Annotated in this window: 111 protein-coding genes (2 of these 111 only partly in view); 40 read left to right on the top strand and 71 right to left on the bottom strand. The window is 73.6% G+C overall.

The features are described from left to right. A protein-coding gene (locus RMN56_RS11835) for a transglycosylase domain-containing protein (protein WP_313723850.1) crosses the window boundary here: on the top strand, positions 1 to 1,468 show its 3' portion. 1,355 nt of this gene lie to the left of the window's left edge; 1,468 of the gene's 2,823 nt are visible here — the last part of the coding sequence; its start codon lies beyond the left edge, outside the window; it ends in the stop codon at positions 1,466 to 1,468. A gap of 122 nt (positions 1,469 to 1,590) precedes the next feature. Then, entirely contained in the window at positions 1,591 to 3,150 is a 1,560-nt protein-coding gene (locus tag RMN56_RS11840) for a glycosyltransferase family 87 protein (RefSeq protein WP_313723851.1), read from the top strand. A 13-nt stretch (positions 3,151 to 3,163) separates the two neighbouring features. On the opposite strand, the gene RMN56_RS11845 is transcribed toward RMN56_RS11840, so the two are convergent. After that, positions 3,164 to 5,350, bottom strand: a complete 2,187-nt coding sequence (locus RMN56_RS11845) for a hypothetical protein (RefSeq protein WP_313723852.1) — start codon at positions 5,348 to 5,350, stop codon at positions 3,164 to 3,166. Next, a complete protein-coding gene (locus tag RMN56_RS11850) occupies positions 5,347 to 6,129 on the bottom strand; it encodes a deoxyribonuclease IV (protein WP_313723853.1) in 783 nt (260 codons plus the stop codon). Before RMN56_RS11850 ends, RMN56_RS11845 begins: the two co-directional genes overlap by 4 nt. 646 nt (positions 6,130 to 6,775) lie before the next feature. On the opposite strand from RMN56_RS11850, the gene rpsF reads away from it, so the two are divergent. The 4 genes from rpsF to rplI all read left to right on the top strand — a co-directional run bounded on the left by rpsF (position 6,776) and on the right by rplI (position 8,420). Beyond that, positions 6,776 to 7,066 carry a 30S ribosomal protein S6 gene (gene rpsF / locus RMN56_RS11855; RefSeq protein WP_046563719.1) on the top strand — a complete coding sequence of 97 codons (291 nt, stop codon included), beginning with the start codon at positions 6,776 to 6,778 and terminating at the stop codon, positions 7,064 to 7,066. An 81-nt stretch (positions 7,067 to 7,147) separates the two neighbouring features. After that, positions 7,148 to 7,678, top strand: a complete 531-nt coding sequence (locus RMN56_RS11860; RefSeq protein WP_313723854.1) for a single-stranded DNA-binding protein — start codon at positions 7,148 to 7,150, stop codon at positions 7,676 to 7,678. A 41-nt stretch (positions 7,679 to 7,719) separates the two neighbouring features. Then, positions 7,720 to 7,959, top strand: a complete 240-nt coding sequence (gene rpsR / locus RMN56_RS11865; RefSeq protein WP_007073789.1) for a 30S ribosomal protein S18 — start codon at positions 7,720 to 7,722, stop codon at positions 7,957 to 7,959. A gap of 14 nt (positions 7,960 to 7,973) precedes the next feature. Next, complete coding sequence (gene rplI, locus RMN56_RS11870) at positions 7,974 to 8,420, top strand: 50S ribosomal protein L9 (protein ID WP_151460617.1); 447 nt, start codon at positions 7,974 to 7,976, stop codon at positions 8,418 to 8,420. 75 nt (positions 8,421 to 8,495) lie between these two features. Here the strand turns inward: rplI and RMN56_RS11875 are convergent, their stop codons facing one another. Next, positions 8,496 to 10,043: a hypothetical protein gene (locus RMN56_RS11875; RefSeq protein ID WP_313723855.1), complete on the bottom strand. Its 1,548-nt coding sequence runs from the start codon at positions 10,041 to 10,043 to the stop codon at positions 8,496 to 8,498. 394 nt (positions 10,044 to 10,437) lie between these two features. Between RMN56_RS11875 and dnaB the strand changes: the two genes are divergently transcribed. Next, positions 10,438 to 11,841, top strand: coding sequence for a replicative DNA helicase (dnaB, locus tag RMN56_RS11880; RefSeq protein WP_313723856.1), 1,404 nt, complete (start codon positions 10,438 to 10,440; stop codon positions 11,839 to 11,841). 18 nt (positions 11,842 to 11,859) lie between these two features. Here dnaB and RMN56_RS11885 read toward each other — a convergent pair whose 3' ends face one another. The 5 genes from RMN56_RS11885 to RMN56_RS11905 all read right to left on the bottom strand — a co-directional run bounded on the left by RMN56_RS11885 (position 11,860) and on the right by RMN56_RS11905 (position 17,598). Further along, the gene (locus tag RMN56_RS11885; RefSeq protein ID WP_313723857.1) at positions 11,860 to 12,543 is read right to left on the bottom strand and encodes a maleylpyruvate isomerase N-terminal domain-containing protein; all 684 of its coding nucleotides are present in this window, start codon (positions 12,541 to 12,543) and stop codon (positions 11,860 to 11,862) included. An 81-nt stretch (positions 12,544 to 12,624) separates the two neighbouring features. Continuing rightward, entirely contained in the window at positions 12,625 to 13,011 is a 387-nt protein-coding gene (locus tag RMN56_RS11890; RefSeq protein ID WP_313723858.1) for a TFIIB-type zinc ribbon-containing protein, read from the bottom strand. Between the two features lie 23 nt (positions 13,012 to 13,034). Then, complete coding sequence (locus RMN56_RS11895) at positions 13,035 to 13,667, bottom strand: phosphoribosyltransferase (protein ID WP_313723859.1); 633 nt, start codon at positions 13,665 to 13,667, stop codon at positions 13,035 to 13,037. Beyond that, positions 13,664 to 15,019 carry a glycosyltransferase 87 family protein gene (locus RMN56_RS11900; protein ID WP_313723860.1) on the bottom strand — a complete coding sequence of 452 codons (1,356 nt, stop codon included), beginning with the start codon at positions 15,017 to 15,019 and terminating at the stop codon, positions 13,664 to 13,666. The genes RMN56_RS11895 and RMN56_RS11900 overlap by 4 nt, the downstream gene beginning before the upstream one ends. 62 nt (positions 15,020 to 15,081) lie before the next feature. Then, positions 15,082 to 17,598 carry a putative bifunctional diguanylate cyclase/phosphodiesterase gene (locus tag RMN56_RS11905; protein ID WP_313723861.1) on the bottom strand — a complete coding sequence of 839 codons (2,517 nt, stop codon included), beginning with the start codon at positions 17,596 to 17,598 and terminating at the stop codon, positions 15,082 to 15,084. 514 nt (positions 17,599 to 18,112) lie between these two features. On the opposite strand from RMN56_RS11905, the gene RMN56_RS11910 reads away from it, so the two are divergent. The 5 genes from RMN56_RS11910 to RMN56_RS11930 are packed head-to-tail and all read left to right on the top strand — an operon-like array spanning position 18,113 to position 20,969. Further along, positions 18,113 to 18,283: an AfsR/SARP family transcriptional regulator gene (locus RMN56_RS11910; RefSeq protein WP_313723862.1), complete on the top strand. Its 171-nt coding sequence runs from the start codon at positions 18,113 to 18,115 to the stop codon at positions 18,281 to 18,283. After that, on the top strand, positions 18,280 to 18,771 hold the full coding sequence (gene moaC, locus RMN56_RS11915; RefSeq protein ID WP_262285040.1) for a cyclic pyranopterin monophosphate synthase MoaC: 492 nt from the start codon (positions 18,280 to 18,282) through the stop codon (positions 18,769 to 18,771). The genes RMN56_RS11910 and moaC overlap by 4 nt, the downstream gene beginning before the upstream one ends. Beyond that, positions 18,768 to 19,238, top strand: coding sequence for a MogA/MoaB family molybdenum cofactor biosynthesis protein (locus RMN56_RS11920; protein ID WP_313723863.1), 471 nt, complete (start codon positions 18,768 to 18,770; stop codon positions 19,236 to 19,238). Before moaC ends, RMN56_RS11920 begins: the two co-directional genes overlap by 4 nt. Positions 19,239 to 19,275: 37 nt before the next feature. Continuing rightward, positions 19,276 to 20,535 carry a molybdopterin molybdotransferase MoeA gene (locus tag RMN56_RS11925; protein ID WP_313723864.1) on the top strand — a complete coding sequence of 420 codons (1,260 nt, stop codon included), beginning with the start codon at positions 19,276 to 19,278 and terminating at the stop codon, positions 20,533 to 20,535. Then, positions 20,529 to 20,969 (top strand): molybdenum cofactor biosynthesis protein MoaE, encoded by a 441-nt coding sequence (locus tag RMN56_RS11930; protein ID WP_313723865.1) that lies wholly within the window; start codon positions 20,529 to 20,531, stop codon positions 20,967 to 20,969. Before RMN56_RS11925 ends, RMN56_RS11930 begins: the two co-directional genes overlap by 7 nt. A gap of 3 nt (positions 20,970 to 20,972) precedes the next feature. On the opposite strand, the gene RMN56_RS11935 is transcribed toward RMN56_RS11930, so the two are convergent. Further along, complete coding sequence (locus tag RMN56_RS11935) at positions 20,973 to 22,409, bottom strand: glycosyltransferase 87 family protein (RefSeq protein ID WP_313723866.1); 1,437 nt, start codon at positions 22,407 to 22,409, stop codon at positions 20,973 to 20,975. A 204-nt stretch (positions 22,410 to 22,613) separates the two neighbouring features. Beyond that, on the bottom strand, positions 22,614 to 23,159 hold the full coding sequence (locus RMN56_RS11940; protein WP_313723867.1) for a DoxX family protein: 546 nt from the start codon (positions 23,157 to 23,159) through the stop codon (positions 22,614 to 22,616). 135 nt (positions 23,160 to 23,294) lie between these two features. On the opposite strand from RMN56_RS11940, the gene RMN56_RS11945 reads away from it, so the two are divergent. Beyond that, entirely contained in the window at positions 23,295 to 23,840 is a 546-nt protein-coding gene (locus RMN56_RS11945; protein WP_313723868.1) for a GNAT family N-acetyltransferase, read from the top strand. 7 nt (positions 23,841 to 23,847) lie between these two features. On the opposite strand, the gene RMN56_RS11950 is transcribed toward RMN56_RS11945, so the two are convergent. Together RMN56_RS11950 and RMN56_RS32850 are read right to left on the bottom strand one after the other, a co-directional pair. Beyond that, positions 23,848 to 25,083: an ATP-binding protein gene (locus tag RMN56_RS11950; protein WP_262285047.1), complete on the bottom strand. Its 1,236-nt coding sequence runs from the start codon at positions 25,081 to 25,083 to the stop codon at positions 23,848 to 23,850. 137 nt (positions 25,084 to 25,220) lie between these two features. Then, entirely contained in the window at positions 25,221 to 26,006 is a 786-nt protein-coding gene (locus RMN56_RS32850; RefSeq protein WP_313723869.1) for an LppU/SCO3897 family protein, read from the bottom strand. Between the two features lie 86 nt (positions 26,007 to 26,092). Here RMN56_RS32850 and RMN56_RS11960 point away from each other — a divergent pair, with 86 nt between their 5' ends. Continuing rightward, positions 26,093 to 27,100, top strand: a complete 1,008-nt coding sequence (locus RMN56_RS11960; protein ID WP_313723870.1) for an EamA family transporter — start codon at positions 26,093 to 26,095, stop codon at positions 27,098 to 27,100. Positions 27,101 to 27,111: 11 nt separating this feature from the next. Beyond that, positions 27,112 to 27,861, top strand: a complete 750-nt coding sequence (locus RMN56_RS11965) for a prepilin peptidase (RefSeq protein WP_313723871.1) — start codon at positions 27,112 to 27,114, stop codon at positions 27,859 to 27,861. Positions 27,862 to 27,932: 71 nt separating this feature from the next. On the opposite strand, the gene RMN56_RS11970 is transcribed toward RMN56_RS11965, so the two are convergent. The 5 genes from RMN56_RS11970 to RMN56_RS11990 all read right to left on the bottom strand — a co-directional run bounded on the left by RMN56_RS11970 (position 27,933) and on the right by RMN56_RS11990 (position 34,795). Next, complete coding sequence (locus tag RMN56_RS11970) at positions 27,933 to 31,118, bottom strand: UvrD-helicase domain-containing protein (RefSeq protein WP_313723872.1); 3,186 nt, start codon at positions 31,116 to 31,118, stop codon at positions 27,933 to 27,935. Between the two features lie 94 nt (positions 31,119 to 31,212). After that, positions 31,213 to 32,598 (bottom strand): metallophosphoesterase, encoded by a 1,386-nt coding sequence (locus RMN56_RS11975; protein WP_313724720.1) that lies wholly within the window; start codon positions 32,596 to 32,598, stop codon positions 31,213 to 31,215. Between the two features lie 20 nt (positions 32,599 to 32,618). Beyond that, positions 32,619 to 32,864: a MoaD/ThiS family protein gene (locus tag RMN56_RS11980; RefSeq protein WP_313723873.1), complete on the bottom strand. Its 246-nt coding sequence runs from the start codon at positions 32,862 to 32,864 to the stop codon at positions 32,619 to 32,621. 3 nt (positions 32,865 to 32,867) lie between these two features. Beyond that, entirely contained in the window at positions 32,868 to 33,884 is a 1,017-nt protein-coding gene (moaA, locus tag RMN56_RS11985) for a GTP 3',8-cyclase MoaA (RefSeq protein WP_313723874.1), read from the bottom strand. Further along, positions 33,881 to 34,795, bottom strand: a complete 915-nt coding sequence (locus RMN56_RS11990) for a fructosamine kinase family protein (protein WP_313723875.1) — start codon at positions 34,793 to 34,795, stop codon at positions 33,881 to 33,883. The genes moaA and RMN56_RS11990 overlap by 4 nt, the downstream gene beginning before the upstream one ends. Before the next feature lie 162 nt (positions 34,796 to 34,957). Between RMN56_RS11990 and RMN56_RS11995 the strand changes: the two genes are divergently transcribed. After that, entirely contained in the window at positions 34,958 to 35,968 is a 1,011-nt protein-coding gene (locus tag RMN56_RS11995) for a DUF4192 domain-containing protein (RefSeq protein ID WP_313723876.1), read from the top strand. A 5-nt stretch (positions 35,969 to 35,973) separates the two neighbouring features. On the opposite strand, the gene fdhD is transcribed toward RMN56_RS11995, so the two are convergent. Further along, positions 35,974 to 36,828: a formate dehydrogenase accessory sulfurtransferase FdhD gene (gene fdhD, locus RMN56_RS12000; RefSeq protein ID WP_313723877.1), complete on the bottom strand. Its 855-nt coding sequence runs from the start codon at positions 36,826 to 36,828 to the stop codon at positions 35,974 to 35,976. A gap of 66 nt (positions 36,829 to 36,894) precedes the next feature. Between fdhD and mobA the strand changes: the two genes are divergently transcribed. The 3 genes from mobA to RMN56_RS12015 all read left to right on the top strand — a co-directional run bounded on the left by mobA (position 36,895) and on the right by RMN56_RS12015 (position 38,937). Further along, positions 36,895 to 37,494 (top strand): molybdenum cofactor guanylyltransferase, encoded by a 600-nt coding sequence (gene mobA, locus RMN56_RS12005; protein WP_313723878.1) that lies wholly within the window; start codon positions 36,895 to 36,897, stop codon positions 37,492 to 37,494. After that, a complete protein-coding gene (locus RMN56_RS12010; RefSeq protein WP_313723879.1) occupies positions 37,491 to 37,748 on the top strand; it encodes a DUF6457 domain-containing protein in 258 nt (85 codons plus the stop codon). Before mobA ends, RMN56_RS12010 begins: the two co-directional genes overlap by 4 nt. An 88-nt stretch (positions 37,749 to 37,836) precedes the next feature. After that, a complete protein-coding gene (locus RMN56_RS12015) occupies positions 37,837 to 38,937 on the top strand; it encodes a T3SS (YopN, CesT) and YbjN peptide-binding chaperone 1 (protein WP_313723880.1) in 1,101 nt (366 codons plus the stop codon). Between the two features lie 24 nt (positions 38,938 to 38,961). Here the strand turns inward: RMN56_RS12015 and RMN56_RS12020 are convergent, their stop codons facing one another. Together RMN56_RS12020 and RMN56_RS12025 are read right to left on the bottom strand one after the other, a co-directional pair. Next, positions 38,962 to 39,918, bottom strand: coding sequence for a zinc-binding dehydrogenase (locus tag RMN56_RS12020; RefSeq protein WP_313723881.1), 957 nt, complete (start codon positions 39,916 to 39,918; stop codon positions 38,962 to 38,964). 64 nt (positions 39,919 to 39,982) lie between these two features. Continuing rightward, positions 39,983 to 40,441 carry an Lrp/AsnC family transcriptional regulator gene (locus RMN56_RS12025; RefSeq protein WP_262285061.1) on the bottom strand — a complete coding sequence of 153 codons (459 nt, stop codon included), beginning with the start codon at positions 40,439 to 40,441 and terminating at the stop codon, positions 39,983 to 39,985. A 59-nt stretch (positions 40,442 to 40,500) separates the two neighbouring features. On the opposite strand from RMN56_RS12025, the gene ddaH reads away from it, so the two are divergent. Next, positions 40,501 to 41,334 carry a dimethylargininase gene (gene ddaH, locus RMN56_RS12030; protein WP_376787295.1) on the top strand — a complete coding sequence of 278 codons (834 nt, stop codon included), beginning with the start codon at positions 40,501 to 40,503 and terminating at the stop codon, positions 41,332 to 41,334. 61 nt (positions 41,335 to 41,395) lie between these two features. Here the strand turns inward: ddaH and RMN56_RS12035 are convergent, their stop codons facing one another. Together RMN56_RS12035 and RMN56_RS12040 are read right to left on the bottom strand one after the other, a co-directional pair. After that, complete coding sequence (locus RMN56_RS12035; RefSeq protein ID WP_313723882.1) at positions 41,396 to 42,625, bottom strand: ABC transporter substrate-binding protein; 1,230 nt, start codon at positions 42,623 to 42,625, stop codon at positions 41,396 to 41,398. 49 nt (positions 42,626 to 42,674) lie between these two features. Further along, the gene (locus RMN56_RS12040; protein ID WP_313723883.1) at positions 42,675 to 43,502 is read right to left on the bottom strand and encodes an alpha/beta hydrolase family protein; all 828 of its coding nucleotides are present in this window, start codon (positions 43,500 to 43,502) and stop codon (positions 42,675 to 42,677) included. An 86-nt stretch (positions 43,503 to 43,588) separates the two neighbouring features. Between RMN56_RS12040 and RMN56_RS12045 the strand changes: the two genes are divergently transcribed. Beyond that, on the top strand, positions 43,589 to 44,182 hold the full coding sequence (locus tag RMN56_RS12045; protein WP_262285064.1) for a bacterial proteasome activator family protein: 594 nt from the start codon (positions 43,589 to 43,591) through the stop codon (positions 44,180 to 44,182). A gap of 12 nt (positions 44,183 to 44,194) precedes the next feature. Here RMN56_RS12045 and RMN56_RS12050 read toward each other — a convergent pair whose 3' ends face one another. The 3 genes from RMN56_RS12050 to RMN56_RS12060 all read right to left on the bottom strand — a co-directional run bounded on the left by RMN56_RS12050 (position 44,195) and on the right by RMN56_RS12060 (position 46,795). Then, positions 44,195 to 45,007, bottom strand: a complete 813-nt coding sequence (locus RMN56_RS12050) for an HAD family hydrolase (protein WP_313723884.1) — start codon at positions 45,005 to 45,007, stop codon at positions 44,195 to 44,197. Beyond that, the gene (locus RMN56_RS12055; RefSeq protein WP_313723885.1) at positions 45,007 to 45,828 is read right to left on the bottom strand and encodes an HAD family hydrolase; all 822 of its coding nucleotides are present in this window, start codon (positions 45,826 to 45,828) and stop codon (positions 45,007 to 45,009) included. Before RMN56_RS12055 ends, RMN56_RS12050 begins: the two co-directional genes overlap by 1 nt. Positions 45,829 to 46,051: 223 nt before the next feature. Next, a complete protein-coding gene (locus RMN56_RS12060) occupies positions 46,052 to 46,795 on the bottom strand; it encodes a hypothetical protein (protein WP_313723886.1) in 744 nt (247 codons plus the stop codon). Positions 46,796 to 46,914: 119 nt separating this feature from the next. Here RMN56_RS12060 and RMN56_RS12065 point away from each other — a divergent pair, with 119 nt between their 5' ends. The 3 genes from RMN56_RS12065 (at position 46,915) to RMN56_RS12075 (ending at position 48,591) form a co-directional block, all read left to right on the top strand. Further along, complete coding sequence (locus RMN56_RS12065) at positions 46,915 to 47,343, top strand: OsmC family protein (RefSeq protein WP_313723887.1); 429 nt, start codon at positions 46,915 to 46,917, stop codon at positions 47,341 to 47,343. A gap of 86 nt (positions 47,344 to 47,429) precedes the next feature. Further along, positions 47,430 to 47,774, top strand: a complete 345-nt coding sequence (locus tag RMN56_RS12070) for a metallopeptidase family protein (RefSeq protein WP_313724722.1) — start codon at positions 47,430 to 47,432, stop codon at positions 47,772 to 47,774. 94 nt (positions 47,775 to 47,868) lie between these two features. Further along, a complete protein-coding gene (locus tag RMN56_RS12075) occupies positions 47,869 to 48,591 on the top strand; it encodes an AIM24 family protein (RefSeq protein WP_313723888.1) in 723 nt (240 codons plus the stop codon). Positions 48,592 to 48,634: 43 nt separating this feature from the next. Here RMN56_RS12075 and pheA read toward each other — a convergent pair whose 3' ends face one another. The 5 genes from pheA to RMN56_RS12100 all read right to left on the bottom strand — a co-directional run bounded on the left by pheA (position 48,635) and on the right by RMN56_RS12100 (position 52,093). Then, entirely contained in the window at positions 48,635 to 49,591 is a 957-nt protein-coding gene (gene pheA, locus RMN56_RS12080; protein WP_313723889.1) for a prephenate dehydratase, read from the bottom strand. Positions 49,592 to 49,601: 10 nt separating this feature from the next. Further along, positions 49,602 to 50,156, bottom strand: coding sequence for a hypothetical protein (locus RMN56_RS12085; RefSeq protein ID WP_313723890.1), 555 nt, complete (start codon positions 50,154 to 50,156; stop codon positions 49,602 to 49,604). A 48-nt stretch (positions 50,157 to 50,204) separates the two neighbouring features. Then, entirely contained in the window at positions 50,205 to 50,594 is a 390-nt protein-coding gene (locus tag RMN56_RS12090) for an ACT domain-containing protein (RefSeq protein WP_313723891.1), read from the bottom strand. Between the two features lie 75 nt (positions 50,595 to 50,669). Next, positions 50,670 to 51,125 (bottom strand): PAS domain-containing protein, encoded by a 456-nt coding sequence (locus RMN56_RS12095; RefSeq protein WP_313723892.1) that lies wholly within the window; start codon positions 51,123 to 51,125, stop codon positions 50,670 to 50,672. A gap of 230 nt (positions 51,126 to 51,355) precedes the next feature. Beyond that, positions 51,356 to 52,093 (bottom strand): hypothetical protein, encoded by a 738-nt coding sequence (locus RMN56_RS12100; RefSeq protein ID WP_313723893.1) that lies wholly within the window; start codon positions 52,091 to 52,093, stop codon positions 51,356 to 51,358. 163 nt (positions 52,094 to 52,256) lie between these two features. Between RMN56_RS12100 and RMN56_RS12105 the strand changes: the two genes are divergently transcribed. Continuing rightward, complete coding sequence (locus tag RMN56_RS12105) at positions 52,257 to 53,477, top strand: arginine deiminase (RefSeq protein WP_313723894.1); 1,221 nt, start codon at positions 52,257 to 52,259, stop codon at positions 53,475 to 53,477. On the opposite strand, the gene RMN56_RS12110 is transcribed toward RMN56_RS12105, so the two are convergent. The 12 genes from RMN56_RS12110 to RMN56_RS12165 all read right to left on the bottom strand — a co-directional run bounded on the left by RMN56_RS12110 (position 53,464) and on the right by RMN56_RS12165 (position 65,327). Further along, on the bottom strand, positions 53,464 to 54,348 hold the full coding sequence (locus RMN56_RS12110) for a DUF5926 family protein (protein ID WP_313723895.1): 885 nt from the start codon (positions 54,346 to 54,348) through the stop codon (positions 53,464 to 53,466). The genes RMN56_RS12105 and RMN56_RS12110 overlap by 14 nt on opposite strands. Positions 54,349 to 54,409: 61 nt before the next feature. Further along, the gene (locus RMN56_RS12115) at positions 54,410 to 54,826 is read right to left on the bottom strand and encodes an ATP-binding protein (RefSeq protein WP_313724723.1); all 417 of its coding nucleotides are present in this window, start codon (positions 54,824 to 54,826) and stop codon (positions 54,410 to 54,412) included. A 68-nt stretch (positions 54,827 to 54,894) separates the two neighbouring features. Continuing rightward, complete coding sequence (locus tag RMN56_RS12120) at positions 54,895 to 56,349, bottom strand: sensor histidine kinase (protein WP_313723896.1); 1,455 nt, start codon at positions 56,347 to 56,349, stop codon at positions 54,895 to 54,897. Between the two features lie 76 nt (positions 56,350 to 56,425). Next, the gene (locus RMN56_RS12125; RefSeq protein ID WP_313723897.1) at positions 56,426 to 57,217 is read right to left on the bottom strand and encodes a glycerophosphodiester phosphodiesterase; all 792 of its coding nucleotides are present in this window, start codon (positions 57,215 to 57,217) and stop codon (positions 56,426 to 56,428) included. A gap of 12 nt (positions 57,218 to 57,229) precedes the next feature. Further along, positions 57,230 to 57,565 carry a rhodanese-like domain-containing protein gene (locus tag RMN56_RS12130; protein WP_313723898.1) on the bottom strand — a complete coding sequence of 112 codons (336 nt, stop codon included), beginning with the start codon at positions 57,563 to 57,565 and terminating at the stop codon, positions 57,230 to 57,232. A gap of 28 nt (positions 57,566 to 57,593) precedes the next feature. Further along, positions 57,594 to 58,511 (bottom strand): LCP family protein, encoded by a 918-nt coding sequence (locus tag RMN56_RS12135; protein WP_313723899.1) that lies wholly within the window; start codon positions 58,509 to 58,511, stop codon positions 57,594 to 57,596. A 207-nt stretch (positions 58,512 to 58,718) separates the two neighbouring features. Then, complete coding sequence (locus tag RMN56_RS12140) at positions 58,719 to 59,930, bottom strand: LCP family protein (protein WP_313723900.1); 1,212 nt, start codon at positions 59,928 to 59,930, stop codon at positions 58,719 to 58,721. 208 nt (positions 59,931 to 60,138) lie between these two features. Further along, a complete protein-coding gene (locus RMN56_RS12145; RefSeq protein WP_313723901.1) occupies positions 60,139 to 61,383 on the bottom strand; it encodes an LCP family protein in 1,245 nt (414 codons plus the stop codon). Between the two features lie 74 nt (positions 61,384 to 61,457). After that, on the bottom strand, positions 61,458 to 62,438 hold the full coding sequence (locus RMN56_RS12150) for a UDP-glucuronic acid decarboxylase family protein (RefSeq protein WP_313723902.1): 981 nt from the start codon (positions 62,436 to 62,438) through the stop codon (positions 61,458 to 61,460). A gap of 72 nt (positions 62,439 to 62,510) precedes the next feature. Beyond that, a complete protein-coding gene (locus RMN56_RS12155; RefSeq protein WP_313723903.1) occupies positions 62,511 to 64,184 on the bottom strand; it encodes a monocarboxylic acid transporter in 1,674 nt (557 codons plus the stop codon). Next, positions 64,162 to 64,530, bottom strand: a complete 369-nt coding sequence (locus RMN56_RS12160) for a DUF485 domain-containing protein (protein ID WP_313723904.1) — start codon at positions 64,528 to 64,530, stop codon at positions 64,162 to 64,164. The genes RMN56_RS12155 and RMN56_RS12160 overlap by 23 nt, the downstream gene beginning before the upstream one ends. A gap of 158 nt (positions 64,531 to 64,688) precedes the next feature. Next, on the bottom strand, positions 64,689 to 65,327 hold the full coding sequence (locus RMN56_RS12165; protein ID WP_376787319.1) for a flavin reductase family protein: 639 nt from the start codon (positions 65,325 to 65,327) through the stop codon (positions 64,689 to 64,691). Positions 65,328 to 65,714: 387 nt separating this feature from the next. Between RMN56_RS12165 and RMN56_RS12170 the strand changes: the two genes are divergently transcribed. The 3 genes from RMN56_RS12170 to RMN56_RS12180 are packed head-to-tail and all read left to right on the top strand — an operon-like array spanning position 65,715 to position 66,968. Next, positions 65,715 to 66,500: a helix-turn-helix domain-containing protein gene (locus RMN56_RS12170; RefSeq protein ID WP_313723905.1), complete on the top strand. Its 786-nt coding sequence runs from the start codon at positions 65,715 to 65,717 to the stop codon at positions 66,498 to 66,500. Further along, a complete protein-coding gene (locus tag RMN56_RS12175) occupies positions 66,497 to 66,691 on the top strand; it encodes a DUF397 domain-containing protein (RefSeq protein WP_313723906.1) in 195 nt (64 codons plus the stop codon). Before RMN56_RS12170 ends, RMN56_RS12175 begins: the two co-directional genes overlap by 4 nt. A gap of 19 nt (positions 66,692 to 66,710) precedes the next feature. Next, positions 66,711 to 66,968 (top strand): hypothetical protein, encoded by a 258-nt coding sequence (locus RMN56_RS12180; protein WP_313723907.1) that lies wholly within the window; start codon positions 66,711 to 66,713, stop codon positions 66,966 to 66,968. Positions 66,969 to 67,015: 47 nt separating this feature from the next. On the opposite strand, the gene RMN56_RS12185 is transcribed toward RMN56_RS12180, so the two are convergent. The 5 genes from RMN56_RS12185 to RMN56_RS12205 form a co-directional block, all read right to left on the bottom strand. Then, a complete protein-coding gene (locus RMN56_RS12185; RefSeq protein WP_313723908.1) occupies positions 67,016 to 67,504 on the bottom strand; it encodes an SRPBCC family protein in 489 nt (162 codons plus the stop codon). Continuing rightward, positions 67,504 to 69,201, bottom strand: a complete 1,698-nt coding sequence (locus RMN56_RS12190) for an ABC transporter permease (RefSeq protein ID WP_313723909.1) — start codon at positions 69,199 to 69,201, stop codon at positions 67,504 to 67,506. The genes RMN56_RS12185 and RMN56_RS12190 overlap by 1 nt, the downstream gene beginning before the upstream one ends. Then, a complete protein-coding gene (locus RMN56_RS12195; RefSeq protein WP_313723910.1) occupies positions 69,186 to 69,950 on the bottom strand; it encodes an ABC transporter ATP-binding protein in 765 nt (254 codons plus the stop codon). Before RMN56_RS12195 ends, RMN56_RS12190 begins: the two co-directional genes overlap by 16 nt. Positions 69,951 to 70,035: 85 nt before the next feature. Beyond that, the gene (locus RMN56_RS12200; RefSeq protein ID WP_313723911.1) at positions 70,036 to 71,676 is read right to left on the bottom strand and encodes a sodium/solute symporter; all 1,641 of its coding nucleotides are present in this window, start codon (positions 71,674 to 71,676) and stop codon (positions 70,036 to 70,038) included. Further along, positions 71,676 to 72,122, bottom strand: a complete 447-nt coding sequence (locus tag RMN56_RS12205) for a hypothetical protein (protein ID WP_313723912.1) — start codon at positions 72,120 to 72,122, stop codon at positions 71,676 to 71,678. Before RMN56_RS12205 ends, RMN56_RS12200 begins: the two co-directional genes overlap by 1 nt. A 170-nt stretch (positions 72,123 to 72,292) precedes the next feature. Between RMN56_RS12205 and RMN56_RS12210 the strand changes: the two genes are divergently transcribed. Further along, positions 72,293 to 72,841, top strand: coding sequence for a Uma2 family endonuclease (locus RMN56_RS12210; RefSeq protein ID WP_313723913.1), 549 nt, complete (start codon positions 72,293 to 72,295; stop codon positions 72,839 to 72,841). A 38-nt stretch (positions 72,842 to 72,879) separates the two neighbouring features. Here RMN56_RS12210 and RMN56_RS12215 read toward each other — a convergent pair whose 3' ends face one another. The 6 genes from RMN56_RS12215 to RMN56_RS12240 form a co-directional block, all read right to left on the bottom strand. Continuing rightward, positions 72,880 to 73,542, bottom strand: a complete 663-nt coding sequence (locus tag RMN56_RS12215; RefSeq protein WP_313723914.1) for a DUF5701 family protein — start codon at positions 73,540 to 73,542, stop codon at positions 72,880 to 72,882. Between the two features lie 83 nt (positions 73,543 to 73,625). Continuing rightward, entirely contained in the window at positions 73,626 to 74,390 is a 765-nt protein-coding gene (locus RMN56_RS12220; protein ID WP_262285095.1) for a LytR/AlgR family response regulator transcription factor, read from the bottom strand. Further along, a complete protein-coding gene (locus RMN56_RS12225; protein ID WP_313723915.1) occupies positions 74,387 to 75,610 on the bottom strand; it encodes a sensor histidine kinase in 1,224 nt (407 codons plus the stop codon). The genes RMN56_RS12220 and RMN56_RS12225 overlap by 4 nt, the downstream gene beginning before the upstream one ends. 58 nt (positions 75,611 to 75,668) lie before the next feature. After that, on the bottom strand, positions 75,669 to 76,874 hold the full coding sequence (locus RMN56_RS12230; RefSeq protein WP_313723916.1) for an ROK family transcriptional regulator: 1,206 nt from the start codon (positions 76,872 to 76,874) through the stop codon (positions 75,669 to 75,671). Between the two features lie 36 nt (positions 76,875 to 76,910). Next, positions 76,911 to 78,419 carry a sugar transferase gene (locus RMN56_RS12235; protein WP_313723917.1) on the bottom strand — a complete coding sequence of 503 codons (1,509 nt, stop codon included), beginning with the start codon at positions 78,417 to 78,419 and terminating at the stop codon, positions 76,911 to 76,913. A gap of 324 nt (positions 78,420 to 78,743) precedes the next feature. Next, on the bottom strand, positions 78,744 to 79,604 hold the full coding sequence (locus RMN56_RS12240) for an Fpg/Nei family DNA glycosylase (protein ID WP_313723918.1): 861 nt from the start codon (positions 79,602 to 79,604) through the stop codon (positions 78,744 to 78,746). Positions 79,605 to 79,740: 136 nt separating this feature from the next. Between RMN56_RS12240 and RMN56_RS12245 the strand changes: the two genes are divergently transcribed. Then, positions 79,741 to 81,006 carry a glycosyltransferase gene (locus RMN56_RS12245; RefSeq protein ID WP_313723919.1) on the top strand — a complete coding sequence of 422 codons (1,266 nt, stop codon included), beginning with the start codon at positions 79,741 to 79,743 and terminating at the stop codon, positions 81,004 to 81,006. Positions 81,007 to 81,032: 26 nt separating this feature from the next. Here RMN56_RS12245 and RMN56_RS12250 read toward each other — a convergent pair whose 3' ends face one another. The 5 genes from RMN56_RS12250 to RMN56_RS12270 all read right to left on the bottom strand — a co-directional run bounded on the left by RMN56_RS12250 (position 81,033) and on the right by RMN56_RS12270 (position 84,846). After that, positions 81,033 to 81,758 carry a CDP-alcohol phosphatidyltransferase family protein gene (locus RMN56_RS12250; RefSeq protein WP_313723920.1) on the bottom strand — a complete coding sequence of 242 codons (726 nt, stop codon included), beginning with the start codon at positions 81,756 to 81,758 and terminating at the stop codon, positions 81,033 to 81,035. Continuing rightward, positions 81,733 to 82,800, bottom strand: a complete 1,068-nt coding sequence (locus RMN56_RS12255) for an iron-containing alcohol dehydrogenase family protein (RefSeq protein WP_313723921.1) — start codon at positions 82,798 to 82,800, stop codon at positions 81,733 to 81,735. The genes RMN56_RS12250 and RMN56_RS12255 overlap by 26 nt, the downstream gene beginning before the upstream one ends. Continuing rightward, positions 82,788 to 83,519 (bottom strand): phosphocholine cytidylyltransferase family protein, encoded by a 732-nt coding sequence (locus RMN56_RS12260; RefSeq protein ID WP_313723922.1) that lies wholly within the window; start codon positions 83,517 to 83,519, stop codon positions 82,788 to 82,790. Before RMN56_RS12260 ends, RMN56_RS12255 begins: the two co-directional genes overlap by 13 nt. Before the next feature lie 71 nt (positions 83,520 to 83,590). Continuing rightward, positions 83,591 to 84,400 (bottom strand): hypothetical protein, encoded by an 810-nt coding sequence (locus RMN56_RS12265; RefSeq protein WP_313723923.1) that lies wholly within the window; start codon positions 84,398 to 84,400, stop codon positions 83,591 to 83,593. Then, positions 84,397 to 84,846 (bottom strand): NUDIX domain-containing protein, encoded by a 450-nt coding sequence (locus tag RMN56_RS12270; protein WP_313723924.1) that lies wholly within the window; start codon positions 84,844 to 84,846, stop codon positions 84,397 to 84,399. Before RMN56_RS12270 ends, RMN56_RS12265 begins: the two co-directional genes overlap by 4 nt. A 114-nt stretch (positions 84,847 to 84,960) precedes the next feature. Between RMN56_RS12270 and RMN56_RS12275 the strand changes: the two genes are divergently transcribed. Beyond that, the gene (locus tag RMN56_RS12275; protein ID WP_148429006.1) at positions 84,961 to 85,353 is read left to right on the top strand and encodes a CBS domain-containing protein; all 393 of its coding nucleotides are present in this window, start codon (positions 84,961 to 84,963) and stop codon (positions 85,351 to 85,353) included. A gap of 68 nt (positions 85,354 to 85,421) precedes the next feature. On the opposite strand, the gene RMN56_RS12280 is transcribed toward RMN56_RS12275, so the two are convergent. From RMN56_RS12280 to RMN56_RS12320, 9 genes are all read right to left on the bottom strand, one after another. Continuing rightward, the gene (locus tag RMN56_RS12280; RefSeq protein WP_446685815.1) at positions 85,422 to 88,496 is read right to left on the bottom strand and encodes a malectin domain-containing carbohydrate-binding protein; all 3,075 of its coding nucleotides are present in this window, start codon (positions 88,494 to 88,496) and stop codon (positions 85,422 to 85,424) included. A gap of 187 nt (positions 88,497 to 88,683) precedes the next feature. Then, complete coding sequence (locus RMN56_RS12285) at positions 88,684 to 89,733, bottom strand: glycoside hydrolase family 26 protein (protein ID WP_313723926.1); 1,050 nt, start codon at positions 89,731 to 89,733, stop codon at positions 88,684 to 88,686. A 145-nt stretch (positions 89,734 to 89,878) separates the two neighbouring features. Then, positions 89,879 to 90,811 carry a sulfotransferase family protein gene (locus tag RMN56_RS12290; RefSeq protein WP_313723927.1) on the bottom strand — a complete coding sequence of 311 codons (933 nt, stop codon included), beginning with the start codon at positions 90,809 to 90,811 and terminating at the stop codon, positions 89,879 to 89,881. Positions 90,812 to 90,839: 28 nt separating this feature from the next. Then, positions 90,840 to 92,450 (bottom strand): oligosaccharide flippase family protein, encoded by a 1,611-nt coding sequence (locus RMN56_RS12295; RefSeq protein WP_313723928.1) that lies wholly within the window; start codon positions 92,448 to 92,450, stop codon positions 90,840 to 90,842. Beyond that, positions 92,420 to 93,283: a sulfotransferase domain-containing protein gene (locus RMN56_RS12300; RefSeq protein ID WP_313723929.1), complete on the bottom strand. Its 864-nt coding sequence runs from the start codon at positions 93,281 to 93,283 to the stop codon at positions 92,420 to 92,422. The genes RMN56_RS12295 and RMN56_RS12300 overlap by 31 nt, the downstream gene beginning before the upstream one ends. A 17-nt stretch (positions 93,284 to 93,300) precedes the next feature. Continuing rightward, positions 93,301 to 94,506 carry a hypothetical protein gene (locus tag RMN56_RS12305; protein ID WP_313723930.1) on the bottom strand — a complete coding sequence of 402 codons (1,206 nt, stop codon included), beginning with the start codon at positions 94,504 to 94,506 and terminating at the stop codon, positions 93,301 to 93,303. Further along, on the bottom strand, positions 94,506 to 95,993 hold the full coding sequence (locus RMN56_RS12310; RefSeq protein WP_313723931.1) for an O-antigen ligase family protein: 1,488 nt from the start codon (positions 95,991 to 95,993) through the stop codon (positions 94,506 to 94,508). The genes RMN56_RS12305 and RMN56_RS12310 overlap by 1 nt, the downstream gene beginning before the upstream one ends. Further along, positions 95,990 to 96,991, bottom strand: coding sequence for a DUF3048 domain-containing protein (locus RMN56_RS12315; protein WP_313723932.1), 1,002 nt, complete (start codon positions 96,989 to 96,991; stop codon positions 95,990 to 95,992). Before RMN56_RS12315 ends, RMN56_RS12310 begins: the two co-directional genes overlap by 4 nt. Next, positions 96,988 to 98,727: a Wzz/FepE/Etk N-terminal domain-containing protein gene (locus RMN56_RS12320; protein WP_313723933.1), complete on the bottom strand. Its 1,740-nt coding sequence runs from the start codon at positions 98,725 to 98,727 to the stop codon at positions 96,988 to 96,990. Before RMN56_RS12320 ends, RMN56_RS12315 begins: the two co-directional genes overlap by 4 nt. A gap of 548 nt (positions 98,728 to 99,275) precedes the next feature. Between RMN56_RS12320 and RMN56_RS12325 the strand changes: the two genes are divergently transcribed. The 4 genes from RMN56_RS12325 to RMN56_RS12340 all read left to right on the top strand — a co-directional run bounded on the left by RMN56_RS12325 (position 99,276) and on the right by RMN56_RS12340 (position 102,384). Next, positions 99,276 to 99,752 (top strand): glycosyltransferase family protein, encoded by a 477-nt coding sequence (locus tag RMN56_RS12325; protein ID WP_091265599.1) that lies wholly within the window; start codon positions 99,276 to 99,278, stop codon positions 99,750 to 99,752. Positions 99,753 to 99,914: 162 nt separating this feature from the next. Beyond that, complete coding sequence (locus RMN56_RS12330; protein ID WP_313724725.1) at positions 99,915 to 100,448, top strand: glycosyltransferase; 534 nt, start codon at positions 99,915 to 99,917, stop codon at positions 100,446 to 100,448. After that, positions 100,445 to 101,473, top strand: coding sequence for a sulfotransferase family protein (locus RMN56_RS12335; protein ID WP_313723934.1), 1,029 nt, complete (start codon positions 100,445 to 100,447; stop codon positions 101,471 to 101,473). Before RMN56_RS12330 ends, RMN56_RS12335 begins: the two co-directional genes overlap by 4 nt. Then, a complete protein-coding gene (locus tag RMN56_RS12340) occupies positions 101,470 to 102,384 on the top strand; it encodes a glycosyltransferase family 2 protein (RefSeq protein WP_107078870.1) in 915 nt (304 codons plus the stop codon). Before RMN56_RS12335 ends, RMN56_RS12340 begins: the two co-directional genes overlap by 4 nt. A gap of 60 nt (positions 102,385 to 102,444) precedes the next feature. On the opposite strand, the gene RMN56_RS12345 is transcribed toward RMN56_RS12340, so the two are convergent. After that, positions 102,445 to 104,091: a hypothetical protein gene (locus tag RMN56_RS12345; protein WP_313723935.1), complete on the bottom strand. Its 1,647-nt coding sequence runs from the start codon at positions 104,089 to 104,091 to the stop codon at positions 102,445 to 102,447. Positions 104,092 to 104,195: 104 nt separating this feature from the next. Beyond that, entirely contained in the window at positions 104,196 to 105,074 is an 879-nt protein-coding gene (locus RMN56_RS12350) for a 3'(2'),5'-bisphosphate nucleotidase CysQ (protein ID WP_313723936.1), read from the bottom strand. A 199-nt stretch (positions 105,075 to 105,273) separates the two neighbouring features. Here RMN56_RS12350 and RMN56_RS12355 point away from each other — a divergent pair, with 199 nt between their 5' ends. Both RMN56_RS12355 and corA read left to right on the top strand, forming a co-directional pair. Next, positions 105,274 to 106,368 carry an aminotransferase-like domain-containing protein gene (locus tag RMN56_RS12355; protein WP_313723937.1) on the top strand — a complete coding sequence of 365 codons (1,095 nt, stop codon included), beginning with the start codon at positions 105,274 to 105,276 and terminating at the stop codon, positions 106,366 to 106,368. A gap of 369 nt (positions 106,369 to 106,737) precedes the next feature. Continuing rightward, positions 106,738 to 107,886, top strand: coding sequence for a magnesium/cobalt transporter CorA (gene corA, locus RMN56_RS12360; RefSeq protein ID WP_313723938.1), 1,149 nt, complete (start codon positions 106,738 to 106,740; stop codon positions 107,884 to 107,886). A gap of 67 nt (positions 107,887 to 107,953) precedes the next feature. Here the strand turns inward: corA and RMN56_RS12365 are convergent, their stop codons facing one another. Then, positions 107,954 to 108,757 (bottom strand): hypothetical protein, encoded by an 804-nt coding sequence (locus RMN56_RS12365; protein WP_313723939.1) that lies wholly within the window; start codon positions 108,755 to 108,757, stop codon positions 107,954 to 107,956. 84 nt (positions 108,758 to 108,841) lie between these two features. Between RMN56_RS12365 and RMN56_RS12370 the strand changes: the two genes are divergently transcribed. Together RMN56_RS12370 and RMN56_RS12375 are read left to right on the top strand one after the other, a co-directional pair. Next, positions 108,842 to 109,372, top strand: a complete 531-nt coding sequence (locus RMN56_RS12370) for a peptidylprolyl isomerase (RefSeq protein WP_313723940.1) — start codon at positions 108,842 to 108,844, stop codon at positions 109,370 to 109,372. Positions 109,373 to 109,397: 25 nt separating this feature from the next. Beyond that, positions 109,398 to 110,342 (top strand): rhomboid family intramembrane serine protease, encoded by a 945-nt coding sequence (locus RMN56_RS12375; protein ID WP_313723941.1) that lies wholly within the window; start codon positions 109,398 to 109,400, stop codon positions 110,340 to 110,342. A 6-nt stretch (positions 110,343 to 110,348) separates the two neighbouring features. Here the strand turns inward: RMN56_RS12375 and RMN56_RS12380 are convergent, their stop codons facing one another. Next, on the bottom strand, positions 110,349 to 110,783 hold the full coding sequence (locus RMN56_RS12380; protein ID WP_313723942.1) for a PH domain-containing protein: 435 nt from the start codon (positions 110,781 to 110,783) through the stop codon (positions 110,349 to 110,351). 99 nt (positions 110,784 to 110,882) lie between these two features. Here RMN56_RS12380 and RMN56_RS12385 point away from each other — a divergent pair, with 99 nt between their 5' ends. Further along, positions 110,883 to 111,527: the 5' portion of a thiolase family protein gene (locus tag RMN56_RS12385; protein WP_313723943.1), read on the top strand. 528 nt of this gene lie beyond the right edge of the window; 645 of the gene's 1,173 nt are visible here — the first part of the coding sequence; its start codon is at positions 110,883 to 110,885; its stop codon lies beyond the right edge, outside the window.

Here is a 111,527-nt window from a genome sequence, read left to right on the forward strand (position 1 = left end):
CATCGACACCCCGTACGGCAACATCGTCAACTACGTCTCCCAGGAACTGCGGGAGATGAACCTCTGCACCGACAACGAGGCCGAGGTCACCGAGAAGAAGCCGCTCTGCGCGAAGGCGCTGAGCCGGGGCGGTTACAAGATCACCACAACCATCGACAAGAAGATGCAGGAGGCGGCGCTCGACGCCGCCCAGCGGGCCAAGAAGGGCTCGGAGCTGTACAAGCAGCCGACGAACCTGATGGCGGCCGTGGTGTCGATCGACCCGAAGACCGGGGCGGTGCGCGCCTACTACGGCGGGGACAACGGCACCGGCACCGACTATGCCGGTAAGAACGTGGACAACGGGGTGCTCTCCGGAGGCCACTCGCCGGGATCGAGCTTCAAGATCTACACCCTGGCGGCGGCACTCAAGGCGGACATCTCGATCAAGTCGCGGTGGAAGGGCTCGGCGTTCACCCCGAAGGACACGAAGTTCAAGGTCAGCAACGCCGGCGCCGACAAGGTGTCCTGCGGCGACTCCTGCACCCTCGAGATCTCAACCCTCAAGTCGCTGAACGTGCCGTTCTACTACATCACCGAGCAGATCGGTCCCGACAAGGTGCTCGACATGGCCAAGCAGGCCGGCGTCACCACGATGTGGCGCACCGACACCAACCCCGCCAAGGCGTACGACCTCACCAAGGCGGACCCGAAGGACCTGGCGCCATCGCCCTTCTTCAACGTCATCGGCTACGGCCAGTACCCGATCACGGTTCTCGACCACGCCAACGGCGTGGCCACCTTCGCCAACCAGGGCGTCTACAACAAGGCGCACTTCGTGAAGCTGGTGCAGAAGCAGAACCCGGACACCGGCAAGTGGGACACGGTCGGCGGGGAGAAGCTCAAGCCGCAGCGGCGCATTGACAAGGACATCGTCGCCGACGTCACCTCCGTGCTGGAGCAGTACCCGGGCCAGGTGAACCGCCGGCTCGACGACGGCCGCAAGGCCGCCGAGAAGACGGGCACCTGGGAACTCGGCGACCCGAAGGACCCGTTGGCCAACGGCGACGCCTGGATGATCGGCTACACGCCGCAGCTCGCCACCGCCGTCTGGGTCGGCAACAAGGGCGCGCGCAAGGCGATCGAGGACGACGACGGCAACAAGATCAGCGGTGCCAAGATGCCCGGCGCGATCTTCCAGCGCTTCATGAACGACGCGCTCAAGGGCGAGGAGAAGGCGGACTTCCCGCCGGCCGCCCACGTCGGCAAGGACGACGCCGGCAACGGCACGGCGCCGCCACCGGAGGTGCCGGTGCCGGGCCAGCCGGGTGGGCCGGGCTGTGACCCGCTGGGCCTGTTCTGCCCGGGCGGCAACAACGGTGGCAACACCGGGCCGGGTGTCCCGCCGGGGCCGGGCGACACCGGCGGCCGCGGCGGCCGCGGCGGTGGTCTGCTACCGAGCACACCACCCACCCGCCAGACGTATTGACGCCCACGGCCTCATGACGGCGGCCGGACCACCTGGTCCGGCCGCCGTCGGCGTTTCGCGTGGCGGAATTTGTGCGCGCGAGGCGGGACGGCGGGGCCCGGCGTACGGCAGGATGCCTCTCCATGAGCACCCAGTCGACGGCAGGCATCGACGAGAACGGCTCCGATCCGCACCTCCGGTCCGGCGCGTCCGAGGCCGCGCCGCGACCCGGCGCCGTCGTGGACCATCCGTCCCGCTCGGACGGCCTCGTCCGCGGCGCCAGCGAGCTGATCGGTGGCCCGCTGGGTGACCACGCCGTCGCCCTGGACCGGCCCCCCGGCCGGGAGGGCCGGTTCTGGACCGCGGCCCGGATCGTGCTGGCCCTGGTGTGCCTGACGCTGGCCCTGCACTGGGTGCAGAAGTCCCCCTGCCAGGACGGGGCATGGCAGAACAACGTCCAGTACACCCGGATGTGCTACACCGACGTGCTGGCCCTCTACTACGCCGAAGGGCTCAACGAGGGCAAGGTCCCCTACGCCGACCACCCGGTGGAGTACCCGGTGCTCACCGGCTACTTCATGGGCGCGATCGGGCTGCCGGTGCACGCCCTCGGCGTGGACCGGCCCGGCATCAACCAGGGGCAGTGGTTCTACAACCTCAACGCGCTGGTGCTCAGCGCGCTCGCCGTCGCCACCGTGGCGGTCATCCTCAGCCTGCGCCGCCGACGACCATGGGACGCGGCGCTCTTCGCGCTCTCACCGGCCCTCGTGCTCACCGCCACCGTCAACTGGGATCTGCTCGCCGTCGGGCTCGCCGCGTTCGGGCTGCTGGCCTGGGCGCGCCGCCACCCCGCCACCGCCGGCGTGCTCCTCGGCCTGGCCGGGGCGGCGAAGATGTGGCCGCTCTTCCTGTTCGGCCCGATCCTCGTGCTCGCCCTGCGCGCCGGCCGCCTGCGGGCCGCGCTCACCGCCACCGCCACCGGCGCGGTGGCCCTGATCGCGGTCAACCTGCCGGTGGCGATCCCCTACCGGGAGAACTGGGAACGCTTCTTCGATTTGAACACCACCCGGCCGATCGACTGGGGCACGCTCTGGTACATCGGCCGCTACCTGGACGGCAGGATCAGCCCCTCCGCGCCCGGCGACCTCGGGCCCTTCGAGTGGCTGAACGCGCACATCTCCACCCTCAACTGGCTGTCGTACCTGCTCTTCGGGCTGGCCTGCCTCGGCGTCGCCGCGCTGGCGCTGCTCGCACCGCGTCGCCCGCGGCTCGCCCAGCTGGCCTTCCTGGTGGTCGCCGCCTTCCTGATCTTCAGCAAGGTCTGGTCCCAGCAGTTCGTGCTCTGGCTCCTGCCGCTCGCGGTGCTCGCCCGCCCCCGCTGGGGCGCCTTCCTGGCCTGGCAGTTCGCGGAGGTCTGCTACTTCGCCGCCTTCTACGGCGAGCTGCTCGGGGCGGCCACCACCCGGCCGGTCTTCCCCGAGGGCGTCTTCGTGCTGGCCGCCAGCCTGCGCCTCATCACCGTCGCGGTGCTCTGCGGGTTCGTGATCCGGGACATCCTGCGTCCCGAGCGGGACGCGGTGCGGGACACCTACGCGGACGACCCGGACGGCGGGGTGCTCGACGGCACACAGGACGCGCCCTGGTACCAGCGCTGGCGGCACGGCGCCGCCGCCGATCACCCCGCCGGGGCGGTCACCGCCTGACCGGTGGCACCGGTCAGAGGCGGTAGACGACCGCGTCGCCGACCTCTTCCCGGGTCACGCCCAGCCCGTCGACCGGCCGGTCGAGCATCCCCTCCCACGGGGTGCCGCCGAGCCGGTCGCGGAGCACCACCACGTTCTTCACGCCCAGCTTCCGCAGGTAGTCGACGCTGCCGAAGTCGGGGAAGCTGACCGTGGCGTCGCGGACCTGGGCCTGGGAGTTCGGAGTGAAGCCGCTGCCGCCGTTGACCATCCGCTGGAACCGGTCGGTCGACCACAGCATCACCGGCTGGTCCAGGTTCTGGCTGCTGGGCAGCACCAGCATGGGCCCGTCCACCGTCCGCATCACCGCCGGCTGCTGCGGCACCACCGGATGCGGCGTCACGTTCAACCCCTCCACCACGACCAGCAACAGCGGCACGAGGGTGGCCAGTCGCAGCCACGGGCCCGGCCACGGCGGGACCCGCTCGGCGGCGAGCTCGCGTACGCGGGCGCAGAACGCGGTGACCGCGCCGGCCGCGAGCAGGCCGAGCAGAAGCGTCGTCCAGAGCATCATCCGGCCCGGGGTACGCAATCCGTTCCAGCCCGGCAGGTGCTCGAAGAGCGGCACGTAGGTGAACCGGCCGTCGAAGAACCGGGTGCCCATGGCCAGGGCCACCGTCACGAGCACCCCGGCCAGCAGGAAGAGCCGGTGGCGGACCCGCCAGACCGAGAAGAAGAGCCCGCCGGCGGCCAGCGCGTAGAGCGCGAAGCCGGGCAGCAACGTCATCTCCGGATGCCAGGGCAGCACGGCCCGGGCGCCCTCGTGCAGCTCACCCCAGACCCGCGACTCCGCCGGGGCGGTGAAGAACCCACTGACCGGCGGCGAGTAGAGCTGGATCTCGCCCAACGTCCGGGCTGCGTTCGGGTGCTGCTCGGCGACCGTGAAGTACGGCACGGCCAGCAGTGCGCCCACCGCGGCGAAGACCAGCCCGCCGAGCAGGTCGGCCAGGAACAGCCGCCAGCCGAACGGACGCGTCACGCGGCGCCGCCGCGCGAACCAGACGACCGCCGAGACCAGCACGATGCCGGCCAGCAGGTACGCGAACGGGAGCCCGATGCCGAAGCCGAGGCTGAGCTGCCAGGCGGCCACCAGCCACCCCGCGAACGCCCAACCGGCGTGCCGGCACCGCGGCCGGTAGCCGTGCCGCAGCGACCAGCCGTGACCGCGGGCGAGCATGGCCAGCGCCAGCGGGATGCCGCCGTTGGAGATGACGTGCAGGTGCCCGGCCTGAGCCAGCAGCCACGGGGCGTACGCGTAGCTCGCCCCGGCCACCGCGCCGCCGATCCGGCCCGCGCCGAGCTGCCGCGCCAGCGCGTACGCCCCGAACGTGGCGAGCGCGTGCGCCAGCACGAACATGATGTTGTAACGCAGCAGGGCGTCCTCGGGGCCGACCCCGATCATGCCGGCCGGGGCGTACCCGAGCAGGGTGTCGGAGAAGGCGAAGCTCCACGACTCGGGGAAGAACGTGTTCGAGTTCCACAGCTGCGCCGGGTCGGTCAGCAGGATGTGGCCGGACCAGGCCAGCTGCCAGGACTGGAGGCTCGGGTCCCAGTAGTCCTGCGGCAGCGTGTAGCGCGGGTAGCGCAGCGTGGGCCAGGTCATCAGCACGGCCAGCGCCAGCGAGGCGACGGCGGCCAGGGTCCATTCGTGCACCAGGGAGCGGCCGACCGCGCGGACCGCCCGGCGGGGCCGGCTGAGCACGGGATCGGGCGCGGGACCGAACGCCGTCCAGGGATCGGCCGGCTTGTCCCCGTCCGTGCCGCCGGCCCCGGTCTCGTCGTCCTTCCCCGCGCCGGACGACTCGGCCCTGCCGTCCTTCCCAGCCGCGCCTGGCGCGGCCTCGCCGTCGGTCCCGGCCCGGCTTTCGGGTCCGCTCTTGCCGGTCCCCGTGTTGGTCCCGGCCGTGTCGGTCCCGCTCTTGTCGGTCCCGCCCTCGTTGTCGGTCCCGGCCTTCGCCGTCCCGGCCTTGTCGCTGTTTCCGGCCTTGTCGCGGTTCCTGGCCTTGCGGCCGGTCCTGGCCTTGCCGTTGGGTCGGGCCGCGCCGTCCGTTCCGGCCACCTCGGTGGCCTCCGGCTTCGCGCCGGAGGCGCTGTCGCCCGTGGCCGGCGCCGGGTCGCTGTCGGCCCGGCCGCCGGTCGCGTCGGACTGCTCGGTGGTCATGCCGTCGCGCCCAGCTGCCCGCGCAGGAACGCGATGTCGGCCGCCTGACCCTCGACGCCGCCCGGTGTCTCCACGATCACCGGCGCGCCCGCCGCCCGGATCACCGCGACCACCAGCTCCGGGTCGATGGTGCCGCCGGTGAGGTTGTCGTGCCGGTCCTGACCGGAGTTGAACGTGCCCTTGGAGTTGTTCGCGTGGATCAGGTCGATCCGGCCGGTGATCGCCTTCACCCGGTCGACCAGCCCCAGCAGCTCCTCGCCCCCGGCGTGCGCGTGGCAGGTGTCGAGGCAGAAACCCACCTCGTAGTCGCCGAGCGCGTCCCAGAGCCGGGCCAGCGCGTCCAGGTGCCGGGCGCAGGCGTTGTCGCCGCCGGCGGTGTTCTCGATGAGGATCGGGAGCGGAAAGCCGCCCGAGTCCGCCGCGTACGCGAAGGTCTTCCGCCAGTTGTCGAAGCCGACGGCCAGGTCGTCACCGGCGTTGACGTGGCCGCCGTGCACGATCAGACCCTTGGCGCAGACCGCCGCCGCGGCGGCGGCGTGGCCGAGCAGCAGCTTGCGGCTGGGGATGCGGATCCGGTTGTTCAGCGTGGCCACGTTGATGACGTACGGCGCGTGCACGTAGAGGTCGACGTCGGCGGCCCGCAGGCGCTCGGCGTCCTCCCGCGGCTTCGGGGCCTTCCAGCCCTGGGGGTCGGCGAGGAAGAACTGCACCGCTTCGGCCTCCCGGGCGGCCGCCTCGGCCAGCGGGTCGGTCGGATCGACGTGGGCTCCGATTCGCATGCAGGGCAGCCTACGTCGCGCCTCCGACGCGCGGGGCTCCCGCGCGCGGGGGTTCCGTGGTACGGATCGCGTCACCAGCCGGCCCGGTGGTCGTTGTCCGAGGTGGGATCGATGGTCGACGCTCCGGCCGGACGCGGGTCCACAGCGCGTACGGCGAAGCGGAGGCCCCCGGTAACGGGACGCCCCGCCGTGCGGCCCGGCACGACGGGGCGGGATCCCCGCTCGTCAGACCCGAAGACTGGCCACCGAACCAGTCCGGCGAATTCCTCCATTTCCCCCAAGAGGTGACGAGAGCCGTTGTATGGTCAGACCAGGTAACAACACGATAAAGCTCCGCGGGGCGTCCTCGATCCAACCTCATCGGTGTGGTCGTTCCTCCCCAGGTCCCACCCAAGGAATGCGGACGGGACGCCCCGCGGCCCCGTGGACAGGGGTCCACCTTCCGGCGCGCGACGCCGAAGGTGGGCCCCTGTCACCGCGCCCGGACCCGGTGGACGACCGGGCCGGGCATGATCGTCGGGACCGGGTATCCTGGTCCGGTTGTCCGCGTCCGGCCGGGTTCCCCCGGCACCGGTCACGGCAGCGACGCACGACCTCCTGCCACGGAAGGACCGTGGCCGCTTAGCCCACAGGAGGTGAGCACGTCTTGCGTCATTACGAAGTCATGGTGATCCTCGACCCCAGCCTCGAGGAGCGCACCGTCGCCCCGTCGCTCGACACGTACCTGAACGTGATCCGGACCGCGGGTGGCTCGGTGGAGAAGACCGACGTGTGGGGCCGCCGGCGCCTCGCGTACGAGATCAACAAGAAGGCCGAAGGCATCTACGCCGTCATCGACCTCCAGGCATCGCCGGAGGCCGTGGCTGAGCTGGACCGTCAGCTCCGACTCAACGAGTCGGTGCTGCGCACCAAGGTCATCCGGCCGGAGATGCGCTAAGCATTCAATCCCGGTTCGCCCGGATCAGCCTCATCGGCTCTGTCGTACGGCTCTGAGAGCCTGTACGGCGGGATCTGATGAGTGCGCGAGGAGATGGTCATGGCAGGAGACACCACCATCACGGTCATCGGCAACCTGACCGATGACCCCGAGTTGCGGTTCACCCCGTCGGGTGCGGCGGTCGCCAAGTTCCGGGTCGCTTCGACGCCCCGGTTCATGGACAAGACCACCAACGAATGGAAGGACGGCGAGCCGCTCTTCCTTTCGTGCACGGTCTGGCGGCAGGCCGCCGAGAACGTCGCCGAGTCGCTGCAGCGCGGCGCCCGGGTGATCGTGTCCGGCCGGCTGCGTCAGCGGTCGTACGAGACGCGCGAGGGTGAGAAGCGCACCGTCATCGAGCTGGAGGTCGACGAGATCGGCCCGTCACTGCGCTACGCCACGGCGAAGGTGCAGAAGATGTCCCGTTCGGGCGGCGGTGGCGGCGGCTTCGGTGGTGGTGGTGGCCAGGGTGGCGGCGGAGGCAACTTCGACGACCCCTGGGCTTCGGCTGCACCGGCTCCCTCGCGCGGTGGTTCGGGCGGCGGAAACTTCGACGAGGAGCCCCCGTTCTAATGGCGCCGAGCGCCCGCGATCGCAAACCAGGAGCAAGAGCAATGGCCAAGGCTGCGGCACTTCGCAAGCCGAAGAAGAAGGTGAACCCGCTCGACAAGGACGGGATCACCTACATCGACTACAAGGACACCGCGCTGCTGCGCAAGTTCATCTCCGACCGCGGCAAGATCCGCGCTCGGCGGGTGACCGGCGTTACCTCGCAGCAGCAGCGGCAGATCGCCCGTGCGGTCAAGAACGCCCGCGAGATGGCGCTCCTGCCGTACACGGCCACGGCCCGCTGAGAGGAGGCACCGACATGAAGATCATCCTGACTCAGGAGGTGTCCGGCCTCGGTGCCCCGGGCGACATCGTCGAGGTGAAGGACGGCTACGGCCGTAACTACCTGCTGCCGCAGGGCTTCGCGATCGCCTGGACCAAGGGCGCGGAGAAGCAGGTCACGGTCATCCAGCGGGCCCGCGCGGCCCGCGAGATCCGCGACCTCGACCACGCCAACGAGGTCAAGGCCCAGATCGAGGGTCTGAAGGTCAACCTGAAGGCCCGCGCCGGCGACGGCGGGCGGCTCTTCGGCTCGGTCACCCCGGCCGAGATCGTCGACGCCGTCAAGGCGGCCGGCGGCCCGACCCTGGACCGTCGTCGGCTGGTGCTGCCCAGCCACATCAAGTCGCTCGGCGCCTACCCGGTCAGCATCCGGCTGCACCCCGAGGTGAGCGCCAAGTTCGACCTGAACGTGGTCAAGGGCTGACACCACACAGCACGACGGAAGGGCCCGCACCGACATTCGGTGCGGGCCCTCTCGCATGTCAGAGGGGCTACGACGTCACCCGATCGGCTGGCCCGTCACCGCGCTGATCACCACGGTCGAGAGCCCGCCGCCCACCACGGCCGCCGCCAGCGCCACCGTCGCCGAACGCCAGGTCGTGCCGACCCGCCGCAGCACCACCGCCACCACGAGACTGCTCAGCAGCGCCAGCCCGAACCGCGGCGCCCCCGCCACCAACGAGGCGATGGCGTGCGCCCGCGGCGAGTCACAACCGCCCCCGGTGATGTCCGTGACGCATCCCGCCGGCGGCTGCCCGTCGAGGAACAGCAACCCCACGATGAGCAGCAACGCCGGCACCAGGTAGCACGAAGCCGTGTAGACCAGCGATCGCATCGGCCCACCCGGATCCGGGTCGAGCAGGTCGTCCTCCAGCGGGCGGCCCCACGACCCGCCGCCCACCGGCTCCACCCGCCGCCGCAGCGTCGACGCCCCGGCCCGCCCCGCGACCACCGGCTCCACCGGGCGACGGCGGGGCACCGGGCGCGGCGCGGGCGCGGCGACCATCGGCGACCGCGGGGCCGACGGCGGCGTCTCCGTCCAGCGGGGATCGTCACCCGCCAACCGCGTCCCGGACCAGAACGCCTCGGCCCGCTCCGGCGACGCCCAACCCTCCCGCACCGGCACCGGCGGCGCCGTCCGGTCCCACTGGTCGACCTCCGCGTACCGTTCCCCGGCACCGGTCTCCCGGACCCGGTCCCACCGGCCGGTGTCGGCCTGCCGGTCCCACTGACCGGTGTCCGTGAACCGGTCCCACTGACCGGTGTGCTCCGTCCGATCCCAGCGGCTCTCCGCCTGATCCCAGCGGCCGGCCGTGGCGGGACGGCCCCACGCGTGCACGCCCGACGCGTCCCACGGGTCGACCGCGGGCTGCTCCGCCGGGTCCGGCTCGGCCGCCCGCCCCCGCTCCCACGGGTCCACCGCCGGCCGCGACCACGAATCCGTCGTCGCGCGCCGACTCCGCCGGGTCGGCCGCTCGGCGTCCCACCGGTCACCCTCGTCGCCCGACGCGGGCGCCTCCTCCAGCCCCGACCAGGTCACCTGCGGCCGCCGGGTCGCCGCGCGGCGCGGCCGGCTGCGCGGGGCCACCCCGGAGACCGGCTCGCCCTCGATCCCGTCGGCGCGCCGGCTCCCGACGTACCCCTGGTCCTGCGGGGTGTCCAGGGTCCACTCGGCGGTGTGCTCCGACACCGGGCCGGCGCCGATGGCCCGCAGGTCACGGCGGTCGTCCTCGCGGCGCCAGCCGGTGTCCGCCCGCCAACCCCCACCCGAGTACGGCGGGTCGACGTCCTCGTCGTCGTCGCGAGCGGCGTGCCGACCCCCGCCGTCGGCCCGACGGATGCCGGACTCCAGCGCCCACCGGGGAAGATAGGCGTCCACCGGCTCGTCCTGGCCGCGCTCGACGGCGCGCCGGCGACTCGGCGTGCGGTAGCTCTCGGAGGCGGCGGACGAACCGGCCGGGAGCGGACCGGCGGGAGCGTCCCAGGAGGCGCTCGGCCGGCGCTCGCGCGGGCTGCCCTCCCCGCTTCCCCAGTCCCGGTTTCTCACGGCGGGAGCGTGACCCTTCTCGACCGAAAGTGCAATCCGCAGTCCAGGTGTAGCCGTTCGCAGAGATAGTACGGGACGAACGGCGCACAAGCTCGACCCGAAATCTTCCGTCCACAGGGTGGGGATCGTAAAACCGCAGGTCACAGCCGAGCGCGCCCAAATTCCCCATCACTTATCCACACCCTGTGCACACCCTGCGCACATGCCTGCCCACCGGCGTCCACAGGTTGTCCCGAGGCTCGTCCACCGGTGCTGTTGAGTGGCTGACCGCGGGTTCCGTATCGTGGTCCCCCGACCGTCCGGGCGATGGCCCCCGATCGACCGGAGGGTCGTCGGAACTTGTCACACCCCAGCGGTAAAGCTGGATCCGATCCGACGCAGCAAGGGGGGCCCCGTGTCGGTCACCGACGGAACGCGCTCGGAGCGGGCCGGGGGGCCGCCGCCCACCCCGGCACAGCGGGACGGCCAGTTCGAGAAGACCCCGCCGCAGGACGTGGCCGCCGAGCAGTGCGTCCTCGGCGGCATGCTGCTCTCCAAGGACGCCATCGCGGACGTCGTCGAGATCCTCAAGTCGAACGACTTCTACCGCCCGGTGCACGCCACCATCTTCGACGCGATCCTCGACATCTACGGCCGCGGCGAGCCGGCCGACCCGATCACCGTGGCCGCCGCGCTCGCCGACTCCGGCGACCTGGCCCGGATCGGCGGGGCGCCCTACCTGCACACGCTGATCGCCAGCGTCCCCACGGCCGCCAACGCGGCCTACTACGCCCGGATCGTCGGCGAGCGGGCGGTGCTCCGCCGGCTCGTCGAGGCCGGCACCCGGATCGTTCAGCTCGGCTACGGCACCGGCCAGGGCGGCAGCCGCGACGTCGACGACATCGTCGACCTCGCCCAGCAGGCCGTCTACGAGATCACCGAGAAGCGGGTCAGCGAGGACTTCGCCGTCCTGGCCGACATGCTCCAGCCGACGCTCGACGAGATCGAGGCGGTGGGCGCGCAGGGCGGGATGATGACCGGCGTCCCGACCGGCTTCAGCGACCTCGACCGACTGCTCAACGGCCTCCACCCGGGGCAGCTCATCATCGTGGCCGGCCGGCCCGGCTTGGGTAAATCAACCGCGTCTATGGATTTTGCCCGGAATGCCGCTATCCGCTACAACCAGGCGTCGGCGATCTTCTCGCTGGAAATGAGCAAGGTCGAGATCGTCATGCGACTCCTGTCGGCCGAGGCGCGCGTGCCGCTGCACGTGCTGCGCAGCGGCCAGCTCTCCGACGACGACTGGACCAAGCTCGCCCGCTGCATGGGCGAGATCAGCGAGGCGCCGCTCTTCGTCGACGACACGCCGAGCATGAACCTCATGGAGATCCGGGCCAAGGCGCGGCGGCTCAAGCAGAAGCACGACCTCAAGCTGATCGTGGTCGACTACCTCCAGCTGATGACCTCGCCGAAGCGCACCGAGAGCCGGCAGCAGGAGGTCGCGGACCTGTCGCGTGGCCTGAAGCTGCTGGCCAAGGAGGTCGAGTGCCCGGTGATCGCGGTCAGCCAGCTGAACCGTGGCCCGGAGCAGCGCACCGACAAGCGCCCCCAGCTGTCCGACCTGCGCGAATCGGGCTCGATCGAGCAGGACGCCGACGTTGTGCTGCTGCTGCACCGCGACGACTACTACGACAAGGAGTCGCCGCGCGCCGGCGAGGCGGACTTCATTGTCGCCAAGCACAGAAATGGCCCGACCGACACGGTGACCGTGGCGGCGCAGCTGCACCTGTCCCGCTTCGTCGACATGGCGATCGTCTGATCCGGGCCGGACGAGCGGTCAGCCGAGCAACGGGAACCAGCCGGCGGCCTCGCCCAGCTCCAGCCGGTCGCGGTCGGTGAGCGGCACCCGGCCGGTGGCCTTGAGCAGGTAGTCCCGGTCGTCCCAGCCGGTCGGCCGGACGGCGTCGTCGCTGAGCAGGCCGTCCACCGTGGCCACCGCCACCCGGGTGGGTGCCTCGGCCGGGAGCGGGGCGTCGGGCAGGTCCACCACCAGGTCGAGGTGGTGGATGACCGCCTCGGTGGTCAGGGTGGCGAGGAAATCGGGTACGCGCAGCACGTGCCCCTGCGTGGTGACGTGCCCGTCGGGGTCGGCGGCGGCGGCCGCGCGGACGGCGGCGGGCGCGGTGTCGGACCAGATGCGTACCACGCCGCTGGGCCGGTCGAAGGCGGCGGCGGAACGCCGGGCCCACCAGGCGTGCTTCACGCTCGCCTCGTCGTCGCCGCCCGGGGTGAACGCGCGCCAGTAGCTGACGTCATCGACGTCAGCGGGCCCGGGTGCCGGGCTGGCGAGGGTGACCAGCGCCCGCTGCGCGTCGCAGAGCACGTGGAAGAGCAGGTCGGCGACGAGCCAGCCCCGGCAGCGGGTGGGGCGTTGCAGGCCGGCGTCGTCGAGTCGGGTGACGACGGCGGTGATGCCGTCGTACGCCTGCGCCAGCGCCTCGTGCGGCCGGATCGCGGTCATGCCGTGCAGCCTGCCACGGCGTGGCGGAGTCGGCACGACGACAACGCCGGGCCGGCGGGTGCCGGCCCGGCGAGGCGACGGTCAGTCGAACAGTTCGCCGAGGAAGCCGCCGTGCTTCTTCTTCCGGCGGTAGTGGCCGTGGTAGCCGTAGTGCTGCTGACCGTGGCCGTAGGCGGGCTGCGGGTAGCCGTGGCCGGGCGGGGGCGGAGGCGGCGGGACGGCGCCGTAGCCGGGCTGGTGGGGTGCGGCGGCGGGCGGTGGCGGCGGGGGCGGGGCGTAGCCGCCTCCGGAGGGCGCGGCCTGCCGCGCGCCGTGCTGCTGGTTCCAGTTCGCCTCGGCCTCGAACAGCTTCTCGAGCTCGCCGCGGTCGAGGAAGATGCCGCGGCATTCGCCGCACTGGTCGATGATCACTCCGCTGCGCTCGTACTGGCGCATCTCTCCATGGCATTTGGGACAGGTGAGCTGCATGACACCGAAGGTACCCGGTGGAATCACGCGGTGGCGGTGAGCGCCTGCGTCACCTCGTGGTCGGCGACCTCGTGGAAGTCGTCGTAGTAGGCCCCGACGGCGGCGAAGTCGGGTGGGACCTGCGGGCAGACCACCTGGTCGGCCTCGGCGGCGAGCATCTCGTACGCCTGGTCGGAGCCGACCGGGACGGCCACCACCACGCGGGCGGCGCCCAGGTGCCGGGCGACCTGCACGGCGGCGCGGGCGGTGGCGCCGGTGGCCAGCCCGTCGTCGACGATGACGGCGGTCCGGCCGGCCAGGTCGAGCTGCGGGCGGTCGCCCCGGTAGAGCTGCTCGCGGCGGTCCAGTTCGGCCTGCTCGCGCCGGCGTACCTCGGCGCGCTCGTCGGCGTCGATCCGGTCGGCGATCATCTCGTTGAGCACCTGGACGCCGCCGGGGCCGAGCGCGCCGTACGCGACCTCGGGGGCCCAGGGCATGCCGAGCTTGCGGATCACGAGCACGTCCAGCGGCGCGCCGAGCCGTTCGGCGATCACCTGGGCGACGGGTACGCCGCCGCGGACCAGCCCGAGGACGATGACGTCGGGTCGCCCGGCGAGCTCGCCGAGCTGGTCGGCGAGCATTTGTCCCGCCTCGGCCCGGTCGCGGTAGGTGGTCATGCCTCAGGTCTACGCCCTCCGGCCGGGCCGCGCCGGCCAGTTGCCGGGAAAGGCGATCGGGGGGCGGTCTCGGGGCGGTGCCCGGCGAGCGCGAGGGCGGGGGCGGTGACGAGCAGGGCGATCGGGTAGAGCAGGTAGCCGAAGCGGGTCGAGGGCATGAGCAGGATCGCGGCGAGCAGCCCGTACCCGCAGATCAGGGCGGTGGCGGCGGCGGTGTGCGGCGGGCGGCGCAGCAGCCGCACGGCGATCGCCACGGCGACGGCGGCCAGCAGCGCGGCGGCGACCAGCCGGCCGGCGGGCAGCGCGCTCGCGATGAGGTGGCCGGGGAACGGGGACTGCGCGGGGCTGGTCACGAGCCCGTGCCCGAGGGGGAAGCGCAGCACGTTCTCCACCAGGGCGTCGCGGTCGACCAGTAGCACGGGGAGCAGCGCGAGGACCGGCAGGCCGAGGGCTCCCAGGGCGGTGCGCTGGCCCGCGCGGCGGGTGGCGGCCCAGCAGACCAGCACGACCGCGACCGGCCAGGCGAAGAGCTTCAACACGCCGGCCGCGCCGACCGCGAGACCCGCGCGGCCGGGCCGGCCGGCGGCGGCGAGGGCGAGGGCGAGCAGGCAGAGCGCGAGTACGGGCAGGTCGTCGCCGCCGGTGGCCAGGGTGAGCGCGCAGATCGGCAGGACGGTGGCGGCCTGCGCGGCGCGCAGCACGGCGGCGCCGCGCCGGGGTGCCGCGGGGCCGGCGGTGGTCCGCAGGGTGTGCACGGCGGCCGCCAGCACCAGCGCGGTGACCAGGGCGAACCAGACCCGCGCGTCGGTCCACCAGGCGTCGGCGGCGGCCCGGGGCAGCCCGAACAGCGCCATGCCGGGCTGGTAGGGGGTGTAGCCGAGCAGTTGCTCGCCGGGGGGCAGGGCGGCGATCGCGTCGTGCCCGAGGTAGGGGGTGCCGTGTTCGGCGAGCCGCGCGCCGGCGTGCTCGACGACGACCACCTCCTCCTGCGCCCGGTCGGTCCGGCCGCCGGCGCGCTGGATGCTCTGGGCGGCCACCGGGAGCAGGGCGGTGGTGGCCCAGGCGAAGCCGGTGACCGCCCAGCGGACGGGCAGCCCGGCGAGGCGGGTGCCGGGTTGCCGGCGCCAGGCCAGGAGCTGGGCGGTCGCGGCGAGCGCCGCCAGGGCGTACCCGAGGGTGGCGAGGGTGCCCCAGGCGCGGTGCGGCAGCAGCGTGGAGGTGACGGCGGTGACCGCGGCGAACGCGGCGGAGACGGCGTAGAGGCCCACGTCGAGGGCGAGGCCGCCGGCGGCGGTGTCGATCGCCTGCCAGCGGCGCAAGGCGGGGGCGGTCCGGTCGGCGTCGGCGGTCACGCCGGCCAGTCTGGCAGACGGGTGCGGCATCCCGGCCTGCGGATCTTGGCGGGTCGCGGTGGTCAGGGGGTGGCGGTGCGGTTGCGTCCGCCGCCGGTGCGGCGGCCGGGCAGGCGGATCACCGAGCCGGCGTCGTGCAGCGGCGGCGCGAGGGCGCCCGGGCGGCCGCCGGCACCGCGCTGGAGGGCGGCGAGGAGCGCGCCGGACGGCAGCGGCCGGGCGAACAGGTGGCCCTGCCCGGCGGCGCAGCCCAGCTCCCAGAGCGCCCGCCGCTGCGGCTCGCTCTCCACGCCCTCGGCCACCACGGTCAGGCCGAGGCTGCGGCCCAGGTCCAGGGTGGAGCGGATCACCGCGGCGGCCTCGGCGGCGCTCTCCATCGCGGTGACGAAGCTCCGGTCGATCTTCAGCTCGTGCACGGGGATCCGGGAGAGCAGCGAGAGCGAGGAGTAGCCGGTGCCGAAGTCGTCCAGCGCCAGCCGTACGCCGGAGTCGCGGAGCCGGCTGAGCACCCGGTCGACGACGTCGAGCTGACTGAGCGTCAGGGTCTCGGTCAGCTCCAGCACCAGCCGGTCCGGCGGCAGGTCGTGCGCCCGGAGCCGGGCCAGCACCGCGCCGGGGAAGCGGGCGTCGAGGAGGCTGCGCGGTGACACGTTCACCGAGACCGGCAGGTCGAAGCCGGCGTCCCGCCAGGAGCCGGCGGCGATCAGCGCCTGGTCGAGGATCGCCTCGGCGAACGCGGGCAGCAGCCCGGAGCGCTCGACCGCCTCCAGGAAGCGCAGCGGGTCGATCATGCCGTGCGTGGGGTGGTGCCAGCGGGCCAGCGCCTCCGCGCCGATCACCTCGCCGCTGCCCAGGTCGACGATCGGCTGGAAGTTGACGATGAACTCGTGGTCGGCGACCGCCCGGGGCAGCTCGCCGCCGAGGGTGAGCCGGCCCAGGTCGGCGGTGTCGCGGGTCGGTGCGTACGTGGCGACCCGCTGGCCGGCCCGCTTGGCCTGGTACATCGCCACGTCGGCGCGGCGCAGCAGCTCGGGCATGCCGCCGTTGGCCGGGGCTACCGCGATGCCGCCGCTGGCCTCCACGCTGATCCGCATGCCGTCCAGGTCGAGCGGCTCGTGCAGCGCGGCCAGCAGGGCCTCGGCCCGGTGCGCGGCGACCGCCGGGGCGGGCAGGCCCCGCAGCAGCACGGCGAACTCGTCGCCGCCGAGGCGGGCCACCAGGTCGTCGGAGCGGGCCGCGCCGCGCAGCCGGTCGGCGACCTGGATCAGCACCCGGTCGCCGGCGCCGTGCCCGAGGGTGTCGTTGACCTCCTTGAAGTGGTTGAGGTCGATCAGCACCAGGGCGGTGACGCCGTCGGCGTGCCGGTTGGTGAGCTGCTCGGTGCCCTCGTCGAGCAGGTGCCGCCGGTTGGAGAGCCCGGTGAGCGCGTCGTGGGTGGCGGCGTACGCGTGCTCGTCGGCGATCCGGGCCAGCTCGGCGTACGCCTGGGCGTTGCGGACGGCCGTGCAGAGCGCCGAGGCGAAGGTGCGCAGGGTGTACTGCTCCCGTTCGGACAGCTTGACCGGCCCCGTGAACCGCAGCCGCAGCACCCCGATGTCGGCGGTCTGGTCGTGCCCTTCCAGGCGGGTGGTGAGCACCGAACCCTCGATCGCGCTGGGCGTGCCGGCCGGTCCCCGGAGGGTGATGGCCCCGCCGGCCCCCCGGACCAGCCGCCCCTCCTCGCGCAGCTCGATGTCGACCTCGTCGGCGGAGAAGAGCTCGGTGGCCTGGGTGACCGCGGTGGTGAGCACCTGGTCGAGGTCGACCACGTTCAGCGCGTCGGTGGTGCGGGCCAGGCGCTGCCAGGCCTCCCGTTCGGCCCGGCTGCGCACCCGGCTGGAGTTGGCCAGGTGCAGGCTCAGGACGAGGGGCGGGACGACCACCAGGAAGGTCGGGTTGATCCGGAGGATGAGCAGGGTGGACAGGACCACCGAGAAGCGGGCGAGCACGCTCGCCAACCGGAGGTCGAGTTGCTGCCGGAAGCGGTTGAGGATGGGTGTCCCGGTGGCGAACGCGAGGACCGGGAACATGAGCAGCTCGTCGAGCACCACAACGGTCAGGTAGGCCAGCACCAGGGCGGGCAGCGAGCGGCCGATCGACCCGGACCACGGCCAGGTCCAGCCGGCGGCGACCAGGACCAGTCCGCCAGCGGCGGCCAGCGTCATCTCCTTGGCGATGCCGAAGGCCAGTTTGATGGGGGTCAGCCGGGTGATCGCTCGGGCGATCGCGACGCCGAGACCGGTGGCGACGATCACCCACGGTACGGGGGCGATCGCCAGACCGACGACCGTCGCGGCGTCCGTCCAGGAGATGCCGTGGGTGGTGGCGCGGATGCGGATGCGGACATTGACGGTCGCCGCGACGGCGACCAGAAACGTGAGTGCGACGGCCCGGGTGAGGTTGTTCTCGGTCACCAGGCCGTGGCTGTCAATCAGTCGGATGCTGACCAGCGTCGAGACCCCGGCGGTAAACACGACGAGACCGACTAGCAGCCGTAGCCGCCGATCGGTCCCATTGTCGCGTGCAAGGGTGCGAGTCACGTCCTGGCCTCCACCGCGCCCATCTCGTAGCGGTGCGTGCACCAGTACTGTACGGGGCGCTCAGGCGCCCGGAAAGATCCCTCAGAGCCAGTCGTTGCCGCGCATGTGCTCAGCCCTTCACTCGATCCTGCGGAGCCGTTGTCGTCGACCCCCCACCGACGCACGACAGCTTATGACGTTTAGGCCGAGTTAGTAACATTAGATGTCCATATGCGCAGAATGCGCTAATGTCGCCGCATCTTGTCACTCAGTGTCTTTGCCTGAAGACTGAACGCGTATTCGGGCGACCTTCCAATGGGATTATCGAGTCCCCCCATGCGCGATGTCTCTAGTCGTTCGGGCACTGCGTTACATCACACCCCGCAGGTCCACGGACCGGAAAAATGTCGTCGCTCTCTGATATCTTTTGAAGTCGTGCGGCGGATCGCGCACAATCTTCCGCTAAGGCGTGTTCCGCATATATTGGCGGGAAATGCAGTGGTTATTCAATTCGGCACTGCGGAGGAAAGGTTTGGTGGACGTCCGGCTCCTGGGGGCTCCGGAGGCCTGGTGGGGGCCGACCCAGGTCTCGCTGGGCACACCGAAGCAGCAGCTCGTCCTGGCGATGCTCGCCCTGCACGCCGGGCGGGTCGTCACGATCGACTCGCTCGTCGACGAGCTGTGGACGGATAGGCTCGCGCCGTGACCGAACCCGCGCAGCTCACCCACGTCGACCCGGCCGGCGCGGCCCGGATGGTCGACGTCTCCGCCAAGGCGATCTCCGGCCGGCTCGCGGTCGCCGCCGGCCGGCTCCGCACCACCGCCGAGGTGGTGGATCTGCTGCGCCGCGACGGGCTGCCCAAGGGTGACGCCCTGGCCGTCGGCCGGCTCGCCGGGATCATGGGAGCCAAGCGCACACCCGACCTGATCCCACTCTGCCACCCCATCGCCCTGCACGGTGTCACCGTCGACCTGCGCCTCACCGACGACACGGTCGAGATCACCGCCACGGCGAGGACCGCCGACCGGACGGGCGTCGAGATGGAGGCGCTCACCGCGGTGGCCGTCGCCGGGCTCGCCCTGGTCGACATGGTCAAGGCGGTGGACCCGGCGGCCTCGGTCGACGCGGTCCGGGTGCTGCGCAAGGAGGGCGGCAAGACCGGCGAGTGGGTCCGCCCGGAGGACCGGCCGTGATCCGGGCCCGGGTGATCGTCGCCTCCAACCGGGCGGCCGCCGGGGTCTACGCGGACACCAGCGGCCCGCTGCTCGTCGCCGGCCTGCGCGAGCTGGGCTGCGAGGCCGACGAGCCGGTCGTGGTGCCCGACGGCGAGCCGGTCGGCGCGGCGCTGCGGGCGGCCCGCGACGAGGGCGTCGACGTGGTGCTGACCAGCGGCGGCACCGGTGTCACACCGACCGACCGCACCCCCGAGGTGACCCGCCCGCTGCTCGACTACGAGATTCCCGGCATCGCCGAGGCGATCCGGGCGCACAGCCGGGGCGCCGTGCCGACGGCCGCGCTGTCCCGCGGGCTGGCCGGGGTGGCCGGCCGGATGCTGATCGTCAACCTGCCCGGGTCGCGGGGCGGGGCGAAGGACGGGTTGGCGGTGCTCGGGCCGATCCTGCGGCACACCGTCGACCAGCTCCGCGGCGGCGACCACTGACCACACACCCCCGCCGCGCCGGCGCTAGGCTCGGCCGATGAGCACGGAAACCGCAGCCGCCGCGGCCGGGGTCGCCGCGCCGCCACCTGCCGGGTGGGAGGAGGCCCGCTCCCGGGTGTACGCGGTGGGTCTCGCCGCCGCGCTCCCCACGGTCGGCCGGCCGCTCGCCGACGCCGACGGGCACACCCTGGCCGAGCCGCTGACGACGCGTACCGACCTGCCCGCGTTCCCGACCTCCAGCGTGGACGGCTGGGCGGTGCGCGGGGACGGCCCGTGGCAGGTGGTCGGCCGGGTGCTCGCGGGGCAGACCCCGCCCCCGCTGGAGGCCGCCGGCAGCACGGTGGAGATCGCCACCGGCGCCATGGTCCCCGAGGGCACGACGGCGATCCTCCGGATCGAGGAGTCGACCCGCACGGCCGACGGCCGGGTGGCAGGAACGCCCCGTCCGGCACCGGAGTGGCGGCAGCCGGGCGAGGAGGCGTACGCCGGGGAGGAGCTGCTGCCCGCCGGCACGCCCGTCGACCCGGCGGTGATCGGCCTGGCCGCCTCCTGCGGGCACGACACCCTGCTGGTCCGCCGCCGGCCGCGCGCCGCGCTGCTGGTCTTCGGTGACGAGCTGCTGACCGCGGGCCCACCGGGGGCCGGCCGGGTCCGCGACGCGCTCGGCCCGGCGGTGCCCGCCTGGCTGCGCCGGTACGGCTGCCAGGTGCGCCCGGCCGACGTGGTCGGTCCGGTGGCGGACACCCTCCCCGCCCACGTGGCCGCGCTGCGCGCCGCGCTCGCCGACGCCGATCTGGTCTGCACGACGGGTGGCACCATGCACGGCCCGGTCGACCACCTGCACCCGACGCTGGAGACGCTCGGCGCCGACTACGTGGTGAACACCGTGGCGGTCCGGCCGGGCTTCCCGATGCTGCTGGCCCGGCTGGTGGACGGCGACGGCCGGGTGCGCTTCGTGGCCGGCCTGCCGGGCAACCCGCAGTCCGCGATCGTCGCGCTGGTGTCGCTGGTCGCGCCGCTGCTCGCCGGCCTGCAGGGCCGGCCGATGCCGGTGCTGCCGCAGGTCACCCTGGCCGAGCCGGTACCGGGCCGGGGCGACCACACCCACCTCGCCCTGGTGCGGTGGGACCGGGTGGCCGGCACCGCGCACCCGGTCCGCCACGTCGGCTCGGCGATGCTGCGCGGCCTGGCCGGCGCGGACGGCTTCGCGATGATCCGGCCGGGCACCAGCGGCGCGGCGGGCGACCGGGTGCCGCTCGTACCGCTGCCGCTGACCCCCGGGGAGCGGGCATGGTGAGCGCGAGGAGTGTGGACGGCGTGGTGCTCGGCGCGGTGACCGACCGGCCGCTGGACCTGGCCGCGCACGAGGCCGCGGTCGCCGACCGTCGGGCCGGCGCGGTGGTCTCGTTCCAGGGCGTGGTCCGCGACCACGACCACGGCCGGACGGTCATGCTGCTGGAGTACGAGGGCCATCCGACCGCCGAGGCCGTGCTGCGCGAGGTGGCGGCCGAGATCGCCGCCGACCCCGACGTGTACGCGGTGGCCGTGTCGCACCGGATCGGCCCGCTGGAGATCGGCGATGTGGCCCTGGTGGCGGCGGTCAGCACCGCGCACCGGGCGGCGGCCTTCGCGGCCTGCGCGCGACTGGTCGACGAGGTGAAGGCGCGGCTGCCGATCTGGAAGCGGCAGGTGTTCTCCGACGGCACCGAGGAGTGGGTGAACTGCCCCTGAGGCTCAGCGCCGGCCGGCGGGCTGCGCCACCCTGGCGAGCCGGTCGTGGTAGAAGGCCGGCTCCGCGCCGGGGCGCCAGGGCAGGGCCGCGACCAGCACGATCAGGGCGACGGCCAGCGAGTTCTCCATGAGCGCGCCGAACAGGCCGTCCTGGTAGTGGGACACCTCGGGCAGCTGATGCTCGTACGGCCAGATGGGCGAGATCAGGAAGAGCAGGTAGAGCCCGAGCGCGCCGACCCCGTGCCGGAGCCCGGTCAGGGTCGGGTACCAGATCGGCGGTCGCAGCGCCGGCACCCCGGTGGCCGGCGGCGCGCCGGCGGCCCGGGGCAGCACGCCGCGGCTGGCTTCGCGGCGGCGTACGGCGGCGTCGGCCAGCACGATGATCGCCGGGATGACCCAGACCAGGTGGTGCGACCAGGAGATCGGGCTGACCACGTTGGCGGTGAGCCCGACCAGCGTGAACGCGGTCAGCTCGTCGCCGTCGGCGCGGGCACTGGCCGCCCGGGACAGCCCGAGCGCCAGCATCAGCACCGCGAAGGCCAGCCAGAGCAGGCCGGGCGTCTCGATCGAGTCGTATAGCCGGGCCAGCAGGCCGGCGAGGGACTGGTTGGCGGTCATGTCCGCCGCGCCGACCCGCTCGGTCTGCCAGAGCACGTCGGTGAAGTACGTCCGGGTCTCCGCGCCGACCAGCCAGAACGTCGCGAGGGTCACGCCGATGGTGGTGCCGACGGCGGTCAGCGCGGCCCGCCACTGCCGGGTGATCACGAGATAGGCCAGGAACAGCGCCGGAGTGAGCTTGACCGCGGTGGCCAGCCCGATGCCGACCCCGGCCCAGGTGCCGCTGTAGACGAACCGGGCCAGCGCCGAGTCGGCGGTCTCGTGGTGGGTGCCGCGCCGGGCCCGCCAGCGCAGGCCGACCAGGTCCGCCATGATCAGCGCGAAGAGCAGCAGGTTGACCTGGCCGTAGCCGAGGGTCTCCCGGGACGGCTCGATGGCCACGGCCAGCGGGGTGGCGATGCCGACGGTGAACCAGAGCGACCAGCCCAGCCGGTCGACGATGGGGCGCAGCAGCGCGGCCAGCACGACGGCGAGGGCCGCGATGCTGGCCAGGGCGTTGAGCCCGCCCGCGGCGTCGATCGGCAGCCAGGACATCGGCAGCATGGCCAGGGCGGCGAACGGCGGGTAGGTGAAGCCCAGGGTGGTGGACGGGGCGATGAAGTCGTACAGCTCGTTGCCGTTCGCCCACCACACCACGGCACCGTGGTAGATCTTCATGTCGAAGAAGTTGTACGGCCGCCCGAAGGCGCCGATCGCGAGCCAGGCGGCGTAGGCGACGGCGGCCACGATGCCGGTCCGCACGACGGTCCGGCGGTCGACTCCGCGCGTGACGCGTTGGACGGGAGCGAGGCGGTCCGTCCGTCTACCGACTGTCGTCGGCATGGCGTGGCCACCCCCGTACCAAGGTCGTCCTGCCCGTCCAGGTCCAGCACGGAGCCTAGAACGGCGCCTCACGTCAGTGCCTCCCGCGTTATGCGACCGTGTCCGATCCCACACGTGTTTTTGACATTTCCACCGCGTTAACGGGTCTCGGACGGTTCAGGTGATTAGCGGCCTTGCGGGGGGTGGCGGCCGTATTGATGCAGGTCAGCCGGGAATCCGGCGGGCGGTGGCCGCCGAGCGTACGGCGATCTTCGCCTCCCGGCGGGCGGTACGGACCGCGCGCTTCACCGAGCGGCGCGAGTGGTCGATCCGGTGGCCGGTGCGCCAGCGGAGCCCCGGCTTGCCCTCGGTGTCGGCGGCGGCGAGGAGAAGGCCGCCGAAGAGCCCGAGGTTCTTCAGGAAGTGGATCTGGTTGTTGTTCCGTGCCGCCGGGTCGTCGGTGTTCCAGAAGGGATGGCCGGCGGCGGTGGTCGGCACCAGGGTGGCGGCGAGGACGAGCGCGGCCGGCCGGGTGAACCTGCCGGTCGCCAGCATCAGCCCGGCGACCAGTTGGGTGGCCGAGTTGGCCCGCACCAGGGTCGCGGTGTCGGTGGGGATGCGGGGGTTGATGTTCTGGAGCAGCGGCGTGACCTTGTCGGTGATCGGCTGGGCGGCCGGGACCAGCCGTCCCGGGTTCCGCAGGTTGCGGGCGCCGCTGACCACGAAGATGCCGCTCAACATGACGCGGGCGAGGGAGCGCACGGGCTTCATGGCTCAGTCATACCCCGTTGCGGCCCCCGCCACCCCCGCAACACTCGAAAGGGATCGGCCGACGTGGACGTCCGGTGCGTACCGATTTCAGCGACCGTCGCAGATGGACCGGCTCCGGGCGGTAAGGTCGCGCGGGTGACGACCCTGCGACTCCGACCCGAGGACCCGGCGGACGAGGAGCCGGTCGCCCGGGTGCTGGCCGCCGCGTTCGCCCGCCCCGACGTGGCCACCCCGCCCGAGGTGGAGCTGGTCGAGGACCTGCGGCGCAGCGACGCCTGGATACCGGAGCTGGCCATGGTCGCCGAGTACGGCGGCGAGGTGGTGGGCTACGCCCTGCTCACCCGGGTGCAGGTGCGCACCGACGGTGGCGCCTGGCCGGCGCTGGCGCTCGGCCCGGTGGCGGTCGCCCCGCACCGGCAGCGGATCGGGCACGGCGCGGCGGCGGTGCAGGCCGCTCTCGACGCCGCGACCGAGCTGGGCGAGCGGCTGGTGGTGGTGCTGGGCGACCCGGGGTACTACCGTCGGTTCGGGTTCGGCCGCGCGGACCGGCTGGGGCTGACCAGCCCGTGGTCGGGGCTGGGTGAGCCGTGGCAGGCGCTCGTGCTGCCGCCGTCCACCAGCGACGAGCCGCCACCGCCGACCGGCGAGGTGGTCTTCCCGCCGCCCTGGTCGAAGGTCTGAGCCGCGGTCAGGCCGGCTGGGTGCGCAGGTAGCGGCCGAAGTGCGGGACGGTGAAGGCGACCGTGCCCCGCTCGCCCGAGTAGATCAGGCCCTTCTTGATCAGCGCGTCCCGGGCCGGCGAGAGGCTGGCCGGCTTGCGACCGAGCGCCCGCGCGATCTCCGCGGTGGGCACCGCCGCGTCCATGTCGTCGCGGCCACCCTCTTCGCCGTCCACCAGCGCGAGCGTGGCCATGGCGCGCATGTACTCGCGCTCGGCCGGGGTGGCCCGCTCGAACCGCGAGCCGAAGAAGCCCACCGCCAGCTCCGCCTCCGCCTCGGGCGCGGCGACCCGGACGTCCGCGGCGGTGATCGGCGAGCGGGGCGCGTGGTCCCAGGTGGCCTTCCCGTACGCCTGGACGAAGTACGGGTAGCCGCCGGACTTCTCGTAGAGCAGGTCGAGGGCCTTCTGCTCGTACTCGACCTCCTCCCGCTCGGCCGGGGCGCACAGCGCCTGGTCGGCGGCGATCCGGTCCAGCCGGTCGATCCGCTGGTAGCGGAAGAGCCGTTCGGAGTACGACTTCGCGGCGCTCAGCACGGCCGGCAAATGCGGCAGCCCGGCGCCCACCACGATCAGCGGCGCGCCGAGCTGGGACAGCTCGTGGCATGCGGCGCAGAGCGCGGAGACGTCCTCCGCACCGAGGTCCTGCATCTCGTCGATGAAGATCGCGATGCCGGTGCCCACGTCGGTGGCCACCGCGGCGGCGTCGGTGAGCAGCTCGACCAGGTCGATCTCGATGTCGCCGGAGTCGGCCCGGCCGCTGCTGGCCGGCACGTCGATGCCGGGCTGCCAGCGGTCGCGCAGCTTCGGGGCGGCCCCGCCGCGCCCGGCCGGGGCGGCGCGCTGGGCGAACGCCTTCAGCACACCGAGGAAGGCGTCGATCCGGTCGGGAGCGCGGTGGCGGGGGGCCAGCTCGCGCACCGCCATGTGCAGCGCGGCGGCGACCGGCCGGCGCAGCGACTGGTCCGGCCGGGCCTCGATCTTGCCGGTGCCCCAGAGGTGGTTGATGGCCTGCGAGCGCAGCGTGTTCAGCAGGACTGTCTTGCCCACGCCGCGCAGCCCGGTCAGCATGAGGCTGCGTTCCGGCCGGCCGCGGGCGATCCGCTCCAGCACCACGTCGAAGACGTCCAGCTCCCGCCCCCGCCCGGCGAGTTCGGGCGGGCGCTGGCCGGCGCCGGGGGCGTACGGGTTGCGGACCGGATCCACGAATCGCACAGTATCGGGCCGTCTAGCGGTGGGGCTAGACATCCGTAGATGCCGCTACCGCGTGTCGAGACTGTCGAGACGAAACTAGGGCTGTCTAGCGTGGATGCTAGACAGCCCTAGTTTTGACTACCGTGGTCCTACCGCCGCTTCAGGCAGAGCACGAAGTCGAGGGTGTCGAGCCGGCTGTCGAAGAAGTACCAGTCGGTGTAGCCCTCGACCTTGGCGCACTTCGACTCCGCGTCCTTCTTGCCGCTGGTCGACCCGTCGATGCGGCGCAGCACCTGGTAGGTCTTCGGGGCGCAGTCGGTGATCACCAGCTTCGGCTCGGCGGAGCCGCCCTCGTTGGCGACGCACTGGCCCGCCTTCACGAAGCGCGGATCCGTCGAGGAGGCCGGGGCCGGCGGGGTGGTGGGTGCCCCGGCCGGATCGCTCGCGGCCCCGGTCGGGGCGGCCGCCGGGGCGGACGGGGACACCTTCCCGCCCTCGCCCGCGTCGTCCCGGCCGAGCAACCAGTAGGCCCCCGCCCCGCCGAGCAGCAGCACCGCCAGCACGACCAGGACCACCAGCAGTGGCCCCCTGCCGCGCTTGGGCGGCGTCGGCTCGGCGTACGGCGGCTGGCCGCCGTAGCCCGGATCGGCCGGGTAGCCCTGGTAGCCCGGATCGGCCGGGTAGCCCTGGTAGGGCGGCGCGGCCGGCGGCGGGCCGGCATTCCAGGCGGGGCCCGGCTCGTAGCGCGGGGTCGACTGGTCGTAGCGCTGCGCCGGCGGCTCGTAGTGCCGGGTCGGCGGCTCCTCCCAGCCGCCCGGCTGCCCGCCGTAGCCGGGGTCGTAGCGCGGATCGGCCGGCGGAGCGTACCCGTCGTCGGGGCGCCGTCCACCCCACGGCTCGGGGGAGCCGCCGCCCGGTGGTCCGAAGTTCGACATGAACGCCCTCCTGCGTACGCCAGTGCTGAGAGGCCGGCCACCAACAGGAGACGCCGACGCCGTGGTCACCGTAGCGTGGTCCACCGATGAGCTCACGCCCCACGAGTGCGACGCCCGCCGTCGACCACGCCGCCGCCCCGGCCCGTCCCGCCCTGATCTGGACCGCGCTGGTCCTGGTCTACGTGCTCTGGGGCTCGACCTACCTGGGCATCCGGGTCGCGGTCGAGTCCCTGCCGCCGCTCACCTCCGCCGCCATGCGGTTCGCCGCGGCCGCGGCGGTGCTCGCCATGGTGCTGCGGCTGCGCCGCGGTCCGGGGGCGCTCCGCGTCGACCGGCGGCAGCTCGGCACCGCCGCGCTGGTCGGCGTGCTGCTGCTGGCCGGCGGCAACGGCCTCGTGGTGCTCGCCGAGTCCGGCCCGGAGGGGACCGCGGTGCCCTCCGGCATCGCCGCGCTGCTGGTGGCCACCGTCCCGCTCCTCGTGGTGCTGCTGCGGACCGTCGGCGGGGACCGCCCCCGGCCGTGGACCTTCGCCGGCGTCGCCCTCGGCTTCGTCGGTCTCGTGCTGCTCGTCCTGCCGAGCGGCGGGTCGGGGAGCGTGCCGCTGGTCGGCGCGCTGACCGTCGTGGCCGGCGCGGTCAGCTGGTCGGTCGGCTCCTACCTCTCCGGGCGGATGCGGATGCCGGACGACCCGTTCGTGGCCACCGTCTACGAGATGCTCGCCGGCGCGGCGGCGCTCGCCGTGATCGCCGCCGTCCGGGGCGAGCTGCAGGGATTCTCCCCTGCCGAGGTGACCGGCCGCTCGTGGGCCGCGCTGGCGTACCTCATGGTGGCCGGCTCGCTGGTCGCCTTCACCGCGTACGTCTGGCTGCTGGCCCACGCCCCGATCTCCCTGGTCTCCACCTACGCGTACGTGAACCCGGCGGTCGCGGTGGCGCTCGGCGCGCTGTTCGTCGCCGAGCCGGTGACCGCGCAGGTGCTGCTCGGCGGCGCGGTGATCGTGGTCGGCGTCGCCGTGGTGGTGAGCACCGAGCGTCCGCGCCGTTCGGCGGCACCACGCGTCGACGGGGCGGCCCCGGAGCCGGCCCGCCGGTAACGTTCCGGCCCGTGTCGGCCGGGCTGGTGGCGGGTGTCGCGCTCCTCGGCGCGCTGGCCGGCCGGGCCGCCGACCCGCTCGCCCGACTCTCCGTCCGCTCTCGGCTGCCCGCCGGGCTGCCGGTTCCGGCCTTCCTTCCCCGTGGCGTCGCGTGCTCGGGTGCCTCGTCCGCCACGTCCTCACGGTCGGTCGCCCGGCGTCGTGGCGTGCCGTCCGGCGCCGGCCCGGGCCGCCGCGGCAATCGGCTCGGGGTGACGCTGGCCGGGGTTGTGGTCTTCGGCGGGCTCGCCGCCGCGCGGGCCGGCGACCCGGCGTTGCCCGCGTTCCTGGCCGTGGCGGCGATCGGGCTGGTGCTCGCCCTCGTGGACCTGGCCTGCCTGCGGCTGCCCGACCCGCTGGTGGCCGCCACGGCGGGCGCGGGCGCGCTGGGCCTGGTTCCGGCCGCGCTGGTCGGCGGCACGCCGGGACGCCTGCTGACCGCCCTCGCCGGTGCGGCCGTCTCCTTCGCCGGGTACGTGCTGCTCGCGCTGCTGCCCGGTGCCCGCCTCGGCTTCGGGGACGTCAAGCTCGCCGCCGCGCTCGGCCTGCCGCTCGGCTGGCTCGGCTGGCCGGCCCTGGGCCTCGGCCTGCTCCTCCCGCACCTGCTGAACGGGGTCATCGTCCTCGCCCTGCTCGCCGCCCGCCGGGTCCGCCGGGACACGCCGCTCCCGTTCGGCCCGGCGATCCTGGCCGGCGCCTGGCTGGCGGTCCTGCTCGCCTGACTCCCGCTCCCGCCGCCGGTGGGCGCGTTGACCGGGGCCCCCTGCTGGGCGTCAGGAAGGGACCCCTCCTTTCAGATCAGGCGGAGTTGGCGGTCGCGAGGGCGGCGGGGTTCGGTGTCGCCGAAGCGCTCGAACAGCCCCGGGTCGATCACGTCGAGGAACGGGGTGGGGCGGCACTCGCGCTCCGACCCGTGCCGCGTACGCCGGGCCGCGTGGCTCACGTAGAGCCGGTCCTGCGCCCGGGTCAGCCCGACGAAGAAGAGCCGCCGTTCCTCGGCCACCGCGTCGTCGTCCGGCTCCTGCCCGGGCCAGCGCAGCGGCAGCAGCCCGTCCTCGGCGCCGACCAGGAAGACCACCGGGAACTCCAACCCCTTCGCCGCGTGCAGGGTGAGCAGGGTGACCGCCTCGGCGCGCGGGTCGAGGGCGTCCACCTCCGCCCCGGTGGCGAGTTGGGCGAGGAACAGCTCCAGGTCGTCGCCGCAGCGCCGGGCCAGCGGGGTGAGCAGGTCGACCGCGGTGCGGACGTCCTCGGGGCGTACCGCGCCGGAGCCGTCGAGGGTCGGCACGGCGAAGCGCTCCGCCAGGATCTGGCCGGCCAGCCGTACCCGGGCGGTGAGGGAACCGTCGAGCCCGGCGTGCCGCAGCTCGCGGGCGATGGCGGTCACGCCCGGCCGGTCGCGCAGGCGGTCGTGCGAGCGCTTCTGCACGGGAATGTTCGCCCGGGCCAGCGCGTCCACGATCGGCGCGGCCTGCGAGTCGGTGCGGTAGAGCACCGCGATGTCGGAGAACGACAGCGAGGTTGCCCGACCGTCGATCCGGCCCGAGTCCAGCGAGCGGTGGGAGAGGCCGCCGACCAGGTCGTCGATGGTGCGTACCAGGAAGTCGGCCTCGTCCGCGACGGAGGTCGCGGCGTAGCGACCGACCAGCGGGGCCTCCGGGTCGAGCCGGGCCGGGTCGAGGCGGCGGCCGCGGACCAGCGACGACGGCGCGATGGCCTGCACGGCGGCGGCCAGGATCGGCGCCGACGAGCGGTAGTTGCGGTTCAGCCGGACCAGCCGGGCGTCGGTGAAGTCCTGGGAGAAGCGCAGGAAGTAACCGACGTCCGTGCCCCGGAACGAGTAGATCGCCTGGTCGGGGTCGCCGATCGCGCAGAGGTTGCCGTCGGCGGGGCTGAGCAGCCGGAGCAGGTCGTACTGGACGGCGTCGACGTCCTGGTACTCGTCAACGAAGATCCACTTCCAGCGCTCGCGGTACTCCCGGACCAGCTTCCTGTCGCCCCTCAGCAGCGCCACCGGCAGGGTGAGCAGCTCGTCCAGGTCGACCAGGTCCCGCTTGCGCAGCAGCGCGGCGTACCGCTCGTCGTCCTCGCCGGCCTCCGCGCGGGCGGCGGCCCGGTCGGCGTCGTCGGCGATCCGGAAGTCCGCCGGCAGTCCCGCGGCCGGCGCGTTCTCCCGCAGGATGGTGAGGCCCAGCGAGTGGAAGGTGCCGACCGTGACGTCCTCGGCCACCGGGCCGAGCAGCCCGTCCAGCCGGTGCCGCAGCTCCTCGGCCGCCCGCCGGGTGAAGGTGATCGCCAGGCACTGCTCCGGGAAGACGTTCAGCTCCGCGCACAGGTAGGCGATCCGGTGGGTGAGCGTCCGCGTCTTGCCGGTGCCCGGGCCGGCCACGATGAGCAGCGGACCGCCCGGCGCCGAGGCGGCCACCCGCTGCATCGCGTCGAGCCGGTCCAGCAGCCCGGTGCCGACCTCCTCCATCCCGGCGAGCATCGGCTCGAACGGCTCGTGCGGGGAGGGTGCCGGCGCGATCGGTGGCGGGGGCGGCGGGGCGGGCTTGCGCTTCGGCTCCGCCTTGGCCGCCGCCGGGCGCCGGGCCCTGGGCTTCGCCGCCGGCTCCGCGGGCTTCCGCTGCGCGGGCACGTCGAAGAGCGTGTCCTGGCCGGCGCCCCCGGTCGACGACCCCAGCTCGGCCGGGTCGAAGAGCGTGATCACTCCGTACTCGCCGTCGTAGCCGGGGACCCGGCGCACCTCGCCGCGGCGCAGCCGGCCGATGCCCTCGGCGAGCAGCTCGCCGCCGATTCGGCCGATCTCGTCCAGCGGGGTACGGGTGAGGATGTCCAGCTCCGGGCCCAGCGCGGCGATCAGCTCGTGGAGCTTCCCCTCGACCTTCTTGGAGCGGGCGCCGACCTTGTTGAGCTCGCCGAGGATCTCGGCCAGCGGCACCAGGTGGGTCACCTCCCGGGCGTGCGCCGGCCGGTGTCCCTCGGGCCGGTCGGCCAACTCCGCCACCCGGCTCAGCACGCCCACCGTCAGCGGCTTCCCGCACTCCGGGCAGCGCCCGCCGGCCTCCCGGGTGCGCTCCGGGGACCAGTTCACGCCGCAGAGCCGGTGCCCGTCGGCGTGGTACTTGCCCTCCTCCGGGAAGAACTCGATGGTGCCGGCCAGCCCGTCGCCGGTGCGCAGGGCCTCGCGGATGGCGAAATAGTCCCGCCCCGAGTCGAGGACGGTGGCCTCGCGGGCCAGCGCGGGCGGCGAGTGGGCGTCCGAGTTCGACACCAGCTGGTAGCGGTCCAGGCTGCCGACCCGCCAGTTCATCTCCGGGTCGGAGGAGAGGCCGGTCTCCACGGCGAAGATGTGCTCGGCCAGGTCGGCGTAGCAGTCGGCGATGGCGTCGAAGCCGGACTTCGAGCCGAGCGCGGAGAACCAGGGCGTCCAGATGTGCGCCGGCACCAGGTAGCCGTCCGGGCTGGCCTCCAGCGTGATCTCCAGCAGGTCGCGGGAGTCCAGCCCGAGGATCGGCCGGCCGTCCGAGCCCAGGTTGCCGATCCGCCCCAGCGCCGCGTTGAACCGGGCCACCGCGTCCAGGTCCGGCAGGTAGATGAGGTGGTGCACCTTCCGCGTCCGGTCGTCCCGCTTGTAGATCGTGGAGATCTCCACGCTGAGCATGAACCGGACCGGGTCCGCCTCCGCCGCGCTGGCCAGCCGGGGCGGCAACCGCCGGGCGATGTCCCGCTCCGCCTCCGGGCTCAGCCGGTAGAGGCCGGGCTCGGCCGGATGCAGGGTCTCGCGCAGGTGGTCGTACCAGGCGGGGTGGGTGAAGTCGCCGGTGCCGAGGACGCCGATGCCCTTGCGTCGGGCCCACCAGCCGAGGTTCGGCAGGGTCAGGTCACGGCTGCACGCGCGCGAGTACTTCGAGTGGATGTGCAGGTCCGCGACGAACGACGGGGGGCCACCGGAGGGTGCGGCGTTGAACGGAGGCACGCCGCATCCTGTCACGCCCGGTCCTCCGGCCGCCCGCCGCCACGCGTACGCGTGACCTGAGCAATGCGGTGCTGGACCGGGCGGCCCGGACGCGCTATGGGGCGCGCAGCTCGACGAGGGTCACCTGCGGCGGCGCGCCCACCCGGACCGGCGGACCCCAGAAGCCGGCGCCGTTGGTGACGTAGACCTTGGTGCCGTCCACCTCGCCCAGGCCGGAGACGACCGGCTGCTGGAGCTTCACCAGCAGGTTGAACGGCACCATCTGGCCGCCGTGGGTGTGCCCGGACAGTTGGAGGTCCACGCCGAACTTCGCCGCCTCGTGCGCGGCCACCGGCTGGTGGGCCAGCAGCACGACGGGGCGGGACGGGTCTCGGTCGCCGAGTGCGGCGGCGTAGTCGGCGGGGGCTGCCAGCCCGGTGCCGGCGGCCGTGACGTCGTTGACGCCGGCCAGGTCCAGCACGCCGCCCCGCGCCCGGATCTCCTGGCGCTCGTTCTGGAGCACCCGCAGGCCGAGCCGGTCCACCTCGCGCACCCACTCCTCCACACCGGAGTAGTACTCGTGGTTGCCGGTGACGAAGAAGCTGCCGTAGCGCGAGCGCAGGTCGCGCAGTGGTTCCGCGGCCGGGCCCAGCTCGGCCACCGAGCCGTCGACCAGGTCACCGACGACGGCAACCAGGTCGGCGTCGAGCCGGTTGATCATCGCGACGATCCGCTCGGTGTGCGCCCGGCCGCGCAGCGGCCCGAGGTGGATGTCCGAGACGGTGGCGATGCGCAGCCCGTCCATGGCGCGGGGCAGCTTGGCCAGCGGGATCCGCACCCGGTCCAGCCGGGGCGGTCCCATGGCGGTGCGTACGCCGTACCCGGTGACGCTCGCGGCGGTGAGCCCGGCGAAGATGGCGGCGCCCCGGGCCAGCAGCAACCGGCGGGACGGGTCGTGGTCCGGCGCGGCGGTCGGGGTGTCGGTGCCGGGCGGCGGATCGCCCGGACCGCCGGCCGAGGGGGCGGGTTCGCCGGCCGGCGCCTCCGACGGCCCGGCCGGCCCCACGGCCGGCGGGTCCGCGAGCGCGACGGGCGACGCCGACGCGCCGCCGGCCGGCACCCGGTCCTGCCCAGCGGCGAGGTTCCCCCGACCGGCGGTGGATCCGGCCGGGACCAGCGCCGGCTCGGAACCGGTGGCGGTGGCGGGCTCGCGGCGGCGCAGCACGAGCTTCACGACCGCCGTGGGCACCTCCAGCACCAGCAGCAGCACCAGCAGGTAGAACATCAGGGCCAGCCAGAGGTAGCCGGGCCAGGCCAGCCACTGGGCGCCGCTGCGGGTGCCCGCCATGGTGGCCGGCACCAGCAGCGCCAGCAGCAGCGCGACCAGCCCGCCGGCCTTCCGCAGGCGGCCCGGGCGGGTGGTGTCCCGCACCAGCCGCTTCCACAGGTAGAGGTGGATCAGGGCGGTGACGAGCACGGCGAAGCCCACGAACGACGCCATCGCCAACACGGGAGCCTCCCTCAGCCGCCCGCGAAGGGCGGCAGCACGTCGACCGTCGCCCCGGCCGGCAGCGGTGCTTGACGATCATGGCAGGCCATGCCGTCGACCAGGAAACTCGCCGCCTTCAGCACCACGGCCAGCCGCTCGCCGTGCCGCTCGGTCAGCTCGTCGAGGAGCGCGTCGAGCGACCGGCCGGCGGCCACGGTCTCCTCGGCGCGTCCGGCCGCGGCCCGCGCGCCGGCGAAGTAGCGGACGGTGAGTTGCACCGGTCAGCCTCCGATCGCCGACATGGGGCGGGCGGGTTGCAGGAAGGTGGGGTCGTCGATGCCGTGCCCGGCCCGCTTGCCCCACATCGCGGCACGCCAGCGGCGGGCCAGCTCCTCGTCGTCCGCCCCGGCGCGCAGTGCGCCGCGCAGGTCGGACTCCTCGGTGGCGAACAGACAGTTGCGGACCTGACCGTCGGCGGTGAGCCGGGTCCGGTCGCAGTCGCCGCAGAACGGCCGGGTCACGCTCGCGATCACGCCGACCCGGGCCGGACCACCGTCCACCAGCCAGGTCTCGGCCGGGGCGGCCCCCCGCTCGCCGGGATCGGCGGTCAACGCGAACTCGGCGCGCAGGGCGGCGAGGATCTCGTCGGCGACGACCATGGTCGACCGGTCCCAGCCGTGCTGGGCGTCCAGCGGCATCTGCTCGATGAACCGCAGCTCGTAGCCGTGGGCCAGGGCGAAGCGGAGCAGCGCGGGCGCCTCGTCGTCGTTGACCCCGCGCATCAGCACGGTGTTGATCTTCACCGGGGTCAGCCCGGCCGCCGCCGCGCCGGCCAGCCCGGCCAGCACGTCGGCGTGCCGGTCCCGACGCGTCAGGTCGGCGAACCGCGCGCGGTCCAGGGTGTCCAGCGAGACGTTGACCCGGTCCAGCCCGGCGGCGCGCAGGGTGGGCGCGAGGCGGTCCAGGCCGATGCCGTTGGTGGTCAGCGAGATGCGCGGGCGGGGCTCCAGCGCGGCCACCGCCGACACGATGCGGGGCAGGCCGGGCCGGATCAGCGGCTCGCCGCCGGTGAAGCGGACCTCGGTGACGCCGAGCCGCTGCACGGCCACCCGGATCAGCCGGACGATCTCGTCGTCGTCGAGCAGCTGCGGCCCGGCCAGCCACGGCAGCCCTTCGGCGGGCATGCAGTAGGTGCAGCGCAGGTTGCACTTGTCGGTCAGCGAGACCCGGAGGTCCCGGGCGATCCGGCCGTAGCGGTCGACGAGGACCCCGTCGGTCGTCGTCGGGGCGGCGGTCACCCGTCGACCGTAGCGCGTCCGGCGCCGCGCAGTGCGGCGCGGGCGACGGAGTCCACCGCCGACCGGTACGCGGCCCCGAACAGCGCGGTGTGCACCAGCAGCAGGTGGAGCTGGTGCAGCGGCACCCGCTCCCGCCAGCCGTCGGCCAGCGGCCACGCCTCCCGGTAGGCGGCCGTGATCCGGTCGAGGTGCGGCGGGCCGCCGAAGAGGGCGAGCTGGGCCAGGTCGGTCTCCCGGTGGCCGCCGTGCGCGGCGGGGTCCACCAGCCAGACCCGGTCGTCGATGCCCCACAGGAGGTTGCCGGGCCACAGGTCGCCGTGGATCCGGGCCGCCGGCTCGTCGCCGCCGAACTCGGCGATCCGGTCGATCAGCTCCTCGACCGGGCGGGTCTCCGCCGTGGTGAGCGCGCCGTTGTCGACCGACATCCGCAGGTAGGGCAGCAGCCGTCGCTGCGCGAACCACGCCGACCAGGGACCCGGGTCGGGCGTGTTGTCCTGCGGCAGCGCGCCGATGAACCCGGGCCACTCGGCGCCGAAGGCGGGGGCGCCGGCCCGGTGCAGCCCGGCCAGCTCCCGGCCGAACAGCTCGGCCGCCTCCGGCGTCGGCTCGCCGGGCTCGACCCAGTCGAGCGCCAGCAACTCGGGCAGCGCCACCACCACCTCCGGTACGGCGACCGTGCCGGCCTCGCGCAGCCAGCGCAGCCCGGCCGCCTCGGCGGTGAAGAAGCCCTCGGGCGCGGCCCGTTCCGCGTGCTCGGGCCAGGTCTTGGCGAAGACCGAGTGCCCGTCGTCCAGGGTGAGCCGGGACGCGGCGCAGATGTCCCCGCCGGAGACCGGGGTCTCCCGGATCCGCTGGTGGGTCAGGAAGGTCGGCAGGTGCTCCGGGTGTGCCCGCAGGTACGCCAGGTCCATGAGCGCAACGTAGCCGGTCCGCGCGGCCGGCGCGGGCCGTGCACGGCTCAGCGGCGTGCCGTTCCTCGCCCACCTGGCCCGATACTCTCCGTGTCTGTGGACAACCCGCGTGTCGTCCACAGGGCCTGTCGGGCCGGCACCCGTGCGCCGCACGCTCCCGGCATGAACTCCACGGAGCGTCCCCGCCTCGCCGTCCGCTCGCCCGCCGACCTCGTGGCCGCCGTGCCGTACCTGCTCGGCTTCCATCCCGCCGACAGCGTCGTGGTGGTGGCGGTGCGCGGCCGGCGGGTCGTCTTCGCGGCGCGGGGCGACCTGCCCGAGCCGGGCAGCGACCCGCGTCCGGCCGCGCGGCACCTGGCCGAGGTGGTGGCCCGCCAGGGCGCCGACGCCGCCACCGTGCTCGGCTACGGCCCGGCCGCCCGGGTCACCGGCGCGGTCGACGCGGTCGGCGAGGCTCTGGACCAGGCCGGGCTCGTCGTCCTCGACGCGCTCCGAGTGACCGAGGGGCGCTGGTGGTCCTACCTCTGCGCCGAGCCGGCCTGCTGCCCGCCCGAGGGCACCCCCTACGACCCGGCGGCCAGCCAGATCAGCGCGGCGGCCGTCTTCGCCGGTCAGGTCGCCCTGCCCGACCGTGCCGCGCTGGCCGCGCAGGTGGCCCCGATCGCCGGGCCGGTCCGGGTGGCCATGCGCCGTGCCACCGCCCGGGCCCACGACCGCCTGGCCGGGCTCGCCGGAGACCCTCCCGTCAGGTCCGCGGGGGTGGCGGCGGTGCGCGGCGCGTTCCGGCGGCACCGGCGCGGCGAGCGCCTGGGCGACGACGAGGTGGCCTGGTTGACCGTCCTCCTCACCCACCTCCCGGTCCGCGACCACGCCTGGTCCCGCACCGACGGCCGGAACGCCGACATCGGTCTCTGGACCGACGTGCTGCGCCGGGCCGAGCCGGAGCTGATCGCCGCCCCGGGTTGCCTCCTGGCCTTCGCCGCCTGGCGGGCCGGGCACGGCGCCCTGGCGGCGGTCGCCCTGGAACGGGTGCTCGCCGCACATCCCGGCTACCCGCTCGCCGTGCTCCTCGACGACGCGCTCCGCCGCGGGCTGTCCCCGTCCGAGCTGGACGGCTGGCCGGCGACCGCGGGCACGGTGCTGCGCCGCCGGCGGCGCCGTCCTCACCGGTGACCGGCTCAGCCGGGCACGCGCTGCGCCCCGGTGTAGACGTTCATGGTCCCGCCGCGCAGGAAGCCGACCAGCGTCATCCCGGCCTCCTCGGCCAGGTCGGCGGCGAGCGTGCTGGGCGCGGAGACCGCGGCGAGCAGCGGGACGCCGGCCATCCACGCCTTCTGGGTCAGCTCGAAGCTCGCCCGGCCGGACACCAGCAGCAGATGCCCGGCCAGCGGCAGCCGGCGTTCCCGCACGGCCCAGCCGACCACCTTGTCCACCGCGTTGTGCCGGCCGACGTCCTCGCGCAGCACCACCAGCTCACCGTCGGCGGTGAAGAGGCCGGCCGCGTGCAGGCCGCCGGTGCGGTCGAAGGCGCGCTGGGCGGCGCGCAACCGATCGGGCAGCCCGGCGAGCAGTTCGGCGGTCACCGCCAGCGGATCGTCGCGGACGGCGAACTGCGAGCGGGTCCGGACGGAGTCGATGCTCGCCTTGCCGCAGACCCCGCACGAGCTGGTGGTGTAGAAGTTCCGGGCCGGGTCGGTGACGGGCTCCGGCACTCCGGGGGCCAGCACCACGTCGACCACGTTGTAGGTGTTGGGGGTCTCCGCCCCGGCGCAGAGCTGCGCGGTGCGCACGTCGTCGGTCGACCGGATCAGCCCCTCGGTGAGCAGGAAGCCGATCGCCAGGTCCAGGTCGTCGCCGGGGGTGCGCATGGTCACCGCGAGCGGCTTGCGCCGGCCGGGGCCCGGCGGGCCCACCCGGATCTCCAGCGGCTCCTCCACGGCCAGCGTGTCCGGTCGGCGGATCCGCGCCCGCCCGTCGGCCGCCGCGTCGAGGTCGATCCGGAGCACGCCCCGCCGGTCAGTCGCCCGTCCCATGCCGCCCATCCTGCCCCGCGCCCCGGCCCACCCGCACGGCGACGCCGCCGCGGTTACCGTGGGCCGGTGACGGCGTACGCGGCGGTGGTGCTCTCGGGCGGCGCGGCCCGCCGGATGGGCGGGGTGGACAAGCCGGCCCGGCCGGTCGGCGGCCGGCCCATGCTGCACCGGGTGCTGGCGGCGGTGGCCGACGCGGGCGAGCGGATCGTGGTCGGCCCGGCCGGCCCGGTGCCCGAGGGGGTCCGGGTGACCCGCGAGGAGCCGCCCGGCGGCGGCCCGGTGGCCGGGACCGCGGCGGGGTTGGCCCTGCTCGACCCCGGCACCAGCACCGTCGCCCTGCTCGCGGCCGACCTGCCGCTGCTCACGCCTGCGGCGGTGGCCGAGCTGCGGAGCGCCCTCGACGGCTCGGCCGCCGGGGTGGCCTGCTACGTCGACGACGGGGGCCGCCGGCAGCAGCTCTGCGCGGTGTGGCGGGTGAGCGCGCTCCGCGCCGCGCTGGACCGGCTCGCCGCCCAACGGGGCGGCACGGTCGACGGGGCGCCGGTGCGCGGGCTGCTGGCCGGCACGACGGTGCGGGAGGTGTCCTGGTCCGGGTCCGGGCCGCCGCCGTGGTTCGACTGCGACACTGACGAGGACGTACGCCGGGCCGAGGAGTGGACGAGATGAGCGTGATGGACGACTGGGTCACGGCGGCCTGCGCCGAGCTGGGGCTGGACCCGGCCGAGGTGCCGGTGCCGACCGTGCTCGACCTGGCCAAGGATGTGGCGCACCAGGTGCTGCGGCCGGGAGCGCCGGTGACCGCGTACCTGCTGGGGATGGCCGTGGGGCGCGGCGCGGACCCGGCCGCGGCGGCCGCCCGGCTCGGCGCGCTGGCCGGCACGTGGCCCGTGGAGCTGGACGGGACCGCCCCCGCCGACTAGGGCCTCCCGGCCCGCTGTCCGATGCCGGTCGGGGTGATTGGGCCCCCATCGTCCGTGGGTAGGGTGGCGAGGACGGACGGAGGCGATCATGACGGCAGACCACCCCTCGGCGCCGGCTGGTGAGCCCGCCGGCGCGACGCCGGAGCAGCACGAGTCGATCCTGCTGGACGAGCCGACCACGGCCGACCTGCGGGCCAAGGTGACCGAGGCCTGGCGGGAGTTCGCTCGCGCGCTGGCCGACCGGCTGCGCGGGCTGCCCGCCGGCGCGCACCTGGAGGTCACCCTCGACCCGACCGCCTCCGGCACCGGTGACGCCGTCTACTCGGTGAGCGTGGACGCGGGCGAGGAGGGCCGCCTGTCGGCGCGGGCCGTCGGCAACGCGACCCTGCCGCAGGGCTACCGGCTGGACCGGGCCGCGGTGGCCGACATGATCGCGCTCGGCTGGTCCCCGCCCGGCGTGGTGGCGGGCTCCGGTGAGCAGTTCGGCCTGGACTGCCTCGCCGACGAGGCCACCCGGTTGTCGGCCGTGCTGTCCCGGACCCTTCGCGACGTCTACGGCGCCCCGCACCCCGCCTTCCTGGTCTACCTGGTCCACGACGCCGATGGGGAGCCGCTGCCGGAGGAACCGCTCGGCACCGCGCGCAGCGAGTTCGGCCCGGACCGCGACGTGGAGGCCGACCTCGACGAGGCGCTGGCGGCCGCGGCCGCCGCCCAGGCGGGTGAGAACGACGTGCTGGCCCTGGAGGAGCGGGTCCGCACGGTCGTCTCCACGATGCTGAAGTCCAAGGCCGACCAGGTGCAGGTCGACTCGGACGGCGACATCAACATCCGTGCCGGCTCGGCGATGGTCTTCGTGCGGGTCCGCGACAATCCGCCCCTGGTCGACGTCTTCTCGCCGGTGCTCACCGAGGTCGAGCCGACCGAGCGTCTCTACGTGAAGCTCTCCGAGCTGACCAACCGGATGCCGATCGGCCGGCTCTACTGCGCCGACGACACGGTGTGGGCCTCGATCCCGGTGTTCGGCCGCAACTTCCAGGCCACCCACCTGATGCTCGCCGTGCAGGTGATGACCGGGCTGGCCGACGAGCTGGACGACCGGTTGCACGGGGAGTTCGGCGGCAAGCGCTTCTTCGGCGAGGGGGACAAGCCGGCCCGCAGCCAGGAGCACCGCACCGGCATGTACCTCTGACGGCGGCGGCACGGCGCGGCGGCGTCAGCGGACGTCGAGGAGGGTCTTGCCGACCGTGGCCCGGGACTGGATGGCGGCGTGCGCGTCGGCGGCCCGCTCCAGCGGGAACCGCTGCCCGATCAGTGGCCGGAGCCGGCCGGCGGCCCCCTCGGCGAGCGCCTGTTCGGTGAGGGCGCGCAGCTCCTCGGGGGTGCCGCGGGGGCGGAGCAGGGTCACCCCTCGGGCGGCGGCCTCGGCCTCGGGCACGTCCGCCCAGGCGCCGCCGGCGAGCCCGAAGCTGACCATCCGACCGCCCCGGTCGAGCAGGTCGAAGGCCGACCGGGCGAGCGGCCCGCCCACCCCGTCGAAGACCACGTCCACCCCGCCGACGGCCGCCCGGACCCGGTCGGTCCAGCCCGGCTCCCGGTAGTCGACCACCGGGTCGAGGCCGCGCTCGCGCAGCAGGGCGACCTTGCGGGGGCCGCCGGCCGCGGCGACGACCCGGGTGCCGGCCGCCGTGGCGAGCTGGGTGAGCAGGCCGCCCACGCCGCCGGCCGCCGCCTCGACCAGCACCCGCTCGCCGGGCCGCAGCGCGGCCGCCCGGGCCAGCATGAGCGCGGTCCGGCCGTCCGCGAGCAGCGCCACGGCCGCGTCCAGCGGCAGCCCGTCCGGTACGGGGATCGGCGCGCCCTGGTCCACCGCCACGCGCTCGGCGTACGCGCCGGTGCCGCCGGTGGTGCTGACCACCCGCCGGCCGAGCAGGGCCGGGTCCGCGCCGGGGCCGACCGCGGTGATCGTCCCGCCGACGCCGTTGCCGGGGATCACCGGCAGGGCCGCGGTGACCGGGCCGAACCCGGTCGCCCGGAACATCGTCTCGACGAAGGTGATGTTCGCGTGCGCCACCTCGACGAGCACCTGCCCCGGGCCGGGCTCCGGATCCGGCGCCGGTCCGGGGACCAGCACCTCCGGACCGCCGAACTCCCGTAGCCACACCGCCCGCACGTCGCCTCCCGCTGTCGTTTCCGGAACGTCCCGGTCCAGTTGACGACCTGAAGTGCGGTTCAGGTCAAGGGGAGGAGGGGCCGACGCCGGGGGACTCGACCAGCCGGGAGAGGACGATGGTGCTGCGGGACGAGGTGACGAAGGACTCGGCCCGCAGCCGCTCCAGCGCTTCCTCCAGGTGCGCGATGTCGGCGGCCCGCAGGTGCACGAGGGCGTCCGCCTCACCGGAGACCGTGTACGCGCCGACCACCTCGGGATGCCGCCGGGCGGCGGCGCCGATCTGGGCGGGGGTGGTCCGGCCGGCGCAGAACAGCTCGACGAACGCCTCGGTGGTCCAGCCGACGGCGGCCGGGTCGACGACCGCGGTGAAGCCCCGGATGACCCCCGCCGATCGGAGTCGGTCGACCCGGCGCTTGACGGCGGGGGCGGAGAGTGACACCCGCGTGCCGATGTCCGCGTACGAGGCGCGGGCATCCGCCACGAGCAACGCAATGATTCGCTGGTCGACCGCGTCTATCTGCAACGTTCCGCCTCTGGGAAGCAATGGTTGTGGCTGTTACCAAAGTTGTACCGTACCTACTCTTGGTGACCGTGAACCAGCAGCGAGTCCCGCGAAAGCGGACATATCTCATGTGCTCGCCCGAGCACTTCGCGGTCGAGTACGCGATCAACCCGTGGATGGATGTGACCGCCCCGGTCGACGCCGAGCTGGCGGTCAAGCAGTGGGACCGCCTGCGCGAGACCCTGGTCGGCCTCGGCCACGAGGTGCACCTGCTCACCCCCGGGCGCGGGCTGCCGGACATGGTCTTCGCCGCCAACGGCGCGTTCGTGGTGGACGGCACGGTCTACGGCGCCCAGTTCAAGCACGAGCAGCGGGCCGCCGAGGCCGCCGCGCACCGGGCGTTCTACGAGGAGAACGGCTGGCGGTTCATCGCGCCGAGCGAGACCAACGAGGGTGAGGGTGACTTCGCCTACGTGCCGGAGGCGCACGGCGGGCTGATCCTCGCCGGCCACGGGTTCCGCACCGAGCTGGCCGCGCACGCAGAGGCGCAGGAGGCGCTCAACCGGCCGGTGGTCTCGCTGCGCCTGGTGGACCCGCGCTTCTACCACCTGGATGTGGCGCTCGCCTCGATCGACGACGAGAACATCGTCTACTACCCGGGCGCCTTCTCGGCGGCCAGCCAGAAGGTGCTCACCCAGCTCTTCCCCGACGCGGTGGTCGCGGACGACGAGGACGCCCTGGCCTTCGGCCTCAACCTGGTCAGCGACGGGCTCAACGTCGTGCTGAACAGCGAGGCGACCCGGCTGGCCGGCAAGCTCAAGGCGGCCGGCTACCACCCGGTCCCGGTCGAGCTGGCCGAGCTGAAGAAGGGCGGCGGCAGCGTGAAGTGCTGCATCGCCGAGCTGCGCCACTGACCGCACGGGAACGGGCGGTCTCCCCGAGGGGAGGCCGCCCGTTTCACGTACGCGGGGTGGATCAGCCGAGCGTCGCCAGCTCGTTGATCACGACGTTGGCGAGTATCCGGCCGTCGAGCTGGACCTGGCGCAGGTACCACTTCTGCTGCGGGGTGCGCGACTGGTTGAACTGCCAGGCGCCGCGCGGGCTGTCGATCTGGCCGATCTTGCCGAGCGCCAGGTTGACCTGCTGCGGGGTCGGGTTGTCACCGACCAGCCGGATCGCCTTGTTCAGCACCTGCGCGGCGTCGTACGAGGCCATCGCGTAGGTGGTGGGTGAGACGTTGTAGGTCTTGCGGTACGCCGAGGCGAACACCCGGTTGGCGGTGTTGTTCAGGTCGGCCGAGTAGTTCAGCGCGGTCTCGATGCCGTACTTCTCGATCAGCCCCCGCTCCTCGCCCTTCTCGCCGTCGTCGAGCTGGCCGAGCACGGTGCCCTCGGTGAGGAAGCCGGGCGCGTAGATGGGGCCCTTGTAGCCCTCGGCGTAGAGCTGCTTGACGAACTGCACGGCCTGCGCCCCGGAGTAGTGGCAGAAGACCACGTCGGGCGCGGGGCGCCGGTCCAGGGCCTTGCGGATCGAGCCCGCGTAGGCGCCCTTGCCGGGGTTGGGGTAGTCGGGGGTGAAGATCGGGTCGTCGGTCAGCCGGCGGCCACCCTGCTCGTAGCCGCGCCGGAGGCCGTCGATGACGTCCCGGCTGCTCTGGCCCTGGGTGCCGAAGATGGCGATCTGGCTGGACGCGTCCAGCTTGTCCCGCAGGTACTGCCCGAGCGCCTCGCCCGGCTCGTTCAGCACGTAGGAGGTGCGCCAGATGTAGACGACGCTCTGCAGGCTGATGGGGGAGGCGTTGGAGCCGATCAGCGGCATCCGCGCCTGCTCCACGGCGTCCCGGATGCCGAGCATCACCGCGGAGCTGACCACGCCGGTGAGCGCCAGCACGCCCTCCTTGACCAGCCGGTCGACGGCGGCCTGGCCGGTCTTGGCGGTGTCGCCCTCCTCGGCCGGCACCAGCGTCACGGGGTGGCCGCCGAGTTGCCCCTCGTTGAGGGTGAGGAACGTCTGGAACCCGTTGGTGATCTCGTCCCCGATGACCTTGTTCGGCCCACTGCCCGGGACGATCAGACCGATCTTGATCGGGCTGCCGGGCTTCGCCTCGTCGGCGGTGTCGGTTCCGGAGCCACAGCCCGCCGCCAGCCCGGTGGTACCCAGTGCGGCCAGCAGTTGTAGCGCCCGCCTGCGGTTCATCTGTGACACCGATTTCCTTCCCGATGGAGCGGCCAGGGTGCAACGCCCCCTCGGCGTTCTACCTGCTCGGCGACGCTGCGTCAATGCCCGGAAGATCATCGTGAAGCGACCGCAACGCGTCGACCACCTGCGGCCAGGCCGCCGAGTCCGGTGCGATCAGCCCGAAATGCTCGCAATTGGGCAGCTCAATCAGCGTGGCCGGGCTGCCGGCGGCCCGGGCGGCCGCCACCCAGGACCGGCTGATGGCGATCGGGACCTGCCGGTCGAGGAGGCCGTGCATGACTACTGTCCGTGGTCGTACCGGCACCAATGCCGATGGATCCGCAGCGGCGTACCGGTCCGGGAAATCGGCCGGGCCGCCGCCGAGCAGCGCGGCCACCGCGCCGGAGTCCAGATCCAGCCGGTACGCCTCGGCCAGGTCCGCGACCGGCGCCAGCGCCAGCACACCGCCGACCGTGGCCGGGGCGTGCGCGGCGACGCACAGCGCCAGGTGCCCGCCGGCCGAGTGGCCCACGACGATCGGCGGGGCGGATGCCACCAGGCCGGGCAGCGCGGCCGCGGCCAACCCGGGCAGCGCCGCCACCCCGGCCAGCACGTCGGTGAGCGTGTGCGGCCAGCCCCCGCCCGGCTGGCCGGTACGCCGGTACTCGACCTGGGCGACCGGGTGGCCGAGCGCGGCCAGCGCCGCCGCCATCGGGCCGGTGTGGGTGCGGTCGTACTCGGCCCGCCAGAAACCGCCGTGCACCACGACCACCAGCCGGCGGGGCGGCCCGTCGCCGGCCGGCCGGCGCAGGTCGGCGCACTGGTCCGGGTGGTCGCCGTAGGCGACGGTGGCGTCCGGCGGCGGGGCCGGCCGGGTCAGCACGGCGCGCGGGTCTGCGGGCATGACGGCGACGGTAGCGCGCCCCCGGCCGGGTGGTACCCGGCCCGGCAGCCGGTCCGGGCGCGTGCCCGTGGTGGCGGTGGGTAAAGATGGGTCCCATGACCGAAGCGCGCTTCGCCGGACAGGACGACGAACAGGGCAACGATGGCATCCCCGGCACCGTGGTGGTGGTCGGGCCGGACGGCCGGCCGGTCGGCACGGTGCAGACCGAGGAGGGCCAGGGTGAGGATCCGACCCGCCTGGTCGAGCAGCCCGCCAAGGTGATGCGGATCGGCAGCATGATCAAGCAGCTGCTGGAGGAGGTCAAGGCGGCGCCCCTGGACGACGCCAGCCGGAACCGGATGCGGGAGATCCACGAGCGCTCGATCGTCGAGCTGAAGGAGGGCCTCGCCCCCGAGCTGCGCGAGGAGCTGGAACGGATCTCGCTGCCCTTCACCGAGGACCAGGCGCCCAGCGAGGGCGAGCTGCGGATCGCCCACGCCCAGCTGGTCGGCTGGCTGGAGGGGCTGTTCCACGGCATCCAGGCCGCGCTGGTCGCCCAGCAGATGGCCGCCCGCGTCCAGCTGGAGCAGATGCGCTCCGGCCGGCAGGCGCTGCCCAGCGGCCCGGGCGGCGGAATGGTGCCGGGCATGCCGGGCATGCCGCAGGGCAACGAGGGCCACACCCCCGGCCAGTACCTCTGACCGGCCGGCCGCTCAGGCCACCCCGAAGACCTGTTCGAGGTACGCGGCCACACCGTCCTCCGTGTTCGCACCGGTGACCTCGTCGGCGATCGCCAGAACGGCCGGGTGGGCGTTGGCGACCGCCACCGCCCGCCCGGCCCAGGTCAGCATCGGCACGTCGTTCGGCATGTCGCCGAAGGCCAGCACGTCCCGCTCGTCGATGCCGAGGCGCGCCGCGTACCAGGCCAGGCCGGCCGCCTTGGTCACCCCGGCGGCGGAGATCTCCACCAGCCCGCTGTACGACGAGTGGGTCGCCTCGGCCAGCCCCTGCAGGGCGCCGGCCACCACCCGGACGAACACGTCCGGATCCTGCTCACCGGCCCGGGCCAGCAGCTTCACCGCCGGGGCGGCGTGCAGCTCCTCGGGTGACTCGACGGCCCGGATCGCGTCGGCGTCGGCGTCCCAGCGCAGCGGGTAGTGCGCCTCGTGCCGCATCTGCCGGCTGTCCACGATCTCCACCGCGAAGCTCACGTCGGGCACCTCGGCCCGGAGCCGCCGGGCCACCTCGGCCAGCAGCTCGGGGGCGAGCGGATCGGCGCGGAGCACCTCGTCGGTGACCGGGTCGTACACCACCGCGCCGTTCGCGCAGATCGCCGGCAGCGGCTCGGCGAGCTGGTCGTACACGAGCTGGAGCCAGCGGATGGGGCGGCCGGTGACCAGCACGACCGGCGTGCCCGCCGCGGAGATCCGGGCCAGCACCTCCGCGGTGCGCGGGCTGAGCGTCCGGTCGTCCCGGAGCAGCGTGCCGTCGATGTCCGTCGCGACGAGCCGAGGTGCCTCTCCCATCACCGGGAGAGTAGTCGGTCCAGGTAGACCGCGACGCCGTCGTCGTCGTTGCGCAGGGTGATCTCGTCGGCCGCGGCCCGGACCTCCGGGTGCGCGTTGGCCACCGCCACGCGGCCCCAGCCGGCCCACGCGAACATCGGCAGGTCGTTCGGCTGGTCGCCGAAGACCAGCACCTCGGCCGGGTCGACGCCGAGCCGCTCGGCGACCACGCTGAGCCCGGTGGACTTGTCCACCCCGGGCGGACAGATCTCGACGAAGCCGAGCCCGGCCTGGGTGAGCGTGGCCAGCTGGGCCGGGACGATCCGGCGGGCCGCCGCCAGCAGCTCGTCCACGTGGTGGTCGGCGGTCCGCGCGAACGCCTTGAGCACGTCGCCCGAGAGGCATTCCGCGCGGCTGCGCGCCTCGAACCGGTCCTGGTAGGGCCAGCTCGGGTGGTAGTCGCCCCACAGCGGCGCGTCGGGCTCGTCCGACGCCTCCACCATGACGGTGAGCGGACCGACGGCGGCCTCCAGGTCGGCCAGGATCCGGGCCAGCACGCTGCCCGACAGCCGCTCGTCGCGCAGCACCAGCGGCCCTGCCGGGTCGCTCTGGTCGACCACCCGGCCCCCGCCGGCCATCACGAGGAAGTCGGCGGCACGGATGTCGTTGCGGGTCAGCTCGGTCAGGCGCGGTCCCCGACCGGTGGCGCCGACCACCGGGATCCCCGCGGCCCGCACCCGGTCGAGCACCTCGTGGGTGTACGCCGAGACGGTCTCGTCGCTGCGGACGAGCGTGCCGTCGAGGTCGGTGGCGATCAGCTTGGGCAGGCCCGGGCGGGTCATGGTTCCTCCTTCGCCCGCCGCCGTCGCGTCGGCCGTCCAGGTCCTCGGTGCCGCGGCCACCGGACGGCGGGCAGCAACCGTATCTCGCGGAACGGGTCGCAACCATGGCTTTTCGGCGAATCGGACACCAACCCGCGGCGGCCGTCCGGTGTCCCCCACGGCTCGCCCCGCCAGGGCTCCCGCCGGGCGGTTCGGGTCGGGGAACGGCCTGGTCGCCGCCCCGTCAGCCGGGCGGTTCGGGCCGCGCGAAGGGCGTGGTGGGCTGCACGCTCAGGTCGGCCGGGGCCGGCGGCAGCTCGTCCTCGGTCGCCCGGCGCCGGCCGCGGCCGGACCAGCCGTCCGGCTCCCCGTCGGCCGGCTCACCCCGGCGCTCGTCCACCCGGCCGGCCGGCGCGGCGGCGGCCCGGCCGGACAGGTGCAGCGCGGCGGCCAGCAGCACGGTGGCGAGGAAGGCGGTGACCAGGCCGCGCCCGTGCTCCACCTGCAACCGCTGCTCGATGGGGAAGAAGAAGGCGCGCCGGGCCAGCTCCTCAAGCGAGGCGGCGGTCGCGACCAGCACGGCGAGCAGGGCCGCCGCGAGGCCGAGACCGGCGAGCCGGGCGTGCTGCCGGACCGCCGGCGCGCCGCGCAGCGCCAGCGCCACGGCGACCGCCAGGCCGAGCAGTCCCACCAGGTACGCGACACCGAAGCCGCCCACCTGCGCCGCACCGCTCGGCAGCCGGACCGTGGTGCTCCCGTCCGGGCCCTCGTCGGGCACGGTCATCACCAGCCACTCGCCGATCAGCGACGCGACCGCGGCCACCGCGCCGAGACCGGCGAGCACCGGCGGGAGGCGGTGGTCCCGGCCCAGGCCGGCGAGCGAGCGCCCGACGCGGCCGGGCGAAGCCGGTTCGGCGTCGCCCCACTCCACGACGGTCGTGTCGTCGGACCGGTTGTCCTGCCTGGGGATGGGGGGATCCTGGGACATCGGCCACCTTCCCGTACGCGGGCCTGCCCCGAATCATGACACGGCCGGCGCGTGATGACGGGGACCACAAGGGGCACAGGCCGGTGCGGGGGCGGCCGGTTTCCGTTAGCGTCGGTGCCATGCCTATCCGTACCGCTTCCGCTCGCTGGCAGGGCAACCTCACCGAGGGGTCCGGCACCGTCCACACCGGCAAGGGCGGCCTGACCGGCAACTACTCCTTCAAGTCCCGCTTCGAGGAGGGCGAGGGCACCAACCCCGAGGAGCTGATCGGCGCCGCGCACGCCAGCTGCTTCTCGATGGCCCTCTCCAAGCAGCTCGCCGACGCGGGCGCCACCGACACCTCGGTGGAGACCACCGCCAAGGTGCACTTCGACAAGACCGACGCGGGCATGACCGTGACCCGGATCGACCTGGAGACCGTCGGCCAGGTCCCGGGCCTGGACGAGGCCGAGTTCACCAAGCTGGCCGAGGCGGCCAAGGAGAACTGCCCGATCTCCCGGCTGCTCTCCCCGGGCGCGCAGATCACGCTGAACGCCCGCCTGGGCTGACCGCGCCCGGCACGGCAGGGGTGCCCCGGCGGGCGCCCTTGCCGTGCCGTGCGCCGATCGTGAAGGGGTGGCCGGGCCGCGTGGCGGTGCAGATGAGCCGGGAGCGGTTCGAGGAGCTCGTCGGCGAGGCGCTCGACGAGGTGCCCGAGGAGCTGCTCGGGCTGATGAGCAACGTGGTCATCCTGGTCGAGGACAACCCGCCGCCGGGCGAGGACCTGCTCGGGCTCTACGAGGGGCACGCGCTCACCGAGCGGGGCTGGGACTACGCCGGCGTGCTGCCGGACCGCATCCTCATCTTCCGCAACCCCATCCTGGGGATCTGCGACACCGAGGACGACGTCGTGGAGGAGGTCGCCGTGACGGTGGTGCACGAGATCGCCCACCACTTCGGCATCGACGACGAGCGCCTGCACGCCCTCGGCTGGGGCTGACCGGGCCCGCGGCGCGCCCCGCTCGGCCGATCCCCGCTGTTGCGCGGGTCCCCTAACCTCCGGTGCAGGCACATCCCGATGCAGGAGGAAACCCATGCGCAGCGCGCTGTTCTCCGCGGAGAACCTTGAGAAGGAGTCCCAGCAGCCGGGCATGCGGCTGCAGAACTCCAAGATGCTGAAGATCGAGCTGAACGGCGAGGCCATGGCCCGCGTCGGGTCCATGGTCGCGTACCAGGGTCAGGTGCAGTTCCAGGCGCTCGGCTCCGGCGGCATCGGCAAGTTCATCAAGCAGCGGCTCACCGGTGAGGGCGTGCCGCTGATGAAGCTCTCCGGGCGCGGCGACGTCTTCCTCGCCGAGCTGGCCAAGGACGTGCACATCATCGACCTGGAGCCCGGCGACGCGCTGTCGATCAACGGTTCCAGCGTGCTGGCCTTCGACTCGACGCTCCAGTACGACATCAAGATGGTCGGCGGCGCCGGGATGGCGTCCTCGTCCGGCCTGTTCAACTGCGTCTTCACCGGCCACGGCCGGATCGCGATCACCACGAAGGGCACCCCGGTCGTGCTCAACGTCGACGCCCCGACCTACGTCGACCCGCAGGCCGCGGTCTGCTGGTCGGCCAACCTCCAGACCGGCTACCACCGGGCCGAGCAGCTCGGCCTGGGCACGCTGCTCGGCCGGAGCACCGGCGAGGCGTTCACGATGAGCTTCGCCGGTCAGGGCTTCGTCGTGGTCCAGCCCTCCGAGGAGCCTCCGGTGCAGGGCAGCGGCGCCCAGCAGCAGCAGGGCGGCCTGCTCGGCGGCCTGCTGCAGTGACCGCCCGGTGCGCGGGGCGCCCCCTCCGGGCGCCCCGGCACCGTCAGTTCAGCTCGCCCGCGCGCAGCCGGGACAGCCAGGCCGCCGCGTCCGCGTAGTCGCTGTCGGAGAGGCCGGCCGGCGCGGGGACCGGCCGGTCGCCCGCCGCCGGGTTCCAGCGGTGCCGGGGGTACGACCCCAGGAAGCGCACGTCCGCACAGACCCGCCGCAGCCCCTGCAACGCCTCGCCGAGGCGCACGTCGGCCACGTGGCCGGTGCAATCGAGGAAGAACACGTACCGGCCGAGCGCCTCGCCGGTGGGGCGGGACTCGATCCGGGTGAGGTTCACCCCGCGGGTGGCCAGCTCCGTGAGCACCGACAGCAGCGCGCCGACCCGGTCGTGCGCGATGTAGACCGCCAGCGAGGTCACGTCGTCGCCGGTCGGGGGCGGGGGCGGGCCGGGGCGGGAGACCAGCGCGAACCGGGTCACCGCGTCCGGGTGGTCGGCGATCTTGTCGGCGAGCAGGGCCAGCCGGTGCCGGGTGGCGCCGATCGGGGCGCAGATGGCGGCGTCGTACTCGCCGTTCGCCGCACCCGCCGCGGCGGCGCCGTTGGAGAGCACGTCGACCACCGTGGCGTCGGGCAGGTGGTCGCGCAGCCAGCCCCGGCACTGGGTGGACGCCTGCGGGTGGGCCGCCACGGTGCGCACGTCGGCCAGCGCGATCCCGGAGCGGGCGGCGAGGACGAACTCCACCGGCAGGATCACCTCGCGGGTGATCACCAGGGGTTCCCCCTCGGCCAGCTCGTCCAGGGTCACCCCGACCGCGCCGCCGATCGAGTTCTCCATGGGCACCAGCGCCGCGTCGGCCTCGCCCGCCCGTACGGCGTCGAGCGCCTCGCCCACGCTGCGCGCCGGCGTCCGGCCACCGCGCTCGGCGGCGGGGACGGTGCGCAGCGCCTGCTCGGCGAAGGTGCCCTCGGGACCCAGGTAGACGAAGCGGGTCGGCGGTGTTCCCGGCATGTCGCCCAGACTACGCACCCGGGGTGCCGTCGCAGGCCAGGGTCCGGATGCCGGGCGGGCCGGCGGCGCGTACCTCCACGCCGCACACGTCCGTGCCGGCGGTGACGAGTTCCAGCGTGCTGGGCCGGCCCCTCGTGACCACCTGGAGTTCCTCGTGTCCGCTCACCGCCAGCACGGTGTACTGCCAGCCCTCCGCGCAGAGCGGTCCCGTCCGCACCGTGACCCGGACGTCGCGGGGCAGCACCCGGGCCGAACCGCGCAGCAGGGCGACCACCCGGTCGCCGGACGGGCCGGACCGGCAGGGCGTGGCGGTCGGGTCCGGGGTCGGCGCCGTGCGGGCCGGCCCGGTCGGGGTCACGGGCGCGGTCGGCGTCGCGCTCGCGGTGGGGGTGGCGGAGGCCGTCGGAGCGGTGGTCGCGGAGGCGGCCGGATCAGTCAGCTCGGGCGGCGCGCCGCAGCCGGCGAGGGCGAGCAGGGCGGCCAGCACCACCGGGAGTCGCCGGCGGGCGGGGTGGGGCGGGGTGCAGGGCACGGTGCGATCCTCGGCATCGACGGATGTCGTCATGGCCGGACGGCCGAGCCCATCGTAGGAGGATCACCCGGGCGGGTGAAGTCACGTCTGGACCCGGTGGCCGGCCCGCTCCAGCGCGCCCGTCGCCTCGACCAGCCGCACGGCGGGCACCAGCAGGTGGTCGGTGTCGTACGTGGAGAAGGCCACCACGTTGACCCGGGCCCGGGCGAGCGGGTCGACCAGCGCGGCGAGGGTGCCGGTGACCGCCGCGTCGAGCGGGCCGACCAGCCGCAGGCAGCGCCATTCGGTCTCCACGTCCGCCCCGGCGGGGGCCCGCTCGGCGGGGCAGATCACCGAGACGCCGTCGGCGGTCCAGCTCACCGTCACCACGTCGCGGTCGCCCAGCTCGCCCCAGAGGTGTGGGGTCAGCACGGCGCCGGCCGGCAGGCGGCACACCGCGTACGCGCCCGGCAACAGAGCGACATCGAGCATGAGGGCACCCTACGGCCTCGGTGTGGCTGTGCCCCAGCACCGCCCGGTGCGGCGCTCGCCACACGTCCTCGCAGGTCAGACCGCCGAGAAGAAGGTGAGCGAGCCGGCCACCTGGCCGTCGGTGAGCACCGGTGTGGAGATGGCGTCGACCGTCGTGCCGGCGTCGGAGCCGGGCCCCTGGACCCGGAGCAGCCCCCGGGCCAGCCGGCCGGAGTGCAGCGCCAGCAGTGGCGGGATCTTGTCGGTCTCCTGCTCGGTCAGCTCGCTCGGGCTGGCGGTGAAGTCGACCAGGCGCAGGCCGCCCTCCAGCAGCGGCCGGCCGATCACGTCCTCCGGGGCGCCGAGGCAGAGCAGGTCGCAGCCGGACGAGGAGATCGCCACCACGGTGGTGTCGGCGTCGATCAGCAGGCACGGCTCGGCGGCGTGGGAGACCATGCCGGACCACCGCCCGACGTTGTCGGACTCCTGCTCGGTCGGTGTCCCCGCCGGGGGCACGAACACTTCCGAGAGCGAGAGTTCGACGTGGGCCACCGCGCCTCCTATGTACACCGACGGTCTGTCCACGCTAGCCGGTCGTCACGACGACCGCCCGCCCCGTGCGGCGTCTCCGGTGGCCGGAGCCGCGCGGGGGTCCGGGGGCTCGGCGGGGACCGGGGGACAGGTGTCGGTGCGACGGTGCCCGGTGTCGGGCGGCCGGCGACGGCGCGGGCCGACGGGACCACCGGGGCGGACCCGTGGACCGCGTGGCGTCGCCGCAGACGTTACCGGCGGGCGGCCCGCTTGTCAGCGGCCGTTCGGCCCTCGTCGTACCACCGGTAGTCGGCCGCTGGACGGTACGTGCCGTTGAGCCACGTCGACGGGGCCTGGGCGACCCGGGAGAGCTTCTCGGCGGTGGCCGGGCTGATCCGGTTGCCACCGGCCACGAGCAGGCGGTCCAGCTCCCGGTGGGTGGCCATGAGGCAGTCCTTGGGCAGGCCGTAGACGCTGATGACCCCGGAGCCGACGAAGGTCAGCACCGGGGTCACCGGGATCGGCAGGCCGACGGCGTCGGAGAGGGCCTTGCTGGCCCGCTTGGCGTCGCGGCGCGCCTCGGCCACATAGGGCGGACGCTTGCCGTTGATCTGCACGACGTCGCCGGCGACGAGCACCCGGGCCCGGCCGTGGTCGGCGACGGTGACCGCGAAGAGCCCGCTGGGCCCGATGGCGAGGAACCCGGCCCGCTCGTCCCGGGTGCGGTCGAGCAGGATGTCCGCGGCGTCGGTGCGGGGCCACTCGATGACGTGCCAGGCGGGGCCGAGGTGGTCGAGTTGACCGAGGGCCCGGGCCCCGGCCGCCTCCAACCGGCGGGCTCCCCGCTCGGCCCGCCGGCGGCGGGCCCACTCCAGCGGAGTCGGTCGGGCCGGTTCGAGCACCGAGGTGGTCTCGACCCGGGGGTGCGGCACCGAGACGGGCGGCAGTGCCCGGCTCGGTACGGCTCGGCGAGCGGGAAAGACAGTCATCGCGACCTCCGGCAAAAGGTCTCTCGAAGTTATGTCTCCACTACCCTACGTTGCGCACCCCGGTGCTCGGCAAGTTGGAGCGCCGGAATGAGTGCGGATGAATGCCATATTCATTCACACTTCTTTTCTCGGATGGTGCGGAAGCCTGTCCTAGGCTGCGAAGGTGACCCACTACGTGGACAGCGAGGTCGGTCGCCTCGGCACGGTGCTGCTGCACCGCCCGGGGCCGGAACTCGCCCGCCTCACCCCACGCAACAACGACTCCTTGCTCTTCGACGCTATCCCATGGGTGGGCCGGGCGCAGGAGGAGCACGACGCCTTCGCGGCCGCCCTGCGGTCCCGCGGGGTCGAGGTGCTCTACCTGGCCACCCTGCTGGCCGAGACCCTCGCCGTGCCGGACGCGCGGGCCGAGCTGACCGAGCTGGTGCTCCGCTCACCCCGGCTGGGCGACACCCTGCGCCGCCGGGTGGCCGACCACCTGGCGTACCTCGATCCGGCCGCGCTGGCCGACGTGTTCATCGCCGGGCTCGCCCACGAGGAGCTGCGGATCGGCCCGGACCGTCCCGGCGGTCTGGTCTGGACGCTGATGGACCGGCACGACTTCATCGTCGACCCGCTGCCCAACCTGCTCTTCACCCGCGACTCGTCGCTCTGGATCGGGGACCGGGTCGGGGTGACCAGCCTGGCCATGCCGGCCCGCCGGCGGGAGACCACGCTGACCAACGCGATCTACCGCTACCACCCGCGGTTCGTCGGCACCGAGTTCGTCTACCACCCGGAGCTGGAGCACCTGGAGGGCGGCGACGTGCTGCTGCTCGCGCCGGGGGTGCTCGCCGTGGGCGTGGGCGAGCGGACCACGCCGGCCGGGGCGGAGCGGCTGGGCCGGCAGGTCTTCGCCGCCGGGCTGGCGCACACCATCCTGGTGGTGCCGATCGCCCAGGAGCGGGCCACCATGCACCTCGACACGGTCTGCACGATGGTCGACGTCGACGCCGTGCTGATGTACCCGAACATCGCCAGCGAGCTCTCCGCGTACACGGTCATCGCCGGCGCGGACGGCGAGGACCCGCGGGTCGACGGCCCGGCGCCGTTCCTGCGGGCCGCCGCCGACGCCATGGACCTCGACCAGCTCCGGGTGATCGACACCGGGCTGGACCCGGTCACCGCGGAACGGGAGCAGTGGGACGACGGCAACAACACCCTCGCGCTCGCCCCCCGGCTCTGCGTGGGCTACGAGCGGAACGTGGAGACCAACGCCCAGCTCGAACGGGCCGGCATCGAGGTGATCGCCATCGCCGGGTCCGAGCTGGGCTCCGGGCGGGGCGGCCCCCGCTGCATGTCCTGCCCGCTGGTCCGCGAGCCACTGAGCCTCAGCGCAGGGTGAGCTGGCGGCCGAGCAGGCCCTGGCGGGCCCGGCGTCCGGCCGCGTCCAGCGGCTCCCGCTCCTCCAGCGCCTCGGCGTACCGCTTGGCGAACCCGGTCACCGGCTCCTCCCAGTCGGTGGCCGGGACGTCCTCGGGCAGGTCCCAGACCGGCACGAGGCGGCCGTGTGCCCGGAACATGCCGGCGAAGCGGGTGTCGTCGCCGAGGGTCAGCGTGCCGGCCACGCTCAGCCGGGACAGGGCGTCCAGCGCCACGTCCTCGTCGTCCGGCAGCACCCAGCGCACGTGCGCCTTCTCCGGCACCTGGCACCAGTACGCGGCCCGCGCCGCGGCCAGCTTCACGGTCGGGTAGATCGCCGCGTTGGCCCGCTCCAGGGACGCCTGCACGTTCGGGTCGTCGGCGGCGCCCGGGTCGAGCCAGAACTCGAAGCCGTCGTGCATGCTGATCTCCAGCGGCCCGTCCACCAGGATGTCCTGGAGGCGGGGGCCCGGCCCGGGCAGCGGCGGCACGCTCACCTGACCGCCCGGCTCGGTCCGCAGCGCGCAGAGCAGCGCGTCGGCCAGGTCCCGTGAGACGTCGCCGGACTGCTGGTGGCGCTGGAGGCCGATGAAGACCCGCCCGTCCGGCTTGGTCATCGCCGGGGCGGCCATCGGCAGCACGGTGGCCAGGGTGACCGGCCGGTCGCCGTACTCCTCGACCAGCTCGGGGGTCAGCCGCAGCGGAGCCGAGGCGGCCGGGACCAGCTCGCGCAGGGCGATCCACTCCGGCTCGTCGACCAGGCCCTCGAACGGTCGGGGCACGAAGACGTCGCGCACCTTCTCCCGCTTCGGGGTGGCTTCGGCGGCCCGCTGGCTCTTTCGACGCTTGCTCACGGCGAGACAGCCTAGATGCCGGAGCGGACGGCCGTGGGCCGGACCCGCCTGCCCGGTCGCCTCAACCGGCCACGACCAGGTCCGGCCGGGTCGAGCCGGTCGGGTCGAACTCGGCCCACACGCTCTGCCCGAGGCCGTCCCGCTCGACGCCCCAGCGGCTGGCCAGCCCGGAGACGATGTGCAGGCCGCGCCCGTCGACGGCGTCCGGGGTCGCGATCCGCATGAGCGGGCCTGAGGCGGAGCCGCCGTCGGTCACCCGGAGCTGGACGGTCTGCCCGCCGGCCGCCGACCGCAGCCGCCAGGCCACCCGGACCACGCCCCCGGGCAGCGGGTCGGCGTGCCGCACGGCGTTGCCGACCAGCTCGGCGAGGACGGCCACCAGGTCGGCCAGCAGGGTCGGGGGTACGACGTCGGCCAGCTCGTCGGCGAGCCGGTGCCGGGCCAGGCGCGCGCCGGTGGCGTGGTGGGGCACCACCACGCACCATGATCGTTCGGCCGAACCCGTCCCCACCGTCGTTCCTTCCCCACCCCTGCGCGGGCCGGGGTTCACCCCCGCGGCAGCCGCACCTCTGCGACGGTACCCCCACCGGCTCTCGGTCGTAGGGATACCCATCCATTCTGCTGTTCAACGATCTGCCGGACGAGATAGAGCCCCAGTCCGGCCCCCGGGTAGCGGCGCCGGTCGCCGGACTCCCCCTGCCAGAACCGGTCGAACGCCCGCTCCACGTGCTCCGGCCGGATGCCGATGCCCCGGTCGGCGACCCGGAAGGAGACGGTGCGTTCGTTCGCCTCGGCGCAGACCTCGATGGGGGTGTCCGGCAGCGAGTACTTGCCGGCGTTGGTGCTCAGCTCGGTGAGCACGGTGGTCAGGCTGTGCCGGTCGCCGAGGGCCTTGGGCAGGTCGGCCGGCAGGTCGAGGACCACCCGGTGCCGGACGTCCGCCGGCAGGTCGGGCACCGCCGCGCGCAGCGCGTCGGCCAGGTCGAACGGGGCGGCCGGCTCGCCGCCGGGGCGGTTCTCGGTGGCGGCGGTGAGCAGCCGGTCGACCAGCCGGGCCAGCTCGTTGGCGCGCTGCCCGATGATCCGGGCGGCCTGCCGCCGGTCGTCGTCGCTGAGCGACTCCCAGTGGTCGGTGAGGGTGTCCGCGTACCCCTTGATCACGGTGACCGGAGTGCGCAGCTCGTGGCTGGTCACCGCGACGAAGAGGTCCCGGTCGTTGTCGCGCCGCTGCTGGTCGGTGATGTCGCGGAAGGTGACCACCCGCAGCGTGCCCGGCCCGGGCAGCTCGCCGGACGTGATCCGCAGCCAGCGGCCGTCCGGCAGCCGGTGGTCGAGGACCTGCCCGGACGGGGGGAGGGGGAACGGCAGCGGCTGGTTGAGCGCGTCACCGGCCGGCCGTCCGGTCACCTGGGCGGCGGCCGGGTTCCAGAGCCGTACGTGGTGCTCGCGGTCCACCACCGCCAGGCCGTCGGCGAGCGCCGCCACCACCGGGCCGTCGCCGTGCACGGGCAGGCCGGTCTGGTCGCCGTACATGTGGGCGATGCAGGCGGCCACGTAGCCGACCACGGCGCGCTGGGCGGCGTCCAGCGACCCGCCGTCCGGGTAGAGGGCGTGCAGGCTGCCCACGGTCAGCCCGCCGATCTCGGCGCGCGCCAGGATCATCCGGCGCAGCCCGCGCGCGGCGACCTCGTCGGCGAGCGCGCCGGGGATCGCGTCGACCCGGACCTCGCGCACCGGCGGGCCGGAGAGCAGGCAGACGGTGGCCGGGTCGGTGGCCGGCAGCGGGCGGCCGGTGACGAACTCGGCGCTGCCGGTCGCCGCGATCACCCGGCCGCCGGTGGGGGCGAACTCCACGAACACCAGGCCGGCCGCGCCGATGGCGGGCTCCACCTCGCCGAGCAGCCGGGTGAGCACGGCCAGGCCGGACTCCCCCGAATTGATCATCTTGATCACGCTGGTGTGGCCGGCGATGAGGGCGGTGAAGTCAATTCGCTCCGGCATGTCCCGAGTGTGCCCCGCCGCCCGGTGCGGGGACACCCCCGGCCGGGCGACCGCCCACCGGTCGGACCGGCCGGCCTCACCGGCCCAACCGGGCCAACGTCCGGGCCGGGCGGTCGGTGATCACCCCGTCGACACCGGCGGCCAGCACCAGCTCCAGGTCCTCCGGCTCGTTCACCGTCCAGACGTAGACCTGGTTGCCGGCGGCGCGCAGCGCGGGGACGAGCTGGGGGCGGGCCCGCACCAGGCCGATCCCCGGCCCGGCGATCCGGGTGCCGAACGGCAGCCGGCCCAGCCGCAGCCAGCGCGGCAGGACCTCCAGCAGCAGCACCGTGGGCAGCGCGGGCGCGAGGTCGCGGATCCGGCGTACGGCGAGCGGGGAGAAGGACATCACGGTGACCGTGACCGGGTCGTCCGGACCGGGCTCGGCCAGCCCGTAGCGGCGCAGGACGGTGACCAGGCGGCGCTCGACGTCCCGGCCGTAGCGGGACGGGTGCTTGGTCTCGATCAGCAGCCGGACCGGCCGGCCGGCGGCCAGCACCGCGTCGAGCAACCGCTCCAGCGTGAGCAGCCGGGTGTGTGTCTCGTCGAGCTGTTCGTCCCCGTCTGCCGGCACCCCGCCGGGGTGCCAGGAGCCGAAGTCGAGCGCTTCCAGCTCGGCGAGTGTCCGCGCGCTGACCAGCCCGTGACCGTTGCTGGTCCGGTCCAGCCGCCGGTCGTGGACGCAGACCAGGTGCCCGTCCCGGGTGAGCCGGACGTCGCATTCCAGCCCGTCGGCGCCCTCGTCGAGGGCGCGCAGGTAGGCGGCGAGGGTGTGCTCCGGCAGGTCGTACGACGCGCCGCGGTGTGCGAAGACCAGGGGGACGGTCATGGCGGCGTCGCCTCAGGCGACCCGGCCCGGTTGCCCGTCGTCGGTGACCACGGGGCGGCCCGCGGCGGCCCAGTCGCCCATCCCGCCCTCGACGTTGCGCACCTGGTCCCAGCCGTTGCGCATGAGGTAGGCGACCACCTGCGCGGACCGCCCGCCGGAGCGGCAGATCACGGCCACCTCGCGGTCGTCCGGCACTTCGGCGATCCGGGCGGGCAGCTCGGTCATCGGCAGGTGGTGGGCGGCCGGCGCGTGGCCGGCGGCCCACTCGTCGTCCTCCCGGACGTCGAGCAGGTAGACGTCGTCGGGCACGGCCGACGCGGGCACGGTGGGAACCTGTGGTCCGAACACGGCTACCAAGCCTAGACGGCCCGTCCGGTCAGAGGCGGTTGACCCAGCGGGGATTGGCGGCGGCCCACTCCGGCATCCGGGTGCCGCGCAGCGCGTCGAAGAGCCCGCCGCCGCCGTTGGCCAGCACCACGTAGGAGACCTGGTCGATGGTCTGCGGGTAGGAGGGCACCTGGACGCCGTGCAGGGCGTCCGCGGGCAGCCCGCGGAGCGCGAGGAGCAGGTCCTCCAGGGGTACGCCGTTGCTGTCCAGGGTCAGCGCCCCGCCGACCGCCCGGAGCACCCGGTCCAGCTTCACCGGGTCGCTGCGCAGGTGGGTCTCGCCGGCCCGGTCCAGCACCGCCCGGAGCATCTGCTGCTGGTGCCGCTGCCGGTCGTAGTCGCCGCCGGGCAGGTCGTAGCGCTGCCGCACGTAGTCCAGCGTCCGGGCGCCGTCCATCTGCTGGCAGCCGGTGTCGAACTGGGTCTTCGTGTGGATCGACCGGACCGGGGTGTCGACGCACATCCGGATGCCGCCGAGCAGGTCGATGACCTGCTTGAAGCCGGAGAAGTCGATCAGGGCGGCGCCGTCGAAGCGGATCCCGGTGAGCCGGGCGATGGTGGCGCTGAGCAGCCGGGCCCCGGCCTCGCCACCGCCGCCGTGCTCGTACGCCGCGTTGACCTTGTCCTGGCCGCCGCCGAAGCCGGGCGCCGCCGGGATGGCGACCAGCAGGTCGCGCGGGACGGAGATCAGGTACGCCTGCCGGAGCCCGGCCGGCACGTGCACGATCAGGATGCTGTCGGAGCGCTGGTCCTCGGGGTTGGCGCCCGGCCGGTGGTCGGACCCGATCAGCAGGTAGTTGAGCGGGCCGGAGAGGTCGGTACGGGACTGCCGGGCCGCCGCGTCGAGCAGCTGCTGCTTGGTGACGGTGCGGTCGTACCGGTTGGTGAGCCAGTGCAGCCCCGCCACGCCGAGGGTGGCGAGCAGGAGCAGGGCGAGACCGGCGCCGAGCAGGAACCGGGGCCAGCGGGCGGGTCGACCCCGCCCGCGTGCGTTCCGTGCTGGCCTGGACGTGACAGTCCCCCCGTAGCCGCGACATGAGACCCGCTCACGTCAGGCTACGGGGGGAAGGTCCGGGCGGTGCCGCTTTCGCGCGGCTACCGGCCGGTCACCAGGTCATTTGCGGGTGGACAGGACGGACGGGTTCGACACCACGAAGTCCGCGAGCTTGTCGTTCTTCACCGCCGTGAACATGTCCATGGTCGTCTCGTTGAACTTCTCCCGGCCGTTGCCGGCGGTGCTGTAGGTGCCGCCGTTGGTCCGGAGAGTGACCAGGTCGTTCCCGTTGACGCCCTTGAGGGTGTAGATGAAGTTGGCGATCGGCACGCCGTTGGTGTCCAGGATGAAGGCCTTGCCGGCCGCCTTGATCAGCGCGTTCAGCTTGAGCGGGTTGGTCAGCATGCCCTTGTCGGTGGCCTTCTTCGCCATCGCCTTGATCAGCTGCTGCTGGTTCTGCTGCCGGTCGTAGTCGCTGTTCGGCAGGCCGTAGCGCTGGCGGGAGTAGTCGAGGGCCTCCCAGCCCTCCATCTCCTTGCAGCCCTTCTTGTGCACCACCGGCTTGTAGGGCTTGCCGGTCTTCCTCGCGTCGGCGTTCCACATCGGTTTGCCGTCGACCATCGACATGTGGTGCGACGGGACCTCGTGGCTCACGCAGATCCGGACGGTGCCGAGCGCGTCGATGATCTTCTTGAAGCCACCGAAGTTGATGATCGCCGCGCCGTCGAAGCTGATCCCGGTCATCTGCTTGATGGTCTTGGCCATCAACTGGGCGCCACCCTCCCAGCCGCCACCGTTCTGCGCGCCGTGGAAGAACGCCGCATTGATCTTGTCGGTGCCGCCCTTGTAGCCGCTCTTGGCGAAGGCCGGGATGTTGGCCTCGGTGTCCCGGGGGATCGAGATCAGGTAGGCCTGGTCGTGGGTGGCCGGGATGTGCAGGACGATGATGGTGTCCGACCGGACGTTGTCGTCGGCCCAGCGCTCCCGGGCGTCGACGCCGAGCAGCAGCATGTCGATGGGGCCTTCGAGGCTGTTGCCGCCCTCGGCGTCGGTCTTGCCCGCCTCACCGAGCAGGTTGCCCTGGTCGATGCTGCTGGTCGCCTGGCCGATCACCGCCTTGCTGCCGACGATCGCGACGCCGCTGGTCATCATCAGCACGGCACCGAAGATCACCGTCAGCTTGGCCCAGAACGGGTCCTTGCGCTTGGTGCGCTTCTTTCCACCGCCGGGCCCGCGACCGCCATGGCCGGGCTGCGTGGGGATGATCGGGGGAACCCGCCCGGGCGAACCGGGCTCCAGTGACTGAGGGCGACGGCTGGTCTGGACCGGCATGCGTGCTCCAGCTCGGTGATCGGGGGCGGGACCACTGTACGTATCTGTTCCCGTTCTCGCGACCTCATGCGAGGGCTATTCCCGTCAATCTCGGCCAATGGCTCGGGGTTGTGACCGAACGGCCAATTGAAAAGATCCGGTCGGCGGTTGGCCCACCGTGGGAAGAGCCTTGACCGCCGACCGGATGCGTTGCCTCGCGGGGGCGGCGTCAGCCGCCGCTCCCGTCACTGTCGGTCTTCTGGTTGGCCTTCACCCAGTCGGCCATCGTGTCCGCCGCGATGGCCTTGTACATCGCCAGCGCCTTCTCCCGGTCGGAGACCACCACCGACTGGCCGTCGACGGTCTGGCCGCCCAGGTTCGGGCTGGTGAGGAAGGTCAGGTTCTCCCCCCGCAGGTTCCGGAACTGCAGCGCCATGTCGGTCAACGAGAATCCCTGGTCGACCGTGACGGCGGCGGTGACCGCCTTGAGGAAGTCGTTGAGCTTCTTCGGGTTGGTCAATGTCCCCGTGCTGGCCGCCTTGTCCATCAGCGCCTTGAGGAACTCCTGCTGGTGACGCATCCGGGCGAAGTCGCCGTCGGGGAACTGCTTGCGCTGCCGGACCCAGTCCAGCGCCTCGGCGCCGTTCATGTGGTTCACACCCTTGGTGAACGTCCGGTACGGCTTGTGGATCGAGGTGATGGTGCGTTCCACCTTGAGGTCCACCCCGCCGAGGGCGTCGGTGACCTCCTTGAAGCCGCCGAAGTCGATCGCCATGACGTGGTCGATGCGGACGTCGCTGAAGCACTCCACCGTCTTCACGGCGAGCGGGAGGCCGCCGAACGCGAACGCCGCGTTGATCTTGTTGCGCGAGCCCGAGTCGCAGGACGCGCCGGGGTTCTCCGGGATCGGCACGTAGAGGTCACGCGGGATCGAGACGAGGTAGGCCTGCTTGTGGTCGGCCGGGATGTGCATGACGATCAGCGTGTCCGCCCGCCACTTGCCGGCGGCGTCCACCTCGGCGTCCGGGTCCCGCGAGTCGCTGCCGACCAGCAGGATGTTCAACGCGCCGTCGACCTGCTTGGCCGGCCGGCCCCCGGTGATCTGTGAGAAGGGGTCCGTCCGGGCCAGGTCGCCGTTGAGGTTGCGGGCGTAGAGCCAGGCGCCCGCGCCACCGAGCAGCGCCAGCACCAGCACCGCGACGCCGGCCACCAGGCCGATGCGCCCCCACCGCGGCCGCGGGCCGCGCCGGCCGGGACCGCCGGCGCCGCCGCCCGACCCGCCCGGGCCGGTCGGTCCGCCCGGACCCCCGGGGCCGCCGGGGCGCGGCTCGTCGTCGGGCGAGGGGTACCAGCGGGCGTCGGTCGCGCGGGCGCGCCCGGTGGTGCCCCGGCCGGAGCCGGGGACCTGGGCGCGGCCCGCGCTCCGACTCAGACGTGCGGGGAGCGGGACGCCGGCAGACGAGGTCGCTGACATGTAACCGAGGGTAGGTCGGCCGAGCCAGCCATGCCCTGAGGCGCAGCCGGGTGTCAGCCTCCTCCCAGGGGGACTCAGTACCCTAGCCGGCCGCGGAAGTACTCGATCGTGCGCCGGAGGCCGTCTTCGGGCGTCACGGTCGGCTCGTATCCCAGCAGCTCACGGGCGAGCGTCAGATCGGGACGCCGCATCTCCGGATCGTCGGCGGCGCGGGTGATGTAGCTCACCTCGGAGCTGCTTCCGGTCAGTGACACGATCGTCTCGGCCAGTTGCCGCATCGACATCTCGTGCTCGGTGCCGCAGTTGATCGGACCGCTCTCGGTCGAGTCGAGCAGCAGCAGGATGCCCCGCACCAGGTCGTCGACGTAGCAGATCGACCGGGTCTGGTCGCCGGTGCCGTGCACGGTGATCGGCTCGCCGCGCAGCGCCTGGGAGATGAAGGTCGGGATGGCCCGGCCGTCGTCGGGCCGCATCCGCGGGCCGTACGTGTTGAAGATCCGGACGATCGCGGTGTCGGTGCCCCGGCTGCGGTGGTAGGCCATGGTGGCCGCCTCCGAGAAGCGCTTGGCCTCGTCGTAGACGCTCCGGATGCCGATGGGGTTGACGTTGCCCCAGTAGGTCTCGCGCTGCGGGTGCTCCTTCGGGTCCCCGTACGCCTCGGAGGTGGAGGCCATCAGGAACCGGGCGCCGTCGGCGGTGGCCCGCTCCAGCAGGTGCAGGGTGGCCACCGAGCCGACCCGCAGGATCTCCACCGGCAGCTTCTCGAAGTCGGTGGGGCTGGCCGGGGAGGCCATGTGCAGGATCCCGTCGAACCGCTCGGCCATGGCCGGGTGGTCGGTCGGCAGGCCCTCGGAGATGTCCGCCTCGATCAGCGTGAAGGTCGGCTTCTCGAGGAGGTGGGCGATGTTGTCCTTGGAGCCGGTGACGAAGTTGTCCAGCACCACGACCGTGCAGCCGCGCTCGATGAGCCGGTCGACCAGGTGCGACGGGACGAAGCCGGCGCCGCCGGTGACGAGGATGCGATGTCCGGAGCCGAAGCGGGGAGCGACCTTCATGCCGGCCAGCCTACTCAAGCCGGTGGGCCGGAGCCGTCGTCGGCTCCGGCCCACCGGGGGTGGGGGGTGTGGTCAGTGCGCGCCGGCGCCGGTGACCGAGCGCACCTCCAGCTCGGCGTACTTCTCCTCGTCGTGCTCCTTCGACAACAGGGTGCCGATCCAGCCGCAGAGGAAGCCGATCGGGATCGAGATGATGCCCGGGTTCGACAGCGGGAACCAGTGCCAGTCGTGGTCGGGGAACATGGCCGTCTGCACCCCGGAGACCACCGGGGAGAAGAAGACCAGCACCACGGCGGCGATCAGGCCACCGTAGATCGCCCAGACCGCGCCCGAGGTGTTGAACCGCTTCCAGAACAGGCTGTAGAGGATCGCGGGCAGGTTGCCCGAGGCGGCGACCGCGAAGGCCAGCGCCACCAGGAACGCCACGTTGAGGTTCTGCGCGAAGATCGACAGCACGATGGAGATCGCGCCGATCACCAGGGCGGAGATCCGGGCGACGTTCACCTCCTGCCGCTCGGACGCCTCGCCGTTGCGCACCACGTTGGCGTAGAAGTCGTGCGCCAGGCTGGACGAGGAGGCCAGGGTGAGCCCGGCGACCACCGCCAGGATCGTGGCGAAGGCGACCGCCGCGATGATCGCCAGCAGTGTCGCCCCGCCCAGGTCCCCGCCGAAGAAGTCCTTGCCGAGCGCCTCGGCGAGCTGCGGGGCGGCCGTGTTGCCCGCCTTGTCCTGCGCGGTGATCGCCTGGCCGCCGACCAGGGCCGCCGCGCCGAAGCCGAGGGCGAGGGTGAGCAGGTAGAAGGTGCCGATGATGCCGATGGCCCAGAGCACGCTCTTCCGGGCCGCCTTCGCGGTCGGCACGGTGTAGAAGCGGATCAGGATGTGCGGCAGGCCGGCGGTGCCGAGCACCAGCGCGATGCCCAGCGAGAGCAGGTCCATCTTGCTGTAGAAGGTCTTCAGCGCGTCGCCGGGTGTCTCCACGCCGTAGCGCAACCCGGGTTCGAGGAAGGACGCGCCCTTGCCGGACTGCTTGGCGGCGTCACCCAGCAGCGAGGACAGGTTGAACTTGTAGTGCGCCAGCACCAGCAGGGTCATGACGACCGCACCGGTCATCAGCAGGAACGCCTTGACGATCTGGACGTACGTGGTGCCCTTCATCCCGCCGACCGTGACGTAGATGATCATCAGGGCGCCGACCAGGATGATGGTGGCCACCTTGGCGGTGCCCGCGTCCATGCCCAGGAAGGTGGTGCCCGGCTTGATGCCGAGCAGCAGGGCGACCAGCGCGCCCGCGCCGACCATCTGCGCCAGCAGGTAGAAGATCGACACCGTGATGGTGGAGACCGCCGCCGCGGTCCGCACCGGACGCTGGCGCATCCGGAACGCCAGCACGTCGGCCATCGTGTACCGGCCGGAGTTGCGCAGCAGTTCGGCGACGAGCAGCAGCGCCACCAGCCAGGCGACCAGGAAGCCGATCGAGTAGAGGAAGCCGTCGTAGCCGTACAGGGCGATGAGGCCGGCGATGCCCAGGAAGGACGCGGCCGACATGTAGTCGCCGCCGATGGCCATGCCGTTCTGGAACCCGGAGAAGGACCGGCCGCCGGCGTAGAAGTCGGTGGCGGTCTTGGTCTGCCGGCTGGCCCAGACCGTGATGGCCAGCGTGATCGCCACGAAGATCAGGAAGAGCGTGATCGTCAGGTTCCGGGCGGTGGTGCTGCCCGCCTCAGCCGCGAGGACCGTGTTCATGGCTCACCTCCCCCATCTCGGCGCGGATCCGGTCGGCGACCGGGTCGATCTTCCGATCGGCGAACCGCGAGTAGAGCCAGGCGATCACGAACGTGGAGACGAACTGGAGGAGGCCGAAGACCAGGGCGACGTTGATGTTGCCGACCAGCTTCGTGCCCATGAAACCCCGCGCGTACGCGGAGAGGATGACGTAGAGCGCGTACCACAGGAAGAACGCGACGGTCATCGGGAAGATGAAGCCGCGCAGCGCGCGCCGCAACCCGGCGAACTCGTCCGACCGCTGGACGGCGAGGTACCGTTCCGCCGCCGACTCGGCGGGTGCGGACGCGGGTGTGTCCGTGGACATCTGTGGATCACCACCTTGCAGGCGTGGGGAGTTTTCGCGCACGGTAGAGAGCGCGCTCCCCGCCGGGGAAGGCTCGGATCGGCCGTGGTCGACGCCTGCGCCGAACGGTGGTCCGGCTGCGCCGAGTGACTCAGGTCACTCCGCTCAGCGGTCGGTGGTCAGTCGGCCAGCCCCCGGTAACGGCCCCGGTAGTGCAGCAGCGGCGCGGTCTCCTCGGCCAGGTCGACCGCCTCGATGACGGCCTCGACCAGCAGGCCCCAGCCGTACTCGCGGGCGGTGTCGAGCCGGCATCCGGCCCACCCGCCGGCGTCCGCGGGCACCGGCCCGTAGGGGGTGTCGGTCCAGGAGTCGAGGGCGAAGAGGCCGCCGGGGGACGGGAAGAGGCCGGCGAACCGGTCGGCGAGCTGCCGGTGCTGGGGGCCGAGTGGCGCGACCGCGAACCGGCCCGCCTCCTCGACCGCCGCCCACAGGTCCGACTCCGGGTCGACCAGCCCGAGCAGCCGGTCCGGCTCCCCCTCGGCCACCAGGGTTGACGAGACGGTCAGGCCGGCCGGGCCGGGCGCGGTCCAGAGCGTCACCGGGGCGGCCAGCCGGCCACGCAGCCGGCGGACCGGCGAGCGCTGCCCGGCCGGCACGGCGAACGGGTCGGTGTGATGGATCTCGGCGCCCGGATCATGATTCACGTGAAACATTGTGCCGCCCCGGCGCCGCGCCCAGACGAGGAAGCGCTGGTGCAGGTCCCGGGCTCGCGGAAGTTGCTCGGCGGCCTCCGCCATGAGCCGCCCCAGGTAGAGCATCAGCGCGGTCCGATCGTGCCGGTACTCGGTCAGCAGCGCGAGCCGCGCCGGCTGGCACGGCCAGTGCGCCCCGCACACTCGGCACCGCCACGACGGCCGCATGGCGACGTGCGCCGCGCCCGGCCTCGTCCAGATCTTGGACGCATTCGGCCCCCTGAGGGGCCACTTCCGACCAAGATCTCGGCGGTCGTTGCTCATCAGCGCCTCCCCGGATAGGGGTCGCCCCGGCCGGGGGATGGCCGGGGCGACCTGCCGCAGGACCGGCCGCCGGGTCGTCGCCTCCACCAGCCGGGCCGCGCCTCTCCACCCTGGACTCGGCGGGGTCGGCGCGGGAGGATGCCAGGGCTTACTACAGAGCGCGATCACGTACTTACCGGGGACGTAAGGATGGACATCGAGATGTGGATCCGGGCGCTCAAGGCCGCCCGGGCCGGAGCGGACGTCTCCCAGGAGGGGCTAGCCACGCTGATCAGGTGGAGCCCCTCCACCGTGGCCGCCATCGAGACTGGGCGACGTCGGCCGACCATGGAGTTCGCCGTCGCCGCCGACGAGGCCCTCGGCACCGGCGGCCTCCTCACCAGCCTGCTGACGGCGGGTGAGGAGAACAGCGGGCCAGCCTGGTTCGAGTCCTGGCCCGGGCACGAGGAGCGGGCGACGCGGCTGTGTTACTTCGAGCCGTGTCTGGTCCCTGGCCTCCTGCAAACGGAGGAGTATGCCCGGGCGGTCGCCTCGGCCGGCGGCCTGTACCGGAGTGATCGCGTGGAGGAGTTGGTAAGCCTCCGCATGAGTCGGCAACGTCTGCTCCACCGGGAGAATCCGCCCGAGTGTGTGTTCGTTATCGACGAGAGTGCTCTGCGACGACCTGTCGGGGGACCGGCGGCCATGGACCGGCAACTCGGTTGGTTGCTCGAAGCGGCCGAGTTGCCCTCTGTGCGGCTGCACGTCCTGCCGCTCGATGTGGGCGCACATGTCTCGATGGGCGGTGGTTTCGTGCTCGCGGAGCTACCCGGACAGGACCGGCTGCTCTGCCTCGACAACGCCGCTCGGGGCCAGATCGCCGACTATCCGGAGTGGATAGGCTTGGTGCAGCGCAAGTGGGAGCATCTTCTCGGCGAGGCGCTCAGCGAAAGTGCTTCCCTCGACCTGATCAACAAGCTGAAGGTGACGCCATGACGAGTGTCGCGCCGCACTGGCGCAAGTCGCTCCGGTCAGCCAATGAGGGCAACTGCGTCGAGGTGGCGGGCAATCTGCCCGGGGTGGTGCTGGTCCGGGACAGCAAGGATCCGGCCGGGCCGACGCTCGCCTTCACCCCGGACTCCTGGCGCCGCCTGCTCGCGAGCCTCGGGCGGCCCGGGCTCGACTGAGGGCCCTACCCTGCCGGGCATGTCTGTCGTCCCACCCCAGAAGCTCGCCCAGGAACGCGTCGTCAGCGCCGACGCCATCCTCGGCGGTCAGGTCGACCTGCGCGCCTACCCGCACCGGCACCTCGTGGTCACCGCGAAGCACGCCTGGGGGCGGAGCGGGTTCCAGCCGCTCATGGAGGCGGTCGAGCACCTGTCCCACTACGGCTGGGAGCTGGTCAACGTGACCAGCGTCGGCGACGGTCACCACCTCTACGCGGTCATGCGCCGCGCGGCCTGACCCCCGGATCTTGGACAGTTTCCGGTCGGGGCGCCCAAGACCTCCGGCTACGCGGCGAGGGAACGGCGGGCGGCGTCCAGCACCTCCGGGTCGGCGCAGCCGGCGGCGTACCCGGCGATCCGGCGGCGGATGTCCCGGCCGAGCAGCCACACCCCGATCCGGTCGGCGACCGGGCGCAGGAACGCGGGCCGGCACCGGAAGTTGTACCGCCAGGTGGCCACGGTCGTGCCCGGCTCGGGGCCGGGCGCGAACCGCCACCCGCCGCCGAACCGCTCGAAGAACCACGGCCCGCGCACCATCTTCATGCCCACGTTGGTCGGCGGCGCCCACGAGACGTACTCGCTGACCATGACGAGGCCGTGCCGGGACCGGGTGAAGGTGCGCACGCCCTTGCCGGGGCGGGTCGCCCCGTCGACGAAGTGCTGCTCCCGGACGAAGGGATCCCAGCGGTAGCGGACCGGCGCCACGGTCTGCGACACCGCGAAGGCCAGCTCCGGTGGGACCGGAACGGTGGTCACCGCCTCGACGACCGGCATCAGCGCCTCGGCGTGACGGCGGCCAGCAGTTCCGGCTGGCGGCGGTCCAGCGCGTCCCCGGCCAGGTACGCGCCGAGCAGCGCGGCGCCCAGCCCGTACGCGAGACCGACCGGCAGGGCCAGCCAGAGCCAGACGTCGCCGAGCAGCGCGGCGGCCACCACCAGCGGCACGGCGGCCGCGGCGGTGGCCAGCATGGACAGCAGGGTGTACAAACTCTTCGCCATCCCGGCGCCGGTGTTCATGGCGAACGGGTTGCTCGTCTCCGGCAGCGAGTAGCCGCCGAGCACCGAGACGGTCGCGTTGATCGCCAGCCCGCAGCCGTACGCGGCGAACAGCGCGCCGGCCATCACACCGACCCAGCCGGGCCGCCCGAGCACCACGGCCAGCACCACGGAGACCCCGCCGAGGATCGGCACCACGTAGAGCGAGAACGCGACCATCCGGGCCCGCAGCTCCACCCGCCCCGGCACGCCCGCCACCACGTTGGCCGCGTACGCGCTGCCGTCGAAACCGAACTGGTTGGCCACGGTCACCGCGGCGAGCACCCCGACGAAGAGCATCGAGACGCTGACCAGCACGGGCGACGAGTTGGCGGTGGCCTCGCCGAACGCCGCCCCGCCTTCGGTGACCAGCTGGGAGCCGCCCAGGTTGACCATCACCGGCACGAAGATGCCGACCACCGCCACGGTGATCAGGTTGGCCCGCCGCCGGGCGTCGCGCCACCAGTAGCGGCACTCCCGGGCGACCAGCGCGCCGAACCGGTCCCGCCGGGCCCAGCCGACGGCCCGGGGGAAGAGCTGCGCGACCGCCGCGCCGGCCACCGCGCCGCGTCGGTCCCGGGACGGCCCGGCGCTCGCCGCGCCCACCATGGCCGACTCCAGGGACCCCGACCACCACAGCAGGAGTACGCCGATCGCCGCCGCGCCGATCAGCAGCTTCAACACGGCCGCCCCGGCCTGCCCCTCGGCCACGTCGACGCCGGCCGTCCAGGGCGCCCCGAACGGCGTCCAGCCGACCACCCGGGCCACGCCGGTGAGCCGATCCCAGTCGGCCTGCTTCACCGCGCCGATCACCAGCAGTTGCAGCGGGCCGAGCAGTGCGGCGACCACCGCGAGCAGCACGGCGGCCAGGTCCCGCACCCGGCGGGAGCGGAGCATGGTGGCGAAGGCGCTGGTCACCGCCCGGGCGGCGGCCACACAGAGCAGCACGCCGAGGAGCACCCCGAGCACCTCGACCAGCGCGGCGGACCAGCCCCCCAGGCTGCCGGCGGTGACCACCAGCCCGGTGACCGCGACCAGTGTCGCCAGCACGGGCACGCTGACCAGGGCGGCCGCGAAGAGGCCGGTGACGAGGGTGCGGCGGGAGAGCGGGAGCAGCGCGAACCGGGCCGGGTCCAGCGTCTCGTCCACGCCGAAGAACACCAGCGGCAACAACAGCCAGCCGAGGGTCAGGAGGCCACCACCGAAGGCGGCGGTCAACAGCGCGTAGCGGGACTCGCCGGCCAGGCCGGGCGCGGCCAGCAGGAAGAAGCCCCCGGCGGCGAACCAGAGCCCGAACAGCACGCCGCCCACGAACAGCGCGACCCGCCAGGCCTGACCGCGGAAGTTGTTGCGCAGCACCCGCAGCTTGAGCCGGACGAAGTGCCGGGGCGAGACGGCCCGGGTCGGCCGCTCGGCGGCGGTCACCGGGACAGCCACGACAGCTCCTCGCCCGTCGCGGTCCGCCCGCCGACCACCTCGACGAAGACCTCCTCCAGCGACCGCTCGCCGCGCACCTCGGTGAGCGTGCCGACCCGCATGATCCGGCCGTCGGCCAGGATCGCCACGTGCGAGCAGAGCCGCTCGACGACCTCCATGACGTGGCTGGAGAAGATGACCGTGCCGCCGCCGACCACGTAGCGGTGCAGGATGTCCCGGATCAGGGCCGCGGAGACCGGGTCGACCGCCTCGAACGGCTCGTCCAGCACCAGCAGCCGGGGGCCGTGCAGCAGCGCGCAGGCCAGGCCGATCTTCTTCTTCATGCCGGCCGAGTAGTCGACCACCAGGGTGCGGCCGGCGTCGGTGAGTGCCAGCACGTCGAGCAGTTCCGCCGCCCGCTGGTCGACCACCGCCGGGTCCATGCCGCGCAGCAGCCCGTGGTAGGCCAGCAGCTCGGCCCCGGTGAGCCGGTCGAAGAGGCGCACGCCGTCGGGCATCACGCCGAGCAGGCCCTTGGCGCGCACCGGATCGGCCCAGACGTCGTACCCGAGCACCCGGGCCTGGCCGGCGTCGGGCCGCAGCAGGCCGACGGCCATGGAGAGGGTGGTGGTCTTGCCGGCCCCGTTCGGGCCCAGCAGCCCGTAGAACGAGCCGGTCGGCACGTCGAGGTCGACGCCGGCGACCGCGACCTTGGTGTCGAACCGCTTGGCCAGGCCACGGAGGGACAGCGCCGGGTGCTGATCGGTCATGGCACCGACCGTAGCCCGCCCCGGCCAGCGTCAGATCCGGCCAGAGGAGGATCTTCCCGTCCCCCTTGAGCCGTACCCCCAGCCGCTAGAGGCGCAGCGTCTCCGGGGTGTGCAGGCGGAGCATCGTGACGCCGACGTCGCGCGGCAGCCGCCGCCGGGTGGCCATGGACACCGCCACCATCACGGTGAACGCGAGCGGCACCGTCCACGCGGCCGGCTGGGTGGTCAGCGTGGCCGGCCAGCCGGACAGCGGCGGCCCGAGCACGGTGAGCAGCACCGCGCCGATCGCGGCGCCCCCGCCGACCAGCACCCCGGCGGCGGCGCCCAGGTCGGTCAGGCCGCGCCACCAGATGCCCAGCACGAGCAGCGGGCAGAAGCTCGACGCGGCGACCGCGAAGGCCAGCCCGACCACCTGGGAGACGTCCAGCCCGGAGACGTTCAGCGCGAGCACCGCCGGCACCCCGCCGGCGATCACCGTGGCCAGCCGGAAGCCGCGCACCGAGCCGCGGCCGAGCACGTCGGTGGAGATGACCCCGGCCACGCTGGTGAGCAGGCCGGACGAGGTGGAGAGGAACGCCGCGAACGCTCCCGCGGCGACCAGCGCGGCGAGCAGCCGGCCGGTGGTGCCGTCGCCCAGCGCCGCACCGGGCAGCAGCACCACCACGGCGTCGGTCTGGCCGGTGACCAGCAGTTGCGGCGTGTAGACCCGGCCCAGCACGCCGTAGATCGTGGGCAGCAGGTAGAAGACGCCGACCAGGGCCAGCACCACCAGCGTGGTGCGCCGGGCGGCGGCACCGTCGGGGTTGGTGTAGAAGCGCACGAGCACGTGCGGCAACCCCATGGTGCCGAGGAAGGTGGCCAGGATCAGCGAGTACGTCCCGAACAGGCCCCGGTCGTCGTCGCCGGCCGTGTCGGGCAGCAGCCAGTCGGTGGCGGCGGTGGCCGCGCCGGAGACCTCGGGCACCGGGTCACCGGCGGCGAAGTCGAGACGGTCGCCGGGGCGTACCTCCCGGGTGTCGCCGTCGGGCAGGGTGAGCGTCGCGCGGTGCTCCACCACGACGGTGGTCGCGGTCCGGAACGCCGGCCCGTCGGGCGGGGTCACCGCCGGGCGGGCGTCGGCCTGCCACTGCAACGCCAGGAAGATCGCGGGTACGGCGAGCGCGGTGAGCTTCAACCAGTACTGGAAGGCCTGCACGAAGGTGATCGCCCGCATCCCGCCCAGCGCCACGTTCGCGGTCACCACGACGGCGACCAGCAGCGCGCCCACCGGGTAGGGCGAGCCGGCCACCGTGGCCAGGGTCAGCCCGGCGCCCTGGAGCTGCGGCACCAGGTAGAGCCAGCCGATGAAGATCACGAAGACGGTGGCCAGCTTCCGCAGCCGCCGCGAGCCGAGCCGGACCTCGCAGAAGTCGGGCAGGGTGAACGCCCCGGAACGGCGCAGCGGGGCGGCCACGAAGAGCAGCAGCGCCAGGTAGCCGGCTGCGAAGCCCACCGGGTACCAGAGGACGTCGACGCCGTACTTGAGGATCAGCCCGGCCACGCCCAGGAAGCTCGCCGCCGACAGGTATTCCCCGCCGATCGCGGCGGCGTTCCAGGTCGGGCTGACCGCCCGCGAGGCGACCAGGAAGTCGGAGGTGGTCCGGGCCAGCCGCAGCCCGTAGAAGCCGATCCCGACGGTGACCAGGGTGACCGCCACGATCGCGGGGACCATGTAGCCGTTGCCCATCAGCGCTCCGGCCGCTGGACCAGGTCGGTGAAGTCCTGCTCGTTGCGTTCCGCCAGCCGCACGTACGCCCACCCGACCCCGATCAGGAACGGGAAGGCGGCCACCCCGAGCAGCAGCCAGGGCAGGTTGACGCCGAGCACGGTGACCCGGCCCACCGAGGGCGCGATGGCGAAGAGCCAGGGCAGCCCGCCCAGCCCGATCAGCACCAGGAGGCTCAGCCGCAGGGCGAGCGAGAGCTGGGCCCGCATGAGGCCCTGCACGAGCGTCTCGCCGACCCGGGTCTGCTGGGTCAGCTCGGAGCGGGTGTGCTCGGCGCGGCTGCGCGGGCGGGCGACCTCGGCCAGCACGACGCGGGTCCGCCGGGGTGGCTGCGGGGCGCGCGGGGCGGGGACCGGAGCCGACCCGTCGGGCCGCCCCGGAACGTCGTGCTCCTCCGCTCCGGTCATCCCCGGCAGTCTCGCCTGATCAGCGGGAATGTCAAGAGCGCCGGGGACGGCCCTGTGGACAACGTGTGGACAACGCTTCACTCCTGTGGACAACCCGGTGGATGACGGCCGCCTCGTTGTGGATGACGGAGGGGGATGTCAGGGTGAGCCGGTAGAGAGGAGGTGTGACGGTGACCAACCCAGCTCATCCTGGCGGCGGCGTCTGGACGGTCGACGACCTCCAGGATCTGCCGGAGGACGGCCAGGACTACGAGATCTTCGACGGGAGCCTGCTCGTGTCCCCCCACGCGGACGTCTTCCACGGCGCGATCGCCAACCGTCTCCGCCGCCTCCTCGACCGGCAGGCCCCTCCCGGCCTGCTCGTCGGGCAGGACATCGGGGTCAGCGCGAAGCGCTCCTCCTACTTCGTCCCGGATCTCTTCGTGGCCCGCGAGGACGCCCTCGACCGTGGCGGGCCCGCACTGGCCCCGGCCGACGTGCTCCTCGTGGTCGAGGTGGTCTCGCCCGGCAACGCCGGGCGAGACCTGGTCCTCAAGCGGCACGAGTACGGCGTGGCCGGCATCCCCCGCTACTGGCTCGTGGAGCCCCGGAAGCAGACCCTCACCGTGCTGGAGCAGGCCGGCGGGGCCTACCGGGAGGCAGCCGTGGTCGCCGGGACAGGCGTCCTCCGGGCCGACCAGCCGTTCCCGCTCGTGCTGCCCGTCGGCGACATCTTCTGAGGGGCGTCGGCGCGGCCCACCGCGCCGACGCCCTGCGATCACGGCAGGCCGACTCGGACCGGGTCGGCGGTGGCGGAGCCGAGCCAGGTGTGCGGGTTGCCGAACCAGCACCAGCCCAGCTTCGGCGCGCCCTGGCTGATCCAGAGCGCCGGCACCCGCTTGTCCCCGCAGCGGGAGCCGACCAGCGAGAAGCACCGGTTGCTGGCCAGCGCCGGCGGGTGCAGGGTGACGAAGGCGAGGCCCTCGTCGATGGTGATCGGCAGCCGGCCCTGGGCGGACATGTCCGCCAGGGCCGTCGAGGGCGGCAGGTTCCGGTACTCCTCGCCCCGGTCGACGTCGAAGAGCAGGTACGCGGGCCCGGGCGGCACCTCCAGCTCCTTGATCGGGTCGAACGTCGGCAGGTCGTCGGCGGGGAAGTTCCGGTCGAGGATGCCCGTCTTCCGCTTCCCGTCGAGCGTGGTCAGCGCGATGCGCTCCTGGACGGGCACCAGTTCGCGCGTGGTCACCAGCAGGAAGGGCACCCGTCCGTCGGTGGGCGCGGCCAGGTCGGCGGCCCCGGTGACGGCCGCCGCGCGCAGGGGGGTGAGCAGGTCGCGGAAGGCCTGCTCGGTCAGCCCGGCCAGGGCCGGGTAGCCGAGCTGCACCAGTCGGTCGAGTTGCCTGTCGAATTCGGTCGCGGCGTCGTAGCGGCTGTCGGGCATGGGGCCTCCACTCTGTCGTACGGCGTCCCGTACAGCGTACGACAAGGGGCGCGTATTCCCCGCCGGCGGAAGAATTTCTGAACTCAGCGGTTCCAGTCCTGCTTGGCCGCGCGGACCAGCTTGTCCTTCAACTCCCGGGTGTGCCGGCGGCTCACCGGCAGCTCCGCCCCGTCGATCACCACCACGTAGCCGGAGTTGACCAGCCGCAGCTCGGCGATCAGCTTGAGCTGCACCAGGTAGGAGCGGTGCACCCGGACGAACCCCGCGTCGGCCCAGCGCTCGGCGAGGGTGGCCAGCGAGACCCGGACCAGGTGCGAGCCGTCCGCGGTGTGCAGCCGGGCGTAGTCGCCCTGCGCCTCCACCCAGCGCACCGCCGAGCGGGGCAGCATCCGGGTGGTCCCGGCCAGCTCGATCGGGATGGTCGGGTCCTCCTCGGCCCGGGCCAGCGCCGCCGGGTGTGAGGGCACCACCCGGGAACCGATCACCCGGCGCAGCGACTCGGCCAGCCGCTCGGCGCGGACCGGCTTGCGCACGTAGTCCGTGGCGCCCAGGTCGAAGGCGTCCACCGCGCCGTCGTCGTACGCGGTCACGAACACGATCGCCGGCGGCCGGGCGAACCGGCGCAGCACGCGGGCCAGCTCCATGCCGTCCAGCCCGGGCATCCGGATGTCCAGGAAGACCACGTCCACGTCGCCGTCGCGCAGCACGCGCAGCGCCTCGGTCGCGTCACCGGCCGTGTGCAGCCGGGCCACCCGGGGGTCGGCCCGCAGGTGGTACGCCAGCTCGTCCAGGGCCGGCGGCTCGTCGTCGACCGCCAGCACGCGGAGAAACCCGGTCGCGGTGTTCATGACGTCGCCCGTACCCCGGGGTGGAACTTCGGCACCCGCATGCTGACCTTCGTACCCGAGCCCAGACCGGTCTCGACGACCAGGCCGAACCGGTCCCCGAAGGCCGACCGGAGCCGCTCGTCGACGTTCGAGAGGCCGACGTGCTGGCCCGGGTCGTCGCCCGGGTCGTCGCCGGCGCCCGCGAGCTCGGCGATGCCGGCGGTCAGCGTCGTCGGATCCATCCCCACCCCGTCGTCCTCCACCGTGATGTGGCACTCGGCGCCCGCGTCCCGGGCCTCGATGCTCACCATGCCGGTGCCCGGCTTGCGGGACAACCCGTGCCGGACCGCGTTCTCGACCAACGGCTGGAGGCAGAGGAACGGCAGCGTCACCGGCAGCACCTCCGGGGCGATCTGGAGACGCACCTGGAGCCGCTCGCCGAACCGGGCCCGCTCGATCGTCAGGTAGCGGTCGATCGAGCGCAGCTCCTCGGCGAGTGTGGTGAACTCCCCGTGCGCCCGGAACGAGTAGCGGGTGAACTCGGCGAACTCCAGGATCAGCTCGCGGGCCCGCTCGGGGTCGGTGCGGACGAACGAGCCGATCGCGGTCAGCGCGTTGTAGATGAAGTGCGGGCTGATCTGGGCGCGCAGCGCGCGCACCTCGGCCCGGGCGAGGCGCTCCCGGGAGGAGTCCAGCTCGGCCAGGGCGAGCTGGTCGCCGGCCCAGTGCGCGGTCTCCAGGGTCGCCTGCACCAGGCCGGGGGCGGGCCGCTCGCCGGCCACCGCCACCAGCGCCCCGACCGCCCGGCCGTCGGCAGTCAGCGGGGCCACCACGGCGCCCCGGACCGGGCAGTCCACCAGGTCGCAGTGCAGCTCCGACTCGCGCAGCACCGTCGAGCGCCCGGTGCCGACCGCCCTCCGGGCCGCCGCGAGCAGCTGGTCGCCGTGGTGCGCGCCGTGCCCGTCGAGGGCCAGCAGGACCTCCCGGTCCGTCAGGGCCAGCCCGGCCGCGCCCACCAGGGCCCGCAGATGGCGTACGGCCTTCGCCGCGCCCGCCGCGCTCAGACCGCCCCGCAGTGGCTCGGCGGCGAGCCCGGCGGTGTGCAGCACCTCGTAGGTGGCCCGCTGGGTGGCCGTGGCGATGCCCCGGCGGGCGCGCAGCCGCAGCACGGCCCACAGCGCCGCGGCCAGCGCGGTGACCAGCGAGACGACGCCGAACACGGCCGAGAGGTTGCCACCCACGACACAGATCCTGGCCGGTGCCGGCCGCTACGCCAACCCGCCGTCGTCCGCCGCGCGCCTACCGGCGGGGTGGCAGCGCCGGGACGACACCGCCCAGCGGATCCGCCAGCAGCGCCGAGAAGCCCAGCTCGGCGGCGCCGACCAGGGTGGCGTCGTCGCCCAGCGCCGAGGTACGCAGCCGTACCCGCTCCCGGGCCACGGGCAGCACGTTGGCGGCGATGCGGGTACGGACCTGGTCCGCCGCCGCGCCGGGATAGACGTCGCGCAGCATCCCGCCGAAGATCACGACGCCGGGGTTGAAGAGGTTGATCAGATTCGCCACGCCGACTCCGAGCCAGTCCCCGATGCGGTGCAGCGCCGCGCGGGCGGTCGGGTCGCCGCGGCCGGCGTCGGCCACCACGTCCCGCAGGGCGTCGCGGCCGGACAGGTCGGCCGGCCGTCCGGCGGCGTCGAGCAGGGCCCGCTCGCCGACCTCCGCCTCCAGGCAGCCGTGGGAGCCGCACCCGCACGGCCGGCCGTCATGCGGGTTGACCACCATGTGCCCCAGCTCGCAGGCGTAGCCGCCGTCACCGTCGAGCAGCTTGCCGCCGACGATGATCCCGCCACCCACGCCCACGTCGCCATGCAGGTAGATCATGTTCTGGAAGCCGCGGCCCGCGCCGCGTCGCTGCTCGGCGACCGCGCCAAGATGGGCCTCGTTGCCCACCGGCACCGGCCGGGCCAGCCCCAGCCGGTGGCCCAGCTCGGCGCCGAACGCCTGGTCCACCCAACCCAGGTCCGGCCCGAACCGGACCATCCCGTCGCCCGGCCGGATCATCCCGCAGTACGACGCGCCGACCCCGGCACACACCGCCTCCGGCGGCGCCGCGTCGTGCAGTTCGCGACCGAACCCGGCGAGGACCTCGACCACCCGGTCGAGGTCGGCGCCGGCGCGGGGGCGGGCCGCCCGCCGGCGGTCCAGGATGACGCCGCCCAGCCCGACGCGGGCGGCGGTCAGCCAGTCCACGGCGACGTCGAACGCCAGCACGTACACCCCGGTGGTCTCCGGTCGTACCACCAGCGACGGCCGGCCCGTGCGGCCCGTGTCCGTCGGGGCCTCCTCGTGGACCAGTCCCGCGGCGGTGAGCTCCAGGGTCAGCGCCATGATCGTGCTGCGGTTCAAGCCCATCCGCTCGGCCAGCGCCGCCCGGGAGACCGAACCGTCGAGGTGGACGTGCCGGAGCAGGGTGCCGAGGTTGCGCCGGCGGATCTCCTCCTGGAGCAACGTGACCTCCCGCGTCGGTCGCTCCGGCCGCTCCCCCTAGTAGGCGCCCTTGCGGGCGAGCACCACCCCGACGGTCCGCCACAGGATGCTCAGGTCGTAGGCCAGCGACCAGTTGTCGACGTAGTAGAGGTCGAGCCGGATCGCCTCGTCCCAGGAGAGGTCGGAGCGGCCGGAGACCTGCCAGAGGCCGGTCATGCCCGGGCGGACCAGCAGCCGGCGCCGGACGTCGCCCAGGAAGTCGCCGTCGTCCGCGGGGAGCGGACGCGGGCCGACCAGGGACATCTCGCCCCAGAGCACGTTGATCAGCTGGGGCAGCTCGTCCAGCGAGGAGGCGCGCAGGAAGCGGCCCACCGGGAAGACCCGGGGGTCCTGCTTCATCTTGAACAGCATGCCGTCGGTCTCGTTCTGGTCGACCAGGCCGGCCAGCCGCTCCTCGGCGTCGACGTACATGGTCCGGAACTTCCAGACCCGGAAGGTCCGCCCCTCGTGCCCGACCCGGGGCTGCCGGAAGAAGACCGGCCCGGGGTCGGAGATCCGGATGGCGATCGCGATCGCGGCGAAGAGCGGGGCCAGCAGCAGCAGGCCCAGCCCGGCGGCGACCCGGTCCATCAGGTTCTTGGCGAGCAGCGCCGGCCCGGACAGGGTCGGCTCCTCGACGTGCAGCAGCGGCAGGCCCTCGATCGGGCGGATGTGCACCCGCGGGCCGGCGATGTCGGTGAGCTGGGGCGCGACCACCAGGTCGACGCCGGAGCCCTCCAGCTGCCAGGCCATCCGGCGCAGCTCGCCCGGCTCGGCGCTGGCCGAACCGCAGACCGCGATGGTGTCGCCGCCGACCTCCCGCACCAGCGCGAGCACGTCCCGGCCGGCGTAGACCGGCACCGGCGTCTCGATGCCCCGGGCGGCGGCGTACCCGTCGGTGAGGTGGATGGCCACCGGGACCAGGCCGGCCCCCGGGTTGCGGGTGACCGCGGTGAAGACCTCCAGGCACTCCGGCAGGGTGCCGACCAGCACCATCCGGTGCCCGGCGTGGCCGATCCGGCGGCGGACGGCGTGCAGCGTCATCCGGGCGATCATCCGGCCCAGCAGGATGAGCAGCATGGCGCCGAGCAGGGCGAAGCCGACCGTCCACCGGGACAGCGAGTAGGTCTTCGTCGCGAAGGCGATGAACGAGACGGTGGCGGCCACCGCCACGCCGGCCCGGGTCACCCGCTTGAACTCGTCGGGCCCGAGGCCGAGATAGCGCCGGTCGTAGGCCCGGTTGCCCCACAGGATGAGCAGCCAGCCGAGCGGCAGCAGCAGGAACGCGACGGTGTAGAACCACGACTGGGGCGCGTGCCGGAAGCCCGAGTCGGCCTGCTCGAAGATCTGGATGGCCAGGTAGCTGGCCAGGGCCGCCGCGCCGAAGTCGAGCAGCAGGAGGATCGCGATGTAGGGCCGGTGCCAGCGGGACACCCGGCGGCGGGCACGAGCCCACGCCAACCGGGGTACGCCGTTGTGCGACGGCGGAGTCGGCGGCTGGATCTCGAAGCTGTCGACGTGCCGCACGCTCTCGCTCCGGCCTGTGTTGGTTACCGGGCGCTGGAGGCTTGTCGTCACCTCAACCCATGTCCTCCCGCATGACTCGCGCCCTCACTCGCCGTGAGGGCCCGGGTCGCCCACCGTCCCAGTCTCCCACGCGGGCCCGGCCCGGACCGCTCCCAGAGGGGAAGCCGTCCGATGACGCTCGCGAGGATCTGGCCGGCTCCGAGTCGGTTGTGAAGCCGGGGACCGAGCCACTATACCGATGGATGGCGGCCCCGGTAGAGGTGCGGAGTGGGACCTTCGGCGATCCGCGGACGATTCCTCTCCGTAACCGAGGAGTGCCGTTACTCACCGTACGAGCCGGGACAACCGTCGGTCAGCCAGCGGCTTGCCGCCGGTCTGACAGGTGGGACAGTATTGCAGGCTCGAATCGGCGAACGAGACCTCTCGCACAAGGTCGCCGCAGACCGGGCAGGGCAGCCCCTTCCGGGCGTGGACCTTGAGCCCGGAGCGCTTCTCGCCCTTCAGCTCCGCGGCCCGCTGCCCCATCGAGCGCCGGACCGCGTCGCCGAGCACCGCGCGGGTCGCCGCGTGCAGCGTGGCGAGCTGATCGTCGGTCAGCCGGTCGGTGATCGCGAACGGGGAGAGCTTCGCCGCGTGCAGGATCTCGTCGGAGTACGCGTTGCCGATCCCCGCGAGCACCGACTGGTCGGTCAGCACCCCCTTGACCTGCCCCCGCCGCCCGCGCAGCCGGGCACCGAAGGTGGCCAGGTCGGCCTCCAGGGCGTCCGGGCCCAGCTTGCCCACCCCCGGCACCAGGGCCGGGTCGGTCACCAGGTACGCGGCCAGCTTCTTCTGCGTGCCCGCCTCGGTCAGGTCGAAACCGGAGCCGTCGTCGAGACGGACCCGCAGGGCGATCGGCCCCTTGCCGGGGCGCAGCGGGGCGGTCGACGGGAACGCCTCCCGGTAGTGCAGCCAGCCCGCCCGGGCCAGGTGGACCACCAGGTGCAGGCCCTCGGCGAACCGGACGTCCAGGAACTTGCCGTACCGGCCCGCGCCGACCACGGCCCGGCCGGCGACCGCGCTCGGCGGCGGGTCGTACGTCTTCAGCGCGTTGATCGAGGCGACCTCGAACCGCTCGACCCGCCGGCCGACCGCCCGCTCGCGCAGGTAGCCGGCGAGCGCTTCCACCTCCGGTAGTTCAGGCACCGTACAACGGTAGCCTTCTTTGCCGTGAGCGCGAGGAATGAGCTTGCGAGTTCCTGGCGCGAGCGCGAGGAGTGAGCTTGCGAGCCCCGCAGTCGCGAGCAGAGGTCGGCACAGTCGCGAACGAAAGGCGAGCTCCGTGAGAATCGTGGTGGCGCACAACCGGTACCGGGAAGCCCAGCCGTCCGGCGAGAACACCATCGTCGACGCGGAGATCGCCCAGCTGACCGCGGCCGGGGTGGAGGTGCTGCCGTTCCTGCGCAGCTCCGACGAGATCCCCGCGATGTCGAAGCCGGCCAAGGCGTTGCTGCCGATCTCGCCGATCTGGGCCCCGAAGGCCCAGCACGACCTCGACCGCCTGCTCGCCGAGCACCGCCCGGACGTGCTGCACCTGCACAACCCGTACCCGCTGCTCTCGCCCTGGGTGGTGCGGACCGCGCACAAGCGCGGCGTGCCCGTGGTGCAGACGGTGCACAACTACCGCCAGGTCTGTTCCTCCGGGCTCTACTTCCGCGACGGCGTGATCTGCCAGGACTGCCGGGGCCGGGCGCTGGGGGTGCCGGCGATCGTGCACCGCTGCTACCGGGGCTCCCGCGCGCAGAGCGCCGTGATGGCCACCACGCTCGCCGTGCACCGCCCGACCTGGAAGTCGGTGGACCGGTACATCGCGCTCACCACCGCCGTCGCCGACCACCTCCGCGACTACGGCATCCCCGACGAGCGGATCGTGGTCAAGCCCAACGCGGTGCCCGACCCGGGGACGCCGGCGCCGCCCGGCGACGGTTTCCTCTTCATGGGCCGGCTGAGCCCGGAGAAGGGCCTCGACCTGCTGCTGACCGCCTGGCGGCGGCACCCCGTGGGGTCGCTGGGCCCGCTGCGGATCGCCGGCGACGGCGAGCTGCGTCCGCTGGTCGAGGCGGCCGCCGCCGAGCGGCCGGACGTGCTCTACCTGGGCCAGCTCGACCGGACCGGGGTGCGCGCCGCGCTGACCGACAGCGCCGTGGTCCTGGCCACCTCCACCTGGCACGACGTGCTGCCCACGGTGATCATCGAGGCGCTGGCCAGCGGCCGGCCGGTGCTCGGCACCGCGCTGGGCGGCATCCCGTACCTGGTCGGCGCGGACGCCCCCCGCGAGCCCGCCGGCACCGGCCCGGCCGAGGTGGCCACCGCGACGCCCGGCGACGGGCACGTCTCCCTGCCCACCGGGGTGCAGCGCGGCGAGGCCGGCTGGGTGGTCGCGCCCGACCCGGAGGCGCTGGCCGCCGCCCTCCCTCTGGCCCGGGCCGGCGCGCCGACGCTCGCTCCGGCCGCCCGCACCCGCTACGAGCGCACCTTCCACCCCGACGTGGTGACGAAGCGCCTCATCGACATCTACGCCGACCTCTCCAACGCCGCCCGCCGCTGACCCACCTGCCGCTCGCCCGCCGCCCGTCAGCGGAGGGAGGCTCGGGCGGAGAAGGCGATGCTGGCCAGGAGGAAGCCGCCGTTGACGATCGTGAAGGCGACGATCACCCACAGGGTCAGGGCGGGGGCCACGGTCAGGACCAGGCCGGCCAGGAAGATCACCGCGCCGTAGTCGCGGACCAGCTTCGCCAGGCGGACCGGGAGCGAGGTCGAGGTGACCATGCTGGCCGCGTTCGGGCCGGCCTGCATCACCGAGGTGACCAGGTTGACCATCCAGGTGCCGGCGAAGACCGCCACCAGCCAGGTGGGCGTCGAGGGGCGCTGCGCCACGGCGGTCGCCCCGAGCGCGGTGACCAGGGCGATCTGGGCGGCCACGTCGCAGAGCACGTCGACCCGGGCGCCGGCCGGGTTGTTCTGCTTGGTGACCCGGGCGAGCTGACCGTCCGCGCAGTCCAGCGCGTACGCGATCTGCCAGGCGACCAGGGCGACCAGCCCGACGGCCCAGGCCGGGACGGACCCCGCCGCCACGTCGTCGGCGAGCGCGACCACGGTGACCGAGGCGGCCAGGCCGAGCACCAGGTTGGTGAGGGTCAGCGCGGTCGGGCGCAACCCCAGGCGCTGCGCGACCAGCGCGAACACCGCCCCGATCCACTGGCTGATCGACTCGCTGAACAGGCCGCCGCCACGGTTGACCCGGTGGAAGTCGGCGACGGAGGGGCGGGACGGCTCAGCCAAGGTGGTCGCGGAGTGCACCGGCGTAGTCTGCCAGCCGCTCCCGCGTCTCGGTAGGCGACATCGCCAGGTGTTCGAGGATGGTGTAGCGGTCCGGCCGGGTGGCCGGCGCGAACTGCACCGCCTCCACGAACTGCTCGTCGGACAGGCCCACGTCGGCGGGCAGCCGGGGCAGGCCGTGCCGGGCCAGGCAGGCCGACATCTCGGTGAGCCGCCGCTCGTCGCCGCGGAGGAAGGTGCAGAACAGGGCGCCCAGCCCGGCCAGCTCGCCGTGCGAGGCGGTGCCCGGGTAGAGCGCGTCCACCGCGTGCATGATCTCGTGGCAGCCGCCGCTGGCCGGGCGGCTGGTGCCCTCGATGGCCATGGCCAGGCCGCTGGAGATCAGCGCCTCGGCCAGCACGATGACGAAGGCGTCGTCGCTCATGTCGCCCGGGTGGTTGAGCACCGCCTCCGCGCCCGCCCGGGAGAGCGACGCGGCCAGTCCGTCGAACGACTCACCGCGCACCTTCCGGGCCAGCTCCCAGTCGGCCAGAGCGCTGATGTTGCTGATCACGTCACCGATGCCGGCCCGGTTGTGCCGGTCCGGGCCGCTCTCCACGAAGTCCAGATCCACGATCACGGCGATCGGGATGTGCACCCCGTAGGAGCCCTTGATCCCGTCGGTGACGAGGCTCGCCACCGGGGAGGCGATCCCGTCGTTGGCGAGGCTGGTCGCCAGGGAGACCATCGGCAGGCCCCGGCGGGTCGCCGCGTACTTGGCCACGTCGATGGTCTTGCCGCCGCCGATACCGACCACCGCGTCGTACGACCGGGCCCGGAGCTTCCCGCCGAGGTCGTCGGCGGCGTCCAGACTGCCCCCGGCGACGGTGAACACGTCGGCCGCCCGCAGCGACGGGCGGACCAGATCGGCGACCTTCTCGCCCTGCCCCGGACCGACCACGACCGCCACGTCACCCCCGGAGGAGATGCGGCCGTCGGCGAGGATCGCCGCCAGGTCGGCCACCGCCCCCCGCCGCACGTCGATGTGCAGCGGGGTCAACACGCTCCGGGCTAGTAGCGGCACGCGATCTCCCGCGCCCGGGCCAGGTCGGCGTGGTTGTCGACCTCGACCCAGGAGACGTCGCCGATCGGCGCGGCCCGCACCTCGCCGCCCCGGTCGGCGAACTCCTGGTAGCCGTCCTCGTAGTAGAGGTTCGGGTCGCGCCGCCACGTCGCCTCCAGGGCGTCGGCGAGCGCGCCGGCCACCTGCGGCTCGATCAGCGTCGCGCCGATGTACTCCCCGTACGCCTCGCCCGGGTCCATCAGCTTGGTGATCCGGGTGAGCTGGCCGGCCGCGTCGAAGGTGGTCTTCATCTCCTCCTCGGCCAGCACCTTGATGTTGTCGACGGCCAGCAGGATGCCGGGCCCGCGCTCGGCCAGCAGGGTCTTCTCCACGCTCACCGGGTGCACGGTGTCGCCGTTGACCAGCAGCACCCCCCGGGAGAAGTGCTCCCGGGCCAGCCACAGCGAGTACGCGTTGTTCCACTCCTCGGCCTTGTCGTTGTGCACGAGGGTGATCGTGACGCCGTACTTCTCCTCCAGCGCGGCCTGCCGCTGCCGGACCGCGTCCGCCGCGTAGCCGACCACGATCACGACCTCGGTCAGCCCGACCTCGGCGAGGTTGCGCAGCGCGATGTCGAGGATGGTGGTCTCCCCGTCGACCGGCACCAGGGCCTTGGGCAGGGTGTCGGTGTACGGGCGCAGTCGGCGCCCCGCACCGGCGGCAAGCACCATCCCGATCATGCCGGCACCATCCTCATCTCGACTCCGCTCCACTCGGTGGAGGATATCGTCGCGCCCCAGCGGGCCGGGGTTCAGCCCGGCAGGGCGGCCAGGTCGGCCAGCAGCTCCAGCCGCTCCTCGGCGGCGAGCACCGCCCACGGGCCGGCCGCCCGGCGGTCCGTCTCCTGCTCGATGGCGAGCCGCTCCGGCCCCGCGGGCAGCGCGGCGACGCTCGCCGCGGTGTGCCCCGCGGCGGTCCACGCCGCCGCGTGCGCGTCCGCACGGTGGTAGCGCAGGGTGCCCAGCCGGTTGAGCAGCAGCACGCCGGGCGGGGTGCCCTCCGGCTCGTGCGGCGGGGCCATGGTCGCGAAGGCGCCGGGCCCGGCCGACACGACCGCGTGCGCCAGCACCCGGCCCAGCGCCGGGACCAGCCGCTCCACCCGCTCGTCGTGCCCGGCCCACAGTTCCTCGGTCACCTCGGCGTGCACGCCGAACAACTCCGCCAGGAAGGCGAGCCCGCGCTCGGTGGCGCAGAAGCCGCCGTCCGGGAAGCGCTGGATCATCCCGTACGCGACCTGCTTGTCCAGCGCCCGCCGGGCGGCGGCCGGGTCCCGGTAGCGGGTCACCGCCGCGAAACCGGCCGCGTCGACCGTGCCGCCCGGCGCGGCCAGGCGGGTGCGGAACTCCACCAGGGCGCCGGTGGCGGCCGGACCGCCGTACCGGGAACTCAGCTCCGCGCCGCCACCGTCGCGACCGGCGAGCATGCCGGCGACGAAGGTCCGGTCGACGGCCGGGGCGACCAGACCCGCGAACCGGTGCGGCGGCAGCTCGACGCCGTCGAGTGACCCGGCTCCCCGCGCCGGAGGTGGTGCCGCGCCGCGGCCGGGGACGGTCTCCCTCACAGACCGATCGAACGCAGGGCCGCGAAGCCGTTCTCGGCGATCCGCCGGATCAGCCCGTCGTTGACGTCACGGTGCTCGTCGAGCAGGTCGACGTCCTGCTCCGCCAGCCAGCGGAACTCGGTGTGCTTGCCCTCCTCCAGCCGGGGCCGGCTCAGGTCGCCGTCCACCCGGATCAGGAAGTCGGTCTCCACGCGGGTCAGCCCGTCGTCGCCCGTGTAGCGGTATTCGCCGACCTGGCCGAGCACGTGCGAGACGGTCCAACCGGTCTCCTCGGTGACCTCCCGGCGCAGCGCGTCCTGCACCTCCTCACCCGGTTCGAGGTGGCCGCCGACGATGTCCCAGCAGTTGGGGAAGAGGCGCCGCTCGGGGGACCGGCGCTGGATGAAGATGCGGCCGTCGTCGTCCACGATCAGCGCGCCGGCGCAGCGGAGGGGCTCGGTGGGCACCTCACGACAGTAGCCATTCCGCGCCGTTCGTGGCGATGCCCGGTCTTGTCCCGTTCCGCATCGATGGCCCACCATGTCCGTACCGAGGCCGCCGTCCCACAGGGGTGATGCGTGATGCAGGTACGCGAAGCGATGTCCAGCGAAATTCTCGTGGTCGGTCCGGAGCACACGCTCCGCCAGGCGGCCCGGATGATGTCGGCCCGCCGGGTCGGGTCGGCGGTCGTGATCGACCCGGACTCCGAGGGGGTCGGGATCATGACCGAACGCGACGTGCTCAACGCCATCGGGGCCGGGCTCGACCCCGACGTCGAACGCACCGGGGCGCACCTGACCTGGGACGTGGTCTACGCGGGCCCGGACTGGACGGTGGAGGAGGCGGCCGCCGCCATGGCCCGGGGTGGGTTCCGGCACCTCGTGGTGCTCGACGGCCGGGAGGTCGCCGGGGTGATCTCGGTACGCGACCTGATGCGGGTCTGGGCGCGGGAGCACACCGCCCCCCGCGTCTGAACAACTGTGGAAAGGGCGATGGCCCGGCCGATACCGGCCGGGCCATCGTCGTGTCGTACCGCCTCGGGTCAGGGACCGACGAAGACGGTGGTGCCCCGCCAGTCCACGTTGTCGACGCCCGGGCCGCTGCGCACGGTGGCGGAGCCGGTCGGCGCGCCGTCCGACCACGCCATCGAGGAGAGGTTGCCGGTGCTGCGGGAGACGACGTAGAGCGTCTCGCCGTCGACGAACATGCCGTTCGTGTCGGCGAAGGCCGTGGTGCCGGTGACCGTGCTCCGCTCGGCGCCGACAGCGCCGGTGTCGGGCGCGAACCCGCGCCAGAACAGGGTGCTCTGGCCGGCCAACGTGTAGTAGAGACGGCCGCTCTTGTAGAACATGGCGGTCACGTTCGGCAGCTCGGCGGAGAAGTTGACCGTCATGCCCGCGTAGGTCTGGCCCTCCGGCGCGGAGCCGGTGACGACCGTGTCCCACTTGGCGTCGTGGTACGGGTCGAGCTTCTTCGGGGTGCCGAACGCCTCGCCGTCGAAGGAGCGCTTGTAGAGATCGCCGTTGACCCCGTAGAACAGGTCACCGCCGACCCAGAAGGCGCCCTTCACCGTGGACCACCGGGTGCTGTCCGAGTTGGCCACCGAGGTCGCGTTGCCCACCGCGGTGGCGCCGTCGTACGACCGCTTGGTGATGCTGTCCACCGTGGTGGCCGGCGGCACCGGCGGGAGCTTGACGATCTCGATGCCCTGGACCAGCGGGTTCTCCAGCACCCGACCGAAGTCGATGTCGAGGTTGCCGTCGCTGGTGACCGCGAAGGCCCGCATGGTGCCCTTGTTGGTGGCGCCGATGGAGGCGATCGGGTCGAAGTCGTTCAGCTTCAGCACGCCGTCGATGCTGACGTCGAACTTGCGCTTACCGGCCGTGGCCGTGCCGGCCCACCGGTTGGCCAGGTAGAACCGGACCTGGACCGGGGTGCCGGCCGGGATCGGGAAGTCCCACTGCATGTCCGGCGTGGTCGACTGGTCCCACCGCTCGCTGTTGAACAGCGCGACCGGGGTGCCCGCCGGCACGGTGGCGTCGAGGGCCGCGTCGGTGGTGTACAGCGAGGTGCTGCTGCCCGCGTTGTGGTAGGCGCTCGGTGCCGCCAGGCTGTCGGTGGCCCAGGCCGGGCCGCTCGGCGCGGCCAGCTGGTCGCCACCCGCGTTGACCCGGTAGAGGACGTCCGCCGCGTCCGGCGTCGGCGCGGTCTTCACGATCTCGATGCCCTGGACGAGCGGGTTCTCCAGCACCCGGCCGAAGTCGACGTCGACCACGCCGTCACTGACCAGCGAGAAGGACCGCATGGTGCCGCGGTCCGTGCCGCCGGCGCCGACCACCGGGTCGAAGTCGTTCAGCTTGAGCACGCCGTCGATGCTGACGTCGAACTTGCGCTTGCCCGCCGTGCCCGTGCCGGCCCAGCGGTTGGCCAGGTAGAGGCGCACGTCGACCCGGGTGCCGGCCGCGACCGGGATGTCCCACTGCATGTCCGGGGTGGTCGACTGGTCCCAGCGCTCGCTGTTGAACAGCGTCGCGGGGGTGCTCGCCGGCACGGTGGCGTCGAACGTCGCGTTGGTGGTGTACGTCGACGCGCTGTTGCCGCTGTTGTGGTAGGGGCTCGGCGCGGTGGCGCTGTCCGCGGCCCAGTCCGGGCCGCCGTCGGTCGCCGGGATGGCCGGACCGCCGGCGTTGACCCGGTAGAGGACCTCGGTCTGCGCCGCGCGGCCGGCCTGGTAGACGTCGCCGGGCAGGCCCTTGGTGCTGGTGGAGTGCGGGGCGGCGCCGCCGCTGAGCGGGAAGAAGGCGAGCCGCTTCCGCTGGTAGTCGAAGTTGCCGATGTACTCCTGGTCGCTGCCCAGCCAGAGGCCCTCCGGGGTCACCAGCATCTCGGTGACGCCGTAGCCGCGGGGGTGGCGGCCCGGGTTCCAGGACAGCGGCAGGCCGCTGGCCGGGTCGAGGGCCGCGATGCTGGCCCGCGGCACGGCGCCGGGGCCGGCCTTGTCGCGGGCCAGGGGGTTGTTCGACCAGCGGAAGTGACCGCCGACGTAGACGGCCTCCTCGCTGATGCCGGTGGAGAGGAAGGTGTCGCCGCCGCTGAAGTTGCTCCAGGTCGGTTCCTGCCCGTCGCCGGTGGCGGCGGTCTCCCAGCGGGCCGCCGAGTCGCAGAGCGTCCCCGGGTACGACGCGCCGGTGGTCACCACGACGAAGTACTTGCCGCTCGGGGCGAACTGCACGTCCCGCACCCACGAGTCGAACGCGGTGTACTTGCAGGCGCCCGAGTAGCCGTCGGTGTTCCAGTCGGCGATGGTGGCCGCGCTATCGCCCAGGTTGATCCGGACGATCTGGTCGTGGACGACCCCGTTGGCCTTCTTGAAGTTGCCGATGACCACGAGGTGCTTGCCGTCCGGCGAGACGGCCATCTTCTCCACGCCGACGCCGGCCTTGGCGCCGCCGTTGGTGCTGGTCCAGTTGTGGTTCTCGGTCAGTGCCACGGTGAGGTAGTCGGTCACCGCGCCGGTGGTCGGGTTCAGCGAGGCCAGCCCGTTGCGGGTGGTCGTCGCGGTCACGGTGGAGAAGATGCCGCCCACCAGGAGCCGCCCGTCGACCAGGGCGATGTCGGTGACCGTGCCGTTGAAGGCCGGGCCCTTGAAGCCGGCGACCGGGGTGCCGTCCGCGACGTTGAGCAGGACCAGCTTCCGGAAGTTGCTGTCGCCGACCTTGTTGAAGGTGCCGGCCAGGTAGACCGTGCCGGGCGTCGGCCCGGCGATCACCGCGGTCACCTCACCGTCGAGCACCGGGGCGAAGGAGTCGTCCAGCTTGCCGGTGGCCTTGTCGAAGGCCAGCACGCCGTTCCGGGTGACCTCGGTGGTCGAGGAGCCGCGGTTCTGCGCCTTGGTGAACGAACCACCGACGATCACCTTGTCGCCGGCGTCGTAGATGGCCACGACGTTGCCGTCGTTGATGTTCGGCGTCTTGTCCGTCGGCACCTCGCTGACAAGCGTGGTGTGGTCCGGCGCGGGGGCGGCGAGCGCGGGTACGGGGGTGAAAAGGGTGGCGATGCCGAGGACGGCGGCGCCGAGAGCGGACACCGAGCGGTGTCTCAGGAACGAGGAAGGCACAGGCTACTCCGGGGGAAACGTCGGAGGCGCTGCGGTGATGGTCGGTGCCGGCGCGAGGTGGGGCGCCGCACGACCGACCGCAGACGTGAGAGCAATACCTTCTCGCATCCGGCCGCCACGCGTCCACCCGGGACCGGGGTTTTTGACCGAGCAAACGCCCCAGGTCACACGAAAAGACGAGGGAAGATCATCGACCCGGTACGGAGGGTGGCGCCGAGGAGACACTGAGGTCCGGCGGCGGCGGATTGAAGTACGGGTCGGTGGCCATCTCGCGGAACACCGCCGCGCTCTCCGGGTCGTTGCCGAAGGTGCTGTCGTACAGGGGTTTCGTGGTCTGCCGGGCAGCGAAGTAGATGGCCGCCTTGATCTGCGGGTGCTTCTTCAGGTACGGCCCGACCTCGCGCATCCAGTCGGCCCGCTGGCCGGGCCGGCCCTCCTGGGTGAGCCCGAACTCGCCGATCACCACGGGCCGCGGGTGCTTCTGCGCGAAGGCCATGAAGTGGTCCATCCGGTCGGGGAAGCTGTTCCACTCCGGGCCGGGATAGACGTCGGCGCATAGCCAGTCGACCTGGTCGTCACCGGGGTAGTAGGCGGCGGCGTCCCGGTCGGGCTCGGCGAAGCCGTCCGCGTGCGGGCACCACACCCAGGCCGCGTTGGTGACGCCGACCTCGGTGAAGATGGCCCGGACGTGCTTCCAGGCGGCCACGTAGTCCTCGGGGGAGTGCATGCTGGCGGCCAGGTTCGGCCGGTCCATCTCCCACCGGTAGCGCAGCAGCACCGGCACCCCGAACTCCTTGACGTCGGCGGCCCGCTGCCGGATCAGCGAGTCGTAGACGCCGCTGACCGTCGACCGGGTGTCGGTGCCCTGCCAGGAGATCATCTGGAGCTTGCCCTGCGACTGGAAGGCCCGCTCCGTGGCGCCCGGGAACGCCTCGTTCCACTCGTGGAACATGTGCGCGATGGCGAGTTCGCCGCCGGCCGCGCGGTTGAAGTCGTCGTACGCGGCCGCCCGCCCGGTGGCGTTGTGGAACTGCGGCTTCACCCAGGCGCCCACCCAGGCGCCCTTCTCCGGCAGCTCCGGCCCGCGCCCCGTGGTCCGGACCGGGCCGGTCCGGGGCGTCACCGTGGGCGGGGGCGGCGCCGCCGCCGTCGTCGCGCCGTCCGGCCCGTCGGTGGAGCCGAAGTCACAGCCCGCCACCGCCGGAACGAGACAGGCCAGGGCGAACACGGCCGCCATCGTCCGTCGTAACCGTCGTACCACCGCAACCTCTCCCCAGGATGGTCGCCGGCCCCACGGCCGTCGGCCCCGGCGGACCCGCGTCAGCGGAGCGGCGCGCCGGGTCGGGCGGGCGACCCCTGGCACTCTACCGGTGCGACGGACCTCACGCGGTGTAGCCGAGCTCGCTGAGCAGGGGGCCGGCCTCGGCGAGCACGTCGGCCAGGTCCTGTTCGGTCAGTCGCTGCCGCCAGCGGCCGACCGAGTTCGGCCGGGCCTTGGCGAAACGGGCGTGCAGCGCCTGCCGGCCGGCCGGGTCGTCGACCGCCAGGAAATCGGCGACCACCTCGGCCGCCTCGGCCGGGCGGCTCACGATGTCCTCGTAGCGCAGGTGCCGGACCCGTTCCGCCGGCACGTCGGCGAGCTGGGCCAGCGCGCTGCCGGTGAAGCGGCGCCACATCCAGGCCGAGCGGCCCAGGTCGGAGACCCGGCTGAACTCCTCGCGCCGATCCGGCTCCACCCAGAACCGGGGCGCGGCGCCCCACGGCGTGCCGCCCCGGCCGCTCCTGCCGGTGCCCGTCGAGGCCGCGTTCAGCCACGGCTGCTCGGCGTGCGACACCGCCACGTCCCGGCCGTCCCGGTAGACGTGCAGGAAGACGGCGTCCGGGAAGACCTCGGTCAGGAACGGCACGATGAAGCAGTTCTCCGGGTCCTTCTCGGCGAACCGCAGCCCGCCGTGGCCGGAGGCGGCGAGCAGCGCCCCGTAGTAGCCGCGGAAGTAGCGGGCCGCCCGCTGCGGGGTCCAGCTCCCCTCGTACACGCAGCGCGCCACCGCCTTCGTCAGCCGGGGCTCGAAGTGGTACGACACGTCCGGCAGCGCACCCACGCAGCTGCCCAGGAACGTGGTGCCGGAACGCGGCGCGCCGAGGATGAAGATCGGCCGCTCGACCTTCAGGCTGAGCCTGCGGTTGGCGGCCTCCACCGGCCGCTCCAGCTCCCGGCGTTCCTTCCGGTCCGCCAGCAGGCCGACGGCGGCGAGCTTCGCGGCCTTCACGGTCGACAGGCCGGAGTGCGGGGCGAGGGGCGTGCTGCTGGTCATCGGGGTCCCATCGGTACGCAGGAACGGGTCAGGCCTGGGCGGCCGGGTTCGCGCCGCCGCGGTTGCGGCCACGCCGCAGCGCGCGCAGCGCGTCGAGGTGCAGGGTGGCCCGCCAGCGCCAGGCGCCCGCCAGGTACGCCGCCGCGCCACCGGCCACCACCAGGACGAGCACCGGCGCCGGGGCGTCGAGCAGCCGGGCCAGCCCGAGCGGCAGGCCGAACGCGGCGACGGCCAGCGCCATGGCGGCCCGGGTGCCGGCCCCGAACGGGTGCAGCCGCATCGACCACCAGAGCTGGGTCAGCGGCACCAGGTTGGTCACCAGGATGGAGACCGTCCAGGCCAGGGCCGCGCCGAGGATGCCGTAGCGCGGGATGAGCAGGATGTTGGCCACCACGTTGAGCACCGTGCCGGCCATCGCGTTGTAGAACGTCCAGGCGGTCCGGCCGGCCATGTTCAGCACCATGTCGACCATGCCGCAGCCGGTGGCCACCAGCATGGTCAGCGCGAGCAGCACCACCACCCGGTGACCGCCGCCGTAGCCCGAGCCGAACAGCGCCAGCATCGGCGCGGCGAACGCCGCGAACACCAGGTAGGCCGGCCAGGACAGCAGCACCAGCCACCCGGTGGCGGCCTGGTAGAGCTGCCGCGCCTCGGCGCGGTCGTCGCGGGCGAAGGCGGCGGCCAGCCGGTGCTGCACCGAGCTGGAGAGCGCGACGCTGGAGAGCTGGCCGAGCGCCAGGAACCGGGTCGCCGCCGTGTAGATCGCCGCGTCGGCCGGCCCGCGCAGGGCGCTGAGCAGCACGATGTCCAGCCGCTGCACCACGATGGCGGCCAGGCTGCTGACCGCGCGCGGCCCGGTGAACCGCCAGAACGGCCCGACCAGCTCGCCCGTCGGCACCGGCCGGGTCACGTGCCGGCCGGCACGGCCGACCAGCCGGCCCAGCCAGGCCAGCGCGACCACCGCGGCGATCAGGTAGGGCACCACCCAGGCCAGCGGCAGCGCCACGGTGGCGGAGAGCCCGAGCCAGGCGGCCACCGCCACGGCCAGGAACTGCACCAAAGTGCGGCCGAGCCGCTCCACGGTGAGCAGCGGCCGCATCTGGCCGAACCCACGGCAGGCGGCGAGCGCGTAGTCGTTCAGGGCGGCCAGCGGCACGAAGGCCAGCAGGATGCGCAGCGCGGTCACCGCGCCGGGGCCGGCCTCCGGCATGGTGGCCTCGGCCAGCGCCGGTGCGGCCAGCCAGCCGGCCAGGCCGAGCAGCACGCCGACCGCCAGCACCGGCAGCAGCCCGGCCAGGATCGTGCCGCGGATCCGGTCCCGCTGGTCGAGGGTCCGGTACCGGCTGACGAAGTAGACGGTCCCCACGTCGGTGCCGAGCCGGGCCGCCGACGCCGCGATCATGAAGGCGCTGGTGGCCGCGAAGAACATGCCGGCCTCGCGGACCGACCAGCCCCGGGCGATGACGATGTTCAGCCCGAAGCCGGCCACCGCGGCCAGGCCCACCCCGACCAGGTTGGCGAAGCCCTGCCGCGCCGCGCCGCCCAGTCCCGCGCCCGTGCCGCCGGCCGGTGCGGTCAGCGTCGGGGTGCCGCCGGCGTCCGCCCGGGTCACCGCCGCCACGACGGCACGCGTCCCCACCAGGAGGCCAGCCGCTCGTCGTACGGGGCGAAGTGGTCCTCCAGCCGGGCCCGCAGCTCGGCCGACATCGGCGAGCGGGACCGCGAGTTGTGCTTGCCGAAGGCGATGTCCGCCCACCGGGGCAGGCCGAGGAAGTCGCAGACCGCGTCGAAGGAGGGACGCGGATCGGCGAAGAAGTCGTCGCTGTCGATCACGTGCAGCCGCTCCCGGCCGACCAGCGCCTCCAGCCGCTCCACCTGCTGGATGTAGCGCCCGCGGGCCAGGTACGCGTTGTGCTGGAGGTGGTGGCTCGAGTACGTCGGGTCGGCGGTCATCCGCTCCCGCTCACCGGCCGTCCGCTCCTCCTCCAGCGCCAGCGCCCGCTCGAAGTCCCGCTCGGCCTCGTAGCCCCGGGCCAGCTCGTGCGAGTGCGCCGAGTACGCCCGCTCCACCGGGTCGCGGAGCAGCACCAGCAGCTTCACCGAGGGCAGGTCGCGGGCGATCCGCTGCGCGGCCAGCGGGTGGAACATGTAGTACGGGCTCGACTCGCCGGTGATCCCGCGTACGCCGAGCTGCGCCTTCACCGCCTCCGCCTTGCCGGTGGTGGGGAAGTGCCCGAGGTACCAGCTCATCCCCCGGTGGTAGTCCATGTCGAAGTAGTGCACGCCCTTGTGGTAGGCGGGCGGCAACATCCCGGGATGCTGCGAGAGCGTCTTGAACAGCGAGGTGGTGCCGCACCGCTGCGCCCCCACGATCAGGAATCCCGGCACCATCCGCGACCCGGCGGTCAACCGACCGACCGTCCGGCTCACCGACTTCACCGCGCGGAGCGCCTGTTCCTTGGCCAGCGTCACGTCCCCACTCCTCACTCTCACCGGGCCCGGCGGGCCAGGTGCTCCTCCACGGCGGGCAGCAGCCAGGTGTCGACGTGCCCCAGTCGCGCACCCGCCTCCGCCTGCCGGTCCCGCAGATAGCGTGCCGCCAGCTCCACGAGGTAGAGCACGGCGACCAGGTCGGCGTCCCGGCCGTCGGAATCGAACGGCGCCAGGCTCCGGCCCGCGCCGGCGATCAGCGCCCGCGCGGCCTCGGTCGGCTCCACCCCGTCGTTGCCGATCGCGGTCTGCACCACCCGGTGCAGCGCGTCGTAGCCGACCGGCACGTCCGCCTCGAACCGCTCCCAGTCCCAGACCAGCACCCGGCCGTCGGCCAGCACCGCGCTGTTGCCGCCGTTCCAGTCGCCGTGCCAGGCGCCGAACGCCATCGTCGGGTCCAGGTCCGCGACCGTCTTCAGCACCGCGCGCAGCCGCCCGGCCTCCGGGCGCGCGCCGAGCGCGTCCACCGCGTCGGCCAGCCGGGTCGCGTGGTCGCTCGCGGCCCAGGACCGCCGGCGTACGCCCAGACAGCCGGCCACCGCCACCATGGCCGCCCGCTCGGCCGCCTCGGCGGCGGCCGGGGTGGCCCGGGGCAGCCGCACCGGCAGCGCCTCCTGCACCAGCAGCGCGTGCCCGTGCCAGTCGCCGTGGTGGCATACCCCGGCCACGGTCACCGGGCCGAGCGGCAGGCCGGCCAGCCGGGCCAGCGCGGCGGCCTCCGCGTCGACCAGGGCGCGGGTCAGCGGGTCGACGCCGAGCTTCGCGTACCCGAGGGCCCGGCCGTCCGGTGCGAGCAGTTGCAGCACCGGCTTGCGGTTGGCCCGGGCGGGCCCGATGTGCAGGCTGACCAGCGCCCGCTCGCCGAGCACCTCGGCCAGGTACGCGTCCAGCCCACCGCCGGTCACCACCAGCCGGTCGCGGAAGACCAGCGGCCCCAGGCCGAGCCGGAACGCGGTGGCCAGGCCCTGCCGGACCAGCTTGGCCTTGCGGCCGACCGCCTCGGTGGAGTGCCGCACGGCGCTCGCCGCGGCGCGGCCGGAGCTGGTGGGCACCAGCAGCCGGGGGCGGGACGCCGAGGGCACCACCATCCAGCCGGCGCCGCCCCGGCGCAGGGCGGGTTCGGCCGGCTCGGGCCAGATCAGCCCGGCCAGCTCACCGAGGTAGGCGGAGCGGCCGTCGCCGTCCGGAGGTACGCGGAACACCATCAGTGGTCACCGGCAGCTTCCAGTCGGGCCCGTAGCCCGGCCACGGTGCCCCGGGGCGGCGCCGGCGCGAGTGCCCGGCGGAGCCGGTCGTTGCGGGCGAGCAGGGCGACCGAGATCAGGCCGTAGGCGAGGGTGGCTTCCAGTGCCCCGTAGGTGAACTGGAAGAAGAGCATGAGGATGAGCACGAGACTGCCGGCGATCCCGATCGCGCTGTGGTCGCGCCGGTAACGCCAGAGGCAGTAGAGGAAGAAGCCGTTGTAGGCGATCGCGCCCACGTAGCCCTGGCCGACCAGCAGCGCCCAGAGCTGGCCGTTGCTGCCCAGCTCCCGGTTGCCGCACTGCTTGCAGTCGTCGGACTTGCCGATGGCGATCGACCGGTTGCTGCCGATCAGCGCCCGGTTTCCGCCGTAGCCGAGGATCGGTGAGTGGTTCGCCGCGGTGACCGCGCCCTCGGAGAGGGTGGTGCGGATGTCGTCGCTGTGCCCGTTCTGGAGTCGCTCGTCGAAGGTGCGGCCCAGCGGTGTGGCGATGATCAGCACCCCGATCAGGCCGACCGCCAGGGCGAGCCCGCCGAGGACCACCATCCGGCCGCGCAGAGCGAGCCGGATCGCCACGTAGACCGCGGAGATGCCGAGGCCGATCCAGAGGCCGCGGTTGAGCGAGTAGATGATCGGGAAGATCGCGGCCAGCGCGATGGCGACGCCGGCCACCCGGCGCAGCGGCCTGCCCAGCACCACCCAGCCGACGATCAGCCAGACGAGCAGGATCGCCGTGTTCTCGCCCCACGAGTTCGTGTAGGTGAACGGCGCGGACGGTCGCGGCGAGCTGGCCTCGCCTTCGATCACCTGCTGGACCTGGGCGAACTTCACGTCCATGAGCGAGGCGACGAAGGGCTGGCTGGCGATCGAGTGCGGCAGGATGAACCGCAGCGGCGCGACGAAGCCGAGGGTCGGGAAGAGCGAGCCGAGCCAGCCGCCGATCACCACGACCACGCCCATGAACCCGAAGAGCCGGACGATCCGGCGCCGGGACAGCTCCCGCTCGCCGAGGTTGTAGACGTAGAGCATGACCACGGTCATGCCGACGAAGTTGGCCAGCCGGATGGCCCAGCCGATGTACCGGCCGCCACCGCCCGGCGGCAGCGTGTTCGGCGCGGTGAGGCCGAGCATGGTGGCGGAGAGGACCAGCCAGAGCAGCAGGAGCAGCCAGATCCCGAAGCCGGGCGGCACCCGGACCGGGCCCCGACGGACCATCTGCACCAGCATCGGCACCGCGAAGATGACGAAGACGAAACTGGACACCCCGAGCGCCCACCACAGCGGGTAGAGCACGAAGAGCGCGATCAACGGCCACGCCGTGGGCAACCGCAGCGACCAGCCCTTCGGCCGCACCGTGGCCGGCCTGAGCCGGGTCCCGGCGGGCGGCGGCACCGCCGCGTCGACCGGGGCCGACCCGCGCGCCGGGCGGGGCGGGGTGACCGTGCTCATTTCACGGTGACCTTGGCGGTGGTCGGCGCGTAGATCACCCAGGCGTTGCCCGGCTGCGGGTGCAGGAGGTCGCCGCCGGTGTCGGCGAGGGTGCAGACCATCCCGAGGCCCGGCTTGCGCCACCGGCCCTTGGCGCTGGACGGCCCGGAGACCGCGACCACCGCGCCCTCACCGAAGACGTTCGCCGACGGGAGCGACCGGGGCGACGGGTTCCGCACGTCGAGCGTCCGGTATTCCATGGTCAGCACGAGCACCGACGCGGCGGTCACCGTGGCGGTGCCCACCTTGCCCACCCAGAGCGACTTCTGCTGGTCGTACCGCCAGACCATGGGCGGTCCGCCGGAGACGGCGACCGACAGCTCGGTGGCCGGCGCGAGGTCCCGCGCGGCCAGGGCGGCGCCGTCGGTGGCGTGGTCGAGGGGCGGCGTGGGCGGCTGGCCGCCCTTCGGCGCGGCCTTGAGCAACGCGGCCGTCGAGGTGTAGCCGTCGTCGATGGCGTCGCCGTCGTCCGGCGTGACCCCGGCCAGCCCGGACTTCTCGAACTGGCTGAGGAAGCCGGTGGGGCCGCCGGCGTAGCCGACGAACGGTCGCAGCACGGCGACCGACCGGATGTCGACCGGGCGGATCTCGGCGACCGGGCCGACCTTGGCGGCGTCACGGGAGTGGAACACCGCGGTCAGGTGCAGCGTGTCGGACTCGGCGAACTCGGCGTAGACCAGGTCGGCCGCGTCCAGCCCGGCCGGGGTGGTCGAGGGGCTGACCCGCAGCGGCACGGCGACCGCCTGGCGGCCGGCCAGCGGCGCGGCGCTCACCGGCGCGCCGGTCAGCGGGCCGGCGGGCAGGCTCGGGGTCGGGCTCGGCGGGGGCGTCGCCGGGGCGCTGCCCGGGTCGACCACGTCGACGCTGCCCGCCTCGGGCTGGGGCTCGCTGCAGGCCGTGCCGAAGCCGACCACGAGGGCCGGGGCGAGGGCGGCGCGAAGCAACTGCCGGCGGTTCACCCCAGGTCCTCGCCGGAGTCCAGCGCGTAGCTGCGGCCGTCGCCGTCACCCCGGGAGCGGTAGGTGCCGCCGCTGCCGTTGACCGGCAGCGGCTTGTTCGGCACCGGCGGCTTGACCGACGCCTTGCCCGGCGCGGACGGCTTCGCCGACCCGGCCGCGGAGCCCGAACCGGACGGCTGCATCCGGGGCAGCACCATGGTGGACTCGGCGGACGGGCCGGGGCTCGGCCGCGGCTTGGGCCGGTTGACCGGGGTCGCCGGGCGGGCGGCGCCGGGTGCCGGGGCGGGCAGGCGCGGGGCCAGCACGGCGCCGATCACCGGGGCGTTGACCTGCTCGAACTGCTGGAGCGCGGCGGTGATCTCGCCGCTGCGGGTCCGCCCGCTCTCGGCCACCACGATCACCGCGTCGACGTGCCGGCCCAGCGCCTGGGCCTCCACGGCGAGGGTCGGCTGGGCGGTCTCGATGATCACGTGGTCGAAGCGCGCCGACAGCTCGCGCAGGATCTCCAGCAGGCCGGAGACCGGCAGCTCGACCTCGGCGTCCAGGTCACCCGGGACGAGCACCCGGAGCTGGCCGAGACCGGGCAGCGGGGCCAGCGCCTTGAGCGCGGGCACGTCCCGGCGGAGCACCGAGGCCAGGCTGTGCCGCCCCTCGGCCACCCCGGTGATGCTGCTCAGCGCCGAGTCCGGCTTGGTGGTGATCAGCGCGACCTGCTGGCCGGTCCGGGCGTACGCGGCGGCCAGGTTGGCGGCGACGAACCCGGCGGCGGAGCCGGCCGAGCCGTCGCAGAGCAGCAGCTGGCGCCCTCGACCGGCCTGCGCCGGCTCGGGCACCGCGGAGAGCAGCACGTTGCGCAGCCGGCCCAGCTCGCGGGAGATCCGGTGGGTGGCCGGCAGCACCGCCAGCGACGGGGTGCGGGTGGGCAGCTCCAGCAGCAGCGGCAGGCCGACCCGGTCGGAGATGTCGCGCCCCCGGCGGATCCGCGTGTCGAGCCGGTCCAGCACCAGCGCCAGCACGATGCCGAGCAGCAGGCCGGCGCCCATGCCGCTGGCCAGGTTCAAGGTGCGGTTGGGGGAGCTGGGGCTCTCCGGCAGCCGGGCGTCCGAGATGATCTCGCCCGGGTCGCTGTCGGCGGACAGCAGCGGGCTGAGCCGGTTGTTCAGCGAGGTCAGCTGGTTGGTCAGCACGTTCCGGTCGGCCTCGGCGCGCTCCCGCTCGGGGCTGTTGGCCGGCGCCGCCGCGATCCGGCCGGCGACCGAGCTGAGCTGCTTGTTCACGTCGGCGATCTGCTGCTTGAGCGCGGTGGTCTCGTTCTCCAGCGCCTTCTGCGCGGTGGCCTTGCGCAGGTCGAGGTAGGCCTGCGCGAAGGCGTGCGAGCCGGCCTGCGCCTGGGCGGGGCTGTCGGCCTCGTAGGCCACCTGGAGGATCTGGCTGTTCGGCGGGACGGTGACCGTCACCGACTTCACCAGCTGGTCGGCCCCGGTGTCGACCTTCATGAGGCCCTTGGCCCGCTCGGCCACCACCAGCGAACGGACCACCTGGGCCTCGGTGTCGAGGTTCACCTTGGCGTTGGGGTTGCTCTCCGCGCCGGCGCTGAGCGGGCGGACGAGCAGCGACGTGCCCGACGTGTAGCGCGCGTGCTGGAGCTGGCTCACCGCCAGGCCGCCGGCCAGGCCGAGGACCGCGGCGAGGAGCAGGATCCACCAGCGGCGGCGCAGCCAGCCCAGGTAGGCCATCAGGGCAAGACCGTCGGAATCGCTCTCGGCCAAATGGGGTGAGGGCATCAGAGTCTGTCGCTCCCTTTCGACCGAGCCGGGCAGTCCACGGCGCAGACTGGACCTGACCGTGGCCTTGAGTGTCCCCGATCCGAACGATGAGGGAAAGTCTGCTCCCGTTCCGGTAAGCCTGCCCAGGTGTAGGCAGCCCGCGTAGATATGGCCGATCGGCGCTGGCCATTCGGCGGGTTTCCCGGTGTTGGGCCCGACCTGCCCCCGGGGTCGGCGTCGCCGTCGGCCCTCGTGCGGAGCGGTGACGGAATCCTGACACACCATCGGCCGTCGCGGTTGGCCCGGCCCGCCATGGCGGCGGAACGCGGGCTGACCTCGGTCCTCGCCGGCTCCGCCGGATCCCGTTCACGGGAATCCCCGGGTGACCCGACCGGTCGGTGGGGATCCGTCCAACGGCCCCTTCAGTTGTCCACCCCCGCGCCAGTAGGTTGTCATGGCGCGTCCGGGGGTCATTCACGAAAATCCGGGCGTGATCGCGGCGTACGGGGAGGAACATTCTGGTGAGCGGGTCAATCGACGACTCGGGGCAGGTCCTGCTGGTCGGCTCCAGTGGTGGGCATCTCGCCCAGCTCCTGGCGCTGGAGCCGTGGTACCGGGAGCGGCGTCGGGCGTGGGTCACGTTCGACACCCCGGACGCCCGCTCGCTGCTCGACGGTGAGGACGTGGTCTGGGCCCACCACCCCACCACGCGGAACGTCCGGAACCTGGTCCGCAACGCCTTCCTCGCGCTGAAGGTGATCCGCCGCCGCCGCGTCGACGCCGTGGTCACCACCGGCGCCGGGGTGGCCCTGCCGTTCGTGGTCGCGGCCCGGCTGCGCCGGATCCCGACGGTCTACATCGAGGTCTACGACCGCATCGACAGCGCGACGCTGACCGCCCGGCTCTGCCGCCCCTTCCTCTCCGCGATGCTCGTGCAGTGGGAGGAGCAGCGCCGCATGTACCCGGAGGCGACCGTCGTGGGGAACCTCCTGTGAGCGCGAGGAGTGAGCCGGTTTTGCGAGCCCCGCAGTCGCGAACGAAGGTGACGCTGTGAGCGCGAGGAGTGAGCCGGTTTTGCGAGCCCCGCAGTCGCGAACGAAGGTGACGCTGTGAGCGCGCACCTGCCCCGGCAGCGGGACGGGCGCACGACGCCGTACGTGCTGGTCGTCGTCGGCACCGACGTGCACCGGTTCGACCGGCTGGTCGGCTGGCTCGAGCGGTGGCACGCCGGGCGGCCGGGTGTCCGGCTCGTCCTCCAGTACGGCCACAGCCACCCGCCGGCGCTGCCCGAGGCCACCCCGTTCCTCGGCCACGAGGAGCTCCAGCGGGCCATGGCCGAGGCCACGCTGGTGGTGAGCCACGGCGGCCCGGCCACCATCACCGAGGCCCGCCGCACCGGCCACCTGCCGATCGTGGTGCCCCGCGACCCGAGCCACGACGAGCACGTCGACAATCACCAGCAGCTGTTCTCGCGGCGGCTCGGCGCGGCGGGCATGGTCCGTCTCTGCGAGTCCGAGGCCGAGCTGGTCGCCGCCCTCGACGAGGGCCTGGCCGACCCGGCCCGGTTCGTCCTGGCCGCGGACCCGGACCGGCCCGATCCGCGCGCCGAGGCGGTGGCCCGGGTCGGCGCGGTGATCGACGGCCTGGTGGCCGGCCGGGCGAGCCAGCGTGCCGGCGGGCGGCGCCGGTGAGCGCCCCGGAGCCGTCCGAGCCCCGTGTCCTCTTCGTGGGCGGCCTCGGCCGCAGCGGCTCGACCCTGCTGGAACTGCTGCTGGCGCAGAGTGCCGACGTCTGCGCGGTCGGTGAGGTGGTGCACCTCTGGGAACGCGCGCTCGGCGCCGACGAGCGGTGCGGCTGCGGCGAACGCTTCACGGCCTGCCCGTTCTGGCAGCGGGTGGGTGAGCACGCGTTCGGTGGCTGGTCCGCCGTCGACCGGGACGACGTGCTGGCGCTCAAGGACCGGGTCGACCGGACCCGGCACATCCCCCGCCTGGCGAAGAACTCGCTCTCCGCCGAGCAGCTCGCCGACGTCCGCCGCTACGCCGACCTCTACACCCGCATCTACCGGGCCGCCCTCGCGGCGACCGGCGCCCGGGTGGTGGTCGACTCCAGCAAGCACGCCTCGCTCGCCTTCGCGCTGCGCTGGGCGGAGGGGCTCGACCTGCGGGTGCTGCACCTGGTCCGGGACAGCCGGGCGGTCGCGTACTCCTGGGGCAAGCAGGTGCGCCGGCCGGAGGTGGTCGACGGCGAGGACTTCATGCCGACCTTCTCGCCGTTCGAGGTGAGCAAGCTGTGGACCGCGCAGAACGCCGCGTTCCACCTGCTCGCCGCCCGGGCGAAGGTGCTCCGGCTGCGCTACGAGGACTTCACGGCCGACCCGGCCGGCACGGTCCGCCGGCTGCGCGAGTTCGCCGGCCTGCCCGACGACCCCGAGGCGCTGCGCATCCTCACCTCCGACCACTCCAGCTCGGCGCGTCTGACGCCGCGCCCCGACCTGGAGCCGTCGCCCCCCGCCGCCCCGTTCCGCGCGCACAGCGTCGCCGGCAACCCCCTGCGGTTCAGCGGCGGGCCGTTGACCGTGCGGCGGGACGAGGCGTGGCGGAGCCGCCTGCCGCGCCGCAGCCGGGCCGTGGTCAGCCTGGCCACGCTCCCCTTCCGAGTCCGCTACGGCTACCTGGGCCAGCGGGGTTCCGACGAGTCCGTGGAGAGAGCATGAGTGGGCCGAGCATCTCGGTCGTCGTACCGACGCGGGACCGTCCGGAGCTGCTGCGCGCGGCACTCGACGCGATCCTCAGCCAGGCGCACCCCGGCCTGATCGAGGCCATCGTGGTCTACGACCAGTCCGAGCCGGACCGGTCGCTGGAGCTGGACCGGGGCGACCGGCGGGTCCGGGTCATCACCAACACCCGCAGCCCGGGGCTGGCCGGGGCGCGCAACACCGGCATCGAGGCGGCCACCGGCGACCTCGTCGCGTTCTGCGACGACGACGACGAGTGGCTGCCCGGCAAGCTCGCCGCCCAGCTCGGGGCGCTCGACGTGCACCCGGACGGCGCGCTGGTGAGCTGCGGCATCCGGGTCAGCTACGACGACCGCACGGTGGACCGCTCGCTGGACCGCTCCCGGGTGTCGCTGGAGGCGCTGCTGCGCGACCGGCTCACCGAGCTGCACCCGTCCACGTTCCTGATCCGCCGGGCCGCCCTGCTCGACGCGATCGGGCTGGTCGACGAGCAGATCCCGGGCAGCTACGCGGAGGACTACGAGTTCCTCCTCCGGGCCGCCCGGTACGCCCCGCTGGTCAATGTGGAGAGCCCGTACGTGCTGGTCCGCTGGCACAAGCGGTCGTACTTCGCGCAGCGCTGGGAGACCATCTCGACGGCGTTGCAGTGGCTGCTGCGCCGCTACCCGGAGTTCGCCACGGTGCCGCACGGCGAGGCGCGGGTGGCCGGTCAGATCGCCTTCGCGCAGGCGGCCATGGGCAACCGGCGGGACGCCGTGCGCTGGGCCCGGCGCACGCTGGCGCGCAACCCGCGGGAGCCGCGCGCCTACCTGGCGCTGGCGGTGGCGAGCCGGGCGGTGCAGGCCGACCGGGTGCTGCGCACGCTGCACAAGCGGGGCCGCGGCATCTGAGCCGTGGACGCCGAACGGGCGGGCGACCAGCCGGTCACCCGCCCGTTCCGCTGCACGGGGTCAGGCCACGCAGAAGGACTTCCACGCCTGGATGCTCGGCTGGTCGAGCAGCCGGAAGTCGCCCTGGCTGACCACCTGGTTGTAGTAGGCCACGAACTCCGGCCGCTGGCCGTTGAGGAAGCCGGTCATCGAGCGGATCCAGGTCGCCCGCCCGCTGCCCGAGTCGCCCGGCACCAGGTCACTGCCGGTCTCGGCGACGCCCCACGGCTTGCCCAGCGCCTTGGACTTGCTGATCATCTCGCCGTAGATCTCCTGCGGCGGGGCGTACCGCTTCCACTTGGCGCCCCAGTTGTAGCAGTCCCAGCCGAGCGTCTCGATCACGTCGCCGCCGGGGTAGAAGGCGTCGAAGCTGCGCCCGGACTTTGGGTCGAGCGTCCAGCACATCAGGATCAGCGTGTTGATCAGCTTGGGGTTGCCGGCCCGGTTGGCCAGCCCGGCGACCCGCTTCCACGCCGTCCGGTACGCCGCCGTGGTGAATGCGCCGCGCTCGACGTCGTCCTCGGGCTCGTGGAAGTAGGACCAGTACACGTTGTGCTCGCGCGGGATCGAGGCGAACCAGGAGGCGAGCCGGGAGTCGTACTTGCCGGAGTTGATGTCCTGCGGCGAGGCCTTGAAGGAGACGACCACGGTCCGGTCCACCACGTCGGCGCGGCTGCCGTTCCAGGCCGGCGGCAGCCCGGGGAAGAAGACGCGGGCCATCCGCAGCTTGCCGAAGGTCCGGTCGGAGCGGCTGAGCGCCTGGCCGAAGCTCTCCCCGTTCTGCACGCCGATCGACGCGCCGGGGAGGGTCAGCCGGGTGCCGGCGAAGCCCGGAGTGGTGCCGGCGGAGGTCGACGGCGACACGGCCGGCTTGCCGCCGAGGCCCTGTTCGGCGCTGGGGGTGGCGGCGCCGGGCGTGGCCGCGCCGCTCGGGCCGGCCGACTGCACCGGTCCGCCGGTGCGCGGCGCCTCGCCGGCCTGCCGGGTCGAATCGGGCCGGAGGGTCGCCACGGCGGCGCCACCGCCCGCGACGGCGAGCACGAGCGCCGCGGCGACGGCGATCCGCCACCGGCGCCGGGATCCCCCGGGCGGCGTCGGGGTCAGCGCCACCGGCGGGAGCGGCGGCTGGTCGGCGCCACCGGGCCAGGCCGCGGTACGCGGCTCGCCTGGTACGCCGTCCGGCGCCGGCCCGGGCAGGGTGGCCGTGGCGGCCGGCGCGCCCTCGGCCCAGCCGGCCTCCGGTCCGGGCCCGGCGGCCGGCCCCCAGTCGCCCGGCCCGCCGTGCCCGGCCCAGTCGGTGTCCCCGCCGTGTGGCGGCCAGTCCTGCTCCCCGCCGTGCGGCGGCCAGTCGTACTCCCCGCCGTGCGCCGGCAGGTCGACGTCCGCCGCCCGGGCCGCCGGGTCGGCGTCCGGGTGCCCGGCCGGGCCGGCCTGCCGCGTCGGCCAGGCGTATCCCGGGTCGGCGCCGGCCCACCGGGGGTCGGGGTCGCCGTGACCGGGCCCGGCCTCCGGCCAGGGCAGGCCGGATCGGGCCTCGGCCGGTGGCACCGGCGGCGCGGCCTCGGGCCAGGGCAGGACGGGCGCGCCCTGCTGGCGCGGGACGTCCTGCCCCGGCCAGAGGCCGGTCGGCTGTCCGAAGGCGTTGTGCTGGTCTCGCTCGGCCGGCATGACCCTCCCTGGCTGGCGGTGGCCCGTCTCTCGGGACTCAGGTCGGACGTGCATTCCGACCGAACGATATCCTCCGGTCACCTGGGCCGTGCGTACCGCAACACTCAGCCGAACGCCCCACCCGGGGTGTCGGTGACGGTCGAAGCGGGCATCTCGACCCCGGTGCGGGCGATCGCGTCGAGCAGCTGGTCGGCCAGCTCGGGGCGGCAGACCAGCAGATCCGGCAGCCGGGGGTCGGCCCGGTTGTAGCGCAGCGGCGACCCGTCGATCCGGGACGCGTGCATCCCGGCGCCCAGGGCCACCGCCACCGGGGCGGCGCTGTCCCATTCGTACTGGCCGCCCGCGTGGACGTACGCGTCGACCTCGCCGGTCACCACGGCGCACACCTTGACCCCGGCGGAGCCCATGGGGACGGCCTGCGCGCCGAGCAGCTCGACCAGCTCGCCGACGAAGGCCGGCGGTCGGCTGCGGCTCACCGCGATCCGGATCGGCCCGTCGGCCGGCTTCGGGGTCGGGCAGGTGGTGCCGAGGATGAGCTGGTCACCGTCCACCGTGGTGCGGGCCGGCATGCCCACGGCGCCGGCGACCAGGGCGCCGTCCGGCGCGGCCGAGCGCTGCCAGAGCGCCACGTGCACCGCCCAGTCGTCCCGCCCGGCCTCGGAGAACTCCCGGGTGCCGTCCAGCGGGTCGATGATCCAGACCCGGTCGGCGTCGTGCCGGGGCGCCCGCTCGCCGTCCGCCCAGGCCCGGCGCGAGTCGGCCTCCTCCTCGGAGAGCACCGCGTCGGCGGGCCGCCAGCGGGCCAGCGCGGCGGTCATCAGCTCGTGCGACGCGCGGTCCCCGGCGTCCTTGAGTGCCCTGGGGTCCGCGAAGCCCTGCCGGTCCCGCAGCGCGGTGAGCGCCTCGCCCGCCCGGCCGGCGAGCCACTGCGCGAACTGCTGGTCGTCGAGCCGTCCGGCGTCGTCCTCGGTCACGAGCCTCACCACCTGTCTCCCCGGGTCTGCCGCGACCCGCAATCCTTCGGCGGCCGGTGGTTCCGGCGCCAGCTTCCGGTCGGATGGTAGACAGCCGTGAACTCGTTTCGAATCCGCGTCGCCCCTGGTGGACGGAGCGGCCGCCCGCATGTTGAACTTCGCGTGTATGGCGGTCGGACCCGCCGGGCCAGGCCCTAGGCTCGTGCGCATGACCGCCGAGCAGCTGATCTCCTTCGCCCGTGGGGCTCCCTCGCTGGACATCGTCGATGTCGAGGGGCTCAAGGCCGCCGCCGTCCGCGCCTTCGACGCCGACCCCGCCGGGATCACGGCGTACGGCACTTCCGTCGGCTACCCGCCCCTGCGGAAGTGGATCGCGGAGAAGCACGGCGTCGAGACCGACCAGGTGCTGATCACCAACGGTTCGCTCCAGGCCGACGCGTTCCTCTTCGACCACCTGGTCCGCCGGGGCGACGCGGTGGTGGTCGAGCGCCCGACGTACGACCGGACGCTGCTCAACCTCCAGCAGATGGGCAGCGAGATCCACGGCGTCACGATCCAGCCGGACGGCCTGGACACCGCCGAGCTGCGCAAGCTGCTGGAGTCGGGGGTCCGGCCGCGGCTGGCCCACGTCATCCCGAACTACCAGAATCCGGCCGGCGTGACGCTCTCCCTGGAGAAGCGCCGTGAGCTGCTCGACCTGGCCGCCGAGTACGACTTCACGATCTTCGAGGACGACCCGTACGCGGACATCCGGTTCCGGGGCGAGCCGCTGCCCTCGATGCTGTCGATGGACACGCGGGGTGTGGTGGTGCACGCCTCCAGCTTCACGAAGACGGTCTGCCCGGGCGTCCGGGTCGGCTACCTGGTCGGCCCGCCCGACGTGATCGCGAAGATCGCCAAGCGGGCCACCAACCTCTACATCTCGCCGGGCATGGTCTCCGAGGCGATCGTGCACCAGTTCTGCGTCTCCGGCGAGATCGACCGGTCGATCCACACGGTGCGCACGGCGCTGGGTGAGCGCGCCGAGGTGCTGGCCGACTCGCTGCGCCGGCACATCCCGGAGGCCCGGTTCGTGGAGCCGGACGGCGGCTACTTCCTCTGGATCGAGCTGCCCGAGGACGTGGAGGTCGACCGGCTCGCCCCGGCCGCGGCGGAGCGCGGCGTCGCGGTGGTCAAGGGCAGCGACTTCATGATCGACGGTGGCCGGCACGCGCTGCGGCTGGCGTTCTCGGCGGTGACGGCCGACCGGATCGACGAGGGCGTCCGGCGGCTGGCAGAGGCGATGGCATCCGTCCGGGGCTAGCTTTCTGTCGGGTTCCCGACAGAAGGGCGATACCGGCCGGTCCGGCTCTCCCGCTGGGCCGGTCGGCGACCCACAATGCTGCGAGCGCCGCTCACCTTTTCTCGGTGACCGGTCCGCCGACCGGGCGGCCACGGGCCGCCCCGTCCGGGCCGCCGGCGCGCACAGCACTACTCCCGCCCCCAAATGGGTGCCGGGTGGGCCGTGTCGCCCCTCACCCCCCTGACGCGGCCGGCCCGCCCGGCGCCGTCACCGCTCCCGCCCGGGCGTGACGCGGGTCGCAGTCCGGCAGGCCGCCCCGTGCTCGCCCGCGCTGCGCCCCGTCCCGACCGGCGTAACCTGCAAGCCGCAGCTTCGTGGAGAGGGGGCGAGATGACGGACCGGGTGGCACGCGACCGCGGCGCCGCGCAGAACGGCGACCGGGCACCCCGACCACGGGCCTGGGCGGCGCCGGTACGCGCCATGTCCCGCATCCTCAACGCCGACGGCTCTCCGCGTACGACCGAGCCGGCCGGCTCCGGCCGGAGCGGGATCGTCGACTGCGGCCTGTACGTCGACGGCGAGCGCCGGCCCGGCGACTGGACCTACGCCGACGCCCTGACCGCCGCTCGCCGGGAGCGAAACGGTTTCGTGTGGCTCGGCCTGCACGAGCCGGAGCTGGAGGAGATGACCGCGATCGCGGCCACCTTCGGCCTGCACGAGCTGGCCGTCGAGGACGCGGTCAAGGCCCAGCAGCGTCCGAAGCTGGAGCGCTTCGGCGACGTGGCCTTCCTCGTGCTGCGCACTGCCCGCTACTGCGAGCACACCGAGCTGACCGAGAACTCCGAGGTGGTGGAGACCGGCCAGGTGATGCTCTTCATCGGGCCGAACTTCCTGATCAGCGTGCGGCACGGGGACGCCTGCCGGCTGTCGCCGGTCCGGGCCGACCTGGAGGCGAAGCGGGACCTGCTGCTGCACGGCCCGTGGGCTGTCGCGTACGCGGTCACCGACCGGGTGGTGGACCTCTACCTGGAGGTGGCCGACCGGCTGGAGGACGACCTCGACGTGCTGGAGGCGGACGTCTTCGACCGGCAGGGCAGCGGGCGGATCCAGCGGATCTACCAGATGAAGCGGGAGCTGGTGGAGTTCAAGCGGGCCGTGGTGCCGTTGCAGCGCCCGCTGCTCACCCTCACCTCGCAGGTCAACCGGGAGGTGCCGCAGGAGGTGCGACGCTACTTCCGGGACGTGCAGGACCACCTGAGCCGCACCGTCGAGCAGGTGAACTCCTACGACGACCTGCTCAACTCGATCCTCCAGGCGCGGCTGGCCCAGGTCACCGTCGACCAGAACAACGACATGCGCAAGATCGCGGCGTGGGCCGCGATAGGTGCCGTGTGGACCGCCATCGCCGGCATTTACGGCATGAACTTCAAGAACATGCCGGAGCTGGGCTGGACCTACGGCTACCCGGGGGTGTGGGCGCTGATGCTGATCTCGTCGTTCACGCTCTACCGGTTGTTCCGCCGCAACGGCTGGTTGTGACCGGCAGACGGAAGCGCCGGCCGCGCGGGGGCGTCCCCGCACGCCGGCGCTTTCCGTGACCGTCGGGTCAGCGACGACCGCTGGACTTGGCGGTGCTCCGGCCGTTCTGCGTGGCCTTGGTGACGTCGTCCGCCGGGCGGCCGGACACGTCCTTGGCGCCCTCGGCGACCGAGGGAACCTTGTCGTTCGGGTGGATCACCGGCTGGCTGCTCGACGTGGCGGTCGAGGCGCTGCCGCTGCCGGCCACGGCCGAGCTGCCGGCGCCGGTCGGCCCGGCCTGGGTGACCTTCGCGGTCGCGTCGGGGGTCTCCACCACGATCGTGTCCACGTCCTCCCGCATCGGCTCCAGCTTGCCCGTCGGGTCGTACTCGGCCCATTCCTGCTGCTCGCGGCGGCGGCGCATGGCCATCGCCCCGGCCAGGCCGGCGACCGTGCCGGCGACCAGCAGGCCGGTCGTCATACCGCGCGACCTCTTCTGCTTCTTCTTCGCGGCCTTCATGTTCTTCGCCTTCACCTTCTTGCTCATCGCGGCCTGCTTGGCGGCGGCGGCCCTCCGGCCGGTCAGGGCCTTGCCGGCGGCCTCGGCCTGCGCGTTCCGCATCGCCATGAGCAGCGGCGCGAGCGCGGCGGCCGTCGACGCCACGCCGCTCGACGCCCGGTCCCGGACGACGATCGCGGTGGGCGCGACAGCGCCCCGGGCCGCCTGGACGCGCGGGCCGACCGTGGCGCCGGCACCCTTCGCCGCATGCGTGGCGGCCTGCCTCAGGTGACCGATGCCCTGGTTCAGCTCGGCCTTCGCGAGCTGCCCCCGGGTCTTGCGCCGCCCGATTCCAAACACGGTCCCACCTCCTGGGAGTTGTTCCTTCGTCATCCTCCACCTTCGGATGCCTCCGCATGGCCAGATCGGGCACATGGGAGGATCCGCATGGAACTGACCAACGAGTGAGGAGTACCCGTGGCCGAGGCTGTCTACGCCACCTTGCACACCAACGCTGGCCCGATCCGGTTGGAGCTCTTCCCGAACCACGCGCCGAAGACCGTCCGCAACTTCGTCGAGCTGGCCGAGGGCACCCGGGAGTACATCGACCCGCGCACCGGCCAGCCGGGCAGCGGGCCGTACTACGACGGCACCATCTCGCACCGCGTGATCAGCGGCTTCATGATCCAGATGGGTGACCCGACCGGCACCGGTCGCGGTGGGCCGGGCTACAAGTTCGGCGACGAGTTCCACCCGGAGCTGCGCTTCGACCGGCCGTACCTGCTGGCGATGGCGAACGCCGGGCCGGGCACCAACGGCTCGCAGTTCTTCATCACGGTGGGCGCGACGCCGCACCTGAACAACCGGCACACCATCTTCGGTCAGGTCGCGGACGAGGAGTCGGCGAAGGTCGTGGACTCGATCGCGAACACCCCGACCGGCCCGAGCGACCGGCCGCTCCAGGACGTGGTCATCGAGCGCGTCGAGATCGAGCGCAAGCCGGCGTGAGCGTGACGCGGGTACCTTTGCTCGCATGACTGAGCGCTCCGGGCAGGCAGGTGACGCCACAGGCGGGCCGGCGCCGACCACTCCGGTCTGCTACCGGCACCCGGATCGGGAGACGTACGTCCGGTGCACCCGCTGTGACCGGCCGATCTGCCCGGAGTGCATGCGGGACGCCTCCGTCGGCCACCAGTGCCCGGAGTGTGTCAGCGAGGGACGCCGCACCGTGCGGCCGGCGCGTACCGCCTTCGGGGGCGGTGCCGCCGGCCGCCAGGGCTACGTCACGAAGACCCTGATCGCGCTGAACGCGCTGGTCATGGTGCTGTCCCTGGCCTCCGACCGGGGCGGGCTGGGCGCTCTAGGCGGCTCCGGCCTCGGCGGCCTGTTTGGCGACTCGACGCCGCTGACCGACTGGGGCGCGGTGCTGGGCCAGGCGATTCTTCCCGACCACACCCTCGGCGGGGTGGCGCAGGGCCAGTGGTACCGGCTGGTCACCGCGATGTTCCTGCACTACGGCCTGCCGCACCTGCTGCTCAACATGTGGGCGCTCTGGGTGCTGGGTCGGACCCTGGAGGCGGCACTCGGCCCGCTGCGCTTCCTGGCGCTCTACCTGATCGCCGGGCTCGGCGGCAACGTCGCGGTCTACCTGTTCAGCGCCCCCAACCAACCCGCCGTCGGGGCGTCGACGGCCATCTTCGGCCTGTTCGCCGCGATCTTCGTGATCATGCGGCGGCTGGGCCGGGACACCTCGGCCATCGTGCCGATCCTGGTGATCAACCTGATCTTCACGTTCACCGTGCCGGGCATCTCGGTGGCCGGGCACCTCGGCGGGCTGGTGGTCGGCGCGCTGATGGCGCTCGTCCTGGCGTACGCCCCGCGGATGCGGCGGACCGCCTTCCAGGCGGCCGGTGGGGCGATCCTGCTGGTGGCGCTGCTCGGGCTGGTCCTCGTCCGCACCGCCGCGCTGACCGGCTGACCGGTCTCAGCGCGCGGCCGCGCGGGCGGCCTCCAGGGCGGCGGCGACCTCCTCGGGCGGCGCGTCCAGGTCGTAGCGGCCGAACAGGTGCAGCGACTCGCCCGCGTCGATCTCCAGCGTCTCGGCGGTGAGCCCGCGCCGGGTACGCCGTTCCACCCGGATCGCCTCCACAGCCGCCCAGGGCAGCCGCCGGCGGCCGGCGTAGCCGTGGACCACGGTGATCCCCTCGGGGTCGGCGGCCAGCCGGACCGGCGCGACCAGGTCGCGCAGCGCCCAGCCGAGCAGCGCGGCGGCGGCGAGCCCGGCGAGCACCAGCTGGACCCGGTCCTCGGCGGCGAAGAGCAGGCCGAGCGCGACCAGGACGAGCGCGCCGAGTGCCTTGACCGCCGGCAGCACCGGCGACACCCGCCACTGCGGGGCCGGGGACGACTGTGGAGTCACCGCCCCAGCATGCCAGCCGGGTGGGCCCGGGAACGGGGGAGGACGACCGCCCCGGTCAGCACGTAGGATCGGGGCAAGCCAGGTTACCGGGGAGTAGACATGAGTGACGCGGTCATCGTCGGAGCGGTCCGGACCCCGGTCGGGCGGCGCAAGGGCAGCCTCGCCGGCGTCCACCCGGTCGACCTCTCGGCGCACGTGCTGCGCGCCCTCGCCGAGCGGACCGGCATCGACCCCGAGCAGGTCGACGACGTGGTCTGGGGCTGCGTGTCGCAGGTCGGCGAGCAGTCGTGGAACGTCGCGCGCAACGCCGTCCTCGCCGCCGGCTGGCCCGAGTCGGTCCCCGGCACCACGCTCGACCGGCAGTGCGGGTCGAGCCAGCAGGCGCTGCACTTCGCCGCCGCCACCGTGCTCTCCGGCCAGGCCGACCTGGTGGTCGCCGGGGGCGTCGAGTCGATGACCCGGGTGCCGATGGGCTCCAGCGTGGCCGGCGGGATGCCGTTCAGCGCCGCGATCCTGGAGCGCTACCGCGGCGTCGAGGGCGTCGCCGCGGACAGCCCGCTCCCGTTCAACCAGGGCGTCGGGGCCGAGCTGATCGCCCAGCGGTGGCGTTTCTCGCGCACCCAGCTCGACGAGTTCGCCCTCGCCAGCCACGAGAAGGCGGCCGCCGCGCAGGACGCCGGGGCGTTCGACCCGGAGCTGGCCCCGGTGGCGCTGGCCGACGGCGGCAAGTTCACCGCCGACGAG

This window comes from Micromonospora halotolerans, assembly GCF_032108445.1.
Lineage (GTDB): Bacteria > Actinomycetota > Actinomycetes > Mycobacteriales > Micromonosporaceae > Micromonospora > Micromonospora halotolerans.

Bases quoted from the DNA above. Each gene is read 5' to 3' on its own strand.
- RMN56_RS12195 (WP_313723910.1), bottom strand. From the start codon at position 69,950: ATGACCGATCAGCACCCGGCGCTGTCCCTCCGTGGCCTGGCCAAGCGG.
- RMN56_RS12160 (WP_313723904.1), bottom strand. From the start codon at position 64,530: ATGTCCACGGACACACCCGCGTCCGCACCCGCCGAGTCGGCGGCGGAA.
- RMN56_RS12145 (WP_313723901.1), bottom strand. From the start codon at position 61,383: ATGTCAGCGACCTCGTCTGCCGGCGTCCCGCTCCCCGCACGTCTGAGT.
- rpsR (WP_007073789.1), top strand. From the start codon at position 7,720: ATGGCCAAGGCTGCGGCACTTCGCAAGCCGAAGAAGAAGGTGAACCCG.
- RMN56_RS12340 (WP_107078870.1), top strand. From the start codon at position 101,470: ATGAGTGGGCCGAGCATCTCGGTCGTCGTACCGACGCGGGACCGTCCG.
- RMN56_RS12345 (WP_313723935.1), bottom strand. From the start codon at position 104,091: ATGCCGGCCGAGCGAGACCAGCACAACGCCTTCGGACAGCCGACCGGC.
- RMN56_RS11960 (WP_313723870.1), top strand. From the start codon at position 26,093: ATGAGCTCACGCCCCACGAGTGCGACGCCCGCCGTCGACCACGCCGCC.
- RMN56_RS11995 (WP_313723876.1), top strand. From the start codon at position 34,958: ATGAACTCCACGGAGCGTCCCCGCCTCGCCGTCCGCTCGCCCGCCGAC.
- RMN56_RS11850 (WP_313723853.1), bottom strand. From the start codon at position 6,129: ATGCGAATCGGAGCCCACGTCGATCCGACCGACCCGCTGGCCGAGGCG.
- RMN56_RS12170 (WP_313723905.1), top strand. From the start codon at position 65,715: ATGGACATCGAGATGTGGATCCGGGCGCTCAAGGCCGCCCGGGCCGGA.
- RMN56_RS12055 (WP_313723885.1), bottom strand. From the start codon at position 45,828: ATGACCCGCCCGGGCCTGCCCAAGCTGATCGCCACCGACCTCGACGGC.
- RMN56_RS12175 (WP_313723906.1), top strand. From the start codon at position 66,497: ATGACGAGTGTCGCGCCGCACTGGCGCAAGTCGCTCCGGTCAGCCAAT.
- RMN56_RS12220 (WP_262285095.1), bottom strand. From the start codon at position 74,390: ATGAACACCGCGACCGGGTTTCTCCGCGTGCTGGCGGTCGACGACGAG.
- RMN56_RS12155 (WP_313723903.1), bottom strand. From the start codon at position 64,184: ATGAACACGGTCCTCGCGGCTGAGGCGGGCAGCACCACCGCCCGGAAC.
- pheA (WP_313723889.1), bottom strand. From the start codon at position 49,591: ATGCCGGGAACACCGCCGACCCGCTTCGTCTACCTGGGTCCCGAGGGC.
- rplI (WP_151460617.1), top strand. From the start codon at position 7,974: ATGAAGATCATCCTGACTCAGGAGGTGTCCGGCCTCGGTGCCCCGGGC.
- RMN56_RS12285 (WP_313723926.1), bottom strand. From the start codon at position 89,733: ATGGCGGCCGTGTTCGCCCTGGCCTGTCTCGTTCCGGCGGTGGCGGGC.
- RMN56_RS11840 (WP_313723851.1), top strand. From the start codon at position 1,591: ATGAGCACCCAGTCGACGGCAGGCATCGACGAGAACGGCTCCGATCCG.
- fdhD (WP_313723877.1), bottom strand. From the start codon at position 36,828: ATGGGACGGGCGACTGACCGGCGGGGCGTGCTCCGGATCGACCTCGAC.
- RMN56_RS12120 (WP_313723896.1), bottom strand. From the start codon at position 56,349: ATGCCGGAGCGAATTGACTTCACCGCCCTCATCGCCGGCCACACCAGC.
- RMN56_RS12090 (WP_313723891.1), bottom strand. From the start codon at position 50,594: ATGCTCGATGTCGCTCTGTTGCCGGGCGCGTACGCGGTGTGCCGCCTG.
- RMN56_RS12375 (WP_313723941.1), top strand. From the start codon at position 109,398: ATGACTGAGCGCTCCGGGCAGGCAGGTGACGCCACAGGCGGGCCGGCG.
- RMN56_RS12205 (WP_313723912.1), bottom strand. From the start codon at position 72,122: ATGACCGGAGCGGAGGAGCACGACGTTCCGGGGCGGCCCGACGGGTCG.
- RMN56_RS12365 (WP_313723939.1), bottom strand. From the start codon at position 108,757: ATGACGAAGGAACAACTCCCAGGAGGTGGGACCGTGTTTGGAATCGGG.
- RMN56_RS12040 (WP_313723883.1), bottom strand. From the start codon at position 43,502: ATGCCCGCAGACCCGCGCGCCGTGCTGACCCGGCCGGCCCCGCCGCCG.
- RMN56_RS12010 (WP_313723879.1), top strand. From the start codon at position 37,491: ATGAGCGTGATGGACGACTGGGTCACGGCGGCCTGCGCCGAGCTGGGG.
- RMN56_RS11890 (WP_313723858.1), bottom strand. From the start codon at position 13,011: ATGCAGCTCACCTGTCCCAAATGCCATGGAGAGATGCGCCAGTACGAG.
- RMN56_RS11845 (WP_313723852.1), bottom strand. From the start codon at position 5,350: ATGACCACCGAGCAGTCCGACGCGACCGGCGGCCGGGCCGACAGCGAC.
- RMN56_RS12180 (WP_313723907.1), top strand. From the start codon at position 66,711: ATGTCTGTCGTCCCACCCCAGAAGCTCGCCCAGGAACGCGTCGTCAGC.
- RMN56_RS12150 (WP_313723902.1), bottom strand. From the start codon at position 62,438: ATGAAGGTCGCTCCCCGCTTCGGCTCCGGACATCGCATCCTCGTCACC.
- RMN56_RS11925 (WP_313723864.1), top strand. From the start codon at position 19,276: ATGAGCACGGAAACCGCAGCCGCCGCGGCCGGGGTCGCCGCGCCGCCA.
- RMN56_RS12185 (WP_313723908.1), bottom strand. From the start codon at position 67,504: ATGCCGGTCGTCGAGGCGGTGACCACCGTTCCGGTCCCACCGGAGCTG.
- RMN56_RS12290 (WP_313723927.1), bottom strand. From the start codon at position 90,811: ATGACCAGCAGCACGCCCCTCGCCCCGCACTCCGGCCTGTCGACCGTG.
- RMN56_RS12310 (WP_313723931.1), bottom strand. From the start codon at position 95,993: ATGAGCACGGTCACCCCGCCCCGCCCGGCGCGCGGGTCGGCCCCGGTC.
- RMN56_RS11930 (WP_313723865.1), top strand. From the start codon at position 20,529: ATGGTGAGCGCGAGGAGTGTGGACGGCGTGGTGCTCGGCGCGGTGACC.
- RMN56_RS11940 (WP_313723867.1), bottom strand. From the start codon at position 23,159: ATGAAGCCCGTGCGCTCCCTCGCCCGCGTCATGTTGAGCGGCATCTTC.
- RMN56_RS12060 (WP_313723886.1), bottom strand. From the start codon at position 46,795: ATGTCCCAGGATCCCCCCATCCCCAGGCAGGACAACCGGTCCGACGAC.
- RMN56_RS12305 (WP_313723930.1), bottom strand. From the start codon at position 94,506: ATGGTGTTCCGCGTACCTCCGGACGGCGACGGCCGCTCCGCCTACCTC.
- RMN56_RS12165 (WP_376787319.1), bottom strand. From the start codon at position 65,327: ATGCTCTACCTGGGGCGGCTCATGGCGGAGGCCGCCGAGCAACTTCCG.
- RMN56_RS12075 (WP_313723888.1), top strand. From the start codon at position 47,869: ATGCGCAGCGCGCTGTTCTCCGCGGAGAACCTTGAGAAGGAGTCCCAG.
- RMN56_RS12015 (WP_313723880.1), top strand. From the start codon at position 37,837: ATGACGGCAGACCACCCCTCGGCGCCGGCTGGTGAGCCCGCCGGCGCG.
- RMN56_RS12200 (WP_313723911.1), bottom strand. From the start codon at position 71,676: ATGGGCAACGGCTACATGGTCCCCGCGATCGTGGCGGTCACCCTGGTC.
- RMN56_RS12320 (WP_313723933.1), bottom strand. From the start codon at position 98,727: ATGGCCTACCTGGGCTGGCTGCGCCGCCGCTGGTGGATCCTGCTCCTC.
- RMN56_RS12275 (WP_148429006.1), top strand. From the start codon at position 84,961: ATGCAGGTACGCGAAGCGATGTCCAGCGAAATTCTCGTGGTCGGTCCG.
- RMN56_RS12050 (WP_313723884.1), bottom strand. From the start codon at position 45,007: ATGGGAGAGGCACCTCGGCTCGTCGCGACGGACATCGACGGCACGCTG.
- RMN56_RS11895 (WP_313723859.1), bottom strand. From the start codon at position 13,667: ATGACCACCTACCGCGACCGGGCCGAGGCGGGACAAATGCTCGCCGAC.
- RMN56_RS12215 (WP_313723914.1), bottom strand. From the start codon at position 73,542: ATGCCCGACAGCCGCTACGACGCCGCGACCGAATTCGACAGGCAACTC.
- RMN56_RS12260 (WP_313723922.1), bottom strand. From the start codon at position 83,519: ATGATCGGGATGGTGCTTGCCGCCGGTGCGGGGCGCCGACTGCGCCCG.
- RMN56_RS12140 (WP_313723900.1), bottom strand. From the start codon at position 59,930: ATGCCGGTCCAGACCAGCCGTCGCCCTCAGTCACTGGAGCCCGGTTCG.
- RMN56_RS12085 (WP_313723890.1), bottom strand. From the start codon at position 50,156: ATGACGACATCCGTCGATGCCGAGGATCGCACCGTGCCCTGCACCCCG.
- corA (WP_313723938.1), top strand. From the start codon at position 106,738: ATGACGGACCGGGTGGCACGCGACCGCGGCGCCGCGCAGAACGGCGAC.
- RMN56_RS11975 (WP_313724720.1), bottom strand. From the start codon at position 32,598: ATGGCGTCGTTCGTGGGCTTCGCCGTGCTCGTCACCGCCCTGATCCAC.
- RMN56_RS12065 (WP_313723887.1), top strand. From the start codon at position 46,915: ATGCCTATCCGTACCGCTTCCGCTCGCTGGCAGGGCAACCTCACCGAG.
- RMN56_RS12045 (WP_262285064.1), top strand. From the start codon at position 43,589: ATGGGTCCCATGACCGAAGCGCGCTTCGCCGGACAGGACGACGAACAG.
- RMN56_RS11990 (WP_313723875.1), bottom strand. From the start codon at position 34,795: ATGGACCTGGCGTACCTGCGGGCACACCCGGAGCACCTGCCGACCTTC.
- RMN56_RS11885 (WP_313723857.1), bottom strand. From the start codon at position 12,543: ATGACCGCGATCCGGCCGCACGAGGCGCTGGCGCAGGCGTACGACGGC.
- RMN56_RS12100 (WP_313723893.1), bottom strand. From the start codon at position 52,093: ATGACTGTCTTTCCCGCTCGCCGAGCCGTACCGAGCCGGGCACTGCCG.
- RMN56_RS11935 (WP_313723866.1), bottom strand. From the start codon at position 22,409: ATGCCGACGACAGTCGGTAGACGGACGGACCGCCTCGCTCCCGTCCAA.
- RMN56_RS12355 (WP_313723937.1), top strand. From the start codon at position 105,274: ATGACCGCCGAGCAGCTGATCTCCTTCGCCCGTGGGGCTCCCTCGCTG.
- RMN56_RS32850 (WP_313723869.1), bottom strand. From the start codon at position 26,006: ATGTCGAACTTCGGACCACCGGGCGGCGGCTCCCCCGAGCCGTGGGGT.
- RMN56_RS12125 (WP_313723897.1), bottom strand. From the start codon at position 57,217: ATGACCGTCCCCCTGGTCTTCGCACACCGCGGCGCGTCGTACGACCTG.